Consider the following 115,343-nt stretch of genomic DNA (forward strand, 5'->3'; position numbering starts at 1 on the left):
CAATACCGAACTCTTTATAAAATAACTTAATTATTAACTGTCCAACTTTTGGGGTGCAGTTCATTGGGTAATGACAGGGGATGATTTTTCACTGGATATAAACAATCCGGAAGAACCTAAAATATTGGTGGTAGGCAATAATCCCGACCGCCAAAACATCTATTCCTGTGCTTTGGGACTGTATAATTCCCGTATCGTGAAACTGATAAACAAGAAGCACCAACTCAAAAGTTCCGTGATAATTGACGAGTTGCCGACAGTATATCTTCGGGGACTGGATAACCTGATAGCAACGGCACGAAGCAATAAGGTAGCGGTCTGTTTAGGCTTTCAGGATTTCAGCCAGTTACGCCGGGATTACGGGGACAAAGAAAGCAAGGTAATCGAAAATACGGTAGGTAATATCTTTTCCGGTCAGGTGGTTTCCGAAACGGCTAAAACGCTTTCAGAACGTTTTGGAAAGGTATTACAGAAACGGCAAAGCATGACTATCAACCGGAATGACAAATCAACCTCTATCAGTACGCAAATGGATAGCCTGATACCGCCCAGTAAAATATCCGGCTTGACACAGGGTATGTTTGTGGGTGCGGTCTGCGACAGTTTCGATGAAAGGATAGAGCAGAAAATATTCCATGCGGAAATTGTGGTGGATAACGAGAAAGTGAAGCGGGAAACAGCCAATTACAAGAAACTGCCCCAAATCATAGATTTCAGGGACGAGGACGGGAACGACCGGATGCAGGAAGAAGTACAGGCAAATTATAACCGGGTCAAGCAGGAAGTCCTGCAGATTGTCACGGATGAAATGGAACGGATAAAGAATGACCCTGAACTTTGCCACTTGATTAAAGAGAGATAAGTAGCTAAAATATAATATCACAATAAATAAAAATAAATGAATAATTTGCTATATTTGCAAATAGCATCAATTATTTGACCTATGAAAGCGATAAATAGAATTAAAATAGTACTTGTTGAACAAAATAAAACTGGCAAATGGCTCGCAGAACAATTGAATAAAAATGAGGCTACAGTTTCTCGGTGGTGTACGAATGAATCGCAGCCATCTCTTGATACTTTAATAAAAATATCAGAGGTGTTAAAGATTGATGTAAAAGATTTGCTGATATCAACAAAAATAATCTAATAGTATGAAAATATTTAAGATACAGATTGAGAATTTTAGGTTGCTAAAGTTTTTTTCTCTTGATTTGGAGGATGAACTTTCATTAGTAATAGGTAAAAATAATACAGGCAAAACTTCTATATTATCTGTGTTAGACAAATTTTTAAATCAATCAGAAAAGACTAAATTCCACTTTGATGACTTTAATATTGATTTTAAGAAAGAGCTCAACGATATGATAATGGACGAAGAACCTATTATTGAGGAAGCATATGTAGAGAAGGGTATCAAACTGAAGTTATTTATTCAATATACTGAAAACTGTAACTTAGAAAATATTAGCCGGGTTATGATGGATTTAGACCCAGATAACAATTTTATTGTTTTAGGATTTGAATATATATTATCATTTGACAAATATATAGAAATTCGGAAAAATTGGCATGAATTTGCTATTCACGAAGCCGGGAAACAAGCAGGAAATAAACTTTACAAGCCAAAATCTCTATATGATTTTCTCTGTCAGAAACATGCTGATTATTTTAAATTATGTCGAAAAACTATTGAGATAAACAAAGATACACAAGTAGTTAATGAAGCTAATTTCATTGATTTAGATAAGGAAATGATTAGCATAAAGGATATTGTTAGTTTTAAATATATCAGTGCTCGAAGAGAAGTGGCAAATAAAGAAGTAGATAAGACTTTATCCATGCAAACATCAAAAATATATGAGAAAACAGAAACAAACCCCGACCAAAATAAGGCTGTTGAAGATTTTAAAGATAAACTAAGTGAAACAGATAATCAATTAAGTGGTATATATGTAGATTTATTCAAAGAAATTGTTCAGAAAGTCGGTGATTTTGGCGGTATTAAACCAAATGAATCCGAAATAGAAATTATCTCAAATTTGCAGCATAGGGAATTATTAAAAGGAAATACGACTGTTGTTTACAAACATGATGAGAATAATAAGCTACCGGAACATTATAATGGATTAGGTTATATGAACCTAATATGTATGATTTTCGAGATAGAAATACTTATTCAAGAATTTAAGCGAGAAAAAGAGAAAAAGCCAGCCGATATAAATTTATTGTTTATAGAAGAGCCGGAAGCGCATACGCATCCTCAAATGCAATATGTATTTATTAAGAATATTAAAAAACTACTAAAGGATGGAATTCAAAGGGCAGATGGTGAAAAAAGAAGTTTGCAATATATAATAAGCACCCATTCTTCACATATTGTTGCGGATAGTGATTTTGACGATATTAAATATCTTAAAAAGGACAGTAACAATAATGTCATTGCAAAAAATCTGAAAGATTTGAAGAAGGAGTATGATGAAAAAACATCCCAATATCAATTCCTTACTCAATATCTTACTATTAGTCGGGCTGAAATATTTTTTGCAGAAAAAGCTGTATTGATTGAAGGTGATACAGAAAGGATGTTAATTCCAACGATAATGAAGAAAATAGATATTGAGGAAGCTGCGGTACACAAAGCAAAAAATACTAAAGATGATTACTTGCCTTTACTTTCTCAAAACATCTCTATTGTTGAAGTTGGGGCTTATTCCCAAATATTTGATAAGTTCATTGAGTTCTTGGGAATAAAAACGCTTATTATAACTGACCTTGATGCAATAGGAACTGATGGTAAAAAGTGTGAAGTCATTAATGGTGTAGCATACTCAAATGAAGCTTTGTCATATTATTTTGGTAATCCTACATTAACAGATTTGAGAACTTGTCCTTTTCAAAATAAATTATTTAACAATATAGGAGGAAGTTGGAAAAATCAATCTAACGGTAGGTTGTGTGTCGTTTATCAAACTAATGAAGATAGTTATAATGCACGTAGTTTTGAGGACGCATTTATTCATCTTAACAGAAAATTTGTAGAAAACAATAAAGACGATTTTAGAGGATTACAAAATAGAGCTTATTTTAATAATCCTGCTAATAACGCATATTTTTTAGCTAAGGAATGTATTAAGAAGAAAACTCATTTTGCTTTGGATATTTTATACCATAGTGATAAGATGTTGAGTAATTGGCAAATTCCGGCATATATTAAGGAGGGACTGTTATGGCTGAAGCTGGATTAGGAATAGAGCAAGTAAAAGATGAGTTCCAACAAATAATGGAACATATAGCTAATGGTGATAATTTTTTGCTAAGTGGTGGTGCAGGTAGTGGTAAAACATATTCTTTGGTTCAAGTAATCAAACAGGTTATTGAAGATAATCCGACTTCTAAAATAGCCTGCATGACATATACAAATGCGGCAGTTAAGGAGATAGAAGAACGTGTTAATCATAAAAACTTGAATGTTTCTACCATTCATGATTTTTTATGGGACAATATTAAGCATTTTCAAAAGGAATTAAAAATAGCAATTATTACCTTGTCCAATGATGAAAATGTAAATAAAATAAAAATAGATGGATTAAATAAGATGTCTGATGATTATTTTGACAATAAAGAAGAGCCTGTTGAAATTCAATATAAAGAATATTTAAAGCTAAAAGATGGAATTATATCACATGATGAATTACTTGTGGTTGCTGATTATATGTTTGGGAAATATTCTAAACTTTGTGATATCTTAAAAGATAGGTACAAATTCATATTTATAGATGAATATCAAGATACTCATAAAGAAGTTGTCAGAATTTTGTTAGAACATTTATCTAAGAGTAAAAAACATACGACCATAGGCTTTTTTGGAGATGCAATGCAGTCTATTTATGATGATGGCATTGGTAATATTAACGAATACAAAGGAGAAGAAAAAGGGAAGGTGAAAGAAGTCAAGAAAAGTCAGAATAGAAGAAGTCCTCAAAAAGTAATAACATTAGCAAATAGGTTAAGAACGGATGGAATAGTACAAATACCTTCAAACGATATTTCAGCCCCTAATATAATTGACGGAAAAGTAAAAGAAGGCGAAATTATCTTTATTTATTCAATAAATGAAGATATTTCGAGAGTAGAACAATTCTTGACCGAAAAATACAACTGGGATTTTTCTGATACAAAAAGAACAAAAGAGCTGAATCTTACTCATAATTTAATTGCTGACAAAGCGGGCTTTAGAACATTGATGGATATTTACGACAAAGACCCTATTATGGGATTAAAAAAGGATATTTTACAAAAGATTAAAGACAACAAAAAACAAGGGAAACCGGAAATACCTATTGATGATAGCGATACGTTTGATGTTGTGGTAGATAAATTTCAGTTGAAAAACAGACAACGACAATTGAAAAAAGATATATTGTTATCTGAACCTCATAATATAGAACTATATAATCAATTGAAAAATAAGCCTTTTTCTGAAGTACGAAGAATGTATTTTGATAAAGACCAATTGATAGATGATAAAAAACAAGATGAAGATGATGAAAATAAGAAAGGTTCTAAAAGAGATAATCTAATAAAGCATTTATTTAAAATTCAAACGAACATATCCCTATATATCAATAAACAATACAATGAGTTTTTGAGAGTTACAGATTATAAACAAATACATACGATTAAAGATAAAAGAGAATTAAAACAAAATATTGAAAGTCTAATTGAGGTAGGAGATAAAACGATTGAAGATGTGATAAATGATGCCCATAGAAAGGGAATTTGTTTGATTGATGAAAAATTAGAAAAGTTCTTGCAGGAAAAGGAATACATATATAATCAAGTGAAAAATGTCAAGTATGCTGAATTTCAAAAATTATATGTTTATTTGGAGGGACAAACACCTTTTTCAACTCAGCATAAGACTAAAGGTGCTGAATTTGACAATGTGCTTGTTATATTAGATAATGGAAAATGGAATGATTATAATTTTGAATATTTATTTACGAATAGAACAGATAAACAAAGTGTTTTAGAACGAACACAAAAAATATTCTATGTATGTTGTACTCGTGCAAAGGAAAATCTTGCTGTATTTTATCACAATCCTATGCCTGCTGTTTTAGTAAAGGCGAAAGATTGGTTTGGAGAAAATAATGTTAAGGAAATATGAACTATAGAGTATGTTTAAGGCTGTTTAGGAATGTAGAGGATTCCCCCCCTACATTCCTATCTTTTTCATATTTTATTCATATCAATATCATATCCCACAGACCTCAATTCTTTTGCTATACATAATTTCCAGCCTCCGGCGTTGTCATAATCAGTATAAACTATTCCTGTAAAATCTGAAGGTTCTTCAACTTCTGTTTTTTTAAGAGTGCAAACTCTTTTTCTACCTAAAAGACCGATAAAATAACCTAATTCAAGTATTACATTTTGCCGTGCTCTACAATGAAGCTCTTTTGTACCTTTTTTTCGACCTTCATCACATGGTGATAAAAGTACAATAGCAAAACCAACATTTGAGTTTTCTTCAAGTTTTTCTATAACAGTATTGCCATTATTTGCTTGATTATTTAATATAATTGTTTCAAATCCTAATTGTTTAAGAAAACTATCTACTTCTAACTTCATAGTGTTATCATGTCCATGTACTATAAATATTTTTCGATTCTCCATTTTAACTATCTTATTATTATTTGCTATTTTATTTTTAATTCTATCGCACAAAATAGAATATACACCTTGAATCTTGTTGAAGTTATTACTCAGGGTGTGTCCATTCCCACTATTATCAACTGATTTAAATTTTTGATAATCAGAATTTGTATCATCGAAATATCTACTAAACAATGTGATAGATAAATTAAACCAATGGTGATAGCTTTCAATTGTATCTCTTAAATTTGCACAATCACCTTTTCTGTCTCTTAATTCTTTATATTTTGTTTCTACATATTTGACACTCTCTAGACTTATTTCAAGTTCTGTATTATTCTCTTCTTCAACATTATTTTCTTCTTTAATCATGTATCCTATATTTTCAAAGGGTTCTCTGTTTTCATTAAATTCCGGTAATAATTCGAGGTCAAGTATAATTTCTTTCATATAAATTTTGGAGTTATCCCATGATTCGTAAGTTGCTAATAATGTGGATAACACCGAAAAAAACTCATTTCTGAATTTAGAATAGAGACGGTCTAATAGTGTTTTAAATGCATCAATTCTATATAAAGAATCTATTCCCACCATATAGATGTTTGAACTTGATTCCACTTCTTTGTATATTTCACAATAAGCTTCATAGATTCCTATTTGTGCCATACTTCTTTTAAATGAAGTAGATTCTAAAAAATGGTCTAATTTAAGTTCTCTATTTATATCATCTAATAGAGAATCCAATATTTTATTTTGAATTTCCATCACTTTTTTATTTAAAATTACTACTATCCATTGCTGTTTTTCTATTATATCTTCTTTATATAAATATGCAAAGTTTTTTTAGTTTCAAAGTTACAACTTAATCGCTAATTGTGTGCATATATATTATGAAATGTGACAAATGAAGCCAAACGAGGACTAATGAAGCCACCCGTTCCCAAATCCTTAAATATACTCTATTTCATCCTTACTTTTACTTCCGAAATTATTATTTACTCACTAAAATTCAAAAAGTTATGGATGTAAACACAGCCAGCCAATCCACCACTGACGAACAGATGATGGATATTCTTCTTGTACTGGATAAGGAGAAAAAGACAATCAGCGCAGTAAAAGGCGTGGATGAAAATGGGAAACTCCAAACCGTACCACCGGAGAATAACAGCGAACTTCTGAAATTCGACCGTCACGGCGATTTCTTTTCCAACTTCTTTTCCAACATGATGAACCAGTTGAAGAACCCGACCCGTTTCAACTTCTTCAAAATCCCCAAAATTGAACTTCCCAAGATTACACCGATAATCAGGGACAACTTCGACCATCCGACACCTGAAAATGAAGCGGACATAGCACGCTACCGGGTAACACCCGAAACACAGAAACAGGAAGTGAAGAACGAACAATCGAACCAAACACAGCAGCAAGTACAGCAACCGCAGCAGGAAGCAACGGCACAAGCACCACAGCAACCTGACAAAAGCAAGTATGTTATCGACCCTGACAAGGTGGACTGGGAAGCCTTGAAAAACTTCGGGCTTTCCAAAGAACAGCTTGAAAAGGCAAAGGCTTTAGAACCCATGTTAAGGGGGTACAAGTCACCCGGTGCGTTCTCCATCGCAGGAAACTACAATTCCGCCATTATGAAACTGGACGCACGCCTATCTTTTCGGCATGACAAGGACGGGAATGTGGTTTTGGCGATACACGGTATCCGCCAAAAGCCGGAACTTGAACGTCCGTTCTTCGGGCATGAATTTTCCAAAGAGGATAAAGCCAATCTTCTTGAAACGGGCAATATGGGACGGATCGTAAACCTGAAAAACTATATCACAGGGGAAATGATACCTTCTTTCGTCAGCGTGGATAAGGTGACGAACGAACTGGTTTCCATGCGTGCAAGCAGCGTCCAAATCCCCGATGAAATAAAGGGTGTCAAACTGAACAAGGAACAAAAGGAAGCCTTACGGGAGGGAAAAGGCGTATTCCTTGAAAACATGATTTCCAACCGGAAAAATCCTTTTTCCGCTACCGTTCAGGTCAATGCCGACAAGAAAAGTCTGGAATTTATCTATCCCAATGCCAAACAATCACAGGAGCAACGGCAGAAACAGGAGCAGCCGAACAGCCTTGTTACCAGTGATGGTGTAACCATCCCCAAGAGCATTTCGGGAATAGAACTATCCCGTCAGCAACAGCAGGATTTAGTCGATGACAAGACCATCTTTGTTGCCGGGTTGAAAGACAAGAGAGGGGTCGAATACGATGCTTACATTCAGGTGAACCACGACAAGAAGAAACTCGGCTTTTACAGTGACAATCCCAGTTTTGACCGTTCCGCTGTGAAAGAGATTACTCAGGCAAATAAGAACCGCACACAGGTAGCGGTCAATTCGGAGGGTAAGACCAACGAAGCCACCAAGAAAGTGAAAGAACCTTTGAAAAAGGGTCAGGACAAGCCCACTGAAAAACAAAAGACCAAGCAGGATAAAAAGGAGAAGCAGGAGCAGACGGACAAACCCAAACAAAGCAGGGGACGCAAAAGATGATAGCGGTATTAATCCTTATCCCGGTTATCGGTTTCGTCCTGTTCGTTCGTGCCTGTTACAAAACAGATTGGAAAGCCATAGACGAACAGAACCGACAATTTTATATAGATGGCTATCACATCTACTATGACCGGAAAATCCTAAGACAAAAAGAAGTGGAACAATTAAAATCGAAATTAGAATGATTGCAGTAATCGGAGAAAAACCAAGCGTGGCAAGGGACATTGCCCGCATTTTAGGAGCGAGTGAAAAACAGGATGGCTACCTTTCAGGTAACGGGTATCTCGTTACCTGGGCGTTCGGCCATCTTGTAGGATTGGCAATGCCGGAAGCCTACGGCATACAGAGTTTCCGCCGGGAAAGCCTGCCTATTATCCCGGATAGTTTTCAACTTACACCCCGACAAGTGAAAGCGGAAAAAGGGTACAAGGCTGACCCCGGAGCGTTGAAACAGCTAAAGGTAATCAAAGAGGTATTCAGCCAGTCGGACAAGATAATAGTCGCTACGGATGCAGGGAGAGAGGGAGAACTTATATTTCGCTACATCTACCAGTATATCGGATGCGACAAGCCTTTTGTCCGCTTATGGATAAGCAGCCTTACGGACAAGGCAATCCGTGAGGGACTGCAAAATCTGAAAGCCGGTAGCCTGTATGATAACCTGTTCCGTTCGGCACAGGCACGTAGCGAAGCGGATTATTTGATAGGAATTAATGGTACACAGGCTTTAAGTGTGGCAGCCGGACAAGGAATATTCTCTTTGGGACGGGTACAGTCACCCACGTTGGCAATGATATGTACCCGCTTTTTGGAGAACAAGAACTTTGTCCCGCAAAAGTATTGGCAACTGAAATTACAGTCGGCAATGGATGATATAGCTTTTACGGCACTATCCGTAGATAAATACGATATGCAGCAGATCGCCATCGACACGCTACAAAGGATAAAGGAAGCGGAAACGGTACGGGTGAAATCCGTAGAACGTAAGGAAGTGAATCAAGAACCGCCGTTGCTCTATGACCTTACCACGCTGCAAAAGGAAGCGAATACGAAACTGAATTTTTCCGCAGATAAAACATTATCCATCGCACAAAAATTATACGAGGGTAAACTTATCAGCTACCCCCGAACCGGAAGCCGTTACATATCACAGGACGTATTCGAGGAAATCCCGGAACGGTTTATTAATTTGGAGCAGTACATCTGCTTTTCCGGGTATGCCGCAGGGATGAAAGGCAAAGCCTTAAATCCCCGTCCGGTAAATGATGGCAAGGTAACAGACCACCACGCCCTGATTGTGACCGAGAACCTACCCGGCAAGATGGAAGCAGACGAACAGGCAATCTATGATCTGATAGCCGGACGGATGTTGGAAGCCTTTTCTGAAAAATGCGTCAAAGACGTTACCAGTGTAACGCTGGAATGCGCCGGGTCGCTTTTTACGATCAAAGGTTCTGTAACCAAGTCCGCCGGATGGCGTGCCGTATTCGGTGAGAAAGAGGACGGGGAAGATAACACCGCTTTACCCGTGATGCAGGACGGTAACAGTCTGCCGCTTTCCGGTATTGAACTGTTGGAGAAGCAGACCAAGCCCAAACCGTTACACACGGAAAGCAGCCTGCTTTCTTCGATGGAAACGGCAGGTAAGGAACTGGAAAACGCAGAACTGAAAGCAAGCATGAAAGACACGGGTATCGGTACGCCCGCAACAAGGGCAGCCATTATCGAAACGCTGTTTTCCCGCCAGTACATCATCCGGGAGAAAAAGAACCTTGTCCCGACCGAGAAAGGGCTTGCCGTTTACAACATCATCCGGGACAAGAAAATAGCGGACGTAGAAATGACGGGCATGTGGGAAAATACGCTTGCCAAGATAGAAAGTGGGGAAATGAACCCCGACACGTTCCGCAAAGGTATCGAGGTGTACGCAAGGCAAATCACGGCTGAACTTTTGGATGTTCAGCTTTTGTTCGCTTCGGGTGGTAATTGTATCTGCCCGAAATGCAAGACCGGACGCATTCTGTTTTATCCGAAAGTCGCCAAGTGTTCCAATGTGGATTGTTCCGTTACCATTTTCCGCAACAAGAGCGAAAAACAACTAACGGATAAACAGATTACCGAACTGGTGACTACCGGGAAAACCGGGTTAATCAAAGGGTTCAAAAGTAAAAACGGCAAAGTCTTTGATGCTTCACTTGCTTTTGACGGGCAGTTTAATGTTACTTTCGTATTTCCTGAAAAGAAAGGAAAGCCCCAAAAATAAGATGGAAATCGTTATATTTGCCACAGAAAGTTTCATTATAGATAGATTTATAATTGAAATTTTTGTGGTTGAAGCACCCGGAGGGATACCGGGTGCTTTTTTAATCACTCTCCTTTATATCGGTAGGTCAGGCAAACGACCTGATTATCCAGTATCTTGTTTTGGGTCAGTTCCCATTTTGACCCGAATGTTTTTCCTATGAACCTGATACCGTCCCCCAGCATGACCGGAACAATATACAGGGTTATTTCATCGAGCAGGGACGCTTCAATCAGGGAGGTTATGAACTTGCCGCCACCAATGACCTGAATGTCGGTTTCCGAACTTGATTTAAGTTCATTGACCGCACGTAACGGCATATCGGTAAGAAAGGTTACATTCTCCTTTTCCGTCACATTGGTATCGTAGTGGGACACTACAAAAGTCTTTTTACTTTTGTACGGCCATCCGCACCAATGTTCAAAAATATAAATATAGGTATTTGCACCCAGTAGCAGGTAATTTGCAGCTTCGTATTCTTGATTCAACAAGGTTTTCACATTTTGGGGCATCCAGTCCAGTTCATTGTCCGGTGTTGCGATGAACCCGTCCAGAGATACGGCGATATTCGCTTTTATTGGCTTCATATTATCAGGTATTAAACAGTTTATAATCCTTTTCAAACTGTTCGCCAATATCTAAAAAAGAAGCGTGGCACTCACACTGCTTCGATACGAGGTACTGGCATACCCAAACAAGGAAACAGGCAAGACCACGCTATGATAAACCATAGCATAAACCTTGCGCTGAAAATCCCCTTGTTTTGAAAAGTGCCAGTTTTCGTATCGGGACGTTCGGCGAACGTATATGTTATATATAAAGGCGAAATCACAGGTTACTGTTCCGTCGCCGTTATTTTCTTATGTAACTTTTGCAAAGTTAGCCAAATACCTGAAAAATCCGGCATACAAGACGAAGAAATCCTGCCTTATCTCACGACAAAACAGGATTGAAAGCTATTAGAAAAGAAAAAATTAATCGGTTTTCTCCCGGATTAACTTGTGTACGTCCGTTGCACGGTAATAACACCTGCCATCCAGCATAAGGTAAGGGAGTATTCCTTTTTTCCGGTAACGGGTCAGTGTCCGGGGGGCTACTTTCAAGAGCAGGCACAAGTCCTGATTATCCAGCAGTTCTTCCCCGTCCAAGCAGTTACGCCCGTTTATTACCCGGTCTATCTTCTTGTCCTGCATATCGAACCTATCCATGATACGTTCCATCCATGCGGTAAAATCTTCTTTGTCTATATACATAAGGCTGCCTGATTAAATTAAACCAATCATAAAATAACTTTGGTTGGACGGGTCTTTGATGATAATTTCCCGTTCCCTCATGAAGCGGATATAGCTTTTTGCGGTACGTTCTTTCACGTCCAAAATTTGCTGTATCTGTTCGCATAAGTCTATGTAGGTGATGTGTTCCTGTCTGCCGAACACGTCACGGGCAACGCTGACCAGTTCCTTTTCCTTGCGTTTCTCTTTTTCCTCTCGTGGCTTTTCTCCTTTGTAAAGGTGCATTCCGGCTGTTTTATCCCATGCGAACAGCATCAAAGGGACATCCAACGGGCTACCATCCCTTACTTTCAGGGCTTTTACTACCGATTGTGTAGGCTCTTCATCCTTTTCAATGGAAAGGATAGTTGCCGCCTTACGTTGTAATTCCGAGCCTAAATGTCCCCGCAGCTTCAATCCATTGGGTACGAAATGCAGCACACAAAGAATACAGGTATTATAAATTCCTGCCAGTCGGTACAGTTCATCTATCACCGCCACGCTTTCCACTTCATCATTGGCACTCTTTACAAGGTCAGCGATACCATCTATCACTACTAATTGTATGCCCCCGTATTGGTAATAAAACTTATCCATACTTTGAACAATGGCGTGCAGCCGTTCTTTTCGGGACATACCTGTCAGACAAAATGCTTTCAGTTCTTCCGGTTTGTCCGGTTGCTTCGCACGTGCCAGTAGGTTACTTACATTCTTGAACAGTTGCACTTCGGACTGTTCAGTATCATAAAGTAATACCGCTTTATGTTTGCTGTTGGCGGCTATCTGTATGCCAAGTGTATCTACTTCCTTATCAGGTTGGTAGATACAGCCCGCCAACATTGCGGCTATATAATTACTTTTTCCTGTTCCCTCGCCGCCTGTAATACCGAACAAGTTTCCTTGTGTCCCCAATGGAACATCTCCGGCGGAAATTATCACCTTTGCTTTTGCCGGAGGATTATTGAAGTCTATTTCGCACGATTTAAGCATAATCAATGTATCACTATATAGGTTATCTAAAAATTCGATAAACAATTTCAGGAAATCTTCACGGGTATTCCCAGCCTTGAAATAATCGGAAATATCCTTTTCCTCTTTCGTTCCGGGAAGTGGTAGGAGCAAGCGTTTTACCCCCAATTCTTCCAACTGTTTTTCCTGTTTGCGTGCGCTTTCCTTGCCCGTCTTATCGGTATCATATAATAGGATGATATGTTTAAAACGGAATGTCAGTTTATAAATCAGGGTAGGCGGGATAGCTACTGTTTCACTGTTGAAGCAAATAGCATGGAAACCATGTGCCGCCAATGACATGACATCTTTTTCACCACCAGTAATAAAAAGTGTATCACCTTTTGCGGGTAGTTGCTCCAATCCGAAACAATAGTTTTCCCCGAAGTTACCACCATATAGAAAACGGGTTTTTGAGAATGGACGGTACAATTTTATATACCGTTTATTCTTATACCCGTACATCGGTTCTGTCACTGATGAAGTATAAGTGAACGGTGTCCCATCCGCCGTTATACTCTGAAAGTCCCGTAATGAACACACCTTATAAAGTTCCAACACTTCCGGTGTGATACCGTACTGTTGCCAATACATCAATTCAGCAAGCGGAAATTTCTGTTCCCTGAATTGGTAAGGTTTGCTTTCTTTTTCAGGTGTTTCTTCCGGTATATCATCTACTATACGGAAAGAAGTACGGGTAACAGGTATCGGATTGCCTGTTGCCAATCCCAATCCCAAATCCCGGTCTATGGTTTCCAGTATTTCCACAAAATCTATCGAATTATGGCAGTCCAACCCTTTAAGTTGCCCCACGAAAAAGAAACAATCACCACTATAATTGTCATTGCCGAAATCTTTCATCTTATAAATACCGCTTCGGCGGTCGAAATAGATGTTACAGGACGCTTTATTATCTTTATAAAGCGGGTTTAAGAAATTTCGACCTATCCGCCAATTACCGGGTACATAGTGTTTGAACACGGATAACCCGTTACTTGTCCTTTCTAATATTTCTTCTTTCCTTAACATATAGCTGGTGGTTGGTTATCAGGTCATTAATACTGTCCTTATCTCGTTTAATCAGGCGTTCTTCCAATAATCGTTTTATTTCTCCGATTTTGTAGAAATAATGCCCCTTGATGTTGGAATAGGTGATAGTCCCTGCAGCCCGTAAGCGTTGTAATGTCCGGTCACTGATTTTTAAGAATGTACAGACTTCGTAACTATCCACCCAAATTTCATCTTCATTAGTGTTTTCCGCTTCTGTGTGATTGAATATATAATCGGCGATAGCGGTAATTTTGTTGTCTAAATCCTTATAGGCTTTTGACTCGAATGTTATTATCTCCATTTTGCTAACTAATTGATTTGCTGCAAAGGTCGGGAGTTGCAAAAGATAAAACTTACAAGATACCACCAAGTTGGTTGATTTATTTTTTGTGGAAATTGGTGCTAAAACAGGGTGAAACAAGGAGAAAAGAGGGTGAAAATCTACTTTAGAATAGGGCATAAAAAAACTACCAAGTTGGTAGTAACTTGGTAGTTTTTTCAAGGAAGTTTATTATAACTTATCGTCTTCGTCCATTTTTTGCAGGAGCTTATTTACAAGGTTGGTAAGGAATGATGTCTTATCTTTCTTCCTTTCTCTTATTGCAAGATAAGTCCGGTAATAATCCCCTAAATCTATTTTGAATGATGCTTCTATATAAGTCATTATCTCTTTTATATCAGCGTTTCCATTATTAAGTACTCCGGCAGCATAGATAGCATATCCCAATTCGATAGCAGCTATTTTTGTGCCCGTCCATAGGAAAGGATTGTCAGGTAATGAAGTCCTGCTATTTTCTATTACTTCTTTCCTTTCAAGTTCCTGTAATCGTTGTTGCAGATAGATTTCCAACATATCATAAGCCAGCATCTTAGCAACCCTATGGTCGCAGCAAGTTGAAAACAATGGGTCTTTATCAAACATACCACAGTTATGGCATAGTTTGTAATTCTCATGTTCTCTAAGAAAATAATATCTATCTAAGTGTGTGGCTTTAGAACGATAATATTGGTAGAAGTCAAGATTAGCATTGCAAAACTCCGTTATTGCCGTTTGCTTTTTTTTATAATACTCTTTTAGAACTTCTTTGCTGCCGTTCGGCTTTCTTAGTTCAAGTAGATATATGTCATTAAAATATATCAGTTTGCTTAAAATGAATGGCTTAATATCTTTGAAGAATAATATTTCTTCATTAGCATCCTGAAAAGTATATTGGTGGATAAACTCTCTTAGTTCTTCAAATAATGGTCTGATGAAATCAATCATATATATAGCTTTATCGGAAGATACGTCACTATCCATACAGGACGTTTCTATCTCTGTATTGATTTTAGACAATAACTTATCTATGTATTGTTTCATGTGATTTGCGTGAAAATTTGTTTGTACTATATTTCTTTAAAACAGTCCATGGAGTATTGATAATCTTTTAAAGAGACTGTCTTTTTATTTGTTATATTCTCTTTACCAGTAGGATAACCTGTTAATATGGGATAACATGGATTATATTGCATTTCTTCATTTCTACTTATAGTGGAATATTCAGTAGCATAACAATAACTGCATCCATGTTTACAGGTATTATAGACTCCAATATCAATACTTTCAATACATCCGCAATTCTTTCTCTGTCCAATATCTTTTCGGGCATTGAGCTTACAGCCAATAATACTTTCTATTTTTTCTTTATCAATGCAAGTCGAATGGTATAATCCATACGAACTGTAATCTTGATTTTCGCTACACATATAAAGTTTCAAATTATAGGCGGATGCAATATTCACTAAATTTTCCACTATATTTTCTTTCACCGTTAAAGGTATTTCGGTGAAATTTGGGCGGATATGCCTATAAATATCAATAAAACTAATAATACATTTATTCGTATATCCTGCCAACGATTTGCATAATTGTTCAAAACGATTTAATATCCAGCTTTCTGTAAACTGTTTATAGATAATTATAGGATCGAACCGCCAATCTACCCGATTAGTGCCAACTCTATCGCTTAGTCGTTGAAATACTTCTATAACGTTCTCTTTTTGTGGAAGATACTTTTCTACTTTATCATCATAGGCTGTAATTGTAAATTCAAAATAATAATCTTTATATCCTAAATCTTCAATAACATCTAATTTCCTTAGTAATGGCAGTGCGTTTTTAGTCCAAAAAACAATACAATCTATTTTTTGAGGAGACAATGATATACGGCTTAACTGATTTGGATTATATGGATTAGGAATTAACACATACCCTTCACGTAAACGGTTAATAAACCATTCTGAATAAAAAGCAGGGATGTCAGTTCTACGACTTACTGATAATATCATTATTAATCTTTTTAGATATTATTTATTGTTTTATTCTTAATCGCTTTTTCCCAGCCGATGATAGTTGCTTTTCTTTCTTTCTTCCAATGATAATCGCCTATAATTCCGGTATTACGTATTACTCTGTGACAAGGAATTACAAAGCCCACAGGATTATTCGCAACGGCTCTTCTTACAGCAAAGGTTGATTGCGTATCTCCTATATTTGTGGCAACTTGACTATAAGATGTTACACTTCCAAATGGAATTTCAAGTAATGCCTTCCAAACTTTTATTTGAAATGGAGTTCCTTTCAACCATAGCGTAAGTGATTTGTTTTCTGCATAAGGCGAAAAAATCTTTTCTGCAATCTCTTGAGCCATCCCGTCATTTTGAAAGAATTGTGCATTTGCCCATCCGTGCTTTATTTCATTTATTAGAGAGTTTCTATCGCAATCTGAAAATTGCATTTCACATATCCCTCTTGATGTGGAAACTATAAAACATTCTCCAAAAGGAGTTGCGGAAAAGCCATATTCAAAACGAATACCTGCTCCTTTGCTCTTGTACTCTTGTGGTGTGACGGCTTCTATTTTTACAAATAAGTCATAAACTCTCGATTGGGCAGATAGCCCCACTTTTTCGGCTGCTTCAATCAGGTTGGAAGTATCTTGTAACTCTTGTTTCAAGGCTTCTATCGTGAGATGTTCCAAAAATTTCTTTGGGCTTATTCCTGCCCATTCCGTGAATATTCGTTGGAAATGAAAAGGACTTACGCCAATATATTGTGCTAATTCATCTAATGTTGGCTGTTGCTTAAAGTTCTCAACCAAATATTGAATAGCTTTTTCAATTCTTGTATAGTTTATATTTTCAATCATAATAACCATGTTTGATAAATCCTAAAGATGGTTCGCTCTCGGTACTATATGAAATAGGCGCAAAGATAGGGATTGCTACTAATGCCTACAACCCATTTCTTGCTATTGTATGCTAAAATGTTATATCACAAAATATTATATTGATACTTCATTAGATTTTCTTATTTTGCCAGTTGCCTTTCCATAGATAAAAAAAAGAAGTGAAAATCATGGCATAATAAACAATATCCGAAGTCCAACATATTGCGACATCCATTTTTAGGTAAACCGCAATATATACGATGTAGCCGACATATATACATAGGCTGCACAATTCAATAAATAAGGTTGAACGTGTACTGCCTGTTCCCGAAACTGCAAAGAAATAGACAAAAGCCGGAACAGCAACTATATATGCCGACAACATTACCCAAAGTGACGGTAGGGCATTTGCTATCAAATCCGGATTATCTGTATATATACGTAGGAACATCGTAGGAAATATCGCAATAATAATAGCCAATGGAATTACAAAACAATAGCAGTTTCTAATTATGTTGTTGCATAGTGGCATCACCTTTTTAATTTCTCCATTCCCTATTAAATTGCTAACAAGCGAACTACCTGTAGATGCAAAAGCATTGACAAAAATAAATAATAGAGCAGAAGTATTCCGTACTATGTTAGTTATGGCAAGAGAACGTTCTCCAAGATGTTCTATCGCAATGAAAAAGACCAACCATGAACCAGTAGATATAAATGACTGAATCATTGTCCAAAAAGACACATTCAATATTTCTAACAGGGTCTTTATTTTAAAGCCTGCAAAATGGAATAACCTATATAGTTTATAGTTTACCTTTTGGTGAGTGTATATACAAAAGAATATAACCGATACAGCTTCCGAGATAGAAGAGGCGATAGCTGCACCAGCAATCCCCATAGCTGGAAATCCTAATTTACCAAAGATTAAAATATAATTCAATATCATATTGGTAAGTACCATAACAACAGAATTGATTGTTAATGTCTTTGTCTGTGTTGTACCGATATAAAATGCACGGAACATCACTGATATGAAAGAAAAAAAGAAGCCATATACACGCCAGTCCATATAATCTATTGCGGCATAGTACACATCTTTAGATTTTATCATCAAATGTAGTAACTGCGGGGAATAAACTTTTGAGAGGATGAATACACAGGTTGCTATGACTAATAAGAATAATGTTCCTTGCATGAAAATAGCACCTATGCGATGGTACTGTTTTTCTCCATTACGGCGGGCTATTAAAATTTGAGCACCCACACTAAAACCAAACCCTAACATATAAATGGCAAGATAATACATACTTGCTACAGCCGATGCGCCTAATTCAACTTCTCCTACACGTCCTAAATATGCTGTATCTGTTAATCCTATCAGTTGTTGCATTAATAGGCTGATTAATACTGGATATGTGATATGACGAATTTCTTTACTTGTAAATTGCATAATTGAGTTATTTTATAAAATAGCTGCAAATTACGTAATAGGATTTTATGGGAGCAACCCGATTCTTGCTTTAGGTGTAAGGTGCAAGTATATATCTATATATAGCTTGCACCTTACACCTAAGCTGAAACATTTATATTCAGACATTTGCGTAATCCAAAAAGAAGCAGTATCTTTGAACCGAAGTTTTAGGCAGACAATGAACAGTCAAAGGACGACAGATAAACGTCTTTTTTGAAACCTAAATTGTACCCCCTAAGGCATTGACATATTGATAAAGAGTTGAATTAAAGCGACATAAGGAGATGGGTTCATTACCCTGTCTCTCCGCTGGAAAATTTAGAAAGAAAGCCTACAAGTCGTTGATTTGTAGGCTTTTTCTGTTATATTTGACTTCTATAATATTTAATAAACGGTGGGATTAGTGGCTGAATTATTTGCTATTCGCTCTGTGATTCATTTAGGTTAGGAAACCAGTTACGTGTATTATTGGCTATCTTTACTAACATCAGCATAACCGGGACTTCTACCAATACGCCGACAACTGTCGTCAATGCTGCTCCTGATTGTAAGCCGAAGAGTGAAATAGCCACCGCAACTGCTAATTCAAAGAAATTGCTTGCTCCAATCATTCCGGCAGGTGCGGCAACATCGTGAGGTAATTTCCACCACTTCGCCCAACCATAGGCAATAAAGAATATAACAACTGTTTGCAGGATGAGTGGAGCAGCTATTAAAATAATATGCAGAGGATTATTTAGAATTGTTTCTCCCTGAAATGAAAACAAAATAATAAGTGTTAGTAGTAATCCGCCAACAGTGTAATTATCGAACTTTTTAATAAATACATTATTAAAGTATTCTACACCTTTGCGGCGAATTACCAGTATACGGGTGATAACTCCGGCAGTAAGCGGGATTACGACAAACAAGACGACAGACAACAGTAGTGTGTCCCATGGGATAGATACGCCGCCAACCTCCAGAAGGAAAGCTACAATGGGTGCAAATGCTACTAATATGATTAAATCGTTCACTGCTACTTGTACTAATGTGTAAGCGGCATCGCCTTTTGTCAGGTAACTCCATACGAATACCATGGCCGTGCAAGGTGCAGCCCCCAATAATACCGCCCCGGCTAAATATTCTTCGGCTAATTCGGCGGGTATAAAAGTCTTGAAAATGATATAGAAGAATAAATAAGCTATTCCAAACATCGTAAATGGCTTTATCAGCCAATTGGTAACACAGGTGACTATTATCCCTTTCGGACGTTTTCCGACATTTTTAACGCTCTGAAAATCGACCTTTAGCATCATTGGATAAATCATTAACCAAATCAGAATAGCTACAGGGATGGATACGTTGGCATATTCAAATTTGCTTAATGTCTGAGGTATTGCCGGAAAACATTGTCCCACGACAATACCAATAACGATACATAGGGTAACCCAAATGGTTAAGTATTTCTCGAAAAATCCAATACCTTGTTTCTTTTCCATAAGATTCTCATATTATCAGTTGTTTTTCCAAGCTATCAAAGCTGTGTTTCCTTTTGATAATTCTTCTACTTTCTGAATCCAAATCAATTCATTTTTTGCTTTTGCCCGTAAGAATGAATTTTCCGTGTCAGTTAATGACAGGCAGGAGTTTACCACCCACCATTTGTTATTTATTCCGGCACGTTGCAAATCCATTTGCAGGCGTTCGGCTTCAAATACGGGTGTTGCTTCGGGCAGGGTTACAATTACAACCTCTGTTTCCTGCTGGTTTCTTAAACGTGGCAACAGTTTTCTTACCGAAGCGGGACTGTCACCGTGTGTGCGTTGTACTTCTTTGTGGTAGCTTTCCGTCGCATCCAATAGTAGCAATGTGTGTCCGGTAGGTGCGGTATCAATCACGATAATTTGACTTTCTGCCTTATCTACGATTTCTGCAAACGCCCTGAATACTGCGATTTCTTGTGTACATGGTGAGCGCAAATCTTCCTCTATGTATTCCATATCTTCGGCAGTTATCGTTTCTGCTGCTTTACTGCGAACCTCATTTTTATAGGCTTCCAATACTTCCGCTTCATCAATACGGCTTACTGCGATGCCTGCCTGAACGGCAAGATTATAGTTCAGATGGTTGGCCGGGTCTGTAGTAGTAAGGTGTACCTTTGCGCCCAGTTTTGTTAATTTCAGGGCTATTTCAGTGGCTAACGTGGTTTTTCCTACACCGCCCTTTCCCATGGTAAAGACAACTCTTTTCCCCGATTTATACAGGTCATTCACCAGGTCATCTATGTCTTTTGCATCTGTGATACGCTGGTAATCGGCATTGTCCATCAGGTTGTCATTATATAGCATCCGACGGATATTTGCTATATTGGATAAATTGTAAGACCGTAGAGGAACATAATAAGAGGGGTATTCCAATAGTTCCGAAGGGGTTTGTTTTAAGGCGGATTGTTGCCTGTCATGAATCTGTTTCGATACGCTATCGTTTTCATCTACTTGCTGTAAGAGTCCGTTGATTACCAATAACTGGTTTTTTATTCCCAGTAATTGTAATTCATGTGAAGAACGGGCGGCTTCTTTCAATGAGGCAATTTCGGGACGGCTAACTAGTACTAACCGGGTTGCATTGGCATCCGAAAGTGTTTCAACAGCTTGCTTATAAATTCCTTTCCGTTCTTCCAAACCGGATAATTGCCCCAAACAAGATGCACCATGTGTGCTTTCGTTAATAAATGTACTCCACGCTGACGGGAGTTGTAACATTCGCAATGTATGTCCGGTAGGGGCTGTATCGAAAATGATGTGGTCGTATTCTTTTGCTTTGTCTGTGTCCGTGATAAAATCGGAAAACTGATTAAAAGCTGCAATCTCTACCGTACAAGAACCTGAAAGCTGTTCTTCCATGTTCTGAATAACACTTTCGGGCAATTGCCCGCGAAAAGGAGCAGTAACGCTTTCCCTATATTCGGCTGCCGCTTGTTCCGGGTCGAGATTGACAACGGTTAAACCGGGTACTTCTTTTATCTTAGTGCCATGCCCATTTAAGGCTTGATTAAAAACATCTTGCAGATTTGAAGCCGGGTCGGTGCTGATAAGAAGAATTTTCTTTCCGTTATCTGCTAGTCCTATCGCAGTGGCGCAAGCAATGGACGTTTTTCCTACACCGCCTTTTCCTGTAAAGAAAAGGTATTTTGTCAAATCTATATCCGATAAATTAAATGCTTTCATATTTCTAATTATTAAATTGTCAAATGACTATTTTACTGGCATAAAATCCAAGTTAATTCCTGACCATTCACTCATTTGTCGAGTAGTCGGATAGGTTTGTGAAACGGCAACTTCGCCATCTACTAAGGTAATGGGCAGTGCATCCGCTCCATGTTTTTGAAGAAATTCGTTTACAGTTTTGTTACTTACATAAACTTGCGGTTCATCACGCAAGTTGTGTCGGATTACGATAATGCCTTGTTTCTTCAATGTTTCAATTACAACTGCAATCCGCATCAATTCAGGATTGATATTTGTTCCGCACAGACCCGTAGGGCAACACATTGCCGGGTCGAAAATTTCTATCTTTTTCATACTGTTTTTATTTTAAATGATATTAAGTTCCTTGTTTATAGATAAAAAATGATTGCATAATAAATTCCTACTGCGATAAAGAGAATAGCTACTATTTTACGAAACCATTTCTCAAATATCTGTATTCGGTTATAAAACTTACCCAGTCCGGCAACACTGTAAGCCAAGACCCACGCCACAAGGATTACGGGCAATCCTGTTGCAATGGCATAAATTACAGGTAAAAGATAACCGCCCGTTTCCGCTGCTGATAGCGGCATGAGCATACCGAAATAAAATACTCCACTGGTAGGACAAAAAGCAAGGGCAAATAAGATTCCTAATAACATAGCTCCCCAGCCGCCTTTAGTTCTCTTTTTTAGATTTTCTCCATCTATATTGATTTTGGGCAGATTGAGTTTTATTAGGTCAAGCATGAATATTCCAATAATGATTAATACCGGAGCAATCAGCATTTCCCCATATTTACTTACGGCTTTTTGAACCATAAACATACTTGCACCCTCACGAAGAATAGGGATGAGGATAAAGCCAAGAACCGTATAGGTTACTATTCTGCCAAATGTGTAAAGCAAACCGTTAATGAATATCCGGTGATGGTTTGCTATGTCCTTACTTATAAATCCTATCGCCGTAATGTTGGTAGCCAGCGGGCAAGGGCTGATAGCCGTTAAAATCCCCAATATAAAGGCTGTAATCGCAGGGACAGAGCTGTTTTCTACTAATGATTGAAGGAAGTCCATTTTATAACTGTTTTAGCAATTCATCAATCTTGCTTTTAATTCCCTCTTTAAACTTTTCCGGCTGATTTCTTGCATTGGAAAAACTAAATTCCGTCATATTATTTACGTTCTCTTTTCCGTCTTTCCAACCATTTACAAACAAAGACGACCAGGTAACTTCGTATTTGTCTGTAATCGCTTCATTCTCTTTCTTGGAAATGTCTATTACTTTATAGATGATTTTTCCGTTTACTTTTTCTTTGAAATAAAGACTATCCAAAAGGGCTACTGTATTGCTTTCTATCGCCCGGCAGGTAACACATCGTTGTGCGCCATGAAAATAAAGAACCTCAATACGGTTGGATTGTAATTCTTCCGTTTTGTTTTCTCCGGTCTTTTTCTTTGAACCATTTCCGCAGGAAACCAGAACCAGTGATGCAATCAGTAGATAGAATAACTTTCTCATGGTCGATTTTTTATTTGGTTATCAATTCTTTTACTTCCGTCAGGGATAATCTTTTTCCGGCTGATACAACTTTACTGTCAATGACCAAGGCGGGAAGACTTAATATATTGTACTCCATGATTTTTAATAAATCTTCTTCTTTGATTAACGTTGCATCGCAGCACAATTCTGAAATTGCCTGCTTAGTAGTTTCATACAATGCTTTGCAGCTTGCACACCCGGTTCCTAATACTTTAATTTCCATCTTTCATTCTACTTTAAAGTTTATATAATAATCGTAGTTCGTAAAACTACGAACATCTATTTCAAAAAAAGGTGCTGTTATTCACAGCACGATGTATCTTTACATTTACAATCCCCTAAAAATGCGGCAAATAGTTTCCGGGCAACTTCCCAGTTTTCCCGATTGATGCAGTACCGGACTTTGGGAGTTTCTATTTCTCCTTGAATTAAGCCTGCCTCTTTCAGCTCTTTTAAATGCTGCGAAACAGTTGCTTTAGCAATAGGCAGTTCTTCGTGAATATCACCGAAGAAGCAACTTTCTTGTTTGGCTAAAAAAGCAAGGATAGCCATCCGTGCCGGGTGTCCCATTGCTTTGGCAAAACGGGCAATCTGCTCCTGTTCTGGGGTGTATTGTTTTTCTTTCACTTCAATTCTCTTTTTTGTTAGTTGTTCGCAAAACTACGAACATTTTTCAGAATAGCAAAATAAAACGGATTTTTTTTAATTAGGTGCAAATATATAGCTTGTATCTTGTGCCTGCGTGGAAACATTAATATTCAGAGATATAAAAAAATATTGCATTATTCTTTCCAAATATTTGCGAGTTACGGAAACTTCCTGTACTTTTGCGCCCCGAACAAGGAGAGGTGCTCGAGTGGTTGAAGAGGCACGCCTGGAAAGCGTGTATACCCCTAAAGGGTATCACGAGTTCGAATCTCGTTCTCTCCGCATATTTTTTTTAAATTGTTAAGATTCTAGTAAAACGACTGTTTTTGAACATTCAAAACAGCCGTTTTATTTTTTCATATGGAAGCGTTTAAGCCTTTATTCCAACTCCTCGATAATCTTCTTTACATCTATCGGTTGCAGCCTTCCGTACACTTTTTCGCCAACCATCACCACCGGAGCCAATCCGCAGGCACCTACGCAGCGCAGGCAGTCCAAAGAGAATTTCCCGTCCGGGGTGGTTTCGCCGACTTCAATGCCGAGCACCCGTTTAAATTCTTCGAGCAACTTCTCGGAACCGCGCACGTAGCACGCCGTGCCCATACAGACGGAGATGGGATGCTTTCCTTTCGGAGTCATGGTGAAGAAGGTGTAGAAAGTGACTACCCCATACACTTTCGATACGGGGATATTGAGTTTGGAAGCGATGATGCGCTGCATCTCTTCGGGCAGATAGCCGTGCAGATGCTGCGCTTCGTGCAAAATATTGATTAATTCGCCCGGATTGTTTCCATGCTTGTCGCAAATCGTTCTGACCTGTTCAACTACATCACAGGCTAGTTTTATATCTGACATAATTACGATTCGTTTAAAGTTAATCCATTGATTTGTTGAAATAGTGCGTATGCAATAGCATTTCCGATTTCTCGCCTAAAGGCTTGCCGAGATATTCTTCGTATAGCTTCTTGATATACGGATTATCGTGCGATTTGCGCAGCGTCTTGTTCGCGTCTTCGCGGTAAAGGGCGTTGGCGCGTGCGTATAAAACTTCCGAGTTGCCGTGGTGTAACGGCTGTCCGCCACCACCGATACAACCGCCGGGGCAAGCCATAATTTCGATAACATGATATTCATTGTGCCCGTTCCGTATATCTTCCAGTAGATGACGAGCATTGCCTAGTCCGTGTGCGATGCCTACTTTTAGTTCAAAACCATTCAGGTCGATGGTGGCGCGGCGAACACCGTTCAGTCCGCGTACTTGTTCAAAATTCACATTCTTGAGAGGTTCACCGGTATAGATTTCATAGACGGAGCGCAGGGCGGCTTCCATCACACCGCCTGTGGTGCCGAAGATAACGCCGGCGCCTGTCGATTCGCCCATCGGGTTGTCGAAAGGACTGTCCAGTACCAGGGGGAAGCCGATGTTGGCTCGTTTAATCAGCCGTGCCAGTTCGCGGGTAGAGATGGAGTAATCTACGTCGGGGATGCCGTTGACCTTAAATTCGTCGCGGTCACATTCGTATTTCTTTGCCAGGCAGGGCATGATGGATACGACAACCAGGTTTTCCCGGGGGATTCCCATTTTCTCCGCCCAGTAAGATTTGGCGATGGAGCCGAACATCTGTTGCGGGGAGCGGGCGGTGGAAGGAATGTCGAGCATATCCGGGAAATGATGCTCGAAGAAGTTCACCCATGCCGGACAACAAGAAGTCAGGATGGGCAGACGGACGGATTTGTCTCCGTTGAGATAACGTGTCAGACGGTTCAGGATTTCAGAACCTTCTTCCATAATGGTGAGGTCGGCTGCAAAGTCGGTGTCGAATACATAGTCGAATCCCAGTTCGCGCAGGGCGTAGACCATTTTTCCGGTTACCAGTGTGCCGGGAGGGAAACCGAATTCTTCTCCCAGGGCGGCGCGCACGGCGGGAGCGGTCTGTACGATGACTGTTTTGTTCGGACTGGCCAAGTCGTCGAGCAGGCGGTTGGTGTAGTCGCGTTCGGTCAGCGCACCTACCGGGCAGACAGCTACGCACTGACCGCAATAGGTACATTCACTCTCTGTCATCATCCGGTCGAAAGCGGGAGCTATCGTCGTGTTGAAGCCGCGACGGATGGCACCGAGCGCGCCTACTGTCTGTACATCGTTGCAGACGCTTTCGCAACGGCGGCAGAAGATACATTTGTCCATGTTGCGAACGATGGAAGCGGTGATTTCCCGTTTGCGGGGAGACAGTTCGCCGCCATTGAAAGGCATTTCGCGGATATTGAAGCGCAGTGCCAGTGTTTGAAGCTCACAGTTTCCGCATTTCGGACAGGTGAGGCAGTCGTTCGGATGGTCGGAGAGGATAAGCTCGGCTACTACCTTGCGGGCATTCATCACACGCAGGGTACTGGTCTTGACTACCATTCCTTCCGTGCAACGGGTGGCGCAGGCGGGAGCCAGGTTGCGCCGTCCCATGACTTCCACCACACAGATGCGGCAGGAAGCGGGATTGTTTTTGATACAAGTTCCTTTCAGGTCGATGTGGCACAAAGTGGGTATGTTGATACCGATTTTGGTGGCAGCTTCGAGAATGGTACTTCCTTCGGGGACGGTGATAAAATGACCGTCTATTTGGAGTGTAATTTGTTTATCTTCCATAGTGAACAGATTATTTTAGCAGACAAGAATAGCTTTAAATTTACAGCGTGCCAGGCACATTCCGCATTTGATACATTTGTCGGGGCTGATAACGTGCGGTTTGCGTACCAGACCGATAATTGCGTCGGCGGGACAGTTCTTGGCGCACAGGTGGCAGCCGATACAAAGTTCGGGATTGATGGTGTAAGTCAGCAGGGATTTACACTGTTTGGCACGGCAGGTCTTGTCGCGGACGTGCTCCAGGTATTCATCATAGAAATTGTCCAGCGTAGACAGAACCGGGTTCGGGGAAGTCTGCCCCAGTCCGCAGAGGGCGGTGTCCTTGATGACTTGTCCCAAAGTGGCGAGGGTATCTAGGTCTTTCTCCGTTCCTCTTCCTTCGGTTATCTTGTTCAGCAGTTCCAGTAAGCGTTTGTTGCCGATGCGGCAAGGCGTGCATTTTCCGCAGGATTCTTCTACGGTGAAATCAAGGTAGAAACGGGAAACGGATACCATACAGTCGTCCTCATCCATGACAATCATACCGCCTGAACCCATCATGGACCCGACAGTCAGGAGATTGTCAAAATCGATGGGAGTATCCAGGTGTTTCTCTGTCAGACAGCCGCCCGAAGGACCGCCGGTCTGCACCGCCTTGAATTTCTTTCCGCCTTTGATGCCGCCGCCGATTTCATAGATTACTTCCCGGAGGGTAGTTCCCATCGGCACTTCAATCAGCCCGACATTGTTTATCTTTCCTGCAAGGGCGAAGACTTTCGTGCCTTTGGAGCGTTCCGTTCCGATGGCTGCGAACCATTCGGCGCCTTTCGTCAGGATGATGGGGATATTGGCGAGTGTCTCTACGTTGTTCACGTTGGTAGGCTTGCCCAAATAACCGGATTCAGCAGGGAAGGGCGGTTTGAGGGTGGGTTCGCCCCGTTTTCCTTCCATGGAGTGAATCAGGGCGGTTTCTTCTCCGCAGACAAAGGCGCCTGCACCGTAACGTATCTTGATGTCGAAACTGAAATCTGTTCCTAAGATGTTATCTCCCAGCAGGCCGTAGTTGCGGGCTTGTTCGATAGCTATTTTCAGGCGGTTGATGGCGAGCGGGTATTCGGCACGGATATACACCAGTCCTTTGCTCGAGCCGATGGAGTAACCGCAGACACACATGGCTTCTACGATGGAGTGAGGGTCGCCCTCCATGATGGAACGGTCCATAAATGCGCCAGGGTCGCCTTCATCGGCGTTGCAAACCACGTATTTGATGTCCGATTGCTGCTTGTGGGTAAATTCCCATTTCAAGCCTGTGGGGAAACCGCCACCGCCGCGTCCGCGCAGGCCGGAACGCTTGATGAGGTCGATTACGTCCGTCGGCTGCTTGTTGAGAAGGCAGTCCGCCAGGGCGTGATAGCCTTCACGGGCGATGTATTCTTCGATGTTTTCCGGGTCGATAAAACCGCAGTTGCGCAGGGCGATGCGCAGTTGCTTCCGGTAGAAGTCCATATGTTTGGAGTCGCTGACGGTCTGTTCCGTGTTGGGGTCTATGTACAGCAGTCTTTCTATTTTCCGGCCGCCGATGATATGTTCGGTGACGATGTCTTCCGCGTCTTCGGGGGTGACTTGTGTGTAGAATGTATTGTCGGGGATGATTTTCACGATAGGGCCTTTTTCGCAGAAGCCGAAGCAGCCCACTGTGATGACTTCTACTTTGCCGGCAATGCCGTTCTTTTCGATGGCCGTCCGGAGATTGTCCGTAATGCCTTGACTGGAAGAGGCTTTGCACCCTGTGCCACCACAGATAAGAATCTGGAGATGCTGTGCGCCGGATGCCAGTCCGCAGCATTTTTCGGTGACTTTTTCATTACTTTCTTCGCGTAATGAAAGTTTGTGTTCTGCTCTCTTCCTGATTGTAGCCAAATCATGGATAGATAGAATTTTCATAAGTATCAGAATTGTTAGTACGTTTTTTGCAAATATAGCCCTTTGTTTGGAATTAAAGCATGGTTCCGGACAAATAAAAGTGTTCTTTGACGGGGGATTTAGGTAAATAAATCTCTATCTTCGTATTTAATAGGTATCAAACCTAAAAAAGAGACTTGAAGTATGAAACGAATTTTACTGGGACTGTGTTTTCTATCCTTTCTAAATATGAACAGTGCATCCGGACAAGAGATTCCCTTGCCGGAAAAGATGCCGCAGGCGCATCCGCGGGTGCTGACTACTCCGGCGGGAAAGCAGGAAACATGGAAGCTGATTAAAAAGGAAGAATGGGCGAAAGATGTTTTCAATAAGTTGAAGGAGCGGACGGAAGTTTATACGAACCTGACGGATGCTCAACCGTCCTGGTTGCTGTCACGCCTGGCAATGTATTGGAAGTCTCATGCCACGGAAGTATATGTGAAAGGTGAAACGTTCGACCACGCAGGCGGCGAAAAAGCTCCTTATCCCACTGTGCGCTACACGGGAACACGGGGCACGGCTGCCACTTACGGCCGCCCCAAACTGGCGGATGTCGTGCCTTATGATGATGAGGACGGAAACGTGACTTTCTGCAATAATGCCCTTCCCGACCGTCCTATGGAGAGTGTACACCCGTCCAAGACCGGACGGAATATCGAAAGCCTGAACTGCGAAATCCTGGGAATTGCCCGTGATGCCGCTTTCCTCTATTGGATGACGGACGAAGAGAAGTTTGCCAAACTCGCCGCAGGAGTATTTGATACGTATATGACGGGTATTTATTACAGAAACGTGCCCGTCGACTTGAACCACGGTCACCAACAGACATTGGTCGGGCTGACTTCTTTCGAGGTAATCCATGAAGATGCGCTCCATATCGCTGTCCCTTTATATGATTTTCTGTATAATTATCTCAAGGCTAATTACCCGGACAAGATGGAAATCTATGCCGGAGCTTTCAAGAAATGGGCGGATAATATCATTGCGAACGGTGTGCCCCACAACAACTGGGATTTGTTGCAGGCACGCTTCATTATGAATGTAGGCTTGGTATTGGAAGACAATAAGGAATATGCCGACGGAAAAGGACGCGAATATTATATCGACTATGTGATGAACCGTTCCAGCATCCGCCAGTGGAGTTTGACGCGACTGGCTGATTATGGATTTGATTCTAATACGGGAGTTTGGGCGGAATGTCCGGGATATAGCAGTGTGGTTATCAATGATTATGCCAACTTCGTGAATCAGTTTGATACGAACCTGCAATATGATTTGGTGAAAGCGATGCCTGTATTGTCGAAAGCGGTGGCGACCACTCCCCAATATCTGTTTCCTAACCGTATGATTTGCGGCTTTGGGGATACGCATCCGGGGTATTTGAGTACGAACTTCTTCATCCGTATGATACAGAACGCACAGGCAAACGGGAAGAAAGAGCAGGAAAACTATTTCACCGCTTTGCTGAAATGCCTGAACCCGGATTTGGGAAATGACAAGACAGAAAAGAAGAATGTGCGGGTATCCGTCAATTCTTTCTTTGAAGATAAACCGCTGACACTAAATCCGAAAGTGCAGCCGGGCAAGATAGAGGATTATGTTTCTCCTTTATTTTATGCTCCCAATGTGTCATGGCTGGTACAGCGCAACGGTATGCATCCGCGCAACAGTCTGATGATTTCGTTGAATGGCAGTGAAGGTAATCATATGCACGCCAACGGCATTTCGATGGAACTTTACGGAAAAGGATATGTGCTTGGTCCGGATGCGGGCATCGGGCTTTTCTTGTATAGCGGACTGGATTATGCGGAATATTATTCTCAATTCCCCAGTCATAATACGGTTTGTGTGGATGGCATATCGAGCTATCCGGTGATGAAAAGTAATCATTCTTTTGATTTGCTTTCTTGTTTCCCGGCATCGGCGGAACCGGGCAAAGAGTTTACGTCCGTCACTTACAGTAACCTTTATTTCCGTGAACCGGAAAGCAGGGCAGATCAAACCCGTATGATGAGTATTGTCACTACCGGAGCGGAGACGGGATATTATGTCGATGTATTCCGCAGCCGGAAGGAAAAAGGGGGAGATAAGATGCACGATTATTTCTATCACAACCTCGGACAGACTATGACATTGACAGCAGCGGATGGCAGCGATCTGAATCTTCAGCCTACCGAAGAACTGGCCTTTGCTGGTGCGCATCTCTATGCTTATTCCTATTTATATAATAAGAAGGTGGCTGCCACCGGTAAGGATGTCAAGGCGACTTTCACCATAGATATGAAGGACAAAGGCGGCGATGATATATCTATGAATCTTTGGATGAAAGGTGAACCGGAACGCGAAGTCTTTACGGCTTTAGCGCCTATGACTGAAGGATTGAGCCGTACACCGAATATGCCCTATGCTATAAAGGAGCAGCCGACACTGACTTTTGTTGCCCGTCAGCATGGAGAAGCGTGGAATCGTCCTTTTGTTTCGATATACGAGCCGAGCACGAAGAAGGAGCCGTCCGCAATTCAATCCGTCTCTTACTTTGATGCGGAAGAAAGTGGTTTGAAAGACTTTGCCGGAATCTGCGTGAAAAGCAGGAACGGGCGTATCGACCATATCTTTTCTCTGTCCGATGCGGCACAGACCGCCACTTTTCAGGGAATGAAAGTGAAAGCGGACTATGCGGTTATCAGCAATGAATATGCAGGAAACCGGACGTTATTCTTAGGGAACGGAACGCAATTGGTTGCGCCCGGAATAATGATTCAGACCGACTGTGCCGCTAATGTATTGCTCGAAAAGAAAGAAGGAAAATGGTATGTTATTTCTTCTGCTCCGTGCATGGTCGTCATCGGTGGCAAGAAGATAAAATCCGATGCTACGGTGGAGCCTATGTTGCTGCGTATCTGATGTTTCATTTGTATGATGGTAATATTGTATATCTTATCCGCAGTATGGTATATTACGGTCTAAGACGAAAAATGTTGCAATAAAAAACAAAAAAAGCGTATTTAAACGTTTTTAATGCTATATTTTTTCTAATTTTGTGGCTTTCTGTCCAAGTTGTATATAATATGGACAGTAAGCCCTTTTTTTGTGGGTAAGTATTTTAGTGGGAAATATTTAGTGGGAAATAAATTATGGTATATGTGATGAGGAATGGTCGCAGGGCATTAGCTGCGTTATCATTTCTACTAGTATGTTGTGGCGTACATGTGCACGCGCAGCGGGTAGCTGTAAAGACAAATGCATTGGGTTGGCTCACTGCCAGTCCGAATGTAGAAGCAGAGTTTGTATTGGGTAGCCATGTCTCCCTGAATATGGGGATTGCTGCGAACCCAATCAGTACAGACAACTTTAAAACGACTTTCACGCATTTTCAGCCTGAAGTTCGTTACTGGCTAAATCGTCCGATGGTGAGCCATTTTCTTGGGGTCACCGCTTTCGTGAATAATTTTAATATGATGGTGAAAGATGTGCATCACAAAGGCGATGCATATGCCGCCGGTCTGACCTATGGGTATGCATGGGTGCTGGGCGACCATTGGAACATCGAGGCAACTGCCGGAGTGGGCGTGTTGCGCTACCGTCAGTTTAAGTATGATAAGGGTACTCCGAAACCGGGTGCGGTCAACGATAGTAAGACCACCATTGCACCTGTCAAACTGGGGGTATCCTTTGTTTATATTATTCGATAACGAACATTAGCTAGTCAGAAAAGAGAATGAAAATCAATTTGAAACGTGATAGATTAATAGGTATACTTCTCGTGGCGATGATGTTAGTCGGCATGGATGTATCCGCCCAACGTATCCGTGTGCAGGGACAGATTACAAATCCGCAGGGAAAAAGTGTCCCGAATGTGAATGTGCTGAATCCGGTCAATGACGAACGTATCGAAATGTCCGACGAGGATGGACGATACAGTGTATTGGTTGAGAAGAACGGCTCGTTGAAGTTTACATGCGTCGGTTATGAGGACAGAACGGTGAAGGTGGCAGGAAAGCAGATTCTGAATGTAGTGCTGAAAGATGCTGTCATCGAACTGGATGAAGTTACGATTACTTCCAAAGTGAAAGATAAAGTGATTCCGGAACCTACGGACATCGAAATCAAAGGTAATTACTTCCATCTGAAAACCCGTGTCCCGGTGCCTAAAGAGATGTTTAACTCGCATCGCCGGTTGGTATTGCAGCCTTCCATTTATGATGTGACACTTAAAAAACGTCTGTTGATGCGTCCTGTTGTATTCGATGGGGATACTTATAATACGACGCAAAATCGAATGTACGATTATGATATGGATAAAGACCCGCTGCACGATTATATCCGGGTGAAAACGACTTCTTCACGCAAGGGGGATATTATTGCTTACCATGATTCTATTTATATAGAGTATCTGCAACACGACTACCGTGCGGATGTACATCTTGCGATGGAAAACTATCGGAGTATCATTTATCGTGATTCTTTCTCCATTGCCCGCGGAACGGTCAACCCGTTGCGTTTCCTGGAATATAAATTCTCCGCTTTCAGCCTGACGGACGAGAAGTATCTCCCGAAACCTGTGATGCAGTTGCGGGATACGAAAGGTGAGGTAAACCTGACATTCCTGGTAGGTAAAGCTAATTTGGATGATAAGAACCCGCAGAACCAGGTGGAATTGAACCGGTTGAACCAAGAATTGCGTGGCATTGAGACGAATCCGGATGCTTCTTTAAAGAGTTTCCATATCACGGGTGTGGCTTCGCCGGACGGTTCTTACGAAACGAATCTTCGCCTGGCAAAGTTGCGTACGGATAAGGCATTGGAACGTATCCTGGCACAACTAGACCCGGAAACACGCAAATTACTGGAAGTGAAATCGGATGCGTCGGTAGCTTCCTGGAAGGAAGTGGCTGAATTGCTGAAGAAAGACTTTAAGTCGGAATTGGCCAAAGAAGTGGAGGACTTAATCAAACAATATGCCGCTACTCCATACCGCTTGAATGGAGTATTGAAATCGAAACCTTTCTATAAGGAACTCGCTGCCACTTATCTGCCTAAATTGAGAAAGGTGCAGTACACCTATGGTTATTCAATCTTTCGTTCTTTGACAGACGAAGAGATTAGAACTCTCTATAGAAAGAATCCGAAGGATTTGACCCGTTTTGAATATTACCGTATGATTACGACGGCGAAAACTCCCGACGAAAGGGAGAAGTATTGCAGGGAAGCTCTTGAACTTTATGACAACTTTACGTATGCAGCCAATGAACTGGCAGTGGCGACGATACAGAAGGATGCTCCGGATTCACGTATTCTCGAATCGTTTGTCAGCAAATCCGCGCCGGCGGAGTTATTGTCCAATCAGGCTATTGCCTTGCTGCACGAAGGGAAATATACAAAGGCGGATTCTGTCTTGACATTGGTTCCCGAAGAAGCGGTTTCTGAAGATTTGCAGGCCATTGTTCAGGCATTGGCGGGTTATTACAATGATGCTTTCGAAAAGGTGGCGGCTACCAGTCCTTTTAATGAGGTGGTGATGCTGCTGGCAATGAAGAAAAACGAGGAGGCATGGGAAAAGATTTCTACCATGAATATAGAGACAGCCCGCGAATATTATGTGAAAGCGATTGCTGCCAACCGCCTGGAGAAAATAGGTGATGCGCTTATGAGCATTGAGAAAGCCCTTGAACTGGACCCTTCCTTACTGGAAATAGCGAAGGTGGACGGTGATATTATTGACTTGCTGCCGGAAGAGCAGAAAATTAAATAATGATATATACAACAAGAGTAAACGATGAATATCTTCAGTATCAAAAATAAATATGTGGCAGTGGCAATCTTCTTGATGCTTGCTGTTACCTTACAGGCACAGGAGTATGGTGCATTGCAATATATGTTGCAGAAACGGCCTGCGAATGAAAAGTTTGCGAGTAATAAATTCAATGAACATCTCTTTTTCTCTGCCGGAATAGGCCCGTATAGCTTGCTGTCTGACAAAGCGAGTCAGGACGGAATGGGAATGACGGCCCATCTTTTTATGGGAAAATGGATTACTCCGGTTCACGGACTCCGGATAGGAGTGAATGTGGGTTATCTGCCGTCGAATATCTACGATTCTAAAATAAAAATGGGTGGCGGTAGCCTGGACTATCTGTTGAATATGTCTTCCCTGGCATACGGATACAATGCAAACCGATGTTTTGAGTTAGTGGGGGTTGCGGGGATAGAAGCCGGATATTCCAAGGTTGGAGAAAATAGCGAACGTTCTGTCAATTATCCGAATTTGAAAGGAGGCGGTGAATTCTATTATGGTGCTCATCTCGGTTTGCAGGGAAATGTACGTCTTTCTTCTACATTGGATTTGTTTGTAGAGCCGCGGATTGGATGGTATAATGACGGTTTCGCGCATACGGAAAGTTGGAGAAACTATAAAATGGGCGGTTCGGTCTTGGTTGGTCTGACGTATATGCCTGCTGCTCTGATGGGGACTAAGATTCATTTCGATGATTTCGACAATAGCTCGTTCCTGAATCATATGTTTATCTCTTTGTCCGGTGGTATCAGTACACTGAAACTTTCGGGAATCAAGAATACGATGAAAGGATTAGGTCCGCAGTTCTCTGCTGGAATCGGTAAGTGGTTCAGTCCTTCTTCCGGTCTGCGTTTGTCCGGGACGGTCGGAATTTCGGATACGCCTTCGGGCAGTGTGAGCCGTTACTTTAAACATGTTGACTTGCATGCGGACTATCTGCTGAATATCAATAATGTGCTTTGGGGATATGATGAAGAAAGAATATTCAGCCTGATTGGTATTGCCGGAATTAACCTGGCAGGTACGAAAGGAGTGGATAAAACCGCTAAATATGCTCCGGGAATAGGACTCGGCGTGCAAGGTAGTTTTCGTGTCAACCGTTCGGTGGATTTATTCATTGAACCTCGTCTCAATGTATATAATAAGAGGTATGCAGGCGGACGCGGATTGGGCGGTAACACAGACCAGTTCGGAGAATTGAACTTCGGTTTGACTTATCATACGATTGACCGTACGGCACGTTCGAAGAACGGATTCTCAAGCAGTCACATCGCAGACAATCTGTTTATGACTTCGGGAATCGGCCTGCAAATGTTCCTGAATAAGACGAATCTTGAAAACCTCGGTTCTTTAGGTCCGCAGGCTTCTGTATCTATCGGTAAGTGGTTGAGCCCTTATTCCGGTTTGCGCCTGGAGGGTACGGGTGGATTCTTCACGAATTATGTAGTTCCCAGGGATGTGAAAGAAGGCAAACTTAGACACGTCAGTGTCAGCGGCGGTCTTGATTATTTGTGGAACATTACGTCTACCATGAGCGGATACAATCCGGAACGTGTCTTTGATTTAATCGGTTCGGTCGGTGTCAATCTTGCTTATACTTCCAAGTCGGAACATCATTTCCAACCGGGTATAAATGCAGGCTTACAGGGATTATGGCACGTGAATGAATTCCTCGGTCTGTATATCGAGCCGCAAGTAAGACTGTATGGCGATAAGTTCATCGAAGGAAATTTGGGTTTTGTGCAGAAAGATGTGTTGGTGGGTGTCAATGCAGGTTTCCACTATCGCTTTGTTCCTTATTCAAAAGCCGCCAATCGTAGTGTGTTCGGTCAGGATGACAAGCGTTATTTCGTATCAGGAGCACTCGGAATGGGTAGCTTGTTGGTTGCCAGCAAAGATTTGGTGAAAAATGCAGGTGTGGAAGCGAAGGGAAGTTTCGGTAAATGGTACACTCCGCTATCAGCTTGGCGTATCAACGGAACGATTCTGTATAAAGGGAAAACGCAATCGAAAATGAATCTCCATTATGCCGGTTTAGGTATGGACTATATGATGAGCCTGGCTACATTGGCAAAAGGATACAGCCCCGACCATGTGATAGATGTAGTACCTTTTGTGGGTGTTACTGCCGGACTGGCTCGTCGCAACGGTAAGTTCCAGGCTGTGCCGGGACTGGATGCCGGTGTACAGGTGAAGCTGAAAGTGGCATCTTCTTTGTATCTGTATGCTGAACCGAAAGTCGGTATCCGTACGGATACATACGATGGCCTTGAACAGGGAAGACCTGACCGCGTAGCTTCTATGGTAGGTGGATTGTTATACAGATTCAAAATGCCTACTTTCCAGTAAGAATAAAATAAGAAATCTAATAAAAAGGGTTGCATAATCACTGAATCAGTATTGTGCAACCCTTTTTTGTATTCCACTACTTTGGATGGAATAGCCGCTGCTTAAATAAAGTTAAAACAAAAAACAGAAAGGGGTATTTTATGCTAGCTTTACGTAGATGATTAAAAAGACACGTTTATCATCCAACTATTTATTGTATGAAAGCACATTATACCCTATTTATTGTTCTGTTTTCTATCTTGTGTTCAGTGAAACTGAATGCGGAACAATCTCCCTATATATTTCGTCATATCGGGGTAGCCAATGGTTTGCCCGATAATTATGTAAAAAGTGTTTTTGGAATACCTGACGGGCGACTGGGTGTGAGAACGACCGTCCTGTTAAGTTTATATGATGGCAATCAGTTTGTCAGCTTTCCTTATAATTCGCGAAGTAGATACCCGATAGCCTACAATCATGCTATCCCCGAACAATATATTGATACCCATAATCGCCTGTGGATGAAAGAGCGTGGCGGGCTTCGTGTCTTTGATTTAACAACGGAACGGTATATCACCAATGTAGATTCCTTATTACACGATTTTGGATTGACCGTCAAAATCTCCGATATGTTTATTGACTCGGAGCAGCATTATTGGTTTGTCACTCCCCAATCTTCAGTCTATCTGTATGACGAAAAGAAAGGGACATTGGAGCAGGTGTGCGTTAAGGATGAATTTATAGAGTATTACGGAACTTTACAGAATGTGGAAAGCAAAGGTAATTGTGCCTGGATGATTCATGAAAAAGGAGTCATACGCTGTTACGATACGGAACACAAACGATTTATCCGTCAGGAAGATTTTCTTATCGGTAAAATGAACCCGGGTGACCGGGCGGTAATGAAGATACTTGATAATGGCGATTACTGGCTAATGTGGGATTGGGGAGTAGGATATTATAATACTCAGAGTAAGAGATGGCAGGAAGTCTTCACTACTCCACGGGATAATTATTCTATACTGACCTCCATCTGTGTGGATGAGGAAGGTAATGCGTGTATTGGCGGAGTTTCTAAAGGGATGTATCGAATCATGCGTCATAATCTATCTGTCACTCAAGTAAAAGACATTCCGCTACAAACGGGAGGAACGCTACACAATGATATTCACAGTTTATTCTTCGACTCCCGAAGTGGAGGCATGTGGATGGGACTTTTTAGTCAGGGTATTTGCTATTATCATCCGAGTATGGATAATTTCCCTTTATATAACCGGGAAAATACATATGGAAAATGGAACAATGAAGATGTATGTGCCTTTGCCGAAGATGAACAGGGAAATATCCTGCTGGGCACTCTCAATGGCCTTCATCTCTATAATCCTTTCACCCAAAAAGTGACTATTCCCTATAAAGAACTGGACCATCAAATCTGTTGGGTACTTTATAAAGATAGTAAGCAACGTATTTGGTTGGGAACCTACCAGGAAAATCTGTATTGCATTGACAAAGGGAAAGTAAAACTCTACTCTTATCCGAGTGAAGGTTATCAACAAGACCCTGATTATAGAAATGTCCGTGCTATTATTGAAGATAAAAAGGGACGATTATGGATTAGTGTTTATGGTGGAGTAGGGAGCCTGGACTTAAATACCGGTAAGATAAATCTATTAGTGGATAATCATCCTGAACTGAAAGAATACAAAACTGCTGACGCACTGGCACTGGATAATGATGGCAGATTGATAGTAGGAGCATACAATGGCCTGTATATTTATAACCAGGAGACAGACCAAGTTTGGATTCCCGAACGTGATGACCCTTTCAACAAACTCTTTATCCATGACAGCAACAAGTATAATTGTATCCTGAATGATAGCCGGGGATTACTATGGTTCGGCACTCAATACGCATTGAATATCGTAACTCCCGATAAGCAACTATATACACTACAGGAAGAAGACGGACTTCCCAATGCTACGATACAAGGCATTCAGGAAGACAATAATCATGATATATGGATTTCTACCATAAACTCTATCTGCAAAGTAAAAGTGGATAAACAAGGTACGAATTATGACTTTCATGTCATATCATTCCCTACTGTGATGGGTTCTCAACAAGACGATTTATTTGATTTTCATTCTTTGAAAACCAGGGATGGGAAAATATATTTCGGCAGGACGAACGGTTTCAATGCTTTTAGCCCGGAGAATATATTCTATGATAAATTTGTTAATCATCCTGTTTTCACCTCATTGAAACTATTCAATGCTTCCATTATTCCCGGAATGCAATATAATGGACGTATTCTATTGGATAAAGCGGCAAACTATGCCCGGCATATTGTCTTGAACCATAATGAGAACTTTATAACACTGGATTTCTCCGGCGTAAACTTTTCTAATCCTTCCCATACTTTTTTCCGTTATCAATTGCAGGGTTCTGACAAAGAATGGATTGAAGTTCTTTCTGATAACGGGCAAGGACGTGCTATCTATAACAATCTTCCTCCGGGCAAATATCTATTTAAAGTATCGGCAGCCGGGAATGATAAAGTTTGGGGACCGGAATCATTGTTTTCTATCATCATTCATCCCCCATTTTGGGATACATTGGCAGCACGTATTATCTATTTTATACTTTTCTGCGCTCTGATATGCGGATTTATCGTGTATATGAATAAGAGAAACCATCGTAAGCTGATTCATATGCAACGTGAAGAAGCCCAACGGCAGAAAGAAGAATTAAACCAAATGAAATTCCGTTTCTTTACGAATATCAGCCATGAGTTACGTACTCCGCTGACTCTGATTCTTACGCCTTTAGATATTCTGAAACGCAAGATTACGGATGAATCAGCCAGTAAACAACTGAATAATATCTACCGGAATGCGCAAGAACTTCTTACCTTGGTGAATCAATTGCTCGATTTCCGTAAACTAGAGATGAAGGGTGAGAAATTGCTTTTGATGAATGGTGATTTAGAAGAATTTGTCGCATCTATTTATAATAGCTTCCATCCGGTAGCGGTAGAAAAGAACCTGGATTTTACTTGCCGGACACCTCACCAATCACTCTATATGTATTTTGACAGGGACAAAGTGCATAAGATTATCAATAATCTCTTGTCAAATGCATTTAAGTTTACTCAGGAAAATGGAAAAGTTACTTTATCTCTTTCTGTAGAAGAAAAGGGAGGAAAGCCATGTGCGAAGATAAGCATATCAGATACAGGTGTCGGAATATCAGAAGAAGAACTTCCTTATATCTTTGACCGTTTCTACCAAGTGAGGAATTGGGAAGAAGAAAAATCCGGTAGTGGTATCGGACTCCATCTTGTCAGAGAGTATGCTGTACTTCATGGCGGAGAAGTAACCGTTGAAAGTCATTTGGGGCAAGGTGCAACCTTCGTTGTGTATCTGCCCATAGACCTAAAGCCCGAAGAAGAACTGCTTAGAGTGATGAATGCCAACACGTCTAAAGGTGCTGATTCTTCAGAAAAGACTCACTTTTCAGAAGAACAAAAACAGGAGGAAGAACAGAAAGCCGTTTTATCGTTGCAAAATGCTGATAATCGAGAAAGACTGCTGATTGTAGAAGATAATAAAGAATTCCGTACATTCCTGAAAGAACAGTTGGAAGAATTCTATCAGGTTTTGGAAGCTAGTGACGGAGAAGAGGGGGAACAATGTGCGATTGACAAGAACCCGGATTTGATTATTAGCGACATTATGATGCCCAAAGTAGATGGTATCGAGCTATGCCGGAGAATTAAAACTAATGTACAGACTTCACATATCCCTGTTATTCTGCTTACTGCGCGCACTGCCGACGACATCAAGATTAATAGTTATGAAGTAGGAGCGGATTCATATATGTCCAAGCCATTCAACTTTGATATGTTGATGGTACGTATTGAGAAGCTGATAGAGCAACAGGAAAAAAGGAAGCAGGAATTCAGCAAAAATATAGAAGTCAATCCAAGTTCAATCACTATCACCTCTGTTGACGAAAAACTCATTCAACGTGCATTGGAATATATTGAAAAGAATATGGATAACACGGAATATGCAGTGGAAGAATTGAGCCGTGATTTGGGAATGACCCGCATGAACCTGTACCGGAAACTGCAATCCATCACCGGAAATACTCCGTCCGACTTTATCAAGAGTATTCGTCTGAAACGTGCGGCACAACTTCTTCAGGGAAGTCAACTGACGATGGTCGAAGTGGCAGACCGTGTTGGATTCAGCTCGGCAAGCTACTTTACCAAATGCTTTAAAGAGATGTTTGGAGTTCTTCCCACCCAATATGCTGAATCACATATGAAAGATGAAAAATAAGAAACCGGAAAAAGCAAAAGTCATATAGGTAAATCTCCTTTATTGTTCGTAGTAGACAATAAAGGAGATTTTTTGTATTTGTTACTGTTTTACCAGCTTCTGTTACCAGTTTGCCAACCTCATGGGAATAGACGGCATAACTTTGCAACTATCTTCAATGAATATAAGTAATCACAATATTAAATAGTTTAGTGAAATGAATATGGTAGGAGTTATATCAGGTAAAAGAAAATGTTTATTAGCGATAGCTATTCTGTTTTCAACATTCGGAAATGCTCAATTAGTGACCTATCCTAAAGGATTAAGTACAGGTATACCGCATAATGACGATTATACTGTTAAGGTGCGTGAAGTAGGAGGTGAATGGGAAGATGCATTCGAATATGAAGTTCATGTAGACATGGATAGGGTGCAATCTGCTTCGATGGTACAGTTTGATATGGGCAATCCCGTAGAAGTAATGGTGAAAAAGAACAATGGCTTGATTCAGGATGTGAAAATCCGTCCGTTGGCAACAGGTATACAACATACGGTAAATCAGAATGCTATCTTTTTCACACTAAAGAAGCCGCAATACCTCTCGATAGAATTTAACGGTGACCGTTTACATAACCTTCATTTATTTGCCAATCCTTTAGAAACAGAAACATACACCGAAAGTAGCGACAAAGTGATGTATTTCGGTCCGGGTGTCCACCTGCCTAAAGATTTGCCGAATACGCAAATTCAGATTCCTTCCAATACCACCGTTTATTTAGCTCCCGGAGCTGTTGTGAAAGCTAAACTTTTAGTTGATAAAGCAGAAAATGTGCGTATTATTGGCCGTGGCATTCTTTATCACTCTATCCGTGGAGTAGAAGTTACCCATTCCAAGAATGTATTGATAGACGGTATCACAGTTGTCAATCCTGACCATTATACAGTGTTTGGCGGAGAATCAGCAGGTCTGACTATTAAGAACTTAAAATCTTTCAGTTGCAAAGGATGGAGTGACGGCATAGACTTAATGTGTTGTAATGATGTACTGATAGATAATGTTTTTATGCGTAACAGTGATGATTGTATCGCTATCTATGCCCATCGTTGGAATTATTATGGGGGAAGTCGGAATGTGACTTTACAAAATTCAATTCTTTGGGCAGATATTGCTCACCCTATTAATATCGGTGGACATGGAAATCCTGACGACACAGTAGGAGAAATAGTAGAGAATATAACCGTTCGCAATGTCGATATCCTGGAACAGGATGAAGACGACCTTCCCTATCAAGGCTGCATGGCAGTAGACTGTGGTGATAAGAATCTGGTACGCAAGATTTTATTTGAGGATATTCGTGTAGAAAGTATCCAGGAGGGACGATTATTCCATATCAATGTCCGTTTCAATCCGACGTATGACAAACAACCCGGACGGGGTATTGAGGATATCACTTTCCGCAATATTACTTATAATGGAGTGGGGGAGAATCCTTCTTTAATAAAAGGTTTTGATAAAGAACGTTCTGTGAAAAATGTAACCTTCGAAAATGTGATAATCAACGGTGTGAAGATGAAGAATACCAATGGCTTTATCACGAATGAATACATAAAGAACATCAAAGTAAAATAGCTTTCGGAAAAAAGAGAAAAAATGAAGCAGATTTTAAAAACGTTGGTAATGGTCTTTCTTTTAATGACCACCGGTGTACAAGCACAGATTATAACTTATCCCGTACCCCGGCAACTATATTATGCACGTCATAATGATGATTATACGGTCAAGGTACGCCAGACAGGTGAAAAAGAATGGATAGATTTATATGAGTACAATGTCAAAGTGGATGCGGATACCCGCTCGGATGCTTCGATGGTACAATTTGATTTTACAGGAGAGATAGAGGTGCTAATCCAGAAAAATAATGGAGAAGTACGTCAGGTAGACATTCGTCCTTTATCCAAAGGCATCCGCCCTACGGTTGACGGTAATTGCGTTTTGTTCACACTAGACAAACCACAAAAACTTTCTATTGAATTTAATGGTGACCGTCTGCACAATTTGCATCTGTTTGCTAATGCTATTAGAACCGATATTCCCGATAAGAATGCTCCGAGAGTGATGTATTTCGAAGCTGGTTACCATGAACCCACTGATTCCATAGCGAAAAATTTTCCAATCCCTTCCAATACGACTGTTTATTTGGAAGGTGGTGCTGTATTGAAAGGTCCTTTAGTATGTGACCATGTAGAGAATGTGAAGATTCTAGGTACAGGAATGTTGCATGAGACTTCAAACGGCATTACGATAAATTACTCAAAGAATGTACTGGTTGATGGTATCACCGTTGTAAATCCGCGTTATAATACAACAACGGTGGGACAATCGGAAAATATAGCCATTAAGAATGTCAAATCTTTCAGCTATCAAGGTTGGGGGGATGGCCTGGATTTCTTTTGTTGTAAACATATTCTGGTAGAAGACGTCTTTATGCGTAATAGCGATGATTGCATAGCAATTTATGGGCATCGGTGGGATTTTTATGGAAACACGGACGATATTACCATACGTAATTCTACGCTTTGGGCGGATATTGCCCATCCTATTAATATCGGTACCCATGGTGACACCTCTACTGAAGGAGAGATACTTGAAAATATGCTCTTTACCAATATTGATATTTTGGAACATGATGAAGATGATCGTGACTATCAGGGATGTATGGCTATAAATGTGGGAGATCACAATTTGGCACGTAATATAATCTTTGATAATATCCGCGTAGAACATATCCAAGAGGGGCAGTTATTTCATTTGCGTGTGATGTATAACGAGAAATATAATACTGGACCCGGTAGAGGAATACATAACGTTACATTCAGAAATATATCGTTTACCGGTAAATATACAAATCCGTCATTGATAGAAGGATATAATGACAAATATATCGTAGATAATATATCATTTGAGAATATATGGTTTAATGGAAAAAGGATATCTTTGCAGAAAGACTTGAACTTGAATCTGAAGGGATATGTAGGTAAGATTCACCTTCGATAATAAACATACACTAAAATCTATATTCATGACACACAAATTGCTATTGTCTATATTACTTCTTACTCTGACAGGTTGGGGATTTGCTACCCCGACTTCCATTCGTGCGACAGATGAACCTCGGCAAACTATCAATTTCAATCGGGAGTGGAAATATTCTCGTGGTGATTATCCCGGTGCGGAACAAAATACCTATGACGATACAGGTTGGGAAAGAATTGGTTTACCTCATTCTTTTAGTATACCTTATTTCATGTCGAAAGACTTTTATATAGGATATGGATGGTATAGAAAGCAATTCTTCTTATCAGAAAAGGAATTGAAAAAGATAGCTTTCCTTGAGTTCGACGGTGTCTTTCAGGAAGCGGAAATATTCGTCAATGGTAAACGGGTGGGTAGCCACGTAGGAGGCTATACCGGGTTCACTTTTGATATATCATCTGCCGTTCAGTTAGGGCAAAATATCATAGCTGTCCGTGTCAATAATATTTGGAAGCCCGATGTAGCACCTCGGGCGGGAGAGCATGTATTCAGTGGCGGTATTTATCGGAATGTGCGGTTAGTATTAAAGTCTGCTGCATATATAGACTGGTATGGTACGCAGGTCACTACTCTGGAACTGGAGAAGAATCAAGGGATATCTTCCACCGTAAAAGTGGTTACAGATGTATACAACCGGACTGATATCCCTTCGGATTACAAACTACTGACGGAAGTCTTGGACAAAGGCGGTCGGGTAGTAGCGACAGCAAACTCTACGAAAAGAATTGCAGCTAATGCAATGATAAAATTTGACCAAACAACCCCGATAGTACGCCAACCGGAACTGTGGGCTCCCGAATCTCCTGTTCTGTATAAGGTTGTCAGTACCTTATATCAAGGGAAAAAGTTAATAGACCGTTATGAAACTCCTTTTGGCTTTCGTTGGATTAGTTGGACGGCTGATAAGGGCTTTTTCTTAAATGGCATCCATCGTTATTTTCGGGGAGCTAATGTTCACCAAGATCATGCCGGTTGGGGAGATGCCGTTACCGAAAGCGGAATGCGGCGTGATGTACGCCTGATGAAAGAAGCGGGATTTGACTTTATACGTGGTTCACATTATCCCCATGCGCCTGCTTTTTCTAAAGCTTGTGATGAAGAAGGGATGTTATTCTGGTCGGAAGCTCCTTTTTGGGGAATTGGCGGATTTAGACCGGACGGATATTGGGATTCCAGTGCCTATCCTGTCAATAAGAAAGACGAAGAGGGTTTTGAAGCCAGTGCCATGCAGCAATTGGCGGAGATGATACGGATTCATCGGAATCACCCTTCCATTATAGCTTGGAGTATGTGCAACGAACCTTTTTTCTCAGCTCCGGAAGTAATGCCGGGAGTACGTCGCTTGCTGCAAAAGATGGTGGCGTTGAGCCGTCAGTTGGATTCCACCCGCCCGGCAGCGGTAGGCGGAGTACAAAGACCGCTGGGCAGAGAACGTATCGACATAATTGGCGACGTGGCAGGATATAATGGTGATGGTGGAACCATCGCAGATTTTCAAAATCCGGGAATTCCCAATCTTGTGTCCGAGTATGGAAGTACCACAGCCGAACGTCCCGGAAATTATGAACCGGGTTGGGGAGATTTGCAAAAAGAAGATGCTTGGAAAGGTCGTTCATGGCGTAGCGGACAAGTGATTTGGTGTGGATTCGATCATGGAAGTATTGCCGGTAGTCAGTTAGGAAAAATGGGAATCATAGATTATTTCCGTATTCCTAAACGTGCTTGGTATTGGTATCGGAATGAATGTCAACAAATTCCTTCTTCCCAATGGCCAGCGGAGGGAATACCGGCAAAGATAAGGATTGACGTATCCGAAAGACAAGAGGTTCGTGCGGACGGTACGGACGACGTGATTTTATATGTTACTATTCTTGACGCAACTGGAAAAGAAATCAGCAATTCTCCGTCCGTGACGTTGAAATTGATATCCGGTCCCGGAGAATTTCCTACCGGTACTTCGATAACTTTTGATGAAAATAGTGATATTCGAATTCTTGATGGTAAGGCAGCTATTGAATTCCGTTCTTACTACGCCGGTACAGCCGTGATTGAAGCGACATCACCTGGGCTTGAATCATCTAGAGTAAATATATCCTTTAACGAAGCACCCGCATATAAGGAAGAAACGACTCTCCCTGTGAAAGAACGGCCCTATAACCGCTTTGTGAGAGTAAAAGTGAATGAAGATATCCGAACATTCGGACGGAATAACCCCACTTTTTCCAGTAGCTCTTCTATCGGATACCCGGCAGGAGCGGCAGCAGATGGAGATAAGAAAACCAGGTGGCAGGCGGATGCGAATGACAGGAATGCATATTGGACATTGGATACGGAAAAGGGACTTGCTTTACGGGAAATTAATATCGTATTTCCTTCTGCCAAAGCGTACCAATATAAAATAGAAGCATCTGCGGATAATCTTCATTGGATCACCTTATCCGATAAGATGGACAACCGGGAAGTGGTGGAAACAGAACGATTCTTGTTGAAAGATGACAGAAAGTTCCGTTTTGTACGTCTCGCATTCGGACAGAACTCGGCAGATATGCCTGCCGCTATCTCAGAAGTAATCGTAAAAGGAGTCATATTGGAGTAGTTTCATCATCTACTATCCAGTTTATTGAGAGTGAATAGATAAGTTTCTCCGCATTAGGGGCAAACTTATATTTCTCTATATCTAAACTTTCGTTTGATTGGAAGAAAACTATAAACGAAAGCTTTGATTATAAAATTGCAAGTTCTGATTGTATAAATGAAACTTTTGTTTTTATAATCAAAGCTTGGGTTTATAGATTACTCTTAGGAAAATGTAACTTTGGTATTAGCGGAAAGTAAGTTTGCAATAAGGAGACAATAACTTATCTCTTAATTGATAAGACATGATTTAGTATAGATACAAATAGTACGTGATTCAATATAAATACAAATAGTATGAAGTTAAGACGAATTTTATTTTCGATAGGGGTTATGCTGACAGTTATGTCTGTTAATGCACAGATAACAGAACGTGAACGTCCTGCCGAATGGAAACATTTAGTGAAAGGTGCACGCTTTATGGATCGTTTCTTGCCTATGCCCGATGGAATGCGGGCGAAAGGCATTTGGGGAGCGGAATATGTACAGCAACGTTATGTTGATAATGGAATAGAGATGCCGGAAACATCCTTTTGGGGTGGAAATATTTTGCAGACTCCGGATAAGAAATACCATTTGTTCGTATGCGGATGGGCGGAGAATTCCCCTAAAGGACATATGTTCTGGCCGAAGTCTACTGTTTTTCATGCAGTATCTGATTGCTTGAGTGGTCCATATGCCATACAGGATACAATAGGAAAAGGACACAATCCGGAAGCCTTTGTTCTTGAAGACGGGCGTATTGTGGTATATGTGATTGATGGCTACTATATATCAGAATCCATTAATGGTCCTTGGCAATATGGAAAATTTGAATTTGATTCTCGCGACCGGAAAATTATTGAAGGTTTGTCTAATCTTACTTTTGCCCGTCGTGAAGATGGTTCCCGTCTGATGGTTTGTCGTGGTGGAGGCATATGGGTGAGTCGTACGGGGCTTTCTCCTTATATGCAGCTGACTGATAAACGTGTTTATCCGGCTGTAGACGGCAGATTTGAAGATCCTGTAGTGTGGAAAGACGAATTGCAATATCATTTGATTGTTAATGACTGGTTGGGTAGGATTGCTTACTATCAGCGTTCGAAAGACGGAATACATTGGGTGACAGAACAGGGAGAAGCTTATGTTCCCGGAGTCTCTTTTCATAAAGATGGGGTGGTCGAGAATTGGTTTAAATACGAACGTCCGAAAGTTTTCCAGGATAAACATGGTCGTGCCATCCAGATGAATTTTGCTGTAATAGATACCATCAAGTGGGATGATCTTCCTAATGATAATCATAGTTCCAAAAATATATGTATACCTTTGAACAAGGGTATGCTACTGTCTGTATTGAATAAGAAACAGATCAGTGATATTACTCCTTATATAGAAGTTAAGATTCAGGCAGAAGAGGGATTCAACCCCCAGACTGAAATAGACGTCGAGTCTTTGCGCTTTGGAGCTTTTCAGAAGGTGAATTTCGGTCGCGGTTGCAAACCTCTGCGTAGTAAGAAGTCGGGAAAGGACTTAATAGTTGTGTTTGATGGTAGAGGAAGTGGTATCACTGCAGATGAGTTTGCTCCCAAAATGATAGGAAAGGATAAGAAAGGCAATTTGATATATGGATATGCTCGTTTGCCTTATGTCGATTATGCACCTTCAACCTTGTCAGCCCGCCATCCTGTAATCAATAATGAAAAGAAAGAACTTGCAGTTGAAATACAGAATTTTGGTCTATCAACCTCTCGGCAGACAGAAGTAAAAGTGTTCTGTGATGAGAAGTTATTAGCAGAAGGTGTGGTTAAACCTTTGAAACCTTATGAGCAGGTTATACTTTTCTTGAAAATAGAAAATGAAGTCGTTACTGACGGGTCACGTTATGAAGTTATTTTTTATCAAAAAGGGATAGAAATAGAGAAAAATAGCTTCTAGAAGGCTCTGTGTTACTTCTTTTATACGTTTTGTTACCAGATTACCAGTTGAAAATGGGTTTATAGCATACTTTTGCATCATCATAAAGATAGATAAATTGAATGCTATGAACTCAACAACTACTTTAGAAAACTTCTTTTCGGAATGTTACTTGGAATATCGGTCGGTTATTCTGAAATACATTTCTTATCGTATCCCTTATTCCGATGAGGCGGAAGATTTAGCACAGGATGTCTTTGTTCGTTTATGGGAACACCGTGCATTTATTAATCACGATACGGTGCGTTCGTTGCTTTTTACGATTGCCCGTAATATTATCATTGATAGAATCCGCAATTATTATAGAAAAGAAGAGTTTACCTCTTATTATACATATAATATAAAAGGGGTAAAATTGAACACAACCGAGGAGCAGGTGCAGGTACAGGAATTGAATATGCTGCACAGCCAAGTTGTAACTACTCTACCATCCAAACGCCGGAAGATTTATGAATTGAGCTTTTGTCATGAACTAACGGCTCCGAACATAGCTGAGCGACTTGGCTTGTCTATACGTACCGTCGAAGGACAGTTGTTGACAGCTCGTAAATCAATACGTGCTTTCATCAAACGGGAATATTCTGAAGTAGTCTAACTATACAAATAAAGCATATTAACTTTTATAATTAATTTAATATTATGGGAATAAAATCCAGTTTCTTATCTAGTAAAGGAGCTGTCCTGGCCATCGCTATGCTGGTAGGCGGCTCATCAGGTGCGATGCTTCATGCAAATGCATCTGTAGAAGAAGGTTTGATTGTCGCCCAGACAGGACGAATCGTTAAAGGACTTGTTACAGACTTAAATGGGGAACCATTGATAGGTTGTAATGTAGTCATTGTGGGGGCACAGACAGGTGTTATAACTGATCTCGATGGAAAATTTACCATCCAGCTTCCTTCCGGTGCCAAACAGATTAAAGTAAGTTATATCGGGTACAAGGATCAAATTATTAACGTAGAAGGACGTTCGGATGTAAAGATTATGCTGAAAGATGACACCAACGCCCTGGACGAAGTAGTAGTGGTAGGTTACGGTACACAGAAAAAAGCCACGCTGACCGGTTCTATCGAACAAGTAAATAGTAAAGCACTCGAAAGTCGTGCCGTTTCCAATGTTGGTTTGGCATTACAAGGACAAACGCCGGGACTTACGGTGACACGTTCTTCTTCCCGTCCGGGAAACGAAGGTCTGAAATTTCAAATTCGTGGTGTAACTTCTGTCAATGGCGGTGATCCTTTGGTTATCATTGACGGAGTTCCGGCATTGAACGGTTATTCATTTCAAAATATGAATATGGATGACGTAGAGAATATCAGTGTATTGAAAGACGGTGCAGCTTCCATCTACGGTGCTAAGGCAGCTAATGGTGTCATCTTGGTAACTACAAAAAAAGGTAAAGGAAAAGTTAGTGTAGAATATGGTTTCAATATGCGTTTCACAACCAATGGAATCACAGGTTATTCTCCAAGTATGCAACAATATGCTACCATGTGGCTGGAAGCTAATAAGGAAGAATCGATTCCAGACTGGTGGGTATGGGTGAATAAAGAAAATCTGTTGAAGATGCAATCGGGCTATGAGGGAATTTATCACACAGATTCTTATGGAGACATCTTTATTGGAAATGCCAATCGTATTGATGAGATGTTCGCCCGTCGCTATTCATATCAGCATAATCTAAGTATTTCCGGTTCTACGGATAAATCAGATTATCGTATTTCAGCCGAATATGCGGATAATCAGGGGAATCTGGCTACTGCTTATGATGGACAGAAACAGATTAATCTCCGTATGAATTATGGCATTCAATTGGCCAAATGGCTGCGCTTTGAGACAGGAGCCAGCTTGGTGAAAGCGGATACGGAATCTCCCTCTTCCGGTTTGGATGATTCGTTGTTCGGGCAGGAAGCCCCTTTCTTCCCAGCCAAGAATCCTTATGGACAGTGGTATGCGGATTATGGTACGATAGGTGACCGGCAACCGGTAGCTGCTTCTTCGGATGGAGGTCGTGAAATAAAGAACTCTCTCACCACTCGCTTGGATATGAAAGTTATAGCTGACATTTGGAATGGAATAAGTGTTGAAGGTATGGCTTCTTTCCAAAATGAGGAATTTCGTAGTGAACGTTGGGTGATTCCTGTTCAGACGTATGACTGGTTTGGTAATCCGGCAAGTCAGATTGTGACTTCTACTAAACCTTCCCTGGATCCTAAGGATGCGTCCGGTGGAAACCCCGGTTATCGTTCCAAGGCAGAGAACTACTTTTATCAATACTATTCTGCATTATTGAAATACAAAAAGACATTTGCCGAAGTACATAATGTAGCTGCTATGTTTGGTATCAATGCAGAAAAAACACAGGTTAAAAAGCTGGCTGCTGCCCGTCTTGATTTTGAAGATCAGGGAGTGTATGATATAAATGTAGCAGATCCTACCACACAGGCCACGAGCGGAGGGAAATACCAAAATGGTACTTATTCTTTTATTATGAAGCTCAATTATAACTATGCGGAGAAATATTTGTTGGAATTTATGGGACGCCGGGATGGTAATTCTAAGTTTGCCGACGGGTATCGTTTCAAGAATTACTTTTCCGGTTCATTAGGATGGGTGTTTACGGAAGAGAAATTCTTGAAGCCGGTTACTTCTTTTATTAAAATGGATTTCGGAAAAGTCCGTTTGAGTTACGGTAGTTCCGGCAACGATGTAGGTTTGGGTAATTATGATTATGTTTCTACTATTGGTCAGGGAACTGCCATATTCGGTTCGACTCCTTCTATCTATGTGTCTTCATGGCTGAATAACAACGGACTAATCAGTTTGACGCGTACTTGGGAAAAAGTGGAGCAGAAGAATATTGGTGTTGATTTGGGATTCTTTAATAATCGGTTGACATTGAACTGGGATTACTTTATTAAAGAAAACAAAGGTATGCTTTCTAATGTAGGCTATCCGTCTGTATTGGGAGGTAGTGCACCGAAAACAAATAGTGGTCACCTGCGAGTGAGAGGTTGGGAAGTCGTTTTAGGCTGGCGTGACCAAATAAGAGACTTTTCATATTATGCAACTTTCAACTTGAGTGATACCCGCAGTAAACTTCAGGAACTTGAAGGAGCGGATACTTTTAAGGCAGGTAAGAATAATCTGAATGGTTATCCTTTGAATTCCTGGTTCTTGTTTCCGACAGATGGCTTTTTACAGTCGCAAGCTGAAGTCGATGAATATTATGCGAAATATGGAAGTGAAGGTGGCGAGTTGAGTCAGTTGCCTCAAGGGGATAAGAAAGCTCTCCGTCCGGGAGATACCAAAAGAGTCGATTTGAATGGAGACCGGAAAATTTCGGGGGATGGAAGCTCAAAGAGCGACCTTGTCTTTATGGGAGATGCTAATCCACATTTCACTTTCGGATTTAATTTAGGTGGCTCGTGGAAAGGTATTGATTTTAGTGCCTTGTTTCAAGGAGTGGGGAAACAACTCGTTATGAGAACCGGTTGGATGTCCTATCCGTTTGCCGCTCACTTCACCAATCAAAATCCTAACTTTTTAGGAAATACATGGACCGAAAATAATAGAAATGCGGAATTTCCCCGTTTGACGGTATATATGGATCGTGCCAGATGGAACTATCAGAATAATGACTTCATGTTACAGAATAGCCGGTATATTCGTCTCAAATCTTTAGTTGTCGGTTATACATTACCCAAAGTATTGACACAGAAGATAAAATTAGAGAAAGTACGTGTCTTCTTCTCCGGGAATGATTTGTGGGAAGCTACCAGTATAAAGGATGGCTTTGATCCGGAAATCGGTGAAGCATCCGAAAAGGCCGGCTATCCGTTTGCAAGAACGTGGTCATTCGGAGTCAATGTAGGTTTCTAATTCATTAAATTAAACGATTATAATAGAAGTTATATGAAAAAGTTTATATATAATATTTCAGTAATAACGGGACTTCTGTTGGGGATGTCCGGTTGTATGAATGATTTTTTGGACTTGGCACCACAGGATCAAAAAACTGATGCAGTCTTTTTTAAGAAAGCGTCAGATTTTAAAGAGTATACTGCCGGATGCTATGGGCAACTGATGGGATGGAAAGCGCCTTATGGCTCTGCATATGATAATATGGATATTTCTTCCGATTTAATGGTCTATTCAGGTTTCTCTTCGGATTTGGGACATGGGACTATCCGTATTCCTTCTTCTGATGCCCGTTGGGATAAAAATTATGAATTTATACGTACTGCTAATATTCTGTTTGAAAAGGCAAAAGATTATCCGGGTGCTTCTTCGGAGATTACACCTTATTTGGCAGAAGCTTATTTCTTCCGGGGGTATGCATATTTTAATTTGTTGCGCTTCTTCGGAGGAGTACCTGTTCTGCTGAAGGTACTGGATACGAATTCTCCTGAACTTACAGCTCCGCGTAATACCCGCTATGAAGTGGTAAATCAAATTCTGTCGGATTTGCAACAAGCTATTGATGGTCTTCCTATCGAGCAGGAAATTCCCAGCGCGGAGAAAGGACGTCTTAGCAAATGGGCTGCTATGGCATTCAAGGCACGTGTATTGCTTTATGAAGCTACTTGGAGGAAATACAATCAGGCAGAAGGAGAAATCAAGTGTGAAACAGATTTTGAAGGTTCAGCCGGACCGGAGAAAGATCAAATTAATGATTTTCTGGAGGAATCTATAAATCTTTCAAAACGAGTGATAGACAATGGAGGGTATGAGATATGGAATTACAACACAAATGAGAAGATAAAGAATCAGAGTAATATGTATTTATTCAATTTGGAAGGTGCTGACAGTAATCCTGCCGGATTGACAAAGGAAAGCAATAAGGAATTTATTCTGTATGGAGTATATGATGTCGTTTTGCGTCAGGGTGGAATCAATTTAAATCATACAGTTTCGTCACAAGTAAAACCGAGCAGGAAACTAATTGACATGTTCTTGTGTGCAGATGGATTGCCTATTTCTAAATCAACTTTATTTCAAGGATACAAAACAGTACCTGATGAATATAAGAATCGTGACCTTCGTTTGGTAAATTATATTAGTGGCGGAACGGCTCCGGTTAGTTCACCTACTTTGAACTCGGGGACATATCCGGGATATAATTGTGCTAAGTTTGTAACATATGCTTCTCGCAAGGATACAGAAGAATCTGCTAATTATCCGGTGTTGCGCCTGGCAGAAGTGTATCTGAACTATGCAGAAGCGTATTACGAAAGGTATCAGAAAGTGGATGATAGCTGGCTGAAGGGAATTAATGATATTCGAAAACGTGCCGGAGTAGCTTCTTTGACAGCGAAGTTGATTGCCGATAACCAGTTGGACCCTTTGACTGAAATTAGGCGCGAACGTACTCTTGAACTTTTTATGGAAGGTTTCCGCTTTGATGATTTAAAGCGTTGGGGCATTGCGGAGAAAGAATTGAATGCTTCACGTTGCGGTGCTGTGGTAGGCGACAGTAATTATCCGACTGAGTACATTAATTCGGATGGCAAACCTACTTCCAAGTATACACAAAACGTATATCCTTATGGAGAAGAAGAGGTGGAAATAGAAACTGCTAAATGGGGAAAGAAGAAATATAAATGTGTCGTTATTGATGGTATTTCCAGTTTTCATTTCTCAAAGAAGCATTATTTGTTCCCGATTCCGCAAACACAGATAGATCGGAATCCGAATTTGAAACAGAATCCCGGGTATAATTAATTCATCGAACTTAATCTTTTAGAATTATGAAACAGTTTTATATGAAATATAGTTGCCTTCTTCTATTAGTAGGTATCATGGCTTTCTTGGCAGGATGTGAAGAGGAGGACGGCAAATTCAAACAATATGTATATCCCATGCCCGAGGTGACAAGTATGACTCCCGGCAGTGGCTATGCTCATACGCGTGTTACTATTTTCGGTACGAATTTTGGTGATCAGCCCAAAGCCGTAAAAGTGTATTTCGGAGGAATCCTGGCAGACAATATTCTTTCTTGTAAAAACAATAGGATTGTGCTGGAGGTTCCGGAAAAGGCATTGAGTGGAGATGTCTCTTTACAAGTATGGACCAATACGATTGAGAAGATTGGCACATATACAATACTTCCGTTGCCAACGGTTACATCTTTGACTTCTAACAATATGGAATTTGGTTCTGATGCTGCTGTTCCTGGAGATATAGTTACGATTATTGGAACAGGTTTCGGTACGGATTGGAGTCATGTAACTGTAGATTTTAATGGAACAGCTGTTACCAGTGGAGATTTGGAAGATACGCAAATAAAAGTGGAAGTTCCTGAAGGCTATCAATCGGGTGTGGTCACTGTAACTGTCAATGGGCATACTCTGGTTGCCGGAACATTGCTGAATCCACATTCTAAAGGCGATATTACATTTGCTTATCTGAAAAACTTTAAGCAGCCTTTTGCCACCGACCCCAATATGACTGAAGGAATGAAAGGTAGTGATAATAAATGGAGATTACCGGCTGATTGGATAGTAAATGAAGCGGCCCGTAGTTCGAAGAATGCAGGTGCAAGTGAATTCTGTAGCGGACTTCATTTTGGTGAAGATGCCGTTAATGGAGAATTGATTCTGCAAGCCGGTTGGGGCTCAAATACGTTTACGAATGGTAAAATGTATCAAACAACATCAGGCTTACTGCCTGCTGGACGTTATCGGTTAACATTGGAATTGAAATCACATGAATTAAAAGGAACTTCTGTAATGTACTTTGCAGCAGTGAAAGGGGAAGATATGCCGGATGTAACTGAAATACCGAGTCATGCGGAGGTTGTCGGAAAATGGCAATTTGCTGGAAGTGGAAAAGCTACTGAATCCTTTGAATTTGTATTGGGCGAAAGTTCAAAAGTTACTCTCGGTTTTGTTGGTTCATTCTCATCTAACGAAAGTTACTTCAGAGCTACCGAAATTAAATTGGAATTATTGTGATAAAAACAGAAAGAAATCATGAAGAATTTATATAATATTATACTACCTTTCTTGTTTTCGTTGTTACTAGTTGCTTGTGGTGACGATGGAGATGAAATCGTGAATCTGAAACAAGAAGATCCGGCGATAACCGTGACAAGTATCTCTCCTGTGTGCGGCTATATAGGGGAAGAATTGACCATTATGGGGAAGGACTTTGGCATTTCTCCGGAATTAGTAAAGGTCTTTGTTGGTACCAGCCAGTTTTATATCCTTTCGTGTGAAGACGAAGAAATTCGGGTGAAAGTGCCTGACGGTGCAACTACCGGAAGAGTTTCTGTCGAAATTATGGGAGAAGCCGTGAATACTGAACTGGTATATACCGTGCTTGGGCAACCGAGTGTGACGAAAGTATCCCCTGCTTACGGTTTTGTAGGTGATGAAATAACAATTGAAGGAGATAACTTCGGAACAATAAAGGACGCAGTCAAACTGTTGTTTGGTAATTCGGAGATTGCAGCACAGGTCATTTTATGTGAAAATCAGAAGATTGTAGTGAAAGTACCGGAAGATGCAACATCAGGAAGTATTTCTTTAACGATTTCTAAGCAGACGGTAAATGTTGATCCTGCAGGATTTGAAGGCTTTAAGGTCGTTGAGAGAGCTACGTTAGCCTCTATTTTTCCGGCGAGTGCCTCCCGCGGTTGTGAAGTAACTCTCAAGGGTACTAATTTCGGAAGTTCTAAAGAGAATGTGAAAGTATTCTTCGGAGATGCAACAGAGTCGGCAGAGATTCTTTCATGCACTAACGAAGAGATTGTAGCAAAAGTTCCATTTGGCATAACAATAGAAGAAACACAAGTTTCTGTCGCAACACAATATGAAAGAGTTGAAACGGCACTGGATTTTACCGTTCTTCCCGATCCTGTTGTTACTAATATTCCGACTAGCACATATGCCGGACGTCAGATAACCATTACCGGACAGTATTTCGTAACTTCAAAAGAGGATATTAAAGTGTTCTTTGGTAATATGAAAGAATCCGCAGAGATAATCTCTTGTACCAATACAGAAATTGTAGTGAAATTGCCGACTGATGGACTTATAGGGAAAGTTACCATATCTCTGCAAATATTGGGATTGTCTGTCAATATGGGAAATTACGAAGAAATAACGATTCTTGAAGCGCCGGTTGTTAAAACTGTAAAATCAACGAATGTTTTGAGCCAGAATAATAAATCTGCTAAGGTTCCATTTATGAAAGGTGATAATGTGATATTGACAGGAACAGGATTTGGCACTGATAAAGATGTAGTAAAGGTATTATTTAATGATACTGAAGTAACCCCTGTTTCCGTGAACGCTACAGAGGTTATAGCAACAATTCCTGAAGGTTTTAGTGCTGGGATAGTGAAACTCAAATATACATCTTTTGACGAGCCGTTTGTCGGAGCAGAGTTGCAACAAGTGAAAGCCGGTGATGAAGTAACAGAATATATTTTAAGAAATTATAAACAACCGTTTGAATCGGAAAAGGGAATAACGAATGGTTGGGATAAGCCTAAGTATTGGGAGGTAAATTCAGCGTCTCAAAATTACAAAATACCAACGTATCCCAGTCCTAGTGGATTCTATATAAATCCTAATAATCAATATAGTGGCGGGGTATTGGCTATGCAGGCTGGATGGAATGATCATAATGCAATGACGGATGCTAAAATGTGGCAAACGGCTTCTCTTCCAGCCGGTGATTACAATGTGGAGCTGGTGATAGAAGAATCTTTCCTTGAAACTTCAGCCAGAAGAATGTATTGTATTGTAAATGCAGGTATGAACGAAAATGCCATTCCTAGTGCAACAGATGAGGCTATCAATGAAAATACAGTAAAAGGCTTTGTAAAGTTTGAAAATAAAAAGACTGTAAGAAATGTGCAGAACTTTAATGTTAAATTAGACCAAGGTGGTACTGTAGTCTTTGGCTTTGCCGCTAGTTTTGATAATAATGCCTGTGGTAAAATATCATCGATAAAGATAACTATGCAATAAGATTTATTTAAGTAATGCAGCTTGAAACACTGCATTACTTGATAATTTGTTTTACTAATAAAGAATGAAGAATATGAAAAAGATATATTATTTATTATCAATCTCTCTTTTACCCTTGTTCTCATCTTGTGGTGACGATATTGATCCGATTGAAAGAGAATATTTTAATGTAGAATGGGATACATCCATACCAATAAAAGATGTATCTGAACCTATGCGTCATCCCGGTTTGTTTATGGAAGCGGATTATCAAAGAGGGCGGGAAAATATAGCGTCCGGTCAGGCTCCGTTTATTACTATGTGGGATAATTTGAATTCTCAATGTGATTTGAATATAAAGCCCAATCCTACGGTAAAGATTATTCGTGATGGTAATAAGCCGGAGGAACCTGAACCTACAAACTTCCAGAATGCGAATTATCAAGTGACTGCCGCTTATAATATGGCTTTGCGGTGGAGATTGACTTCGGAAGATAAAAAAGAAGAAGCCAAACCATATGCGGATAAAGCTGTTGAAATTCTGAATGCTTGGGCAAGAGTGTGCGAAAGAGTCTCAGGTGATCCTAACTATGCATTGGCTGCCGGATTGACTGGTGCACAGTTCTCTATGGCCGGAGAGGTATTGCGCGGATATGAAGGATGGGCGGAAGCTGATTTCAAGAAATATCAGGAATGGGTAGTGAAAGTATTTGCCGATGCGAATAGTAATTATTTAAAGGTTCATATGGGTAGCGAACCGTTACATTATTGGGCTAACTGGGATTTATGTAATCTATGTTCTATGATGGCAGCGGGTATTTTAGCCGATCGTCGTGATATCTATAATGAAGCAATTCGTTATTTGCTTAATGGAATAGGGAATGGTCGTTTGACACGAGCTATTAATCATGTTTTTACAGGCGAATATGCTAATTTTGCCCAATTGCAGGAAAGTGGACGTGATCAAGGACATGCTACGTTGGTTATTGGATTGTTAGGACAAATAAGTCAGTTGGCATGGACGCAAGGAGATGATATTTACGGATATAATGATAATCAATTCTTGAAAGCATGTGAATATACTTCCTGCTATAATGTAGCTCGATTGGATGTACCATTTGAACGTTATTATTATAAACAGAACTGGACGGATGGTTATTGGCTGGAAGAAGTCAGTTCTGATGCAAGGGGAAATAATAGGCATATGTGGGATATGCCCTATTACCATTATACAAAAATAAAACATGCAACTGAAGCGCAAACTAAATATACCTATATGGGCTATAAGTCAAAAGCTGCCGAAAAAGATAATGATAATGACTTAATTGGCTATTCGGCATTGATGTTTGGTGTTTCGTTTTAGTCACTATAAAGAATAGAGAATAGAGATGCTTGTTTCATGCATTATGAGATAAGCATCTTCATGTTAAAATATAGTTCGTTTTAAATATACCTATATGGGCTATAAGTCAAAAGTTGTTGAGAAAGACAATGATAGTGACTTATCTGGCTTTTATAAATAATTAAATGATTATGAGAAGTCTTTTATGGTGTCTCTTTCTTGCTTTTATGGAAACCTTTCCGGCTGTCGCGCAAGAACTAAATAAAGAATGGGGAGATTGGAAAGAATTTGGAGATATGGGCGGACGGTACCTATCAGAACCCTATCATACCATCTGATTATAGTGATATTGATTGCATTCGTGTGGGTGATGATTATTATGCCATATCTTCAACATTTCAATTTTCTCCCGGCATGACAATTTTGCATTCCAAGGATCTCGTAAACTGGGAATTGTGTGGGCATGCGATAACGGATTTGACACAAATAAGTCCTGCCCTAAACTGGACACACATGAATCGGTATGGTAGAGGAGTATGGGCAGGTACACTTAGATTCCATGATGGACGTTTTTATTTGTTTTTCGGTACACCGGACGAAGGCTTTTTCATGACTTCCGCTTCACAAGTGGAAGGTCCGTGGGAACCATTGACACCATTACTGCAAGAAGCCGGATGGGATGACTGTTCGGTGATGTGGGATAGTGATGGAAAGGCTTGTTTTATAGGAACACACTTTGCTGATGGTTACAAGACATATTTGTTTAATATGTCGGTGGATGGGAAACGGATTGACCGTAAATCAGCTGTACTTGTCAATTCCGGCAGTGGCAGGGAAGCTAGTAAACTAATCAAAGTAGGGGCTTGGTATTATCTTGTATTCAGCGAGTATAAACCAGGGATAGGTCGTTATGTTCTTGCTAAACGTTCCAAGAATATGATGGGACCTTATACCGAAGAGAAGCAACTGGCATTGCCTTCTTGCGAAGCGATGGAGCCCAATCAAGGCGGCATTGTTCAGGGAAAAGATAGCCAATGGTATTTTCTTACCCATCATGGCACAGGTGATTGGAGTGGCAGGGTGGTAAGTTTACTACCCATCACATGGATAGATGATTGGCCTATCATAGGTAAAGTACTTCCGCAAGGAATCGGAAATATGGTGTGGGGTGGTAGATTACCTTCTACGGACGGGAGTACTTTCAAACTTCAGCGTAGTGATGATTTTGACAATTGCCACCTGGACTTTCAGTGGCAATGGAATTATCAGCCGAGAGTTGAAATGTTTTCACTAATCGAACGCCCTGGTTGGTTGAGGCTGAAGGCTTTTCACCCATTACAGTCTGATAGGCTGATGTATGCTGGCAATACGTTGACACAACGCTGTTTTAGAAAATCAAACAATGAAGTTGTGATTAAAATGGATGTGACTGCGATGACCGACGGACAAAAAAGCGGATTGTGCCATTTTTCAGCTCAGCATGCGGCGCTTGGCATAGTGAAAGATAAAGGCACTTGCTATTTGGAATATAGAAAAAACGATACTATAGTACGTGGTCCTGCGCTTTTGACCTCTTTTATTTGGTTAAAATCACGATGGGGATTAAATGGTAGTTCTCAATTCTATTTTAGTACTGATGGTGATAATTTTACTTCTTTCGGTGGGTCTTACCAGCTGACTTGGGGATATTATCGGGGGGATCGTCTTGGTATTTATTGTTTTAATGAGCAACAGGAAACAGGGTTTGTGGACATTGATTATTTTCATTACCGATAAAATCATTTAGTGTGATTTAGGTTTAAGTATACTTTTGAATAAACAAGATAGAAACTTTCAATAAAACCATAAAATAACATGAAAACGAAATCTCTTTTATTATCCTTTCTGGCAATAACTTTTTTTATTGTCCATGTAAATTCTCAGAATGTACAGCAAATACCAAATGGGATAAAAAGTACTACCCAAAGTATGGATATACAGATAAGTTTTTGCTCACCCCGCACCGTTCGTGTATATAAAACCCCAGAAGGCAGCAGCTTCCTGAAAGAGAGCTTATCTGTAATTAAAACCCCTGAAAACACAGATGTGTCAATGAAACAACAGGGCGATATTGTTACCCTGAAAAGTTCTGCCTTACAGGTTAATTATAATGCAAAAACAGGAAAAGTATCATTTTCCGATTTAGCAGGAAAAAATCTGTTCACCGAGAAAGATTACGGCACACAGTTTATCCCGTTCGATGATGCCGGCAATAAAACATTCAGTGTTCGTCAGGCCTTTCTTTTAGATAAAGACGAAGCCATCTATGGTTTAGGGCAACAACAGGTAGAACGTTTGAACCAACGCAATCATAAACACTTTATGCGCCAGCGTGCGTTATTCGCAAGTGTTCCCATTATTCAGTCAACAAAAGGTTATGGAGTATTTTGGGACAATTATTCACCTACTACGTATACTGATAATCCACAGGAAATGTCATTCGATTCAGAAGTAGGAGAGTGCATGGACTACTATTTTATGTATGGAGAAAACGCCGATGGTGTAATCGCCGAAATACGCGATTTGATAGGGCAATCGCCTATGTATCCGCTTTGGACATTCGGTTTCTGGCAATCGAGAGAACGATATAAGTCGCAAAGGGAGATAATGGAAGTTGTGGACAAATACAGGCAGTTAGGAATACCCCTCGATGGCATTATTCAAGATTGGCAATATTGGGGGCCAAATACAAATTGGAACTCCATGAACTTTGATAATCCTGAATTTCCTGAACCGCAAAAGATGATCGAGCATATAAAGGGTAAAAATGCGAAAATCATGATCTCAATCTGGGCTTCATTCGGACCAAATACGAAACAATATAAGGAACTGGAAAAAATAAAGGCTTTATTCAACTTTACAACATGGCCAGCTTCCAGTGTAGATAGCTGGCCGCCGGATATGACCAAACCTTCAGGCGTAAAGCCCTATGATGCGTACAACGAAAAAGCACGTGATATCTATTGGAAACACCTGAACAGAGGGCTATTCTCGAAAGGAATTGATGCCTGGTGGACAGACTCAACCGAACCAGATCATCTTGACGTAAAAGAAAGCGATTTCGATATACCAACCGCACTGGGAACATACCGCAGCGTAGTGAATGCTTTCCCGTTAATGACAAACAAAGGTATATATGAGCACCAACGTGCGACGACTTCGGATAAACGTGTATATCTCTTAACTCGGTGTGCTTTTGCCGGACAGCAACGCTATGCCGCCAATACATGGTCGGGTGATGTGGTTGCCACATGGAATGTTTTTAAGAAGCAGATTCCCACAGGACTGAATTTTTCACTTTCAGGCATTCCTTACTGGAATACAGACATAGGAGGTTTCTTTAATGGAGAATATACGGGGGAAGCTACAAATAAAGCTTATCATGAACTATATACTCGTTGGTTCCAATACGGGACATTCCTGCCCATGCAACGCTCACACGGGAGTGGAGTGAAAAAAGAGATTTATAATTTAGGTAAAAAAGGCGATTGGGTATACGATACCGAAGAGAAATACATACACCTTCGCTACGCTTTACTTCCTTATCTATATTCAACAGGATGGCAAGTGACCAGCAACGCAGGTTCATTCCTTCGTGCTTTGTTTATGGACTTCAATGAAGACAAAAACGTGCATGATATCAGCACCCAGTACATGTTCGGCAAGGCATTCCTGGTTATACCTGTAACAGAACCGATGTATGTTTTTTCCAACAATAATAAATGGGCAGAGCCTTATGAAAACTTCAACAAAACAGGAACACAAAAGGTGTATTTGCCCCAAGGCACAACATGGTTTGATTTCTGGACTGGCGAAACATTTAACGGCGGTCAAACTATAACAAAGGATGTACCTATCGATATCATTCCTTTATATGTTCGGGCAGGTTCTATTATACCTTTCGGCCCGAAAGTACAATATTCCACCGAAAAGAAATGGGATAACCTGGAGGTTCGTATCTATCCTGGCGCTAATGGGGAATTTGTTTTATACGAAGATGAGAATGATAACTATAACTACGAAAAAGGGATATATTCTACGATTAAATTCAACTGGAATGATTCAGACCGAACTTTGACTATTTCGGACAGAGAAGGCAAATATCCCGGAATGTTGAACAATCGTAAATTTAATGTTGTAATTGTAGATACTAAGAATGGGATAGGAGATACATTTCATGCGAATACAGGGAAAAGTGTTTCGTATAACGGAAAAGCTAAAACCTTTAAGTTCTAAATAATATTCATTACCCCAATCTTACTCTCAAAAAACAAAGAAACTTCCGACCATGATGGCTATTTATTTGCCTACATTGAAGGTTCGGGCAATCTTTTGAGACAAGAACAATTGCGATAAAGGAAATACCAGATAGAGAATAAAGATGCCTGTTTCATGTATTATGAGATAGGTATCTTATTTTTGTGTAATCGTGCTAAAATAGTATATTTGCGTAGATAATGCTATGAATTAATAAATATGATACACAGGAAAATTGCCTTTATTATTGTATGGATAGAGCTTTTATCAGTTTGTATAGTTACAATACAGGCGCAACGCCATAACTTTGTACACCCCGGCATCACCTATACTCAAGGTGATTTAGACCGGATGAAAGCTATGGTCGAAGCGAAACAGGAACTTTATTATTCTACTTTCCTGAAATTAAAAGAATCTTCTTATTCTTCACTCAATACAGAAGTTATAAATCGGGGAGAACAAATAAGAGAAGGACGTTTTAACGCTACTATTGGAGTAGATGGCAGGCGGGCGCATGACTTAGCTTTGTTTTGGCACCTGACGGGTGATGAGGCTTATGCCCGTAAAGCGGTCGAGTATCTCAATGCTAATTCTTATTATACCAACACAAGTAGTCGTGGAACAGGACCGTTAGATAATGGAAAAATATATCTTTTAATTGATGCCGCCGAATTAATGCGTGATTATTCCGGTTGGAAAACAGAAGACCAGCAGCGTTTTAAGAATATGTTAGTCTATCCCGGATATAGCAATACAGAATACATCTCTTCCAAATACGCAAATTATTGGGATGATTCAAAGAATGGAGTTACATTCTATTGGAATATTTATAATTTTGATGCCGCAAGGTTTGGTAATCAAGGACTTTTCGCTGCTCGTGGAATGATGGCAATGGGCATTTATTTAGATAACGAAGTAATGTATGACCGTGCTTATCGTTATTTATTGGGAATGGAACATCGCCCGGATGATTTACCTTACCCTTCAGGTCCCTCGGTCACCAGCAAAGAACCGATTAAGAAATCACCGACTATTCTTGATTATAAATTGGAAGGAAGAGAAAACAAAATTTCAGATTATGGATACGATGAACAACTACAGTATTATATCTATCCGAACGGACAATGCCAAGAATCCAGTCGTGACCAGGGGCATGTACTGGCAGGAATTCACAATTACGTAGCTATCGCAGAAATGGCCTGGAATCAGGGAGACTCTTTGTATAGCTGTCTCAATAACCGGATACTTTCAGGCTTAGAATGGAACTATCGTTATAACCTCTCAAAAGTCCAGGCATATGAAGAACAGAAAGAACCTTGGGAACCGACAGGTTATAGCAAGAATCCGAATAAGGTTAGCTTTGAAAACGGAAAGTTTCTTCAGATAAAAAGCCGTAGCGGACGTTGGGAATCAATAGCCGTATCTCCTCACGGACGTGGAGACGTAGCAGGTAGTGGCGGAACCCGTGAAATGGCATTGGCGCATTATGCAGTACGTGCCGGATTGCCGACAAACGATTATACCTGGCTGAAACGTTACCGTGACTATATGATAGAGCATCACGGTTGTGAAAATTGGGGGATAGCCCCCAACTGGTTTTATGAATGGACGGGATGGGGAACATTAACCAAACGGTTGACTCCCTGGATGGCAGGCGATCCCGTTTCCTTTTCTACAGGAAAGCGTGTCTCAGGAATACATTCACTGCCTTGTGAGATTATCGCTGCCGATTACGACTATTACTGTCTTGCGGAAGACCCCGAAGGACATACCTATCACAACGTAGGAAAGAAACGTGGAAACGAATACAGGCCTGACGGAGCGATAGAGCTACGAAAAGAAGGAGAGGGTTATGTCATTACTCAGATAGAAGATGGAGAATGGATGAATTATACCGTAAGTGTTCCTGCAGATGGAATCTATACTGTTTATATCGTCTATCAATCGAAGGGAAATTCTCTATTGTCCGTAGCTTCTGATTCGGGAGTGAAAACAGAAACAATGCAATTACCTCGCTCCGGACAATGGACGGAAAGAGAAACAGGAAAATTCACTCTTTCCGCAGGAGCCTGTGTACTTCGCTTGCAGATAGAGAAAGCCGGAGAAAAACTTGAAATTCAGAAAATAATAGTAAAACAGGATAAGGGGATTTGATTTTTCGTTCGTACTAATAATAGTACTACAAAAAAAGATGGCCATGAAAATTCGAATATGTTTGTTAATCATATTAGGAGGATTATTGTATCCGGGTTATATTAGCTCGCAGGAATCCCCTTATGTATTCCGTCAGATTGGAGTTGTCGAAGGATTACCGGATAACTATGTAAAAAGCGTTTTCCCCATTCCCGACGGACGTATCGGTGTGCGAAGTACTGTGCTGCTAAGTCTGTATGATGGTGCGAACTATTCAAATTTCCCTTTCAATATTCATGGTGAATACTCGATAGCATATAACCATATTATTCCCGAACAATATATCGACGCCGATAAACGTTTGTGGATGAAAGAACGCAAGAGCCTGCGTGTCTTCGACTTGGCTACTGAACAATATATCTATAATGTAGATTCCCTATTCCAACAATTCGGCTTAAGGGATAAAGTAGAAGATATGATAATTGATTCCGAAAAACACTATTGGTTTCTTACACCGGGCTCCTCTGTCTATATGTACGATGCAGAAACAAAATCAATAGAGCAGGTTTGCAGGAATGATGAGTTTATGGAATATTATGGAGGATTGCTCGGAGTGGAAAGTCATGGAAAATACAGTTGGATGGTTCATCAGAAAGGGGCTATCCGTTGCTATGATTTGGAAAAGAAACGCTTTGTGCAGCAACTTGATTTCCTGAAAGACCAATTGAAACCGGATGACCGTGTGATTCTGAAGATACTCGATAATGGTGACTTTTGGCTGATGTGGGATCGTGGAGTAGGTTACTATGATGTCTACAATAAAAAATGGAACCAAATCTCTGGTATCCAACTCGGACACTATTCATGGCTTACTTCTATGGACGTCGACAAGGGTGGAAATGCATGGGTAGGAACTGTTATAGACGGATTCTATGTCATTGATATGCATAATTTCTCTGTAACCCGGACGCTGGACATTCCCTTATTATCAGGTAACACAGTACGCAACGGTATTCAGAGCATCTATTGCGACCGGGAAAATAATTCTGTTTGGATAGGACTCTACAATCAGGGAATGTGCTATTATCATCCTAGCATGAATAAAATAGTGCTATACAATAAAAAGATGATTCATGGCGACTGGAAAGGAGACGAAATCCGCTGTATGCTCGAAACGTCCAAAGGAGAAATCCTGATGGGTACTACGCAGGGTGTCTATCGTTATGCCCCCGAGACTAAGAGCATGAATAGATTCTATAATGAATTTAGTCAGAAGAATTGCCGTGTACTCTATGAAGATAGCAAGAAGCGAATTTGGGTAGGGACATACCACGATGGACTATACTGCATAGATCATGGAAAAGTACGTTCGTATGATTATCCCGATACGGATTATCAGAATGAACTGGACTTCAGTAATATCCGTGTCATGGTCGAAGACCCTTCCGGGCGGTTATGGGTGAGTATATATGGCGGTGTAGGACTGTTTAATCCCGAAAACGGACAAATAAACTTATTGTCCGAACAGTTTCCCGAATTAAAGAAATACAAGGTAGCCAATGCATTGGCCATAGATAACCAATCCCGGTTAGTCGTAGGAAGTGATAACGGACTTTACATTTACGACCCTGCAAAGAATAAAATATGGATTCCCGAACAGGATGGTCAGGCCAATTCAATTTTCAACCAGGGAAGTATCAAATACAACCAAATCTTGAAAGACCATGAAGGTACTTTATGGTTTGCCACTCAATATGGTTTGAATGTCTTGACTCACAATGGTCAAAGTTACACATTAGGCAAAGAAGAAGGACTGTCCAAAGCCATTCTGAATGTAGTGGAAGATAAAAACCATGATATCTGGATCTCGACAGTCACTTCTATTTATAAGATAAAAGTAGACAGGAGAGCTGATAAATACAGTTTCCATGTGATAAGTTGCCTGTCGGAAGATGAAATCCGTCAGGATGATTTATATAGTTTTCCTTCGTTAATGACTCGGGACAATCAGCTTTTCTTAGGACTGATGAACGGCTTTATCGCTTTCTCACCGGAGAATATGATAGATAATCAATGTCTTAACCGCCCCTTGTTCACCTCATTCCGTCTGTTTAATGTTCCGGTTGTTTCGGGCGAAACATATAACGGCCGTGTCTTATTTGACAAAGCATTGAGCTATTCGGACGAAGTACAATTAAAATATGATGAAAATTATATAACGCTCGAATTCTCCGGTCTAAACTTCCCCAATCCCTCTCAAACTTCTTTCCGTTACCAACTCGAAGGATTTGATAAGGAATGGACAGAAACCCTTTTCGAGAACGGGCAAGGACGCGTTGTCTATAATAATCTCCCTTCGGGCGAATACATCTTCCGTGTATCTGCTGCCGGAAATGACCGGATATGGGGACCGGAATCTGCATTCAAAATAATGATTCATCCCCCGTTCTGGGATACATTGACCGCCCGCATCCTCTATGCGATAATCGGTCTTTTCTTAATCTTCGGGCTAATCTATACCATCAACCGTCGCAACCGGCAAAAGATGATTCGTATGCAGGAAGAAGAAGCGCTGAAACAGAAAGAAGAGCTGGATCAGATGAAATTCCGTTTCTTCACGAATATAAGCCATGAACTCCGTACTCCGTTGACGTTGATTATCACTCCATTGGATATGATGATACGTCGATTGACAGACGATGCGATGAAAAAACAACTGAATACCATCTATAAGAACGCTCAAAACCTATTGTCACTGGTGAATCAACTACTCGATTTCCGCAAACTGGAAATGAAAGGAGAGAGGTTACACCTGATGAACGGCGATATGGAAGAATTTATCGTTTCTGCCTACACCAACTTCATGCCGATGGCAGTAGAGAAACATCTTAATTTCGTGAACCAGTCGGAACACAGGGCACTCTATATGTTCTTTGACCGTGACAAGGTGCATAAGATTGTGAATAACCTTCTGTCCAACGCCTTTAAATATACCCCGGAAGGAGGTACAGTAAACTTACTGCTTGCAGCGGAAGAGATCGAAGGAAGAAACTACGTAAGAATATCCGTATCCGACACCGGCATCGGAATATCCGAATCAGATCTTCCGTATATCTTTGACCGTTTCTATCAGGTAGGAAATGAAGGAGACGAAAAAATAGGCAGTGGCATCGGACTCCATTTAGTGAGGGAATACGTAAATATACATGGCGGTCGCATTAAAGTAGACAGCCAGATAGATCGCGGATCGGTATTTACCATTTGGCTACCGATGGATTTGAAACCGGAACCGGACGAACTACCGGAAGAAATCATCGGAACGGAAACACCGGAACCGGATACAAAAGAGAAGGAAACTACTGAATCCACAGTCGATGATAATCTGAAGAAACTGCTGTTGGTAGAAGATAATCAGGAATTCCGCACTTTCCTGAAAGAACAGTTGGAAGATTTCTATCAGATTATTGAAGCGGCGGACGGCGAGGAAGGAGAGCGGAAAGCGATAGAGGAAAATCCGAACCTGATTATCAGCGACATAATGATGCCGAAAGTAGACGGCATCGAACTCTGTCGCCGAATCAAGACGAATGTGCAGACTTCCCATATACCTGTCATATTATTGACAGCCCGCACCGCCGATGATATTAAGATTAACAGCTATGAAGTAGGAGCAGACTCTTATATGTCGAAACCCTTCAACTTTGATATGCTTATGGTGCGTATTGAAAAACTGATAGAACAACAGGAGAAGAGAAAACAGGAATTCCGTAAGAACATAGAAGTAAATCCGAGCGCCATCACCATCACTTCAGTGGATGAACAACTCATACAAAAGTGCCTGGAATACATAGAGAAGAACATGGACAACCCGGAATATGGTGTAGAAGAGTTGAGTGGCGACCTAGGCATGGTGCGTATGAGCCTTTACCGCAAGTTGCAATCCATCACCGGACACACGCCGACTGACTTTATCCGCAGCATCCGTTTGAAACGGGCGGCACAATTATTGCAAGGAAGCCAATTGCCGATTGTTGAAATAGCGAACCGGGTAGGATTCAGTTCTCCCAGCTATTTCGCGAAGTGCTTTAGAGAAATGTTCGGGATGTTACCCAAGCAATATGCGGAGGAATCAGGAAGAAAAGAATGACATTGTGCTTGTGTTTATAGTTTAATTATTACATTTGCGCTGAATTAGTGAGATAATTATAAAATCTTGTTCATATTGGGGGCTAAAAAGTTTTATTTTATAATATATATTGATATGAAAGTATTAGTTTTAATTTCGTTGGTAGGAGGTTTAATGTTATCCTCTTGCGGAGGTAGCAGTTCAAAAAATAATGCAAATAGTGAGAACGTAAATCCGGCAGATACAATCTATTTGGGCGACTTGCGTGAAAAGTTTGCGGGTGATAGCATTTTCTTTAAAGTAGTGGCACCGGATTTGATGTTGACGGATTATCAGTATTTTTGGGCAGCAACAGAATCGGATGCGACAGAGAAAGGATTGTCTAAAGAATACTATAAACATGTGAAGAAAGAAATCACCGATACGAATGAAGCTATCAAAAGAGGTGTAATGAAAGGTGCGAATGTAAAACGTATACCGGATTTTCAAGCAGCTCAGTAAAGCAAATAATAAATCCTTCCGGATGAGAGTTCTCATCCATGCAAATTTAAGAACAGGGAAGTCGTCAATCGTAACGACTTCCCTTTTTTAATGGCCGTAATGGCTGAATTTATGTCGATGAAAAGGGGCTTTTTGCAAAAAGAACATGCTTGTTACGACAGTTTTGTTATCTGTTACTTTTGTGTTATTCGTATTCGAAACTACTTCCTACTTTTGTATCATCGTTAAACGGATAAATTTAATGCCATGAATAAACAGCAAACTACATTTGACGAATTCTTCTCTGAATGCTACCTCAAATATAAGGAGTATATCAAGAACTATATCGCTATCCGCATTTGCCATCCGCACGAAGCGGAAGATTTGGCACAGGATGTCTTTGTCCGCTTATGGGAACACAGGGCATTCGTGAACAAAGATACAGTCTGGTCTTTGCTCTTTACCATTGCCCGCAATATCGTAACAGATAAAATCCGCCGTTATTATAAACAGGAAGATTTCGTCGCTTATATATATAATAAGATGGAAGACTCCAGCCGGAATACTACAGAAGATGCCGTTCATTTTCGTGAACTGAAAAAGATGCACGATAAAGTGATGGGAACCCTTCCCGCCAAACGCCGTCAGATTTACGAACTTAGTTTCAACCATGAACTGTCCTGTCCTGCCATCGCAGGAAAACTATCTTTGTCTCCCCGCACAGTAGAGTGCCAATTATTACTGGCCCGCAAAACAGTACGGACTTACATACAAAATGAATTCTCCAAAGTCGGTTAAATACCAGATTCGGAAAAACACATATTAACTTTAACAATTTAATAGTATTATGGAAATTAAATCCAAATTCTTATGTTCAAAAGGAGTCGCATTGGCTTTCGCCATGCTGCTGGGTGGTTCGCCCGGTGTATTGCTCTATGCAAATGATTCTGTAGAAGAGAGTTTGATTGTAGCCCAGACAGGCCGCACCATCAAAGGACTTGTTACAGATGCGAATGGTGAACCACTGATCGGTTGTAACGTAGTGGTTGTAGGAAGCAATGCAGGAGTAATTACCGATATTGACGGTCGGTTTGCACTAAATGCGCCTGCGGATGCAAAACAGATAAAAATCAGCTATATTGGTTATGTGGATCAGATTGTTAATTTGAATAATCATTCAGATTTCACAATCAGGCTGAAAGAAGATAACAATGCACTGGAAGAAGTTGTTGTAGTGGGTTATGGTACACAGAAGAAAGCTACTTTAACGGGAGCGGTAGAATCTGTGAGCAGTAAAACATTGCAGAGCCGTGCCATCACAAATGTGGGTGCAGCCTTGCAGGGAGCTACTCCGGGTTTGGTCGTAACCCGCTCATCTACTCGTCCGGGTAATGAAGGTTTGAACTTTCAGATTCGTGGTGCGACGTCCATCAACGGAGGTAGCCCGCTGATTGTGATTGACGGTGTGCCTGCATTGAATTCTGTTTCCTTCCAAAACCTGAATATGGATGATATAGAAAATATCAGCGTCTTGAAGGACGGTGCAGCATCTATCTATGGAGCGAAAGCTGCCAATGGCGTTATACTTGTAACGACGAAAAAGGGAAAAGGTAAGGCTACAGTAGATTATAATTTCAATATGCGTTTCACAACCAATGGTATTATGTCCTATTCTCCGTCTATGCAGGAATATGCCACTATGTGGATAGAAGCTAATAAAGAAATGGAGACCAAGGATTGGTGGAACTGGGGAGAAGAAACTTTACGGAAAATGCAGACCGGATATGAAGGCATCTATCACACCGTTGATGCGGGATGGGGTGATCTTTTTATAGGCCAAGCCAACCGCCTGGAAGAACTCTTTGCCCGTCGTTATTCTTATCAGCACAATTTGAGTGTGTCGGGTTCGACAGAAAAGTCAGATTACCGTATCTCTTTGGCGTACGCGGATAACCAGGCTAACCTGGCTGTAGCTTATGACGGACAGAAACAGATCAATCTGCGTCTCAATTACGGAGTGAAGCTGGCTGACTGGTTCAGACTGGAGACTTCTGCCAGCATGATTAAAACAGATACAAGTAATCCTTCTACGGGTATCGACGCTAATATGTATGCTTATGATCCTCCTTTCTTTCCCGCTAAGAATCCTTATGGACAGTGGTATTCTATCTTCGGAACCAGAGGAGAACGCCAGCCGGTAGCTGCTATTTCGGATGGTGGACGCGATGATAAAACCAATCTGACCACCCGTGTGGACTTGAAAGCAATCATTGATATATGGAAAGGAATCAGTTTCGAAGGTATGACTTCTTTCCAAAATGAAGAATATCGTCGCGACCGCTACGTCATTCCGGTACAAGTATATGACTGGTTCGGAAATCCGGTACGTACTATCGTAGCTACCCAGCAGACCCTGGATAATTCGGCAGGAGTATTTCCTTTAAAGGATACAAACAATCCGGCTTATTTGATGGAAGCCAACAATCAGCTTTATCAATATTATTCTGGCTTGTTGAAATATAATCGCACTTTTGCCGATGTACATAATGTATCGGCTACCTTGGGTATCAATGCCGAGAAATGGACACTGAAGAAACTTTCGGCAGCTCGTGAAACGATGGAAGATTCGGGAGTTTACGACCTTGAACTGGCAGGTGGAAAGAGAAACAGCAGTGGAGGAAAGACACAAACCGGTACTTATTCTTATCTTATGAGACTGAATTACAACTACGCAGAGAAATATTTGGCAGAATTTCTGGGACGTCGGGATGGTGATTCCAAATTTGCTCCGGGATATAAATTCCGTAGTTTCTTCTCCGGTTCTTTGGGGTGGGTCTTTACAGCTGAAGATTTTATGAATTTTATCACTCCGGTTGTTAGTTTCGGTAAGGTTCGTTTAAGTTATGGTAACTCCGGTAATAATGGTGGTTTGGGCGACTTTTCATACCTGTCGTTGATTAGCCAGGGTAATACGGCTTTCGGTACCAGTGTATCGCAGCAAGTATCTTCCGGTTTTGCCAATGGTGGACTGATTAGTTTTGATACGACATGGGAACGTGTGGAACAGAAAAATATAGGTATCGACTTGAATTTCCTGAATAACCGTCTGACTGCCTCTTTCGACTACTTTATCAAGGATAATATCGGAATGCTTTCTAATGTAACTTATCCGGGAGTATTGGGAGGAACGGCTCCTAAAACTAACAGCGGACGTCTGAATGTAAAAGGATGGGAAGTTACTGTAGGCTGGCGCGATCAGGTTAAAGATTTCTCTTACTATGCCAACTTCAACATCGGAGATAACAAGAGCCTACTCAAAAATGTAGAAGGAGCTGATACGTATACCGCAGGTACAAACAATGTCAACGGCTATCCGTTGGGAGCTTTCTTCCTCTATCGTACAGATGGTTTCTTTAAAGATCAGGAAGAAGTAGATCGCTACTATGCGCTGTACGGTGGAAAAGGGGATTTGCTGAATGTCGGAAAGAACAGCGACAGACAGTTGCGTCCGGGCGATGTGAAACGCATCGACTTGAATGGAGACTATAAGATTACTGCTGATGGAAGTGCCAACAGCGATTTGCAGTATGTCGGTGATTCTGCTCCGCACTTTGTATTCGGATTGAATCTGGGAGGTTCATGGAAAGGAATCGACGTCAGTGCTATGTTCCAGGGAGTAGGAAAGCAGTTTATTTTGCGTAAAGACTATATGGCTTATCCGTTCCGTATGCGTACCACTAACCAAAATCCGACATATATCGGTAAAACGTGGACCAAAGAGAACCCTAATGCAGAGTTTCCTCGTTTGACAACGAACTCCACGCTGGCTCAATGGAACTATGAGAATAATGATTATATGCTTCAGAACAGTCGCTATATTCGTCTGAAAACGTTAGTTGTCGGTTACACATTACCGCAGATATGGACACGTAGAGTGAAACTAGAGAAAGTACGCTTGTACTTCTCCGGCAACGACTTGTGGGAAGCAAGTAGCATCCGTGACGGTTTTGATCCTGAAATGGGAGCTGCTTCCAATACCGGTGGATATCCGTTTGCCCGCACCTGGTCGTTCGGATTGAATGTTACCTTATAAGTATGTATGAACTAATCGATAAAAAGAAGATAGTATGAAGAAAATAATATATATATTGGCATGTAGTTGTTTGCTGGGACTCAATGCTTGCCAGGACTCATTCCTAAATTTAGATCCGCTGGACTCAAAGACAGACGCGGTTTATTTCAAAACGCCGGAGCATTTCCGTGAGTATGCCAACGGTTTATATTCTCAATTGATTGGTTGGCGTTCAAGCATTCTTGACCATATGGACATCCAGTCTGACCTTATTACGAATCCGTCCAATCAGTGGAATATAGGTCATGGAACCATCAACGTAGGTTATGATGATAGCCGTTGGACAAGCCTTTACGGTAATATTCGGGCAGACAATATGTTGTTAGAAAAAGCGGCAACCTATGCAGGTGACCAATCGGCACTTACACAATATATCGGTGAAGCGTATTTCTTCCGTGCCTACAATTATTTCTATCTGTTACAATACTTCGGAGGAGTACCTATCTTGACTAAGTCTCTTGATACGGAATCTCCTGAACTATACTATCCTCGTAATAGCCGTTACGAAGTGGTAGACCTGATACTTTCCGATCTTCAGAAAGCTATTGACAAACTGCCTATCGAGCAGAATATCTCTTCTTCGGACAAAGGACACATCAGCAAGCAAGGAGCGAAAGCTTTCAAGGCACGTGTATTGCTATATGAAGCTACATGGCGCAAGAATGTGGGGACAAAAGCAGATTTTGAAGGTTCGACAGGACCGACATCCGACCAAGTGAACACATACCTCGAAGAATGTATTGCCTTGTCGGAAGAGGTGATGAAGGATCAGGCTTATTCTCTGTGGAACTACAACAGCGATACGAGAATGAACAACATGAGTAGCCGCTACCTCTTTTGTATTGAAGATGCGGAAAGCAATCCCGGTGGTTACGGCAGAGAAACGAACAAAGAATTTATCGTTTATTCTGTATTCGACCGTGATGCCGCTCCCGGTAAGTTTCAGCTAAATCTGAATATGGCGTATGTTTATCCAAGCAGAAAGTTAATGGATATGTTCCTCTGTAAAAACGGATTGCCGGTATGTGAAAACAATGAGCAATTCGGCGGCTATCACACTCCGACGGCTGAATATAAAAACCGTGATTACCGCATGGAAGCTTATGTGGGAAAAAGTGCGGATAACATGACTTTGAACGGAACTTCCGGTTATGGGAATATGAAATTTATCACTTATAAACCTGCTCAGGAACGCGAAGAATCTGCCAATTACTCGATACTTCGTCTGGCAGAAGTCTATCTGAACTATGCCGAAGCAGTAATGACGCGCTATAACAAGATAGAAGATACTCAACTGGATGCTTCTATCAATAATCTGCGCAGACGTGCCAATGTGGCTTCACTCACAAATGCTTTGGTAGATCAGATCATTACACTCACCGGTTCTACGAAATCACATGAAGAAGTGATGATGGACGAAATCCGTCGTGAACGGGCAGTAGAACTTTATATGGAAGGTTTCCGTTTCGACGATTTGAAACGTTGGGGAACATTGGAAAAAGAACTGAACCAGCCTCGTTGTGGCAGAGTATTGGGTGGAGTAGGCTATGCCACTACATTCAAAGATGCCAACGGTAACAATCTTTCTACTTACAACTCCAGTGCTTATGTGAACGGTGAGTTGAAAATAGAGACGGGACACGGTGAACTGTCGTGCGTACTTCTTTCCAAGAAATCGGATAGCTCACTCTCTTCACGGCATTACTTGTATCCCATTCCGCAACATCAGATTAACCTGAATCCTAATCTGAAGCAGAATCCGGGTTACTAAATCACTTACTAATCTATATATATGAACGATATGAAATACTCATTAATAAAAAATACGCTTGGCCTATTGGCTCTGATTTCTTTTCCGGTATTGTTTGCCGGATGCGAGCAGGATGCTAAATTTAAGACTTATGTATATCCTACGGCAGAAATATCGGAGATGTATCCTACGCTGGGATATGCGGCAGAAAAGGTCACATTTACAGGTACTAACTTCGGTGACCGGAAAGAAGCTTTGAAAATTGCTTTTGGAGGAGTAGCGGTGAGTAATATTTTGTCTTGCAATAACAACTGTGTAGTGGTAGAAGTTCCTGAAGGAGCGGTAGCGGGAGAAGTGACTTTGCAGACATGGAACAATGACCCCATTACCGTGGGGACATTCAAGGTATATCCTACTCCTATGGTTGAGGAAGTTTTTTCACACAATGCGGAATATGGTTCGAATATGGCCGTCGAAGGTGATTTGGTAACCATAAAAGGCGCAAACTTCGGTACTGATAAGAGTTTGGTTGAAGTGAAGTTTAATGGAACGGTAGCTCCGATAGAATCTTTAGTAGATGAACAGATTGTTGTCAGAACTCCGGCATATACATCGGGGTTGGTCACTGTAACCATTCGCCCCGAAGCGAATGCCAATAGCATAGTATTGACCGGTACGGGACTGATGGATCCGCAGGCAACAGGTGATGTGACATCTATCTTCTTGCAGAACAGTGTCGCTCCGTTCAGTCCGAGTGGTGCAGTGGGAACGTGGGCGATAGCTACCGGTTGGCATACATCCGGAGGTTTCGATGGCGCAACTACTCTACAGTTTACGGAAGAAAATCCTGACGGTCTGTTCGTATTGGAGTGTTGGGGCAGCAATAAAAAGGAAAATGCAAAGATATACCAAGTTGCTACCTTGCCGAAAGGAGATTATGTATTCGAGTTGGATTTTGTGCAAATAGCAAAAGAAGCAGGCCGTTTCGGTGTACATTTTGTGATAGCCGAAGGCGATGGAACTATCCCCAGCCTGGTAGCTAACGGAGATGTATTTGACTCTGCGGACGAAAATGTTGCGAAAGTGATAGAGTCTTATGCTATCACAGGCTCTATGGATCCGCACACGAAAGAAATCGCTGTCCATTTGGATGAGACGAAACAACTGACTATGGGATTTGTAACGCAGTTGAATAATAAAGGAACAGTGAAACTCTCGGCTATCAGGATTAATAGAGGTAACTAAGACTAAAAAGAAGATTTATGAAAAATGTATATTATAGCTTATTCTTATTGCTGTCCTTGTTTATATGGACATCATGTGATAAAGGTGGAGAAGAAATAGTAGACCTGAAATATGAGGGGCGTGCGGTTAGCGTGTCCAGCATATCTCCGGTGGCAGGTTACATCGGTGAAGAATTGACGATTAACGGAAAACAATTCGGGGTATCTTCGGAGTTGATGAAAGTTTTCATTGGTGAAGATGAAACAAAGATCATTTCCTGCTCGGAAGAACGACTGGTGGTGAAAGTTCCGGAAGGAGCGACATCCGGGAAAATCATATTGAATCTGTTAGGAAATACGTATGTATCGGAGCTCACTTATGAGGTGCTCGGACAACCGTCTGTTACGGCTATTTCTCCTGAAATGGGCTTTCCTGATGATGAAATTACGATTATCGGTAATAATCTGGGTTCTACTCTGTCTGCCGTTAAATTAGTATTCACCGGAACAAAAGAAACAGCACAAGTCGTTTCTTGCGAGAATACGAAGATTGTAGTGAAGGTGCCGTCGAAAGCTGTTACAGGCCCTGTTGACTTGACTATTTCGAAACAACATGTTAATACTCCTTTGAGCGGTGAATCCGGAGAATTCACAGTCTTGCAGCATGCTTCGTTTACCGGAATGTCTACCGCAAGTGGTTATCGTGGTGCAACGATTACACTGAAAGGTGAAGGATTTGTGGGTACAGAAGAGAAACCTGTAAAGGTCTACTTCGGAGATGCCGAAGCCCGGGTCGTTAGTTCTACAGATAAAGAGATTGTGATAATTATTCCGGAAGAAGCAACGGACGGTGATAATGGCGTAATGGTAGAAACTGCCTATGAATTGATAGAAGCTGTTCAGGTATTTAATGTTCTTCCTTCTCCGAAAATCACTAATGTCTCTAGCACAGAGGAATATATAGGTGCTGAAGTGACTATCACCGGCGAGAACTTCCCGGAAGAAGCAGGGAATATCAAAGTACTGTTTGGTGGTGGCGAAGCTACTATCGTCTCTAACTCGACGACAGAACTGGTCGTAAAAGTAGCTGCTCCGGCAAATGATGTGTTTGGAGAAGTCGATTTAACGGTATCAATGTCGGATGTGACTTTCTATACAGGCAAATTTACGGTGAAAGAAACTCCTTATATTATTTCTGTAACTTCTGCCAATGTGATGAGTAATAAATTAGTTCGGGCAGGTGATGAAATTACAGTAACCGGGAAGGGACTTACCTCTGACGGTATCGTTACTATTGGTGGCATAAAGGTAGAACCTGTATTCAACAGTAATAATGAGTTTAAGGCAACTATACCGAATGGATTTACGGGTGGCAAGGTAGTCTTGAAGTACGAAGCAATTTCTGTACCTATCACCAGTGATGATGAGTTGATACTGCTGACCGAAGAAATGGATGTTACAGAGTTTGTACTACAGAATTATAAACAACCGTTCATACCGGTAGAAGGAACTACATATAAGAATATGTCTGCTCCTTTGGGATGGTCATGCAATGATCCTTACACAAGCCGGGGAATGATTTTGAATAATGGAAATACCTATTTGCAGTGTCAGTCAGGTTGGGATGAAGGGAAGAAAGAAAATGGTAAACTATATCAGGTCAAGACACTTCCTAAAGGAAAATATAAGTTTGTGTTAGACATAGCGGAAGTTTTCTTTAATAATGGACGTTTTACAATTCACTTCCTGGTAACTAAAGGCAATAATACATTCCCTGATTATGCGAGAGAAGAGAATACAAGCGCAGGTAAGCATTGGGTATATGATGATCCGAATCACATTGTGCTGGGCGAAACATTACTTTCTAATTTGAGAGTTACTTTAGGCACGACTCCTGAAAAAGTAGAGGTTGAATTTGAATTATCCGAAACGACGGAAGTAACGATGGGATTCCTTACCATGTTGGGTGGTCAAGGTGGTATGAAAGTATCTGCAATCAGTACTGTTTGGCTTGGCGAATGAGTATCTTAATTAGAAAAAGAATAACATTATGAAAAAAATATATTACTTAGTTGCAGCATTGGCATTGGTGGCAACAACATCATGCGGTGACGGATTTAATTTCCCGGAAGTGGGAGCGGAAACCGATTTATATAAAATACCTCTGCCGGAAACGAGTTTGGTGGAAGTGGAATCGAAAGACATATCCGTGGCAATGGACCACGTAGGCGGTCTGCATACGGAAGAAGACTTCGAACGTATCCGTGAAAAGTTGAAAGCTGGAGAATCTCCCTGGGTAGAAGGGTATGAACTGTTGAAGAACAGTAAGTATGCCCAGCTAAGTTTTCAGACTTATCCTACTGAGATAATTGTCAGAGGTGGAGGCAGTGGAGAAAACTATATGAACGCGGCTCGTGGAGCCGCCGCTGCTTATCAGTTGGCATTGCGCTGGAAGATTGAGGAGAACGGGCAATATGCAAAGAAAGCTGTGGAAATTCTGAATAAGTGGGCGAAAACCTGTATAGGTTTAGGAGGAGATTCCAATGTCTCTCTAGGTGCTGGAATCTATGGACATGAATTTGCCATAGCAGGAGAACTGCTGAGAGGATATGCAGGATGGGCTCCTAAAGATTTTGCTGCCTATCAGCAATGGATGCTTTCCGTTTTTTATCCGGCAAATAAAGATTTTCTAGTGCGCCATCACGGCACGAATCCTTTACACTATTGGGCTAACTGGGGATTGTGTAACATTGCTTCTACAATGGCAATCGGTATTTTGACAGACCGCCGTGACATTTATAATGAAGCTATCGAACATTTCCAGATCGGTGAAACAAACGGTCGCATCACCCTGGCTATCTATCATGTGTATGATGGTGCTTATGCCAACTTTGCACAGTTGCAGGAGAGTGGACGTGACCAGGGACACTCGCTGATGTGTGTCGGGTTACTTGGAACTATTTGCCAGCTTGCGTACAATCAAGGAGATGATTTTTTCGCCTATAAAGATAATATGTTCTTGAAAGCATGTGAATATGCGGCATGTTTTAACTATACGAATGATGGAGTACCTTATACATTGTATACGTGGAATCAACAGAACGCATGGGGCGGAATATCTCCGGTGGAACAGCCGGAACTGGGTACGACAGGGCGCGGAAACTTGAGGCCGATATGGGCGCTTCCTTACTACCACTATGCCAAAGTGAAGAATGTATTGGACACAAAGGTGAAATATTCACTTATAGGCCGCGATAGATCTTTCCCGGAAGGTGGCGGTGGTAATTATGGTGAAACTAGTGGTGGTTTTGACGCTCTCGGTTTCGGAACTTTAATGTTTGCAAGATAAAAAATAGGCTGATAGGTATGAAGATATTGACAAGACTGATAACTGTGTTTTTATTGTTGTTGCTCGGATGGAATGGCATCCGAGCGGAGATAGTGGTATATCCCGTACCGATGGGTATCTACTACGCCCGTCACAACGATGACTACACAGTAAAAGTGCGGCAGGTGGGTGAGAAAGATTGGGTAGACCTTTTCGAATACAACGTGAAGGTGGATATGGATACCAAGTCGGATGCGACGATGGTGCAGTTTGATTTTTCCGGCAAAGTGGAAGTACTGGTGCAGAAGAACAACGGAGACATCCGCTCGGCAGTGGTACGTCCTTTATCCAAAGGCATCCAACCGGAGATAGACGGAAATTTCCTCCTGTTTACGTTGGATAAGCCACAAAAACTCTCTGTCGAGTTCAACGGCGACCGCTTGAATAATCTGCACGTATTTGCCAATCCAATCATTGAGAATGTACCCGACAAGAATGATCCGAACGTGATGTACTTTGAATCCGGGATACATGAACCTACCGATGTAGCTGGCAAATGTTTCCGTATTCCTTCTAATACCACGGTCTATCTGGAAGGTGGAGCGGTATTGAAAGGTTGTCTTACTTGCGACAGTGTAGAAAATGTGAAGATTCTAGGGAATGGTATGTTACTTGAGCCGCAACAGGGAATATCAGTAGCGTATTCCAAAAACGTATTGATTGATGGAATTACCGTTGTCAACTCACGTCACTACACTGTTTCCGGCGGACAATCTACCGGTATCACTATCAAAAACCTGAAATCATTCAGTTATCAGGGATGGAGTGACGGACTGGATTTCATGTCTTGCTCCGATATTGTGGTGGACGATGTATTCTTGCGTAATTCTGACGACTGCCTTGCTTTCTATACTCATCGCTGGAATTATTACGGAGATTGCAGGAACGTACGTGTTCAGAATTCCACTCTTTGGGCTGATATTGCGCACCCTATTAATATAGGTACGCATGGCAATACAAAGACGGGCGACGAAGTACTTGAAGATATGCTATTCAAGAACATAGATATTCTGGAACACGATGAGGACGACCGGGATTATCAAGGTTGTATGACCATCAATGTTGGCGACCATAATTTGGCACGTAATATCACATTCGAGGATATCCGGGTAGAGAATATTCAGGAAGGGCAATTATTCCATCTTCGGGTGATGTACAATCAAAAGTATAACACCGGTCCGGGACGGGGAGTGAAGAATATTGTGTTCCGTAATATCTCCTGTACAGGTAAATATATCAATCCTTCACTGATAGAAGGTTATGATAAAAACCGTAAAATCGAGAATATCCTGTTTGAGAATATCGTATTGAATGGCAAACGGGTGACTTCACTGGAAGAGTTGAACGTGGATAAGAAGGATTTTGTGGAGAAAGTGAGAATAAAGTAACTTTCCAAATAAAGTTTTATTCGATTTTGCTCCCATGCTCCCATAAACTCCTTCAACCCCTATATTTATCGCTGTTTCAGCCATGGGAGCAACCGTGATGGTAGAGTGAGGGCAACTTTTGCCCTCACTCGCTATATGTCATACAAGCCTATGACAATCAAGACTGATGCTTTGGATTTAGTCTTGAAATGTAGAAACTTGCTTTGGATTTGAACGAAAAAAGAGTCTTTTTTGCTTTGGATTTGATTAGTAAGTGTTATTTTTGAATGACAAACTTTTATACTGATACAAAATGAAAAGATACATTTACCTTTTATTCCTTACATTGATAAGCAACTTGCCAAGCGCAGCCGATACTCCTTTTCAACTGAAAAAGTTGCAAGTGGAATATGCTGTAACTCCGTTAGGGATTGACGTAGAGAATCCACGTTTCAGTTGGCAGATGGAAGGAATGACAGATGAAAGAGGGTTGTCGCAGAAAGCCCGTCAAATCATTGTGACCGATGAGGCCGGTGTGCAAGTATGGGACTCAAAGAAAATCACCGATGATAAATCCTTGAATATCGAATATGCCGGACTTCCTTTGAAAGCTGCTACCCGCTATCAGTGGACAGTTCATGTATGGGATGCGAAACATAGAAAAGCATCCGCTTCTTCCTGGTTCGAAACCGGACTGATGAGTAGCGACCGTACTTATCAGGGATGGAGCGGTGCGAAGTGGATTGGAGCAGGCGATAAAGACAGGACATTCTATTCTCATTATCTTCCGGTCTTTAAGTTGAATTTCTCCTTGCAATTGGACGAAGCATCAAAGACCACCCGTTCAGGATTTATTTACGGGGCGAATGATGAACGTCTGATGGAGCGATACAAAAACCTCTATCAGTTAGAAAACAAAAAAGACGAATCATATATTAAAGTCGAACTGGATATTGCTCCGCTGCTTTCGGGTAAGGAAGCGGTGCTGAATATATACCGGGCGGGCTATCATCCGAATGATAAAACAGATATTCCCTATAAAAGCTTCACCATTCCACAAGAGATTATCGATGAGCATAATAAATACGATTGGCATACAATAACCCTTCGTTCGAATTTGGGCTTTACACAGTTTTACGTAGATAATACCGATAAACAAATCGGCTCTGTCAATCTGAATCCGTTAGGTCAGGGTGGTGACTTTATTGCTTTCCCGATGGTAGGAGATGTGGGTTACTTTGTTCCTTCCGGACAAGCGACTTCTTTCTCAAAAGTGGAAATAGCAAACTTCCGAAGCCCTGCAAATGTAATCACTACCCTGCAAGATGCAGCGCGCCGTATAGATGGTACTACAACGGATATTTTCCATATCTTCACTCCTGACTCCCATTCAGCGCCCATATTAAGAACTGTTTTTACTTCTTCGGATACGAAAGTGAAGAAAGCACGGCTATACGTTACCTCACGCGGCATCTATGAGATGTACCTGAATGGCAGACGGGTAGGGAACGACTACTTCAATCCCGGAATCACTCAATATAATAAAACACACTTGTATCAGACATTTGATGTGACGGAATATATTCATTCCGGACGAAATGCACTCGGCGCTTTGTTGTCCGAAGGATGGTGGAGTGGAGGGGCAACCTTTACAGGAGACAACTGGAACTTCTTCGGCGACCGCCAGTCATTATTGGCAAAACTGGTAATCACCTACACCGACGGACAGGAGAAAGTGATAATAACCGAACCCTCTACCTGGCAATATTACAATAAAGGCCCTATCTGCTATGGTAGCTTCTTTCAAGGAGAAGTGTATGACGCCTTGTGTGACGCAAAGGTGGAAGGATGGAGCACGGCTACCTATGATGCCGTAGACTGGAAACCTACCTGTGTAGTTACCTTGGAAGGCAATATCAGTACAGAAGGAAACCCGGACAAACCTTGGGTAAATGATTACTCCGACTTTGAACTGACAGGACAGTTCGGTCAGACAGTGAAAGCAAAAACAGAACTGACCGCCCTTTCGATGGAAGAAGTACGCCCCGGTGTATTTGTCTATGATATGGGACAGAATATGGTGGGAGTTCCTAAGATAAAACTCTCCGGCATGAAACCCGGCACAAGAATCTGCCTGCGTTTTGCCGAAGTGAAATACCCGGACTTGCCCGAATATAAAGACAATACCGGAATGATTATGTTAGAGAATATCCGTGCTGCCATGGCGCAGGATATCTATATCACCAAAGGGGGTGAAGAAACAATTCTTCCCCGTTTTACCTATCATGGCTATCGTTTTGTGGAGATAACAGGTATCGGCGACCCTTTGCCCACAGAGTCAGTGAAAGGAGTGGTGCTTAGCTCCATTCACGAGCTGGCTTCCCGGTACGAGACATCGAACGCGAAAGTAAACAAGTTGTGGGAGAACATCACCTGGTCTTCCTTTGCTAATTTCATATCCATCCCCACCGACTGCCCTCAACGGAACGAACGTTTGGGATGGGCAGGAGATATTTCAGTATTCTCCCGCACCGCCACATACCTGGCAGATGTACCCCAATTCCTGAGAAGATACCTTCGTTCCATGCGCGATGTGCAGCGGGAAGACGGACGCTTCCCTGATATTGCCCCTTTAGGTGGAGGATTCGGCGGTATGCTATGGGGAAGTGCCGGCATCACAGTACCTTGGGAATGTTACCAACAATATGGAGACAAAGTACTATTGGCTGAACATTACGACGCCATGAAACGCTATATCTCCTATATTCTCGCCAAGACCGTCGAACCGAAAACAAACCTGCTTGTACAGAACAGGGCATGGGGCGATTTATGTGACTGGTTGGGGCTTGAAGATAACAGGAATGATAAGTCCCTCTTGTGGGAAGCCTATTTTATTTGCGACTTGGAATTAATGAGTAAGATAGCGACCGTTTTGGGCGAGGCCGCAGATGCGGAAGAATACCGGAAGCTGCACTACGACAGAAAGGCTTTCTTTAACAGCACCTACCTGCAACCGGAAACCCGCAAGACCATTCACTCCGCTTTCATACCGGAGAAACAGGGAACATTGGTAGATACACAAACTTCTTACGTCCTTCCATTGATATTCGGCATCATTGACGAAGGGGATAAACCGAAGTTCATCAAGAACCTGATGGAAACCATCGTCAGAGAAAATAAGACAGAGCAAGGCAAAGGATGTCCGCCTTATTCGCTGATGACAGGCTTTATTGGCACGGCATGGATTAGCAAAGCGTTGTCGGACAACGGTTGCAGTGAGGCGGCATATAGACTGTTGCAACAAACAAACTATCCGTCATGGCTGTATTCGGTGGAACAGGGAGCCACTACCATTTGGGAACGGTTGAACTCCTATACCCATGAAGATGGATTCGGCGGAAATAACCGCATGAATTCTTTTAACCATTACTCTTTTGGCGCGGTCGGCGCATGGATGTACAATTACTCCTTAGGCATAGAACGCGATGAAAACTCCCCCGGATTTCAACATTTCGTGCTAAAACCCGAAGTAGATACTGCTGGGAATATGACTTATGCCAAAGGATATTACGACTCCATGTACGGGCGTATTGAAAGTGCATGGAGAGTAGAGGGAAATGCAGTCATTTATCAATGTACAGTTCCTGCAAATACAACCGCAACGTTACATCTTCCTGCGACTTCCGTGAAAAACATCGTTGAAGGGAATAGGACTTTGAAGAAGAGTAAAGGGATAGAGTACGTCGGTACGGAAGATGGAAAAGTTATATTGCGGCTTTTGTCCGGCAGATATTCCTTTGAAATCAAATAAAGACAGAAGAAAGTCCTATATCCTGAAAGTTTTTGTATTTTTGTAGATGCATACTTGCAATCATGTGAAACCAAGATGACGTTGCCTTCGATACAACATTTTCAAGCCTTTGGAACTAAAGTTTCCCGCCTTTGGAACTGGAGTTTCGAGCCTTTGAAACTTTAGTTTCCTCGGTGTGAAACTACTAGTTTCATTACTTGAAACCAACAGTTTCACACCGGGAAACAAAATGTTTCATGCCTTGAAACAGATAACGGGGTTATTGCTTTTTGTATTGCACACGATAGGGTATATTGACAGCGTGACAGCAAGGTGATGGCTTTCCTCTATTTAATGCTGCTGTCACAGCTTGCTGTCACGGTGTTTTTCATTTATAATCAGTGTATTACTGTGTGTTTTGTGACAGATGACAGCAATTCGTATGAAATATAATTTTGTGTAGAAGGAGTTGGGAAGAAGTATGGGAAGAAATATGGAAAGAAGATGCGACTGTAGTCCGGTAGTTATTTTTGGGATATTCTGAGATAAAAAGCTTTTGATTATCATCTTATTAATAACAATCCCTTCCGAGCCGAAGGCAGGAAGGGATTGTGGTATTTTCTCTATTATTTCCCTAAAATGTTTAAAGCTATTTCCGGATTGACCGGCAGATAGAAATTCTCATCTCCGTTCAATTGTATAAAGGCTTCATCTCCTAATACTTTCTTCACTTCATTCTGCATTTCCAGTGAAAACTTGTTTATCCTCATCACCAGTTGGCGGACATCATCAGCCGGTAAACGGACAGATGGTTCACCGTCAGGCGTAGCTGTTAGTGAATATTCGGCGAGGGCATTTTTTATCTCGTTCAATATCCTGCCGTGTGTCTGTTTTAATTCCTCGGGCTCATCTATTCCCAAAATGTGGCGAATAGTGATTTCCAGCTCATCGGCAACCGGATGGGCCGGATTATTGCCTGTAACGTGTTGCATTTGGTAATAATCTAATAGTTTATATTCTAGTGAATCCGGCGAAAGTCCTTGCGTATCCGTATGTCCCATATGGGCAAACATACAACGGGTGTAAGCCTGCGCATACAAGGCTGCGAGGAAAACAGGAAAGTCAGCTCCCCATGTACCAAAATGCATGCAAGAGGCCAAATAACCGTGTGGCCGACTTTTTCCCGTAGGGTATGAGAGGTACGTCTCAGTAGCATACATGAATCGGTTCGCAGCCTGGTGGCATACTCCGGTTACCGCATATACGAGGCCGGCAGTATCGGGGAATCCGGGGATACCGCATCTGTATTTGTCGGCTTTACAAAACGCTTTCTTACCCGTAGAGGTCACACAGAGCACAGCTTCTTTATCATGTATGTTGCCGTCCGAAAAGCATTTGAAATACGAATTTTGATTTGTACAATATACAAATGTATGGTCTGCTACTTTAGCTGCTATATCGCCTATTACCGGGATTGAGATATCCACCGGTCTTGCCCAACCTTGAAAAGTATCTTTTGTTGCCATAATCATTTCTTTTTTTAAGTTAATACTTTTTTCAATAAGCTACCCGTTCTTTTCTTTGTCCTCCTTTCTTGGCGGGTTTTGATAAATAAATCGTTTTATACCTGTCACTTATAGGATTATCAGGGTGGCGTGATGGCTTGGATATTGTTGAAGCGCTTCCAGATTGCATGGCTTCGATAGTTAGCTACCGATGCCGGCGGGACGTAAACGGGGATATTTCTCGGTACGTGGTCAAACACAGCATCGCCGAATTCGATATTTGTCGGGTTTGGTATATGACAAGTGATGGATGTAACCGAGGTGCAGAGGGCAAAAGCGGCATAGTCTATCATTGTAATGCTTGCTGGAATTGTCAACTCATTGAAACCTGTCTTGAAAAAAGCTGAGTAGCCTATCGTCTGTACACCTTCAGGTATTTTCAGTAATCCGGTGAAACCTGTGCATTCATAAAAAGCGTACCGATCTATCGTCGTGACTCCTTTGGGAATTATCAACTCGTTGAAACCTGTGCACCCAATGAAAGTTGAGGTGCTTATCGTCTGTACACCTTCGGGTATCTTCAGCGATCCGGTGAAACCTGTGCAGTTACAAAAAGCGTACTGACCTATCGTCGTGACTTCATTGGGTATCTTCAGTAATCCGGTGAAACCTGTGCATTCATAAAAAGCGTATGCACCTATCGTCGTGACTCCTTTGGGAATTATCAACTCGTTGAAACCTGTGCACCCAATGAAAGTTGAATTGCTTATCGTCTGTACACCTTCGGGTATCTTCAGCGATCCGGTGAAACCTGTGCAGTTACAAAAAGCGTACTGACCTATCGTCGTGACTTCATTGGGTATCTTCAGCGATCCGGTAAGACCCCTGCAGTTATAAAAAGCGCTCTTGCCTATTGACGTAATTCCCTGTGGAAAAATGAATTGCTCCAACCCTTCTTTTTTGTAAAGCGCGTCGTCGGGTATGGCATTCCCTCTCACCGTCGCCCCGCCGAGGTCGAGATTGATAATGGAGGTCATCTGGTTGCGAATAGTACTGAAATCTGCCGCTGTCATCTCTCCCAGTACCTTGAGGTGACGGATTGAGGCAAGCTCATCGGCTGTAAGCAGATCGCCAAGACGCTTTGTTTCAGAAACGGTGACCGATGTGAAAGGGAATGTCATGTCGAATGTTTCCGCCTGGCCTGCTGTGAGTGTCAGGGCCTGCGCAAGCGGCTTGCTGTGGAGATACTTGCTGCCGTTGTACTCGGAACTGAACATAACGGTTCCAGCAGCTATTGTCTGTGCCGGCATGAGGGCCCGATAGGCAAAGACGCCCGGTACGTCGTCGTTGGGACAGGGATACATCTTTATTGTTTCCGTAAGCGGTTCGGACGGCTGTGCGATGGTTTGGGTGGAGAGGTTTAGCACGCAACCCGTGGCGCATCCGTTCAGCCGAACAATCAGTGTTTCAGGGGCATAATTGCCTACCATGGATTTACTTACATTTACTTGCACCATTGCCAAGGCATGGGAGAAATCCAGTGCGACGATTTCGCTTTTGTCTTTGTTGCCAGTCTTTGCCATTAGTATGTCGTTACGGTTGTATACGGAGGTCCCGGCAGTCATTGCGCTTTGGTCCGTCGGAACGCTGAAAGTGATTGCCAGAGGATCGGTCAGGGTTTCGTCATAAGGGTAGTAGGCGTAGAAGTCCAGCTTCTTGCCGTTCATCGGCCAATATAAAGGTTCGGCAGCCGTCCATGTGCCGTTGCCCCGGCTGCTGTATGTTAGCTTTACGTTGTGGATGAGGTTGCTCGTGGTGGTTAACGCGCTGCCGTTCTCCACAGCAAATATGCCGATGGCATCGCCGTCCTCCCATATACTGCGGAATTTCGTATCCGTTGCTACGCGAGTCGCAAAGCTTGTCTGCATGGAGCCGTCTGTCGGGGCGAAACCTATTTCAAAGCGGATTTCTTCATTCTGCATGTCCGATCTGCCATCCATTTCTTCCTTGCTGCACGATGCCAGTATAAGTGCCGCAAGCGTTGCGAGTAACAGGAATTGTTGGTGAATTGCTTTTCTTGTCATATCATTTTGTTTTTAATTATTACTTATTTGTTTCAGTTTGGTCAATCGGCCGTGATAGAACCTCTGTTGACGGGAGTCCAGTTGGTAATCGTTGTGCCGAAGCCTACTTCCGTAAGGGTTTCCACTACAGAACCACCCAGTGTGAAGGGTTTGCACTTGTCGGCGTTGAACGCGGCAAGTTGTGTGGTGAGATCGTTGTCTAAGATGAGAGGTTCCAGAATGTCGCTCGCAAAGGTGACGGTTCCTGTCAACCGTTGTTGTGTCCCGGCGATACCTAAGAGCCGGACAGTTGCCGACCATTTCCCAGCATCAGTTCCAAAGAGGATTTTCGAGAATGTGAGTGCCACACGTGACGGTGCGCCGTGTGTGCCGTTCGCGATGTCGAGCGTTCCGGCAACGCCCGAAAGGGTGGCCGTGATGCTTTCTATCTTATCCGCCATGCCACCCGTGGGTTCGATGATGAGAGTAAGCTGTCTCACCTGCTGCTGCATGGGGGCTGCCAGTATATGCTCGGTGTCTGCTGTAAGGGTAGCGTCAAGAACACTGGTAAATAGCCATCCCGGGGCGTCGTATACAAACCGTTCGGGATTATCGGAGGTCGTACTGCCTGCGTCCGTAGGGATTACGGCCGGCGCAATGACGCTCGCCACTGTGTTGTTCATGGTAATCCGCTCCGGAGTGTTATATACATAGAACCGATAGTCTCCAGGCTCGAAGAGGTAATCGAGCTTGTTGGTTACACCTGTCAGGGTGGCAGTGTAATTGCCTGCTTTTATCGTGTAGCTTTCGGGCACTGCCAATCCTTCGCCGATGCCGCTCCATTGGGCGGTAAGCGTCACTATTCCGTAGTCGGGGTGAGAAGTATTGAAAATGGGGTCTTTTACATCGCAGGCGGCCAGCAGTAGCACTGCACACCATACCGATAGTATCACGATTATTTTTGTTCTCATAGATTTGTTTTATATTGTTTTTACTTATTTTTTCCTATCATCCATACAAAGTGGAGGCCCACCTGTGTCGGCCCCCAGAATTTTTTGGTGCAGTCACGTTCTTTGTACACCCGTATACCATCCGTTATGCCGAACGTGTCGTAGTCGAAACGTGTATAGCCTAGACCAAGGTTGAAGTCGATAGCGAAGTGGCGTGAGAGACAGAGTTGATAACCTACAGTAATGCCTGTACTCCACATCCTGCCTTGATAGCCGTTATCTTTCGATAGTATGTTGCCTATTGCATGGTTATATATATTGTATCGGCCGAAATTACCTGAAACGCCCATGTAGAAATGTTTGTTTTTCAACAGATACCACCGTACTTCGGGATTGAGCAGCCACATTTTCTGTATTTTGCCATGTTCGTTGCCCCACCACGAAAGGCTGCCGTCCAGTTTGATGCCGAAACGGTCGTTCACGCGCCATTCTACACCCAACGTCGGCAGCAGGAAAGCATCATACAGCAGGTTGGTACGTACGGCGAAGCGGTAGGTGTCTGGGGATGCCGCTACGGTGACGGTAGAAACAGCAGGCTGTGTCTCGGATACCGGTTGCTTGGTTTCCTGTACGGCAGCGGGTGGGGTGGTGGCGGTTTCCTCGGTTGGCGCTGCGGTTTGCGCCGTTTGGGAGTCTTCTGCCTTTTCTGCTTTTGTTGCTACTGCTGTTGCCTTGGCAGGGATACGAAGCGTCACGGTTACTACTTCTTTCCGTTTTTCATTAGCTTCTTTCTGTCTTCCATAAGCTTCGGCATGATTGTGAGTGACGAAGCATTGTTCTGTCAAGGCTGCCCGCAGAATCAGTTCCGACTTCACACGGTTGCTTCGCAGGGCGGCGGTGTGGAGATTCGCCTTCCGGTCGGGCTGTGAGGTGCACCAGCCGTCCACTTCTACCGGAATGCGCCCGTTGAGGATGTCCGCGTGTAGCGTTTTTACCATCTCTGTGAGTTTTACCAGTTCCTGTTCATTCCCTTTCCAGGGAATATAGAACATATCGTCTCCTGCAACGAAATGAAAAACATACAGGCTGTCAGCAGGAGAACCGGCAAGCGGGAGTTTCTGTCCCTTGGCTGTTGCCAGGCTTGCACATAATAGGAATAATAATAACGGAATAATTTTTCTCATATATATATTGGTATTGGTTATTGCCTTGTTTATGCGAGGAAGGATATGGACAAAGATAACGTACAACTTTCGTACATCTTGAACAAAAGGTAAATAAGAACTATATCAAAAAGTAAAAAGTGAATTCTTTCTGTACGTCTGCTTGCAGCTTGTACGCCTGCTTGCGTTTTCTTGTACGTCTCGTTGCGTTTAGTACGTTTCCTTGCTTTTTCTCGTATAAAATCACTATTTACACATACAGAAACCGTCGGAATTATTACCTTTGTGAACACACCAACCAAAACAAGCTATGGATACTAAAACACTTATTCTGCTTTTCGCGTGTCTCGTACCTTTGTTCACGGCTTTGGTAGGCACTGTCATTGAAGCCGCTTCATTGCAGGATAGCATTACCATCCGCGAGAAAAACGTCAAGCGAGTGTTGATGTATTATTTTTTCGTGTTTATGCTTATCGGCTGTTGTGTGGCTGTGAGGTTGGTGCAGGAGGATGCTTCCTTGTTTCTGAGTTTCTTTACAGTCTTTTCTTTTTCCATAGCTCCTGTTCTCTATTTCCGCTTCATAGATGTGCTTACCGGTGCGGGAAATAATGGCAACATACGTCCGGGTAAATATTCCCTGCTTTTCCTTTTAGTGATAGTAACTTGCTGTATTCCTTATACTGTAGTCCGGTTTGTGCTGACGGTGGTTTGCATGGTGTTTGCTCTTCGGAGAATAGTAGTCTGCTACCGACATAACAAGACTACCGGCCCGTTGTGGGAGAAGTGGTTGCGCCTGACTTGTTTTTTATGTGTATTGTCCGTGGTGTGGTCGGGAGCGATTTTGCTGACAGTATGGCGGCAGACAGTAGTGTGGTGCCTGCCGTTGGCGGTTATTGCCGCATGGATACAGGCTGTCTTTCTCTGCTGTTATTCGTTCAATCATCGTTCGTTGCTTTTTCTGCCTTTGTCTGTGGTGCCTGCTCCGCTTCGCATACCTTCCGGTGAGCGGTTGTCCGGTCGGCATGAGAATGGACGACACCGTAAGTATATGCGATGGACATTGACAGGTGTCCCCCTGGAGGTGGAACCGATACCGCTGACACGCAAAATATTCGAGCGGAGGGTGGTTGGAGAGAAGTTATACCTCGTCCCGCAACTACGGTTGTCTGATTTGACGGAATTGTTCAATATCAATCGCAGCTATCTTTCCCGTTTCATCAATACGACCTACGGCTGTGGATTCAACGGGTATATCAACCGCCTGCGGTTGCACGAACTGGAACGGCTGATGAAGTTGCCTTGCAACAAGGGAAAAACTGCCAACAGGCTTTATCCGAAAGCCGGTTTTCCCAATTATCAGGTATATCTTAGAATAAAGAAGGAGGTGTATAAACGGGATATGCCTTTGCCGGACACGAACACTGCTAATATAACCACATGATGACGAAAGAATTTCTGCAATATACCGGATTTTGTGCTCCGATTATCTCTTCGTTGAGCTGTGCGATGATGCTTGTCATACACCGTCGTACGTATGGCAAGTCGGAAGATAATATATTGTACCGCCTGCTTATTATTTATTTCTTTGCAATCAGCCTGTTGTGGGCTTGTTCCCTGGTTTATGTCTATTTTCCCCGGTTGTATGTACATATTAATGTCATTTATTATCTTGGGCTGTTTTGGGGACAGGTGGTGTTTTATCAGTTTATCTATACCCTTACCCGTCTGCCGGGAGAGAAAGCGTTTTCCCGAATACATTATCTCGTTCCCTTGTTGATTGTCGGGGTGTTTGCCGTGTGGTCGGCTTTTGTGCCTTTCGAGTGGCAGGTGTATATCGTGACTTCCCGCGGCGAGTTTGCCCCGGGATATGAAGCCTATTCACGCTTGTTTACTTCCCGGTTGATTTTCAGAGGAATATGGAATATTCTGTACACTGTGCTGGCCTGGTGGAGATTGTTGGCCTATCGCCGGAATATAGCTGACTATTCGTCAAATGCAGGGCGTTCCTCGTTGTCGTGGGTGACGCTGTTGCTGGTGCTTTCGCTCAGTTTGGTTCCGCCGTCGCTGCTTTCCGCCATCTTTCCAAAGAAAGTGTTGATTTCGTCAATCATGCTACTGTTACCGCAGCTTCTTTTGGTACTTCAACATGCCATTGTCTGTTACAATATGGCGGTAGGCAATTTTGTCGTCATCCGCTATCCTGAAGGGGAGAATTCCGGAGATGAGGATGGAAAGGAGAAAGAAGAGCGTCCGAACCGGCAGGAAGAGGATGAAAGCAGGCGTTCCGAACGTCGCCGGAAGTTTGAAAAGTATATGCACGAGCATCGCCCGTATCTGAATCCCGAGTTGAGGATTACGGACTTGATACCGGCTTTACGTACCAATCGCACTCATTTGTCACGGTTTATCAACCGTGAGTTCGGGATGAATTTCTCGCGATACATCAATATGTTGCGTCTGCAGGAAATGGAGGCATTGCGGAACGATCGTTCATGTGCGCACCTTTCCGAAGAGGAGCGGGCTTGCATGGCGGGATTCGGGAGTTTTCGGGGATATATCAGGGTGAAGAGGATGATAGACCAGGAAGAAAAGAAATGTAATAGAAAAAAGATATGAATACGATGGATTATTATGGTGATTTGGGGATATTCTTTTATTATACCCCGATAGTCTGCTCGTTTGCGGTGGCATTTGTGTTGCTTGTCAACCGTAGGCGGACACGTCCGCAGTTGTGGTTGGCAGTGGTTTTTGCCATGTTGGGGATAGGGATGGTTGGCAGTTTCCTGGTCGACAGGTATTTCAGTGTGAATCACCATGAGATATTCCGTCCGGTCAATTTCATCTGTTCCACGGCTTCGTCGGTGACTGTACTGTTTTATTATGTATCATTGATGCGTCCGCGGTTAATGAATCGCAAGTTTATCGGGCTGTTCTGCGGTGGATGGGGCTTGTTCTCGTTACTGCTGGTAGTGGTGTTTTTTTCTTCTGCGCGGATTCACCCGGTTCAGGATGTGCATAAGTTGGTGAATCTTTCATCTCCGGCAGTGATAATGGGGATTTTGGCCGGGTTGTGTGTAGTGGTGTTTGATGTGTGGCTGGCTTATTTAGTTATCCGTATGTATCGTATGCACCGGAAATTTATCAGTGAGACTTATTCGTTTGCAGAAGGAATTACGTTGTCATGGGTGGGGATTACGATAGCGATGTTTGCTTTGATGGGGATTCTTGATGTGATATGGATGGTGAATTCGACTTCAGGATATAAGATGTTGTTCCATTTTGTTTCGTTTGCTGCTATTTGGGTGATATTCTGGTACGGATTCCGGCAGGGGGAGATTCCTGTCCCGGATGAGAATGGGAAGGAATCCGTATCGGGGAACGAATATTCTGCCACTGAAGGCGCTCGTCCGGTTCCCGTTCCTACGGACGAGAAGCAGAGGTTACTCAAAAACAACTTACTGGAGTATCTGCACAGCAAAAAGCCTTATCTGAATCCCGAACTGTCCCTGAAAGATGTTTCTCTGATGGCCGGAATGAACCAGTATGCGCTTTCACGCTTTATCAATAAGGAGTTTGGAGTGAACTTCTATACGTTTATCAATAATTTCCGCATCGAGCATGTGCTTCATCTGATAAGTCTGAATACGGGAACCATGAATATTGACACGCTTTTTGCGGCTTCCGGCTTCAAGAGCCGTACTGTTTTCTTCAAGTATTTCAAGGAGAAGACGGGGTGTAGTCCGCAGGAGTATATCGAGAAGCATAAGAAAGTGGAGAAGAAAGGAGGACGGAAGAAGAAAGGGGAGACGGAGGGAATAGCATAATGTTTGAGGTTGATTTGATATATGAAATATTTCGTATATTTGTAGGCAATGCAAAATTTCTGTAGGACATTGGGGTAAATTTGCATTCTTGTTCGTATTATATAAGCGGAACAAAAGGGAATTTATAGTTATGAATACACGAATATACCTGTTTGCAATCATAATGAGTCTTTTTATTGTGAACAGGACACATTCACAAGAGACATCTTATGTCTTTCGTCATATCGGAGCAACGGAAGGATTGCCGGATAATTATGTCGGTAGCGTTTTTGCGCTTCCTGATGGACGTATGGGAATCCGGACTGTATTATTGACTATGTATGATGGAGTGAATTTTTCCAATTTTCCATTTGACCTTCAAAAAGGCTATCCTATATCTTACAATCATATCATTTTCGAGCAATATGTAGATGCCGGCAAGCGTTTATGGATGAAAGAACGTGCGAGTTTGCGAGTGTTTGATTTGACGACCGAACAATATATCTATAATGTAGATTCTTTGTTGCAGCGGTTGGGCTGGAAAGATAAACTCGCGGATTTGTTTATTGACTCGGAAAAGCGATATTGGTTCGTGTCTGATAACTCTGCCGTTTATACATGTGATGCAGGAGTCGGAATAATGCAACAAGTGTGTGGGGATAATAATACCATGATAGATTATGGAAAGTTATTAGGGGTAGAGAGTCATGATAAATATAGTTGGATGGTTCACCAAAGCGGAGTGATCCGATGTTATGACTACGAGGAAAAACGTTTTATAGAACAAGTTGATTTTCTGAAAGGTCATCTGAAGCCCGATGACCGTATTATTTTAAAGATCCTGGATAACGGAGATTTCTGGATTATGTGGGATCGTGGAGCCGGATATTATGATGTCTATAAGAAAAAATGGAACCTGATTTCCGGAATACAGCTTGGACAAAATTCCTGGTTGACCTCTATGGATGTGGATAAAGGTGGAAATGCTTGGATCGGTACAGTGCAGAACGGACTTTGTGTGATTGATATACACAACTTTTCTGTTACTCAACTTCAACATCTTCCCCTATTGTCGGGTAAAACGATAAAAAATGGCATTCAAAGTATTTATTGTGACCGTGAAGGCGGGGCTGTCTGGATAGGGTTATACAATCAAGGTATCTGTTATTATCATCCAAGTTTGAATAGGATGACGGTTTGTAATAAGAGGGTTGTCAATGGTGACTGGAATGGGGAGGAAATACGCTGTATGCTGGAAACCTCAGCAGGAGATATATTGATGGGAACTACACAGGCACTTTATCGCTATGAACCGGATACGTATACAATGAACCGGGCATATCGTGATTTTAACCGAAAAAATTGCCGTATGCTTTATGAAGATAGTAAAAAGCGGATTTGGGTAGGTACATACCATAATGGGTTATATTGTATTGAAAATGGTAAGGTACGAGCTTATGACTATCCCGATACTGATTATCAGAACGAACTGGATTTTAGCAATATACGCGCTATGGTAGAGGATGGGGCGGGAAGACTATGGGTTAGTATTTATGGTGGAGTGGGGTTGCTTAATCCGGAGAATGGAGAAATAACCCTTTTATCCCGGCAGTTTCCGGAACTGAAAAAATATAAAGTGGCGAACACGCTGGCAATAGATAATAAATCCCGTTTGCTTGTGGGAAGTGATAACGGATTGTATATATATGCCCCCGATAACAATGAAATATCCACATTGGAACAGGAACGCAAGACCAACTCTGTCTTTAATTATGGAGGAATCAAATATAATCAGATATGGAAGGATTATGAGGGGGTATTATGGTTTGCTACCCAATATGGATTGTATGTATTGCTCCCCGACGGGAGAAGTTATGTGTTAGGAAAAGAGGAAGGACTTGCCAAGGCAATATTGAATGTTCAGGAAGATAAAAACCATGATATATGGGTCTCTACAGTGACTTCTGTCTATAAAATCAAAGTGGAGCGTACTACGGATGAATATCGCTTTCATATAATCAGTTGCCTTTCCGAAACCGAGATTCTTCAGGATGATTTATTCAGTTTTCCTGCATTGATGACTCATGATAATCTGTATTGGGGGCTTCTGAATGGATTCGTAATGTTCTCACCGGATCATATGTCAGGTACTCATCAGCTTTCCTGTCCGCTATTTACATCTTTCAAGTTGTTTAATGTCCCGATTCTCTCCGGAGAAAAATATAATGGCCGTGTATTGTTTGATAAAGCTTTGGGTTATTCGGACGGAGTATCTTTGGAGTATAATGAAAACTATGTCACATTGGAGTTTTCGGGATTAAACTATCTTAATCCTTCGCAGACTTCTTTCCGTTATCAATTAGAAGGATTTGATAAGGGGTGGACAGAGACATTGTTTGAAAATGGGCAGGGGCGTATCACCTATAATAATCTTCCGCCGGGTGAGTATGTGTTCCGGCTATCCGTAGCCGGCAATGACCGTATGTGGAGTTCGGAATCGAAATTTGCGATTGTGATACATCCGCCGTTTTGGGATACATTGGCTGCACGTATATTGTACGCGATTCTGGTTCTCTTTTTATTGTTCGGATTAATGTATCTTATCAACCGGCGTAATCATCGGAGGATGATTCGTATGCAACAGGAAGAAGCCCAAAGACAAAAGGAAGAACTGGAACAGATGAAATTCCGCTTCTTTACAAATATCAGTCATGAACTACGTACTCCGCTGACGTTGATTATCACTCCTTTGAATATGATAATACGTAGATTGACCGACGATACTTTGTCCAAGCAACTGGGGGCTGTTTATAAGAATGCACAGAATCTATTGACATTGGTTAATCAACTTTTAGATTTCCGTAAACTGGAAATGAAAGGAGAAAAACTGAATTTATTGAATGGAGACTGGGTTGAATTTGTCAGACAGGCTTATCATTCTTTTCAGCAGATAGCCATAGAAAAGGGAATCTCTTTCCAACTGGATACGAATGGCATTGATGAATTATATATGTATTTTGACCCGGATAAAATGCACAAGGTGCTAAATAATTTATTGTCCAATGCTTTCAAATTTACATCTGAAGGAGGAAACATCACATTAGAGATGAAGAGGTGTCGGGAGGAAGATCATACATATGTTCAGGTGGAAGTGATGGATACCGGATGCGGGATATCCGAGGAAGATCTGCCGCATGTATTTGAACGTTTCTATCAGGCTAAAAAGAATGTAAACAATAACCTTTCGGGTAGCGGTATCGGGCTCCACTTAATAAAGGAATATGTGGAGTTGCACAATGGACGTGTATTAGTGGAAAGTACTTTTGGGGTAGGTTCTACATTTAATGTTGCCATTCCTGTGGATTTGTATCCGGAAAGTTCGTCGGTACAAAAAGAAGGGATTGAAACGGCAGAGGTGACTAGTAAAGAACCGGTATTATTAACGGATTCGAAACCTTTGCTGCTTATTGTAGAAGATAATAAGGAATTCCGGGAGTTTCTACGTGAACAATTAAGTGAATGGTACCAGATTATTGATGCTCCCGATGGTGAAGAAGGGGAAAAACTGGCTGTCAGGCAAAATCCGGATCTCATCATAAGTGACATCATGATGCCGAATGTGGATGGTATAGAATTATGCCAACGAATTAAAACAAACTTGCAGACTTCGCATATACCGGTAATTTTGCTTACTGCGCGTGCTTCAGATGAGAGTAAGGCTATGGGGTATGAGGCCGGTGCAGATTCGTATATATCCAAACCATTTAGTATTGATGTATTGTTGACTCGTGTGCGTAAATTGATCGAGCAGCAAAAGAGACGTCAGGAAACATTTCATAAAGAAATTGTAGTAAGTCCGAGTAGTATCACAATTACCTCTCTTGATGAACAGCTTGTACAAAAAGCATTGGAATGTGTTGAACGTAATATGGACAATACAGAATATTCGGTAGAGGAATTGAGTGCTGATCTTGCTATGAACCGTGCTACATTATACCGCAAACTGCAAGGAATAACAGGGCAGACACCTAAAGACTTTATTCGTAGCATCCGGTTGAAACGGGCCGCTCAATTATTGCGGGATACGGATTTGTCTATATCCGAAATAGCAGATCATGTGGGATTTTCTACTCCACGTTATTTTACCAAATTGTTTAAAGAAACATTTGGTATGCTGCCATCGCAGTACGGAGGAAAATCACGGGATGAGAAAATAGGCGAATAAATTCACAAACCTCTGTTATTTGTAGTCAAAAGACTGAAAATGCCCCTGTAACAGGCTGAAAAAGTGATTTTGCAACAAGTGTAACACTTGTTTGCGACAAAAGACACACGTCAGAACATTGTATTTCCCATAAATTTGCATTGTTGTTAAATGAAACATGTAATGCTATGGAACGGAATACTACCACATCTGCTTTAACCCATTTCCCTGAATTCTATCAGAAAAACCGGAATCTTGTTCTGGCTTTTATTATCTCTCGTATTCCACACAAATATGAGGCTGAAGATTTAGTGCAGGATGTTTTTATTCGTTTGTGGGAGAATTGGGCATTTGTGAATAAGTCTACCGTTTGGTCTTTGCTTTTTACCATTGCACGTAATATTGTCATAGATAAAATACGTCGTCATTACATACAGGAGGATTTTGTTTCTTATATATATAATAATGTGAAAGAGACGAAGGATAATCCGGTAGAAGAAAGGATGTATTATATGGATTTAAAGCAGAGGCATGATAAGATAATATCCAGACTTCCTGCAAAACGCCGCCGTATTTACGAACTAAGTTTTAATGACGGATTACCTTGTCCGACAATAGCCAAGGTGATGTCTTTATCTTCCCGGACAGTGGAAGGGCAGTTATTGGTAGCCCGGAAAACTGTACGAACGTATTTGCAGGATGAATGGTCGAAAGTTGGCTGAATATCAAACAAGAATATATTAACTTTAATAAATTTAATAGTATTATGGAAATTAAACCGAAATTCTTATCACGTAAGGGAGTCATCATGACTATGGCCTTATTGATAGGCAGTTCTTCCGGTACATTGCTTCAGGCAAATACGTACACAGAAGAAAGCTTGATTGTCTTTCAAACGGGAAAGACAATTAAAGGAGTAGTAACAGACCAAAACGGGGAACCGCTGATAGGTTGTAATATTGTTGTGGTAAGTTTGCAGAAAGGAGTGATTACGGATATTGATGGACGTTTTAGTCTGGATGTGCCGGATGATGCAAAGCAGTTGAAAGTAAGTTATATCGGATATCAGGACCAAATCGTGAACATTAATGGACGTTCTGAACTTAAGATTATACTGAAAGAAGATAATAACGCATTGGAAGAAGTAGTGGTAGTAGGATATGGCAGACAAAAGAAAGCTACTTTGACCGGTGCTGTAGAACAAGTGAGCAGCAAGGCACTTGAAAGCCGTGCCATAACCAATGTTGGACTGGCACTTCAAGGGCAGACTCCGGGATTGGTGGTTACCCGTACTTCACCTCGTCCGGGCAACGAAGAATTGAATTTTAAGATTCGTGGAGCAACGTCAGTTAATGGGGGAAGTCCGTTGATTATAGTGGACGGTGTACCTACAGTAAATACAGAATCATTTCAGAACTTGAATTCTGACGATATTGAAAGTATCAGTGTGTTGAAAGATGGAGCGGCATCTATCTATGGAGCCAAGGCGGCGAATGGAGTTATACTGGTTACCACTAAACGCGGAAAGGGAGGTAAAGTCAGCGTAGATTATAGTTTTAATATGCGTTTTACTTCTCCGGGTATTACCGCTTTTTCTCCGGATATGGGGCAATATGCAACCATGTGGCTGGAAGCTAATAAAGAAGAGCAAAATCCGAACTGGTGGGCCTGGGTATCTGAAGAAAATATGTTGCGGATGCAGCAAAATGCACCAGGAATCTATCCTACTCAATATTATGGAGATATATTTTTGGCAAACTCTAGTCGTACGGACGAATTGTTTGCCAATCGCAACTCTTACCAGCATAACTTAAGTGTGTCCGGTTCTACAGAGAAATCCAACTATCGTATCTCATTGGCTTATGCGGATAATCAAGCGAACCTGACCACTGCTTATGACGGGCAAAAACAGCTGAATTTCCGTTTGAACTATGGATTGCAGATGACTGACTGGCTGCGTTTTGAATCTATTGCCAGCGTGATTAGAACCAGTACGGAATCTCCTTCCACTGGTTTGGATAACTCACTGTATGGCTATGATGTACCTTTTTTTCCGTCAAAGAATCCATTAGGACAGTGGTATGCTAATTTCGGTACGGTAGGTAACCGTAACTCTGTGGCAGCTACTTCTAAAGGTGGGCGTGATGAAAAAGTGAAGCTGACTACGCGTATCGATATGAAAGTGATAGCGGATATTTGGAAAGGTATTAGCTTTGAGGGAACCGCTTCTTTTCAGAATGAAGAATATCGTCGGGAGCGATATGTAGTTCCTGTCCAGACATATGATTGGTTTGGTAATCCGGCTGCCGAATTGGTACAGTGGACCAATCAATCCCTTATTTATCCGGACAATCCATCCAATGTCAAGATTGAAAACAATCCGGGTTATCTGGCACAGAATAACAATCATTTGTATCAATTCTATTCAGCTTTACTGAAATACAACCGTACATTTGCCGAATACCATAATGTGTCTGCGGTGGCAGGTATTAATGCGGAGACGTTGGCTTGGAGAAAAACAGCCACTGCCCGTGAAAAATTTGAAGATAATGGGGTCTATGACTTGGGATTGGCTGATGCTAGTAGTAAAATAGGAAATTCGGGTGGCAAAGGTAGCAGTGGAACTTACTCTTATATAGCTCGTGTTAACTATAACTATGCTGAAAAATATCTATTGGAATTGTTGGGACGTCGCGATGGAGACTCAAAGTTTGCCGACGGTTACCGTTTCAATAATTTCGGTTCGTTCTCTCTCGGATGGGTGTTCACTCAAGAGAATTTTCTGAAATTTGTTACACCGGTGCTTGATTTCGGTAAGGTTCGTTTCAGCTATGGAGAGGCAGGTAACACTGCCGGACTGGGTGATTTCTTATATGCCTCTTCTATTAGTCAGGGAGTGACTTATCTGGGTAGCCCTCTAACCGGGCAAATCTCTACTACTCTCAAAAACTCGGGGCTTATCAACCGGACACTTACTTGGGAGCGTGTAAAGCAAAAAAATATCGGTGTGGATTTAGGTTTTCTGAATAACCGGCTGACAGTCAACTTCGACTACTTTTGGAAAGATAATATAGGAATGTTGTCAGAAGTTACTTATCCATCTGTATTGGGAGCTAGCGCACCAAAAAGTAATACCGGACATCTGAATGTGAAAGGATGGGAATTGTCTGTAGGTTGGCGTGACCAGATTCGTGATTTCTCTTATTTTGCCAGTTTCAATATCGGCGATACAAAGACGATGTTGAAGAAGATGGAAGGAGCTGACGCATATGTAGCAGGGAAAAATGAAAAGGTAGTCGGTTATCCGCTGAACTCGTTCTTTTTATATCGCACAGACGGTTACTTTGCTGACGAAGCAGAGGTTAATCGTTATTATGAACTGTATAAAGATGGTGGGGGAGAAATGCTTGGTGTCCTGAAAGACACAAATACAGGACTTCGTCCGGGAGATACCAAACGTTTAGACCTGAATGGGGATAATAAAATTGACGGCGCGACTGGTGATTTGCAATTTGTGGGAGACAGTGATCCCCATTATGTATTCGGTCTTAATTTGGGTGGTGCTTGGAAAGGGATTGACGTTAGTGCCATGTTCCAAGGAGTCGGGAAACAGTATATCATGCGTACTGGATGGATGGCTTATCCGTTTGCTACTATATTTAGTAATCAGAATCCCTCATTCCTCGGTAATACTTGGACAGCAGAAAATACTAATGCGGACTATCCACGACTGACTACTTATGCTGCACGTGCCGCATGGAACTATGGAAATAATGACTTCATGTTGCAAAATAGCCGTTATATCCGCTTGAAATCACTGATTGTTGGTTATACTTTACCTAAGCAGTGGACCCGGAAAATGAAACTGGAAAAAGTGCGCGTTTATTTTTCTGGCAACGACTTATGGGAAGCAACAAGTATCAAGGATGGCTTTGACCCGGAAATGGGAGAGGTTTCGCAGATTTCAGGATATCCATTCTATCGTACCTGGTCGTTCGGTGTAAATGTTGGTTTTTAATAATATAAAGAAGAAAAAATATGAAAAAGATATTATATACAGCATTGCTATCTATCACTCTGACATTCGGATTGTCTGCCTGTTCGGACTGGTTCTTGGATAAGGAGCCGCAGGATGAAAGAACAGATGTGGTGTATTTTAAAACAGCTTCACAATTTAAGGAATATACAGCAGGTTTTTATAACCAACTTCAAGGATGGGGAAGTCCGTATGGCGGTTATGCAGCATTTATGGATGTGGCAACTGACTTGTCCGGTTATTTAAATAATATTCACAATGATGTAGGACACGGGAATATATTGGTGCCGACAACTGACGTTCGGTGGGATAACTGTTACAAGCAAATCCGTACTGTGAATATACTTTTTGAAAAAGCAGAGAACTATCCGGGAAGTCAAGAGGAAATTAAACAATATTTGGCTGAAGCGCATTTTTTCCGGGCATACAATTACTTCTTTTTACTCCAATTTTTTGGAGGAGTTCCTGTTGTGACGATTCCTTTGGATGTTAATTCGCCGGAATTATATGGTGTACGCAACAGTCGTTACGAAGTAGTGAATCTGATTCTTCAAGATTTGGATCATGCGATAGCCGGATTACCAAAGGAGACCTTGATTTCTTCTGCTGACAAAGGACGAATCAGTTATCATGGGGCGGAAGCATTCAAGGCACGTGTATTACTCTATGAAGCTACATGGCGGAAGTATGTGGGGACTAGTACAGACTTTAAAGGATCGGGTGGACCGGTTACTGATCAGGTTGATGATTTTTTGGATGAGGCTATTCGCCTGTGTAGTGAAATAATAGATGACAACTTATATAGTATCTGGAATCATAATAACTTGTCTGGAATGAAGGATTTGAGCTATCGTTACCTGTTCTGTCTGGAAGATGCGACGACCAATCCTGTAGGGATGACAAAAGAATCGAACAAGGAATTCATCATTAAAAGTGTTTATGATGAAAACATAAAGCCTGGCAATGTAAACCTGAATCAGACAGTAAGAAAGATGGATGCCAGTCGCAAGTTGATGGATATGTTTTTGTGTAGTGATGGTCTGCCGGTAGAAATATCGAATGAGTTCCAGGGCTATGCTACTCCTGAAGCCGAGTTCCTGAACCGTGACAATCGTATGAAATCTATTATTGATATGGATACTCAAACGGCTGCAGCCAAGGAATTGAAAACTGGTACTTCCGGTTATGGCAATAAGAAGTTTGTTTGCGATGCACGGGCCAATCTGAAAGAATCTCCTGACTATCCGGTGCTTCGCCTGGCAGAGATCTATTTGATTTATGCAGAGGCAGTGTGTGAACGGAACAACGGACAAATTACCGATGAACAATTGAATTATTCTATTAATAAATTGCGTGGACGTGCCGGTATTGCCAATTTGACGAATGCATTGGTTGATAAGATAAAGGCTGGAACCGGAACAACAAAGAGCAAGGGGGAGGTGATGTTGGATGAGATTCGCCGTGAAAGAACAATAGAACTTTATATGGAAGGTTTCCGCTTTGATGATTTGAAACGTTGGGGCATTGCAGAGAATGAACTGAATGAATCACGTTTGGGAACGGTAGTAGGCAGTTCCGTTTATCCCACTACTTTTGTAGATGCTAGCGGTAATGCAACGAGTAAGTATTTGAGAAATACTTACATATGGGGAGAAGAACAGATAGATACGCAATGGGGTAAATTGAATTGTGTTGTGATAGATGGTAAAACTAATTTCAACTTTAGCCGGAGTAATTATTTATGGCCGTTGCCTCAACAGCAAATTAGCCTGAATCCCAGTTTGGTACAAAATCCGGGATATTAATGACAAGTGATAAACTGATTAAAGATATAGATGTATGAAAAGTCTTATAAAAAATATAGTTGTGATAGGAGGGTTTTCCGCTCTACTCTTCAGTTGTGAGAAAGATGGTAAAAAACAGGAGTTCTATTATCCGGAACCCACTGTAACCGGCATCTATCCAGCAAGTGGATATACACTATCCCAAGTGGCTATCAATGGTGAAAATTTCGGTGAACGTCTGGAGCCGGTGAGTGTACATTTCGGTGATAAGAAAGCGGAAGTTGTTTCGTGCAAGAATAATCGTATTATAGTAGTGGTGCCTAAGGATGCGGTGAGCAGTGATGTGGTGTTGAAGGTGTGGCAGTATGAATTTGATAATGTAGGTAAGTTTACTGTAATGCCTAAGCCTACTATAACTTCCGTAAGTTCTTCCAATACAGAATGTCCGTTATTCGCTGCGGAAAATGATGTGATAACTATTTTCGGGACTTCGTTCGGCACGGAAAAAGAAAATATAACTGTTAAAATCGGTACTAAGTTAGCAGAAGTCATTTCAGTACAAGATGAGGAAATCCAAGTAAAAACTCCTGCCGGTTATGGAATCGGTACTGTGCAAGTGAATGTCAAGGGATATGAAACGGAAAATGGAAGTTTCTTGGATCCTGCTTATACGGGAGATTTGACAGTGTATGCTTTGAAAAACAGTAGTCAGCCATTTGTCAAAACAGATGAACCATTAGAATCAGATGTTTGGGCTATTCCTACAGAATGGCAGTATAATGATAAGTTTTATTATGATGAAAGTGGGACAAAAGTGCTGATTCGTCCGTTAGTGATTGACAAAAATTACCCGGATGGGTGTATTTCCTTATTGTGTAACCAATGGGCGAATGCCAATCATAAACACGGATTAGAAAATGCTAAGATGTATCAGGTATCCACTTTGCCTGCCGGAACCTATAAGATATCTTGTTTTGTTCCTGAATGTGTGGGGCTGGGTGGTAATCTTGAAGTGATTGTCGGAGTGACAACAGGAAATGGGACATTGCCTGATCTGGCAGTAGCGGATGGTGAATGGCTACCGGTTGATGAAACGGCCTTTTTGGAAGATTTATCCGGGAAAAAAGCATACTGTCGACTGACAGACAATAAATCCCTGGGCTATGACCAGGCAAGAGGCGCAGTGGAATTCACGTTAAATATGGTATTAACAGAGACAACGGAAGTTACGATTGGTTTTGTCGCTAATGTCGGTATGCTGAATAATACCAGTAAAGGAGGTAATGTCAACATTTCTAAGATGGTGGTGGAAAGAGAAAACTAATCAACTAAAAATCGAAAAAGATGAAGAAAATATATGATTTTATATGCTTTGGGGCTTTGTTTCTATTTGCTTCTTGTGGAGAAGACGGAACAGATGTCTTCGAGTTAGGGACTGAAGACCCGGTAGTAACTATAACTGCACTTTCACCTGATTATGGTTATTCAGGGGATGAGTTTGACGTGATTGGTGATAACTTAGCCGGAGCAGTGGATTTCGTAAAGGTCAATATCGGAGAGAACGTTGCCAAAGTGTTGTCTTGTACGGACGAACGCATTACAGTACGGATACCGGAGGATGCTACGACAGGAAAGATATCAGTGAAATTCTTTAATGAGGAATTGAAAACAGACTTGATGCTTAGGGTTTTGGGTAAACCATCCGTTGAGTCTATTAGCAAAGAATGGGGATTTGTTGGTGATTTAATAACTTTTACCGGAACAGAGTTGGGTACGAAAGCGGAAGATATCAAGATGATATTCGGTGATGCGAAAGTCAATGCGCCTGTGACGGAATGGAGTGAAACTTCTTTCACTGTGCAAATACCGGTTGGTGCTACTTCCGGTAAGATTGGTTTAATGGTCTATACGCAAAAAGTAAATACACCCGTGAGTGAATTTACCATTCGTCAGCATGCTACATTGGCTAGTCTTACACCTGCTGTCGCTTATAAAGGGTCGGAAGTGACGATTAAAGGAACGAGCTTTGGAACGACAACAGAAGGTGTGAAAGTTCTTGTGGGAGGGGTGGAAGCAGAGGTACTTTCATGTAATGAAGAAGAAATTAAGATACGTATCCCGATCAGTGGATCTTTGGCGGACGATCAGGAAGTGGCGGTGAAAGTGGTTACTCCGTATGAGGAGGTAGAAGGTGAATTGAAATTTACCGTGAAAGCTACTCCAGTGGTAGATGCTAGTACAGGTGTTTCTCCATTAGAAGGATATATCGGTACGGCAGTAACGATCACAGGAAATCATATGCCGGAAACTGCGGAATTATTAGTGGCGAAGTTTAATGAGGTACAGGCAACGGTTAGTGATTATCAATATAAGGATGGCGGTATCGGCATATTAACTGTGAAAGTCCCAAATGGAGTATCGGTAGGAAATGTAAAGATAACTTTGTCTGTTGGTAATTTGCAATTTTATGAAGGGACTTTCAAGGTTAATTCGTCACCTGTGATGAATAGCATTGTAGAGAAACTGGTACAACCTGGTGAAAACATTACTATCAAGGGGGATAATTTCGGTACTGATAAAGAGGCGGTGAATGCATTCCTCAATGAGATGCCGGTTGAGATAACTTCAATCAAAAATGATGAGGTAAAAATAGTTGTTCCTGCCGATTTCCCGACAGTAAAAGATGCGATGATTAGTTTACAGTATGCTGATATTCCAATTGTGGATGGACAAACAGTGAACGTAATGGGAAAAAGAGGAGACGTAACGGCAGTGGTGTTGGAAAACTGCCAACAGCCGTTTATCGCTCGTAACGGTTCATCAAGTGGTGCATGGTCTATACCGGATAGGTGGAAATTGAATCGGGATTTTTATGCTCTGATACATGATAACAGAGACCCTAATGGACGTCTTTCTCTATTAAGTTCCGTATGGGGAGGAAGCAATATAAATGTATTGCGGAATGACAAAATGTATCAGGTAGTTACGCTTCCTGCCGGCAAGTATAAATTTATTCTGACTGTTCCTGAATGCAATGTTGTGCCTGGCGGTGTAAAAGCATTTGGAGTATTGTTTGGTATGACCAAAGGCGAGGGGACTTTGCCTGATCTGAAAGGAAGTGGTGAAAGCTGGACACCTGCGACAGAAGCGGATTTTATAGATAATGCGGGACAGAAATCTTATGTACTTGTTTCCGATCATAGAGTAACTACTTCCGCGTCTCCGATAGAAGTAGAGTTAACAGTGGAGTTAGAGAAAGAAGAGGTAGTTACGATTGGCTTTGTTGCTTATATCGATAGAGGTAGCAAAGGGGCGAATGCTGATATCACCAATATTTCTATAGAACGACAATAATTAAGAACTAAAATATAGAACGATCATGAAGAAACTATATTATGTAATTGCAGTATTTTTCTTTTCATCATGTGGAGATGGCATTGATTTGCCATCCCCCGGAGTGGAAACTGACTTGTATAAATTGACAGTGAAAGAAAATAAGGAAGCACTGATGCAGGTTCCGCTGAAAGCCATAAGTGAACCTATGATTCATTGTGGTGCTTTGCACACACCCGAAGATTTCGAGTATGTTAAAGCACGTTTGAGTAGAGATCCTTGGAAAAGCGGATATGGGATATTGGTTGATAACTATCATTCCCGTTTGGATTATGTCGCTAACCCGCAGGCTGATATCCGGCGCGGAGAGTCGGGAAATGAGAATTATATGGTAGCGGCTAATGATGTAGCTGCCGCTTATCAGATGGGACTTCGTTATCATTTAGGTGATGGAAATGCTTATGCTGACCACGCTATTGAAATATTGGATGGCTGGGCGGTAACTTGCAAGGTCGTTGCAGGTAATTCTAACTTGGCATTGGCAGCCGGTCTCTATGGATATGAATTTGCTGTTGCAGGAGAATTGCTTCGTGATTATTGGAAAGAGAAAGATGAAAGTGGTTTTGCCAGATATCAGCAATGGATGCTTGATGTCTTTTATGTGGCTAACCATGATTTTCTGGTTAATCATTTTGGTACTGTTCCGGGACACTATTGGGCGAACTGGGGACTTTGTAACCTTGCATCGATGATTGGCATTGGGATTCTAACCGATCGTCGCGATATTTATAATGAAGCGATTGAACATTTACAAATAGGAGATACTAATGGAAGATTAACCTATGCTATTAATCATGTATTTACGGGAGATTATGCTAATCTGGCTCAATGGCAGGAAAGTGGGCGTGACATGGGGCATACCTTGCTGTGTCAGGGGCTAATGGGAACTATCTGCCAATTAACCTGGAATCAAGGGGATGATTTTTTTGGATATGATGATAATCGTTATTTGAAGGGGTGTGAATATAACGGACGTTATTTGGTAGCTAGTATGGATGTCCCTTTTGAAGCTTATGCTCGTACTTGGAACAATGCTTGGGGACCGACCACAGACAAAATATTGACTATTGCTGACCGTAATGGTAGTAATGGTTCCGGTCCTATCTGGGCATTAGCTTATTATCATTATTCCAAGATAAAAGGATTGGATGCGGAAAAATGCCAATATTCCAAAATGGGGATGGAGTTGAGTTTCCCCGAGCAAGGCGGGCTGGGTTCCACTAGTGGTGGTTATGACAATTTAGGCTTTGGTACATTAATGTATTCAAGAGAGTAAAAAGAGAAGGAATAGTCTCAAGAATAATGAAACTATTCCTTTCCATTTATTGAAAATCTTAGAATGTTTGTGGTATGCTAAGAAAATACTTATTTTTGTTGATTCTTGTGTTGGTAGGGAATATTGCATTTTCCCAGAGTAAATTAGTTACCTGGGATGCTCCCTTGGGAACGGTTTTGAATAAAGATTTCACAGTCAAAGTGCGCCAACCGGGGGGAGAATGGAAAGTTTTATCTACCTATTTGATAAAAGTCGATGAAGTGAGAGAAACGAAACATCATATAGAAGATGCTTCAATGGTAACTTTTGATTTTATGGGAACAGTTGAAGTTGCTGTCACTTATAATAAGGGAAAAGTGAATACTGCGAAAGTGCGGCCCCTCTCATATGATATTCCGTTTCAGATAGTAGATAATACGGTGATATTCTCATTAGATTGTCCTCGGAATTTGTCTGTGGAGGTGAATGGAGATATCTTCCATAATCTGCATCTGTTTGCGAATAAGCCGGAAGAGAATGTACCGGATAAGAACGATCCTGATGTTATTTATTATGGACCGGGTATTCATGAGGTGGATAATGGAGAATTGAAAGTACCATCAGGAAAAACCGTTTATCTTGCCGGTGGAGCTGTACTAATGGGACGCGTGTTAATAGAAAATGTGAACGATGTGAAATTGATAGGAAGAGGGATTATTGACCATTCAATTAAGAAAGGCATTTGGATTGCAAATTCTCAAAACGTTTATGTAGAGGGGATTGTAACTACGCAATGTGGAACAGGAGGTTCAAATAATGTAACTATCCGTAATGTCAAAAGTATAAGCTATTACGGATGGGGGGATGGTATGAATGTGCTTGCCAGTAATAATGTTTTGTTTGATGGCGTTTTCTGTCGTAATTCGGATGATTGTACCACCGTTTATGGAACTCGCTTAGGCTTCGAAGGAGGATGCAGCAACATAACAATGCGGAATTCTACATTGTGGGCAGATGTGGCTCATCCAATCTTTATAGGAATTCATGGAAACTCCAATAAACCGGAGGTATTGGAAAATCTGAACTATATAAATATAGATATTTTAGATCATCAGGAAAAACAACTCGATTATCAAGGATGCATGGCTATTAATGCCGGGGATAATAATCTGATACGTAAAGTCCGTTTTGAAAATATCCGGGTGGAGGATTTCAGGCATGGACAGCTTATTAATCTACGGATCTTTTATAATGAAAAGTATTGCAGCGCTCCCGGACGAGGTATTGAGGATGTATTATTTAAGAATATCTCTTATTCGGGAAAGAATGCTGAACTTTCTGTAATTGAAGGATACAATGAAGAACGGCAAGTTAAGAATGTTCGTTTTGAGAATTTGCGAATTAATGATCGGCTAATTTATGATGAGATGTCTGATAAGCCTGCATGGTATAAAACATCAGACATGGCTCGCATCTATGTAGGAGCTCATACAGAGGGAATTGTCTTTTTGGATAGTAGTTCTGCAATGGCTGATGGTCATTAATATTATATAGAATAATAGCCTCTTTATAGTTGGTTTATAAACTAGAATGAAAATATATATCATGAAAAAACTCTTATACTTTATTTTATTGGCATTTATAGTGATACGAATAGATGCGCAGGAATATCCGAAAGTTATTTTATCAGGTGATTATCCTGATCCTACCATTATGCGGGATGGAAAGGACTATTATATGACCCATTCACCTTTTTATTATAAACCGGGATTCCTTATATGGCATTCTGTTGACTTGATGAATTGGGAACCGGTTTCCCGGGTAATGCCGGAGTATACAGGTACGGCAATGGCACCTGATTTAATTAAGTATAAAGGTAGATATTATATTTATTATCCCACAGATGAAACTAATTGGGTGATCTGGGCAGATGATATAAAAGGACCATGGAGCAAGCCGATCGATTTAAAAGTAAGCGGAATTGATCCGGGACATATTGCTGATGAGAATGGTAACCGTTATTTGTATGTGAATGAGGGTGAAGTTATTCGTCTGTCTGATGATGGGCTGTCTACTGTCGGAGAGAAGAAAAAGGTTTATGACGGTTGGGTATATCCAAAGAGCTGGAATACTGAATGTATGTGTCTTGAATCCCCAAAACTGAATTATAGAAATGGATATTACTATATGACTTCTGCTCAAGGCGGAACGGCGGGACCTGCTACAAGTCATATGGTCGTTGCTGCTCGCTCAAAGAATATAATGGGACCCTGGGAGAATTCTCCTTATAATCCCATTGTCCATACCTATAGTGAAAAGGATAACTGGTGGTCGAAAGGGCATGGCACATTGATTGATGATGTGAATGGTAACTGGTGGATTGTGTACCATGGATATGCAAAAGGATACCATACGTTGGGACGTCAGACTCTGATTGAACCTGTAGAATGGACTTCTGACGGTTGGTATCGTACTAAATCTACGGCTATTCCGATATCTCTTTCCCCAATAATATCACATGGGATGCAATTATCGGATGATTTTCGTGGCCCGTCGTTGGGACTTCAATGGACTTTCTGGAAAGAATATGCTCCGAAATCCCTCACTTTCGATCAGAATACTCTTTGGTTGAAAGGTAAGGGAAGTACACCTGCTAATGGTCGTTTATTGTTAACTATGGTGGAGGATAAGAATTATGAAACACAGGTAGAAGTGAACATTGGAAAGGGAAATACAGCCGGACTGGTTTTATTCTATAATGAGAAAGCCTATGTAGGCGTTGTTTCTGATGGCAAAAAGTTTACAGTTTATCGCAACGCAGAACAGAAAATAGAGTTCCCGAATGAGATTGGAACACGTTTTATCGCTAAAATTCGTAATCAGGGCAATAAAGTTTGTATACTGGTGAGCCGGGATAGCAGAGAATGGACTACACTTGCGGAAAATGTGGATGTTTCTCAAATGCATCATAACAACTATCAGGGATTCTTTGCTTTACGGATAGGTTTATTGTCAACAGGTAAGGGAAGTGTCGGATTTAAGCAATTCCGTTATAAGAACGCTATTCCACAAGAAGAGGATATGAGTGCTTACTTGATGGTTTTTCATCGGGACGAAACACATGGACTTTACATGGCTATTAGCCGTGATGGATATACATTTACGGCTTTGAACGATGCAGAACCGGTCATAGCCGGTGATACAATTGCTTATCAAAGAGGTATCCGTGACCCGCATATTTATCGTGGTCCGGATGGAGCATTTTATCTGGCGATGACAGACTTGCATGTTTTTGCTAAAAGAGATGGTTATCGGGAGACAGAGTGGGAACGTGACCGTAACATGTATGGTTGGGGGAATAACTATGGTTTAGTCTTGATGAAATCCTGGGATTTAATGAATTGGAAACGTGCGAATATCCGTTTTGACAAACTAACGGCAGGATTGAGTGAGATAGGCTGTGCCTGGGCTCCGGAAGTGACTTATGATGACAAGAAAGGTAAGTTGATGATTTATTATACAATGCGTTTCAGGAACGAACCCAACAAACTATACTATGTATATGTGAATGATGATTTTGATACCATTGAAAGCCTGCCGGAGATTTTATTTGAATATCCTAATGAACGTGTATCGGCTATTGACGGAGACATTACGAAAGTGGGAGATAAGTATCATTTATTTTATGTTGCTCATGACGGGCCGGCCGGAATCAAACAAGCAGTTTCCGATCGCGTAAATGGAGGATATGAGTATGATCCCCGTTGGTACGATTTTGAACCAAAAGCTTGTGAGGCCCCCACTGTATGGAAACGTATCGGTGAAGATAAATGGGTGTTGATGTACGATGTATATAGTGTGACTCCTCATAATTTCGGCTTTATTGAGACTTCGGATTTTGTGAACTTTGAGAATTTGGGACGTTTCAATGAAGGAGTGATGAAAACTACCAATTATACTGCCCCTAAACACGGTGCTGTGATTCATCTGACTGCGGATGAGGCTAATAAACTTGAAGAATATTGGCTGAAGAATAAAAGAAAGTATGTTTCGACTGCGTCTATACAGAAGAATCCGGTGATTCCCGGTTACTATGCAGACCCGGAAGTCATGTATTCTGAAAAGACAAAGAAATATTATATTTATCCGACTTGTGATGGAATTCCTGCCTGGGGAAGTACATTGTTTAAGGCATTCTCGTCGGATGATTTGGTGAATTGGAAAGAAGAGGGCGTTATATTGGACTTGAAAAATGTATCCTGGGCAAAGAAAAATGCGTGGGCTCCTAGCATCATAGAGAAGAAACAGGCTGACGGGAGCTATAAGTATTACTATTACTTCACTGCTGAAAGACAAATAGGAGTAGCGGTTTCCGACAGTCCGACCGGACCTTTTATCGACTCCGGTAAACCTTTAATTGGACAGGGATTGCCCGGGGGAATGACTAGAGGGCAGAATATCGACCCGGATGTATTTACCGATCCGGTCAGTGGTAAGACATATCTGTATTGGGGAAATTATTATATGGCTGTATGTGAATTGAATGATGATATGGTATCGATAAGACCGAATACGACTCGTATTCTGATTAATAATGATACTCATTATAGTGAAGCTGCCCATATCTTTTACAGAGATGGTTACTATTATTTCACATGGTCCAAAAATGACACGAGAAGTACAGACTATGAAGTGCGTTACGTACGGTCCAAATCCCCTGTGGGTCCGATTAATCCTGCTGATAGCCAAATTGTTATTTGTAAGAAACCGGATCAGGGAATTTATGCCACCGGTCATCATTCAGTGGTGCAAGTACCCGGTAAGGATGAATGGTATATCGTATATCACCGTTTTAAATTTCCGGATGCGGTGACTATGGGAAAGAATGCGGGGTATCACCGTGAAGTTTGCATTGATAAACTGGAATTTAATGAAAATGGAACGATAAAAGAAATAGTTCCGAGTTTATGATTTTAATTATGAAGATTGGGATGAATATACATAAGATAATAGGAATGATAAGCTTGCTGGCTTGTGTTCAGACATTGTATGCTAGTACTGATAAAACACAAAACCAACCGGATTCGGTTTATATTTTTCCATATCCTACGTTGAATGACGCAGGTCGGAGAGGAATGCAGTTTGTGTGGAGTTCGGATGGGGAAAAATGGCAGAATATAGCAGATGGGCAGGTTTTTGTGAAATGTGACTTTGGTCCTTGGAAGAGAATGTATAAGCCCTATTTAACACAGAGCCGGGTAGATGGGAGTTGGCATTGCTATTGGGACTTGACTCCTGATGGAGAAGCAATGGCTTACGTATCCTCTCCTGATTTGATGAGATGGAAACCGCAACATTTTTTCATGACATCGGAAAAAGGGCAATATGCAGTAGCTGATTGTAATAAACCGATAAGGAAAACTGTCAGGATAGGAGGTAAACAAGTAGATGGTTGGGCCTTGAAAGTTGCGTATGAACAGATTGTCGCAATGAATCGTTATGGGGATCATCGGGCATATAGACAGGCATTAAGGGAAGAACGTACT

71 protein-coding genes, 1 tRNA gene and 1 pseudogene (1 of these 73 running past the window's edge) are annotated in these 115,343 nt (G+C 41.5%); 50 read left to right on the forward strand and 23 right to left on the reverse strand.

Going from position 1 to position 115,343, the window contains the following annotated elements; genetic code table 11:
* Nucleotides 1-55 precede the first annotated feature (55 nt).
* From HC965_RS11165 to HC965_RS11180, 4 genes and pseudogenes are all read left to right on the forward strand, one after another.
* Nucleotides 56-862: pseudogene (locus HC965_RS11165) on the forward strand (TraM recognition domain-containing protein); the annotation flags it as partial.
* An 81-nt stretch (nucleotides 863-943) separates the two neighbouring features.
* Nucleotides 944-1,150 carry a helix-turn-helix transcriptional regulator gene (locus HC965_RS11170; protein ID WP_191031525.1) on the forward strand — a complete coding sequence of 69 codons (207 nt, stop codon included), beginning with the start codon at nucleotides 944-946 and terminating at the stop codon, nucleotides 1,148-1,150.
* 4 nt (nucleotides 1,151-1,154) lie between these two features.
* On the forward strand, nucleotides 1,155-3,248 hold the full coding sequence (locus HC965_RS11175; RefSeq protein WP_191031526.1) for an ATP-dependent endonuclease: 2,094 nt from the start codon (nucleotides 1,155-1,157) through the stop codon (nucleotides 3,246-3,248).
* Nucleotides 3,230-5,173 (forward strand): UvrD-helicase domain-containing protein, encoded by a 1,944-nt coding sequence (locus HC965_RS11180; protein WP_191031527.1) that lies wholly within the window; start codon nucleotides 3,230-3,232, stop codon nucleotides 5,171-5,173. The genes HC965_RS11175 and HC965_RS11180 overlap by 19 nt, the downstream gene beginning before the upstream one ends.
* 65 nt (nucleotides 5,174-5,238) lie before the next feature.
* Here HC965_RS11180 and HC965_RS11185 read toward each other — a convergent pair whose 3' ends face one another.
* Entirely contained in the window at nucleotides 5,239-6,426 is a 1,188-nt protein-coding gene (locus HC965_RS11185; protein ID WP_191031528.1) for a TIR domain-containing protein, read from the reverse strand.
* Between the two features lie 254 nt (nucleotides 6,427-6,680).
* Here HC965_RS11185 and HC965_RS11190 point away from each other — a divergent pair, with 254 nt between their 5' ends.
* The 3 genes from HC965_RS11190 to topB are packed head-to-tail and all read left to right on the forward strand — an operon-like array spanning nucleotide 6,681 to nucleotide 10,473.
* A complete protein-coding gene (locus HC965_RS11190) occupies nucleotides 6,681-8,210 on the forward strand; it encodes a DUF3945 domain-containing protein (RefSeq protein ID WP_191031529.1) in 1,530 nt (509 codons plus the stop codon).
* Entirely contained in the window at nucleotides 8,207-8,395 is a 189-nt protein-coding gene (locus HC965_RS11195) for a hypothetical protein (protein ID WP_191031530.1), read from the forward strand. Before HC965_RS11190 ends, HC965_RS11195 begins: the two co-directional genes overlap by 4 nt.
* Entirely contained in the window at nucleotides 8,392-10,473 is a 2,082-nt protein-coding gene (gene topB / locus HC965_RS11200; RefSeq protein WP_191031531.1) for a type IA DNA topoisomerase, read from the forward strand. The genes HC965_RS11195 and topB overlap by 4 nt, the downstream gene beginning before the upstream one ends.
* A 104-nt stretch (nucleotides 10,474-10,577) precedes the next feature.
* Here the strand turns inward: topB and HC965_RS11205 are convergent, their stop codons facing one another.
* The 15 genes from HC965_RS11205 to HC965_RS11275 form a co-directional block, all read right to left on the reverse strand.
* Entirely contained in the window at nucleotides 10,578-11,099 is a 522-nt protein-coding gene (locus tag HC965_RS11205; RefSeq protein ID WP_191031532.1) for a dihydrofolate reductase family protein, read from the reverse strand.
* A 387-nt stretch (nucleotides 11,100-11,486) separates the two neighbouring features.
* Nucleotides 11,487-11,765 carry a helix-turn-helix domain-containing protein gene (locus HC965_RS11210; RefSeq protein ID WP_025814984.1) on the reverse strand — a complete coding sequence of 93 codons (279 nt, stop codon included), beginning with the start codon at nucleotides 11,763-11,765 and terminating at the stop codon, nucleotides 11,487-11,489.
* 12 nt (nucleotides 11,766-11,777) lie between these two features.
* Nucleotides 11,778-13,820, reverse strand: coding sequence for an AAA family ATPase (locus tag HC965_RS11215; RefSeq protein WP_191031533.1), 2,043 nt, complete (start codon nucleotides 13,818-13,820; stop codon nucleotides 11,778-11,780).
* Nucleotides 13,783-14,142: a helix-turn-helix domain-containing protein gene (locus tag HC965_RS11220; protein WP_017141651.1), complete on the reverse strand. Its 360-nt coding sequence runs from the start codon at nucleotides 14,140-14,142 to the stop codon at nucleotides 13,783-13,785. The genes HC965_RS11215 and HC965_RS11220 overlap by 38 nt, the downstream gene beginning before the upstream one ends.
* Nucleotides 14,143-14,352: 210 nt before the next feature.
* Nucleotides 14,353-15,201, reverse strand: coding sequence for an RteC domain-containing protein (locus HC965_RS11225; RefSeq protein ID WP_191031534.1), 849 nt, complete (start codon nucleotides 15,199-15,201; stop codon nucleotides 14,353-14,355).
* A 26-nt stretch (nucleotides 15,202-15,227) separates the two neighbouring features.
* Nucleotides 15,228-16,169: a DUF1848 domain-containing protein gene (locus HC965_RS11230; protein ID WP_191031535.1), complete on the reverse strand. Its 942-nt coding sequence runs from the start codon at nucleotides 16,167-16,169 to the stop codon at nucleotides 15,228-15,230.
* Between the two features lie 11 nt (nucleotides 16,170-16,180).
* Complete coding sequence (locus tag HC965_RS11235; RefSeq protein ID WP_191031536.1) at nucleotides 16,181-17,029, reverse strand: methylated-DNA--[protein]-cysteine S-methyltransferase; 849 nt, start codon at nucleotides 17,027-17,029, stop codon at nucleotides 16,181-16,183.
* Nucleotides 17,030-17,180: 151 nt separating this feature from the next.
* Nucleotides 17,181-18,503, reverse strand: coding sequence for an MATE family efflux transporter (locus HC965_RS11240; RefSeq protein ID WP_191031537.1), 1,323 nt, complete (start codon nucleotides 18,501-18,503; stop codon nucleotides 17,181-17,183).
* A gap of 440 nt (nucleotides 18,504-18,943) precedes the next feature.
* Nucleotides 18,944-20,005: an ACR3 family arsenite efflux transporter gene (gene arsB, locus HC965_RS11245; protein WP_191031538.1), complete on the reverse strand. Its 1,062-nt coding sequence runs from the start codon at nucleotides 20,003-20,005 to the stop codon at nucleotides 18,944-18,946.
* Between the two features lie 15 nt (nucleotides 20,006-20,020).
* Complete coding sequence (gene arsA / locus HC965_RS11250; protein ID WP_191031539.1) at nucleotides 20,021-21,733, reverse strand: arsenical pump-driving ATPase; 1,713 nt, start codon at nucleotides 21,731-21,733, stop codon at nucleotides 20,021-20,023.
* A gap of 27 nt (nucleotides 21,734-21,760) precedes the next feature.
* Nucleotides 21,761-22,087, reverse strand: coding sequence for an arsenite efflux transporter metallochaperone ArsD (gene arsD / locus HC965_RS11255; RefSeq protein WP_191031540.1), 327 nt, complete (start codon nucleotides 22,085-22,087; stop codon nucleotides 21,761-21,763).
* A 35-nt stretch (nucleotides 22,088-22,122) separates the two neighbouring features.
* Nucleotides 22,123-22,830: an aromatic aminobenezylarsenical efflux permease ArsG family transporter gene (locus HC965_RS11260; RefSeq protein ID WP_191031541.1), complete on the reverse strand. Its 708-nt coding sequence runs from the start codon at nucleotides 22,828-22,830 to the stop codon at nucleotides 22,123-22,125.
* Between the two features lies 1 nt (nucleotide 22,831).
* Nucleotides 22,832-23,275 carry a nitrophenyl compound nitroreductase subunit ArsF family protein gene (locus HC965_RS11265; protein ID WP_191031542.1) on the reverse strand — a complete coding sequence of 148 codons (444 nt, stop codon included), beginning with the start codon at nucleotides 23,273-23,275 and terminating at the stop codon, nucleotides 22,832-22,834.
* 10 nt (nucleotides 23,276-23,285) lie between these two features.
* Nucleotides 23,286-23,519 carry a thioredoxin family protein gene (locus HC965_RS11270; protein ID WP_191031543.1) on the reverse strand — a complete coding sequence of 78 codons (234 nt, stop codon included), beginning with the start codon at nucleotides 23,517-23,519 and terminating at the stop codon, nucleotides 23,286-23,288.
* A 77-nt stretch (nucleotides 23,520-23,596) separates the two neighbouring features.
* Nucleotides 23,597-23,923: a winged helix-turn-helix domain-containing protein gene (locus tag HC965_RS11275; RefSeq protein ID WP_191031544.1), complete on the reverse strand. Its 327-nt coding sequence runs from the start codon at nucleotides 23,921-23,923 to the stop codon at nucleotides 23,597-23,599.
* A gap of 215 nt (nucleotides 23,924-24,138) precedes the next feature.
* Here HC965_RS11275 and HC965_RS11280 point away from each other — a divergent pair.
* Nucleotides 24,139-24,226, forward strand: a tRNA-Ser gene (locus HC965_RS11280).
* A 96-nt stretch (nucleotides 24,227-24,322) separates the two neighbouring features.
* Here HC965_RS11280 and nuoE read toward each other — a convergent pair.
* From nuoE to HC965_RS11295, 3 genes are read right to left on the reverse strand one after another with little or no spacing between them, the layout of a single operon-like run.
* Nucleotides 24,323-24,799, reverse strand: a complete 477-nt coding sequence (nuoE, locus tag HC965_RS11285; RefSeq protein ID WP_073348214.1) for an NADH-quinone oxidoreductase subunit NuoE — start codon at nucleotides 24,797-24,799, stop codon at nucleotides 24,323-24,325.
* Nucleotides 24,800-24,818: 19 nt separating this feature from the next.
* The gene (locus HC965_RS11290; RefSeq protein ID WP_191031545.1) at nucleotides 24,819-26,585 is read right to left on the reverse strand and encodes an NADH-dependent [FeFe] hydrogenase, group A6; all 1,767 of its coding nucleotides are present in this window, start codon (nucleotides 26,583-26,585) and stop codon (nucleotides 24,819-24,821) included.
* A 15-nt stretch (nucleotides 26,586-26,600) separates the two neighbouring features.
* Complete coding sequence (locus HC965_RS11295) at nucleotides 26,601-28,508, reverse strand: NADH-quinone oxidoreductase subunit NuoF (protein WP_191031546.1); 1,908 nt, start codon at nucleotides 28,506-28,508, stop codon at nucleotides 26,601-26,603.
* Nucleotides 28,509-28,670: 162 nt separating this feature from the next.
* On the opposite strand from HC965_RS11295, the gene HC965_RS11300 reads away from it, so the two are divergent.
* The 29 genes from HC965_RS11300 (at nucleotide 28,671) to HC965_RS11435 (ending at nucleotide 85,662) form a co-directional block, all read left to right on the forward strand.
* Nucleotides 28,671-31,430 carry a heparinase II/III family protein gene (locus tag HC965_RS11300; protein ID WP_191031547.1) on the forward strand — a complete coding sequence of 920 codons (2,760 nt, stop codon included), beginning with the start codon at nucleotides 28,671-28,673 and terminating at the stop codon, nucleotides 31,428-31,430.
* A gap of 242 nt (nucleotides 31,431-31,672) precedes the next feature.
* Entirely contained in the window at nucleotides 31,673-32,218 is a 546-nt protein-coding gene (locus HC965_RS11305) for a DUF3575 domain-containing protein (protein WP_191032008.1), read from the forward strand.
* Between the two features lie 26 nt (nucleotides 32,219-32,244).
* Nucleotides 32,245-34,278 carry a tetratricopeptide repeat protein gene (locus HC965_RS11310; protein ID WP_191031548.1) on the forward strand — a complete coding sequence of 678 codons (2,034 nt, stop codon included), beginning with the start codon at nucleotides 32,245-32,247 and terminating at the stop codon, nucleotides 34,276-34,278.
* A gap of 24 nt (nucleotides 34,279-34,302) precedes the next feature.
* A complete protein-coding gene (locus tag HC965_RS11315; protein ID WP_191031549.1) occupies nucleotides 34,303-36,669 on the forward strand; it encodes a hypothetical protein in 2,367 nt (788 codons plus the stop codon).
* Nucleotides 36,670-36,866: 197 nt separating this feature from the next.
* Nucleotides 36,867-40,994: an ATP-binding protein gene (locus HC965_RS11320; RefSeq protein ID WP_191031550.1), complete on the forward strand. Its 4,128-nt coding sequence runs from the start codon at nucleotides 36,867-36,869 to the stop codon at nucleotides 40,992-40,994.
* 196 nt (nucleotides 40,995-41,190) lie between these two features.
* The gene (locus tag HC965_RS11325; RefSeq protein ID WP_191031551.1) at nucleotides 41,191-42,603 is read left to right on the forward strand and encodes a glycosyl hydrolase family 28 protein; all 1,413 of its coding nucleotides are present in this window, start codon (nucleotides 41,191-41,193) and stop codon (nucleotides 42,601-42,603) included.
* A 21-nt stretch (nucleotides 42,604-42,624) separates the two neighbouring features.
* A complete protein-coding gene (locus tag HC965_RS11330) occupies nucleotides 42,625-44,028 on the forward strand; it encodes a glycosyl hydrolase family 28 protein (protein ID WP_191031552.1) in 1,404 nt (467 codons plus the stop codon).
* 25 nt (nucleotides 44,029-44,053) lie between these two features.
* Nucleotides 44,054-46,663, forward strand: coding sequence for a glycoside hydrolase family 2 TIM barrel-domain containing protein (locus HC965_RS11335; RefSeq protein ID WP_191031553.1), 2,610 nt, complete (start codon nucleotides 44,054-44,056; stop codon nucleotides 46,661-46,663).
* A 335-nt stretch (nucleotides 46,664-46,998) separates the two neighbouring features.
* Nucleotides 46,999-48,615, forward strand: coding sequence for a glycoside hydrolase family protein (locus HC965_RS11340; RefSeq protein WP_223854833.1), 1,617 nt, complete (start codon nucleotides 46,999-47,001; stop codon nucleotides 48,613-48,615).
* 106 nt (nucleotides 48,616-48,721) lie between these two features.
* Nucleotides 48,722-49,249, forward strand: coding sequence for a sigma-70 family RNA polymerase sigma factor (locus HC965_RS11345; RefSeq protein WP_191031554.1), 528 nt, complete (start codon nucleotides 48,722-48,724; stop codon nucleotides 49,247-49,249).
* A 44-nt stretch (nucleotides 49,250-49,293) separates the two neighbouring features.
* Nucleotides 49,294-52,536, forward strand: a complete 3,243-nt coding sequence (locus HC965_RS11350) for a TonB-dependent receptor (RefSeq protein ID WP_191031555.1) — start codon at nucleotides 49,294-49,296, stop codon at nucleotides 52,534-52,536.
* 33 nt (nucleotides 52,537-52,569) lie between these two features.
* Nucleotides 52,570-54,378, forward strand: coding sequence for a RagB/SusD family nutrient uptake outer membrane protein (locus HC965_RS11355; protein WP_191031556.1), 1,809 nt, complete (start codon nucleotides 52,570-52,572; stop codon nucleotides 54,376-54,378).
* A gap of 26 nt (nucleotides 54,379-54,404) precedes the next feature.
* Nucleotides 54,405-55,610 carry a DUF5013 domain-containing protein gene (locus tag HC965_RS11360; protein ID WP_191031557.1) on the forward strand — a complete coding sequence of 402 codons (1,206 nt, stop codon included), beginning with the start codon at nucleotides 54,405-54,407 and terminating at the stop codon, nucleotides 55,608-55,610.
* 18 nt (nucleotides 55,611-55,628) lie between these two features.
* Nucleotides 55,629-57,635, forward strand: a complete 2,007-nt coding sequence (locus HC965_RS11365) for an IPT/TIG domain-containing protein (protein WP_191031558.1) — start codon at nucleotides 55,629-55,631, stop codon at nucleotides 57,633-57,635.
* Nucleotides 57,636-57,708: 73 nt separating this feature from the next.
* A complete protein-coding gene (locus tag HC965_RS11370; protein WP_191031559.1) occupies nucleotides 57,709-58,977 on the forward strand; it encodes an alginate lyase family protein in 1,269 nt (422 codons plus the stop codon).
* Nucleotides 58,978-59,147: 170 nt separating this feature from the next.
* Complete coding sequence (locus HC965_RS26675) at nucleotides 59,148-59,294, forward strand: hypothetical protein (RefSeq protein WP_223854835.1); 147 nt, start codon at nucleotides 59,148-59,150, stop codon at nucleotides 59,292-59,294.
* A gap of 25 nt (nucleotides 59,295-59,319) precedes the next feature.
* Nucleotides 59,320-60,732 (forward strand): glycoside hydrolase 43 family protein, encoded by a 1,413-nt coding sequence (locus HC965_RS11375; protein WP_370539979.1) that lies wholly within the window; start codon nucleotides 59,320-59,322, stop codon nucleotides 60,730-60,732.
* A 78-nt stretch (nucleotides 60,733-60,810) separates the two neighbouring features.
* Entirely contained in the window at nucleotides 60,811-63,231 is a 2,421-nt protein-coding gene (locus tag HC965_RS11380) for a TIM-barrel domain-containing protein (RefSeq protein WP_191031560.1), read from the forward strand.
* 240 nt (nucleotides 63,232-63,471) lie between these two features.
* Nucleotides 63,472-65,406: a carbohydrate-binding protein gene (locus HC965_RS11385; RefSeq protein ID WP_191031561.1), complete on the forward strand. Its 1,935-nt coding sequence runs from the start codon at nucleotides 63,472-63,474 to the stop codon at nucleotides 65,404-65,406.
* A 43-nt stretch (nucleotides 65,407-65,449) separates the two neighbouring features.
* Nucleotides 65,450-69,532, forward strand: a complete 4,083-nt coding sequence (locus HC965_RS11390) for an ATP-binding protein (protein WP_191031562.1) — start codon at nucleotides 65,450-65,452, stop codon at nucleotides 69,530-69,532.
* 114 nt (nucleotides 69,533-69,646) lie between these two features.
* Nucleotides 69,647-70,012 carry a hypothetical protein gene (locus HC965_RS11395; RefSeq protein ID WP_191031563.1) on the forward strand — a complete coding sequence of 122 codons (366 nt, stop codon included), beginning with the start codon at nucleotides 69,647-69,649 and terminating at the stop codon, nucleotides 70,010-70,012.
* Nucleotides 70,013-70,258: 246 nt separating this feature from the next.
* Nucleotides 70,259-70,789 (forward strand): sigma-70 family RNA polymerase sigma factor, encoded by a 531-nt coding sequence (locus tag HC965_RS11400; RefSeq protein ID WP_191031564.1) that lies wholly within the window; start codon nucleotides 70,259-70,261, stop codon nucleotides 70,787-70,789.
* A gap of 49 nt (nucleotides 70,790-70,838) precedes the next feature.
* Nucleotides 70,839-74,084 carry a TonB-dependent receptor gene (locus HC965_RS11405; protein ID WP_191031565.1) on the forward strand — a complete coding sequence of 1,082 codons (3,246 nt, stop codon included), beginning with the start codon at nucleotides 70,839-70,841 and terminating at the stop codon, nucleotides 74,082-74,084.
* Between the two features lie 34 nt (nucleotides 74,085-74,118).
* Nucleotides 74,119-75,894: a RagB/SusD family nutrient uptake outer membrane protein gene (locus HC965_RS11410; protein ID WP_191031566.1), complete on the forward strand. Its 1,776-nt coding sequence runs from the start codon at nucleotides 74,119-74,121 to the stop codon at nucleotides 75,892-75,894.
* Nucleotides 75,895-75,924: 30 nt separating this feature from the next.
* The gene (locus HC965_RS11415; protein ID WP_223854839.1) at nucleotides 75,925-77,118 is read left to right on the forward strand and encodes an IPT/TIG domain-containing protein; all 1,194 of its coding nucleotides are present in this window, start codon (nucleotides 75,925-75,927) and stop codon (nucleotides 77,116-77,118) included.
* A gap of 17 nt (nucleotides 77,119-77,135) precedes the next feature.
* On the forward strand, nucleotides 77,136-79,118 hold the full coding sequence (locus tag HC965_RS11420; RefSeq protein ID WP_191031568.1) for an IPT/TIG domain-containing protein: 1,983 nt from the start codon (nucleotides 77,136-77,138) through the stop codon (nucleotides 79,116-79,118).
* Between the two features lie 28 nt (nucleotides 79,119-79,146).
* Nucleotides 79,147-80,445 (forward strand): alginate lyase family protein, encoded by a 1,299-nt coding sequence (locus tag HC965_RS11425; protein ID WP_191031569.1) that lies wholly within the window; start codon nucleotides 79,147-79,149, stop codon nucleotides 80,443-80,445.
* 17 nt (nucleotides 80,446-80,462) lie between these two features.
* Nucleotides 80,463-81,872: a glycosyl hydrolase family 28 protein gene (locus HC965_RS11430; protein ID WP_191031570.1), complete on the forward strand. Its 1,410-nt coding sequence runs from the start codon at nucleotides 80,463-80,465 to the stop codon at nucleotides 81,870-81,872.
* A 292-nt stretch (nucleotides 81,873-82,164) separates the two neighbouring features.
* Entirely contained in the window at nucleotides 82,165-85,662 is a 3,498-nt protein-coding gene (locus tag HC965_RS11435; protein WP_191031571.1) for an alpha-L-rhamnosidase, read from the forward strand.
* 605 nt (nucleotides 85,663-86,267) lie between these two features.
* On the opposite strand, the gene HC965_RS11440 is transcribed toward HC965_RS11435, so the two are convergent.
* The 4 genes from HC965_RS11440 to HC965_RS11455 all read right to left on the reverse strand — a co-directional run bounded on the left by HC965_RS11440 (nucleotide 86,268) and on the right by HC965_RS11455 (nucleotide 91,343).
* Nucleotides 86,268-87,167, reverse strand: coding sequence for a hypothetical protein (locus HC965_RS11440; protein ID WP_191031572.1), 900 nt, complete (start codon nucleotides 87,165-87,167; stop codon nucleotides 86,268-86,270).
* Nucleotides 87,168-87,286: 119 nt separating this feature from the next.
* Nucleotides 87,287-89,230, reverse strand: a complete 1,944-nt coding sequence (locus HC965_RS11445; RefSeq protein ID WP_191031573.1) for a leucine-rich repeat protein — start codon at nucleotides 89,228-89,230, stop codon at nucleotides 87,287-87,289.
* Nucleotides 89,231-89,271: 41 nt separating this feature from the next.
* A complete protein-coding gene (locus HC965_RS11450; RefSeq protein WP_370539976.1) occupies nucleotides 89,272-90,162 on the reverse strand; it encodes a DUF5119 domain-containing protein in 891 nt (296 codons plus the stop codon).
* Nucleotides 90,163-90,200: 38 nt separating this feature from the next.
* A complete protein-coding gene (locus HC965_RS11455; RefSeq protein WP_191031575.1) occupies nucleotides 90,201-91,343 on the reverse strand; it encodes a DUF3575 domain-containing protein in 1,143 nt (380 codons plus the stop codon).
* Between the two features lie 289 nt (nucleotides 91,344-91,632).
* Between HC965_RS11455 and HC965_RS11460 the strand changes: the two genes are divergently transcribed.
* The 13 genes from HC965_RS11460 to HC965_RS11520 form a co-directional block, all read left to right on the forward strand.
* Entirely contained in the window at nucleotides 91,633-92,763 is a 1,131-nt protein-coding gene (locus HC965_RS11460) for an AraC family transcriptional regulator (RefSeq protein WP_191031576.1), read from the forward strand.
* Complete coding sequence (locus HC965_RS11465) at nucleotides 92,760-93,938, forward strand: helix-turn-helix transcriptional regulator (protein WP_191031577.1); 1,179 nt, start codon at nucleotides 92,760-92,762, stop codon at nucleotides 93,936-93,938. Before HC965_RS11460 ends, HC965_RS11465 begins: the two co-directional genes overlap by 4 nt.
* Nucleotides 93,935-95,146 carry an AraC family transcriptional regulator gene (locus HC965_RS11470; RefSeq protein WP_191031578.1) on the forward strand — a complete coding sequence of 404 codons (1,212 nt, stop codon included), beginning with the start codon at nucleotides 93,935-93,937 and terminating at the stop codon, nucleotides 95,144-95,146. The genes HC965_RS11465 and HC965_RS11470 overlap by 4 nt, the downstream gene beginning before the upstream one ends.
* A 130-nt stretch (nucleotides 95,147-95,276) precedes the next feature.
* Entirely contained in the window at nucleotides 95,277-99,350 is a 4,074-nt protein-coding gene (locus tag HC965_RS11475) for a hybrid sensor histidine kinase/response regulator transcription factor (RefSeq protein WP_191031579.1), read from the forward strand.
* 167 nt (nucleotides 99,351-99,517) lie between these two features.
* A complete protein-coding gene (locus HC965_RS11480; RefSeq protein WP_191031580.1) occupies nucleotides 99,518-100,051 on the forward strand; it encodes a sigma-70 family RNA polymerase sigma factor in 534 nt (177 codons plus the stop codon).
* Between the two features lie 44 nt (nucleotides 100,052-100,095).
* A complete protein-coding gene (locus HC965_RS11485; RefSeq protein WP_191031581.1) occupies nucleotides 100,096-103,347 on the forward strand; it encodes a TonB-dependent receptor in 3,252 nt (1,083 codons plus the stop codon).
* 20 nt (nucleotides 103,348-103,367) lie between these two features.
* On the forward strand, nucleotides 103,368-105,170 hold the full coding sequence (locus HC965_RS11490) for a RagB/SusD family nutrient uptake outer membrane protein (RefSeq protein ID WP_143868241.1): 1,803 nt from the start codon (nucleotides 103,368-103,370) through the stop codon (nucleotides 105,168-105,170).
* A 34-nt stretch (nucleotides 105,171-105,204) separates the two neighbouring features.
* On the forward strand, nucleotides 105,205-106,473 hold the full coding sequence (locus HC965_RS11495) for an IPT/TIG domain-containing protein (RefSeq protein WP_191031582.1): 1,269 nt from the start codon (nucleotides 105,205-105,207) through the stop codon (nucleotides 106,471-106,473).
* A gap of 20 nt (nucleotides 106,474-106,493) precedes the next feature.
* A complete protein-coding gene (locus tag HC965_RS11500) occupies nucleotides 106,494-108,503 on the forward strand; it encodes an IPT/TIG domain-containing protein (protein ID WP_191031583.1) in 2,010 nt (669 codons plus the stop codon).
* 25 nt (nucleotides 108,504-108,528) lie between these two features.
* On the forward strand, nucleotides 108,529-109,818 hold the full coding sequence (locus HC965_RS11505; RefSeq protein ID WP_191031584.1) for an alginate lyase family protein: 1,290 nt from the start codon (nucleotides 108,529-108,531) through the stop codon (nucleotides 109,816-109,818).
* 74 nt (nucleotides 109,819-109,892) lie between these two features.
* Complete coding sequence (locus HC965_RS11510) at nucleotides 109,893-111,341, forward strand: glycosyl hydrolase family 28 protein (protein WP_191031585.1); 1,449 nt, start codon at nucleotides 109,893-109,895, stop codon at nucleotides 111,339-111,341.
* 61 nt (nucleotides 111,342-111,402) lie between these two features.
* A complete protein-coding gene (locus tag HC965_RS11515; RefSeq protein WP_191031586.1) occupies nucleotides 111,403-114,768 on the forward strand; it encodes a family 43 glycosylhydrolase in 3,366 nt (1,121 codons plus the stop codon).
* Nucleotides 114,769-114,812: 44 nt separating this feature from the next.
* Nucleotides 114,813-115,343 carry the 5' portion of an alpha-L-arabinofuranosidase C-terminal domain-containing protein gene (locus HC965_RS11520; protein ID WP_223854874.1) on the forward strand. The gene runs 1,956 nt beyond the window's last position, so only the first 531 of its 2,487 coding nucleotides appear in the window; the start codon lies at nucleotides 114,813-114,815; the stop codon falls past the right edge of the window.

The organism is Bacteroides sp. GM023, from assembly GCF_014750685.1.
GTDB lineage: Bacteria > Bacteroidota > Bacteroidia > Bacteroidales > Bacteroidaceae > Bacteroides.

Bases quoted from the DNA above. Each gene is read 5' to 3' on its own strand.
- HC965_RS11515 (WP_191031586.1), top strand. From the start codon at position 111,403: ATGAAAAAACTCTTATACTTTATTTTATTGGCATTTATAGTGATACGA.
- HC965_RS11465 (WP_191031577.1), top strand. From the start codon at position 92,760: ATGATGACGAAAGAATTTCTGCAATATACCGGATTTTGTGCTCCGATT.
- HC965_RS11500 (WP_191031583.1), top strand. From the start codon at position 106,494: ATGAAGAAAATATATGATTTTATATGCTTTGGGGCTTTGTTTCTATTT.
- HC965_RS11295 (WP_191031546.1), bottom strand. From the start codon at position 28,508: ATGAAAATTCTATCTATCCATGATTTGGCTACAATCAGGAAGAGAGCA.
- HC965_RS11340 (WP_223854833.1), top strand. From the start codon at position 46,999: ATGAAGTTAAGACGAATTTTATTTTCGATAGGGGTTATGCTGACAGTT.
- HC965_RS11470 (WP_191031578.1), top strand. From the start codon at position 93,935: ATGAATACGATGGATTATTATGGTGATTTGGGGATATTCTTTTATTAT.
- HC965_RS11305 (WP_191032008.1), top strand. From the start codon at position 31,673: ATGAGGAATGGTCGCAGGGCATTAGCTGCGTTATCATTTCTACTAGTA.
- HC965_RS11410 (WP_191031566.1), top strand. From the start codon at position 74,119: ATGAAGAAAATAATATATATATTGGCATGTAGTTGTTTGCTGGGACTC.
- HC965_RS11510 (WP_191031585.1), top strand. From the start codon at position 109,893: ATGCTAAGAAAATACTTATTTTTGTTGATTCTTGTGTTGGTAGGGAAT.
- HC965_RS11170 (WP_191031525.1), top strand. From the start codon at position 944: ATGAAAGCGATAAATAGAATTAAAATAGTACTTGTTGAACAAAATAAA.
- HC965_RS11240 (WP_191031537.1), bottom strand. From the start codon at position 18,503: ATGCAATTTACAAGTAAAGAAATTCGTCATATCACATATCCAGTATTA.
- HC965_RS11495 (WP_191031582.1), top strand. From the start codon at position 105,205: ATGAAAAGTCTTATAAAAAATATAGTTGTGATAGGAGGGTTTTCCGCT.
- HC965_RS11430 (WP_191031570.1), top strand. From the start codon at position 80,463: ATGAAGATATTGACAAGACTGATAACTGTGTTTTTATTGTTGTTGCTC.
- HC965_RS11325 (WP_191031551.1), top strand. From the start codon at position 41,191: ATGAATATGGTAGGAGTTATATCAGGTAAAAGAAAATGTTTATTAGCG.
- HC965_RS11290 (WP_191031545.1), bottom strand. From the start codon at position 26,585: ATGGAAGATAAACAAATTACACTCCAAATAGACGGTCATTTTATCACC.
- HC965_RS11395 (WP_191031563.1), top strand. From the start codon at position 69,647: ATGAAAGTATTAGTTTTAATTTCGTTGGTAGGAGGTTTAATGTTATCC.
- HC965_RS11435 (WP_191031571.1), top strand. From the start codon at position 82,165: ATGAAAAGATACATTTACCTTTTATTCCTTACATTGATAAGCAACTTG.
- topB (WP_191031531.1), top strand. From the start codon at position 8,392: ATGATTGCAGTAATCGGAGAAAAACCAAGCGTGGCAAGGGACATTGCC.
- HC965_RS11400 (WP_191031564.1), top strand. From the start codon at position 70,259: ATGAATAAACAGCAAACTACATTTGACGAATTCTTCTCTGAATGCTAC.
- HC965_RS11360 (WP_191031557.1), top strand. From the start codon at position 54,405: ATGAAACAGTTTTATATGAAATATAGTTGCCTTCTTCTATTAGTAGGT.
- arsA (WP_191031539.1), bottom strand. From the start codon at position 21,733: ATGAAAGCATTTAATTTATCGGATATAGATTTGACAAAATACCTTTTC.
- HC965_RS11440 (WP_191031572.1), bottom strand. From the start codon at position 87,167: ATGGCAACAAAAGATACTTTTCAAGGTTGGGCAAGACCGGTGGATATC.
- HC965_RS11345 (WP_191031554.1), top strand. From the start codon at position 48,722: ATGAACTCAACAACTACTTTAGAAAACTTCTTTTCGGAATGTTACTTG.
- HC965_RS11490 (WP_143868241.1), top strand. From the start codon at position 103,368: ATGAAAAAGATATTATATACAGCATTGCTATCTATCACTCTGACATTC.
- HC965_RS11330 (WP_191031552.1), top strand. From the start codon at position 42,625: ATGAAGCAGATTTTAAAAACGTTGGTAATGGTCTTTCTTTTAATGACC.
- HC965_RS11175 (WP_191031526.1), top strand. From the start codon at position 1,155: ATGAAAATATTTAAGATACAGATTGAGAATTTTAGGTTGCTAAAGTTT.
- HC965_RS11260 (WP_191031541.1), bottom strand. From the start codon at position 22,830: ATGGACTTCCTTCAATCATTAGTAGAAAACAGCTCTGTCCCTGCGATT.
- HC965_RS11300 (WP_191031547.1), top strand. From the start codon at position 28,671: ATGAAACGAATTTTACTGGGACTGTGTTTTCTATCCTTTCTAAATATG.
- HC965_RS11190 (WP_191031529.1), top strand. From the start codon at position 6,681: ATGGATGTAAACACAGCCAGCCAATCCACCACTGACGAACAGATGATG.
- HC965_RS11405 (WP_191031565.1), top strand. From the start codon at position 70,839: ATGGAAATTAAATCCAAATTCTTATGTTCAAAAGGAGTCGCATTGGCT.
- HC965_RS11505 (WP_191031584.1), top strand. From the start codon at position 108,529: ATGAAGAAACTATATTATGTAATTGCAGTATTTTTCTTTTCATCATGT.
- HC965_RS11205 (WP_191031532.1), bottom strand. From the start codon at position 11,099: ATGAAGCCAATAAAAGCGAATATCGCCGTATCTCTGGACGGGTTCATC.
- HC965_RS11370 (WP_191031559.1), top strand. From the start codon at position 57,709: ATGAAAAAGATATATTATTTATTATCAATCTCTCTTTTACCCTTGTTC.
- HC965_RS11225 (WP_191031534.1), bottom strand. From the start codon at position 15,201: ATGAAACAATACATAGATAAGTTATTGTCTAAAATCAATACAGAGATA.
- HC965_RS11180 (WP_191031527.1), top strand. From the start codon at position 3,230: ATGGCTGAAGCTGGATTAGGAATAGAGCAAGTAAAAGATGAGTTCCAA.
- HC965_RS11265 (WP_191031542.1), bottom strand. From the start codon at position 23,275: ATGAGAAAGTTATTCTATCTACTGATTGCATCACTGGTTCTGGTTTCC.
- HC965_RS11185 (WP_191031528.1), bottom strand. From the start codon at position 6,426: ATGGAAATTCAAAATAAAATATTGGATTCTCTATTAGATGATATAAAT.
- HC965_RS11310 (WP_191031548.1), top strand. From the start codon at position 32,245: ATGAAAATCAATTTGAAACGTGATAGATTAATAGGTATACTTCTCGTG.
- HC965_RS11195 (WP_191031530.1), top strand. From the start codon at position 8,207: ATGATAGCGGTATTAATCCTTATCCCGGTTATCGGTTTCGTCCTGTTC.
- HC965_RS11315 (WP_191031549.1), top strand. From the start codon at position 34,303: ATGAATATCTTCAGTATCAAAAATAAATATGTGGCAGTGGCAATCTTC.
- nuoE (WP_073348214.1), bottom strand. From the start codon at position 24,799: ATGTCAGATATAAAACTAGCCTGTGATGTAGTTGAACAGGTCAGAACG.
- HC965_RS11385 (WP_191031561.1), top strand. From the start codon at position 63,472: ATGATACACAGGAAAATTGCCTTTATTATTGTATGGATAGAGCTTTTA.
- HC965_RS11335 (WP_191031553.1), top strand. From the start codon at position 44,054: ATGACACACAAATTGCTATTGTCTATATTACTTCTTACTCTGACAGGT.
- HC965_RS11475 (WP_191031579.1), top strand. From the start codon at position 95,277: ATGAATACACGAATATACCTGTTTGCAATCATAATGAGTCTTTTTATT.
- HC965_RS11235 (WP_191031536.1), bottom strand. From the start codon at position 17,029: ATGATTGAAAATATAAACTATACAAGAATTGAAAAAGCTATTCAATAT.
- HC965_RS11210 (WP_025814984.1), bottom strand. From the start codon at position 11,765: ATGTATATAGACAAAGAAGATTTTACCGCATGGATGGAACGTATCATG.
- HC965_RS11350 (WP_191031555.1), top strand. From the start codon at position 49,294: ATGGGAATAAAATCCAGTTTCTTATCTAGTAAAGGAGCTGTCCTGGCC.
- HC965_RS11215 (WP_191031533.1), bottom strand. From the start codon at position 13,820: ATGTTAAGGAAAGAAGAAATATTAGAAAGGACAAGTAACGGGTTATCC.
- HC965_RS11320 (WP_191031550.1), top strand. From the start codon at position 36,867: ATGAAAGCACATTATACCCTATTTATTGTTCTGTTTTCTATCTTGTGT.
- HC965_RS11425 (WP_191031569.1), top strand. From the start codon at position 79,147: ATGAAAAAAATATATTACTTAGTTGCAGCATTGGCATTGGTGGCAACA.
- HC965_RS11480 (WP_191031580.1), top strand. From the start codon at position 99,518: ATGGAACGGAATACTACCACATCTGCTTTAACCCATTTCCCTGAATTC.
- HC965_RS11455 (WP_191031575.1), bottom strand. From the start codon at position 91,343: ATGAGAAAAATTATTCCGTTATTATTATTCCTATTATGTGCAAGCCTG.
- HC965_RS11485 (WP_191031581.1), top strand. From the start codon at position 100,096: ATGGAAATTAAACCGAAATTCTTATCACGTAAGGGAGTCATCATGACT.
- HC965_RS11460 (WP_191031576.1), top strand. From the start codon at position 91,633: ATGGATACTAAAACACTTATTCTGCTTTTCGCGTGTCTCGTACCTTTG.
- HC965_RS11355 (WP_191031556.1), top strand. From the start codon at position 52,570: ATGAAAAAGTTTATATATAATATTTCAGTAATAACGGGACTTCTGTTG.
- HC965_RS11270 (WP_191031543.1), bottom strand. From the start codon at position 23,519: ATGGAAATTAAAGTATTAGGAACCGGGTGTGCAAGCTGCAAAGCATTG.
- HC965_RS11365 (WP_191031558.1), top strand. From the start codon at position 55,629: ATGAAGAATTTATATAATATTATACTACCTTTCTTGTTTTCGTTGTTA.
- HC965_RS11230 (WP_191031535.1), bottom strand. From the start codon at position 16,169: ATGATATTATCAGTAAGTCGTAGAACTGACATCCCTGCTTTTTATTCA.
- HC965_RS11420 (WP_191031568.1), top strand. From the start codon at position 77,136: ATGAAAAATGTATATTATAGCTTATTCTTATTGCTGTCCTTGTTTATA.
- HC965_RS11390 (WP_191031562.1), top strand. From the start codon at position 65,450: ATGAAAATTCGAATATGTTTGTTAATCATATTAGGAGGATTATTGTAT.
- arsD (WP_191031540.1), bottom strand. From the start codon at position 22,087: ATGAAAAAGATAGAAATTTTCGACCCGGCAATGTGTTGCCCTACGGGT.
- HC965_RS11220 (WP_017141651.1), bottom strand. From the start codon at position 14,142: ATGGAGATAATAACATTCGAGTCAAAAGCCTATAAGGATTTAGACAAC.
- HC965_RS11415 (WP_223854839.1), top strand. From the start codon at position 75,925: ATGAAATACTCATTAATAAAAAATACGCTTGGCCTATTGGCTCTGATT.
- HC965_RS26675 (WP_223854835.1), top strand. From the start codon at position 59,148: ATGAGAAGTCTTTTATGGTGTCTCTTTCTTGCTTTTATGGAAACCTTT.
- HC965_RS11380 (WP_191031560.1), top strand. From the start codon at position 60,811: ATGAAAACGAAATCTCTTTTATTATCCTTTCTGGCAATAACTTTTTTT.
- HC965_RS11445 (WP_191031573.1), bottom strand. From the start codon at position 89,230: ATGACAAGAAAAGCAATTCACCAACAATTCCTGTTACTCGCAACGCTT.
- arsB (WP_191031538.1), bottom strand. From the start codon at position 20,005: ATGGAAAAGAAACAAGGTATTGGATTTTTCGAGAAATACTTAACCATT.